Genomic DNA, 115,343 nt, shown 5'->3' on the forward strand with positions numbered 1-115,343 from the left:
GTACAATACAGAAAGATTACATTCATCTCTAGGGTATGTTTCCCCTCTAGAAATGGAAATTAAGTTAAGAGGGAAAATTAATAAAGTGGCTTGATAAAATTTGTCACAAAATTAGTAGGAATTCCAGTTCCAACCGGTACCAATTGATTACCGTATGTTCCATCCCAACCAGTATTATGGTCGTTCGATTCAAATAGGATTTCACCCCATCTATTGTACACTTGGAATTTGTAATCATTTACGTCAAATCCAGCAACAAATACAGGTTTGAATGTTTGATTCAACTCATCATTGTCAGGAGTAAACGCATTTGGAACAAAGTAAACCAACTCTTGGAATACATTAATCAGAATGTTCGCGCTATCTAAACAACCATATTGAGAAGAAGCAGTCAACCAAACTTTATAAGTTGTTGATTCACTAATATCAAACTGGTGTGTTGGATGAACAGTATTCACGATTGGAGAACCGTCTCCAAAATCCCATTCGTAAGAAACCGCCCCAGTTGTGTAGTTACTGAAGTCAACTTCACCTGAGCTAAAGTTGTCCAATAAAGTTGGGTCTGATGAGAAATCAGCCTCTGGCGGCATATCACCAATTGTGAATTTACGTGTTACGAAAGTAACGTTACCACAATCGTCAGTCACACTGTATGTACGAACTACGTTCTCAGGACAGAATCCTCCATCAGAAACATCACTAACCCATTCGACGATTGGTGTTCCACAGTTATCCGCAGCATCAGAAACTAGTGTAGAGTCTGGTGCAGGTAAAACAGCTAATTGTACACTTGGGAGGTTACTTGCTGTTGGAGGTGTATCATCGTTAACCACGATAACTTGTACCTCTGTTGATGTGTTACCACAGTCGTCAGTTATAGTCCATGTTCTTGTAATTGTTTCTGGACATGTAAGACCGTCAGTTGTTTCTACACCTTGTAAGACACCTGAACCAAGACAATTGTCAGTATAGTTTAGGGAAACCATTGGTGGAATCTCTGATGGACATTGTAGTGTTAAATCAGCCGGTGCTGGATCAATTACCGGAGCAAGTGTGTCATTCACAGTGATCACTTGAGTTCTTGTTACAGAATTACCACAAGAATCTGTAACCGTCCATGTTCTTGTTAATACTTCAGGACATGTTGTTCCACTCGAAGTTTCTGTCCCTAAAAGGGTTCCGCTTCCTAAGCAATTGTCAGACCAATTTAAACTTGCTATTGGCGGTATTTGTGATGGACAATCAACAAACAAGTCTGCAGGTGCGGGGTCCATTGTTGGAGTAGTTGTATCGTGGACCACAATGATGTGTTCAATTTCTACATAATTACAAGAGTCAGAAACATGATAAGTTCTTGTTATTGTTTCTGGACAAGTATTTCCGTCTGTTGTTTCGTCAAAGAAAGTTACAGTTGGTGAAGCTGTATAATCATCAGTTACATTAGTGATAATTGATGGATCTGGTGCTGGAATATCAGCATAACACTGAACAAAAGTTGTGTCTGGAGTAGTTGCACTTGGCAATGAATCAATAGTTACAATTACTTCATGTGGACATGAAATGTTTGAAGAAATCCATCCACAGTTTAGTCCTGGATTAACTACATTTAAAGATGTTGCTTGGCAAACAAAGTCAGCAGATGTATTTGTGTCGTTACTACCGTTTCTTGATAAACTATATGCTACTCCACCTACTGTAGAACATACCGAGCTACAGCTGTTTCCAGTCCATTCTGTACCTAATGAAAGGGTATAACCATTAACTGTTGGACTAAACCCTGCTAGTTGTGCTTGCGTCCATCCCCATGAAATGAAATCAACAATATCACCTACGTCATTTACTACAGCAACCCATCCTGGTTGATTTGGATTCCACTGAATATTGTTCCCCCAATAAGAGGTTATAGAAGATCCTGATACATCTGATTTAGATAGAATCGAGCATGGTGAAAAACTATTAGGTAAGTTCCAAGTAATTGAGTTAACCGAGTTAATACTTGAATATGAAGCACTAATTGCAACAAACCAACCAGTGGTATTTACAGGATTACTGTAAAGGTTTGAGATCTCAATATAGTCTGCAGTTTGATCACCTGGAAATCCATGTAACCCAGCCTCTGTAATTAGTATAGAACCTTGAGATCCGCCTGAAGTTACTGTACCCGTGACTTGCATATAAAGTGTATCATCTTGTGTCATTGGTGGTGATGTATATGCTGAGTCGGTAGAAAGTTGGTTACCTCCAACTTCACTGTCCCACCAAGCAAGATTTGTTGAGGTGTCTCCTGTTGCACTAAAGTTAGCTTGTGTTCCGTAACATACAAAAGTATTTGCAGTGATTATAGGATCTTCAATCACTTCTATCATAAAAGTGTCTGTAACAACAGTTGTAGGACAAGTTGAACATCTAGCTTCTACAGTATAAGTTTCTGTTGCAACTGGTGTAGAAATATACATTGTTGCAGTAGACCAAGCTTGAACAATTGCGTTAGCAGCATTTTTTACTTGATATTCGTAGTTCCCTGTACAGTTTCCTGGGGAAACAAAATGAATAGTGTCAGTTGTTCCTTCACAAAACCCAAGTATTTGTGGGTTCGGATCTACATGGGTTGGTCCACACTGGGAGGAAGCGTAATTTGCTACACCAAGTAGAAAGAAGGTTAATATTAGTTTATAAAGTGCCTTCATAATTACTGTGTTATTTTATTGATATTTTCAAAGTCTTCTTCAAACATTGTTAAGTTCAGTTGAAGCTTCTCTGCCTTAAGAAGTGTCTCCTTAAAATTGGCATAAAGCTCATCTGTACTTGTACCATTTTCGTCGGCAATGTAAATCTTATTCATATGTGAATATAAATCTTTTAGTACATAACCGGATGTTTCTGAAATTGGCTCGTCGATATGAAACGATTGTTGTCGAAGAATATCTTCCACTGACATTTTACACTCAGTGTATTTTGTTGGTTCATTTTGACTAAATCCAAATGAGCAAATCATTAGAAAAGTAGATAAAACTGTTAGTTTTATTGTGTTTGTGCTGATTGTTGAGAAATTAAATTTCATATAGTTAATTGTTTAGTTTTTATCTTAACGCTCATTTTATGATTAGGGTTGCTTATTTTTATTACAATTATTTTTATTAGTGAACTGAAATATTACCTCTAATGTTTAGGTTTTTTGGTTTTTCTAAAAGGAGCTATTAATTGTTGGAAAAATCCTTTTGCATAATGTTCATCATCCTCAAATCCCAACTCTATGTCTCTTCCATCATAGGGAATGTAATTGGTTTTAAATAAATAATCCCAAATACTTAATGAAATTCCATAATTCATTCCGTAAGGATGAGATTTAGGTAATTCTTTTGCATGATGCCAAATATGCATTTTTGGATTATTGAAAATGTATTTCAAAGGACCGTAATCCCATCCAATATTTGCGTGATTTAAATGGCCAATTGCAACTGCAGATGTGTACACAATAAATGCGAGATGTAACTCAAAACCAAAGAGCATAGAGAGAGAAATGTATTTAACAGAATTGTAAACTAATGTTTCTCCGAAATGATACCTCATGTGAGCTGCAAATCCCATTTCTTTAACTGAGTGGTGAACTTTATGGATATTCCACAAAAAAGGAACACGATGTAACATAACATGAACACACCATTGAATAAAATCAGCAATAATGAAGAACAAAAACAGCTGCCATGCCCAGTGTAATTTTGATAAATCGATTAAATTTCCTCCTTCATAGCCTAAAGGTTTTAGGGCATCATTTAGGAATTGAACAGTAACCGAAGATAAAGCTGTGTAAAGTAAAAGGTTGAAAAGAAAAAAATTGAAGAACATATAAAAAGTATCCAAGAAGAAATCTTTTCGGAAAGCTTTCTGGTATTTTCGCCATGGATTAATTAATTCTAAAATCCATACCAATAGGGAGATAAAAATTACAAAATAGAAAAAATTCACACCATTTTCAGGAAATGGATTCTTTAGCGTATTCAAAAAATAAGATGCATAATTCTTATACGTTTTGGTGAATAAATCTATGTAATCAATCATAATTCAAAAGGGTTTATGAAAAGCAAAGTTGTTGAAAATACCTTCGATTATCTGTAACATATATTACCTTAAATAGTTTAAAAAAGAAAAGCCCCGAATTTTATTCGAGGCTTTAACTAAATTAATTCTTTAATTAGTTGGATTTCAAAATGCTTAATGATTTATCACCAAATACGTTGTTTGAACCATAAGGTGATCCACCACCGTCCCATTTTTCCCACTTTTTCAACTCAATGTATTGTGGGTTTTTCGCAATTTGTTCGGCCTCCAATCTAATTGCTTCTGCTTTAAATTTTGCAGAAATAATTAAAGATGAATCTCCACGTGCTTTTTCAATTCGAGCATTCGCTAAATATTCTTGTTCTTTTTGCTTCTCTTTAGCGGTAAGGTTTCTCTGCTTTTGAGTTTCCTTTTCTTCAATTTGATCTGCAATGTTGGTTGGTAGATTAACGTCAGCAATCTCAACATAATTTAGATTTAGGAAGTTTCCATCAAAATCCTTTTCTAAAATAGCTTCGATTTCGCCTTCTAAAGCTTCTCTTTTTGATGCATATACTTGCTCGTAAGTATAACGTCCAATAACATCTTTAATCGCACCTTTAGATTTGTCATCAATGAAAATCGTATAATTTTCACGATGTTTCATGTGTAAATTCGCAACCTTTGAAGGGATAATGTTGTAGTTAACAGATATTTCAACAGTTACATCTGTACCATTGATATCCATTACTTTTTGAACATATTGCTTTGATTTGTTAACCACTTCGTAATTAATCATTTTATTCCATGGAAGAATGAAATATGTACCTTCTACATAAACTTCTTCTTCAGTAATACTTGGAGAGTTGAATGGTTTAAATACAAATCCTTGTTCTCCTGGTTTTACATCTACCCACGAATTAAAAAATATTACAAATGCAATTAATGCAACCACTCCGATTGCTACATACCTCACCATGTGTTTAGTTTCCATACCTGTCTTTTTTTCCTTTTCTAACGATATAATCGATTGTTAAATAAATTATTGCAATTAATGCGATCAACACCAAAATCTTGATGAAAGGTGGTGATTTAAACAAATATCGAATAGAAATGTAAATGGAACCTCCGATAATCACGGAACCAAATATTATTCTAAAAATCTGTCTGTTTCTAACACTCATATACTGCAATTCTAATCGTCAAATATAGTATATTCTAAATTCTTACCAATGTAAGATAATGAATTAAAGTCGCTTTTATTTTAAAGCAATAGCAAATTTGATGTGTTAGCTTTTCAAAATCGAAAAATGAAATTATTTTTTAGATTTGAATTTTCTGTAAATAGAAAATAAAATTCTAAACCAAAACGGAGAGTGGTCCCAAGAATAGTTATAATATTCTATGTCTTGTCCGTTAAATCTTTGATTGAAAAATTGAATTCCTTTGACGCGTGATCCGCCAAAATCAATTGTACAGTTTTGACTAAATCCAAATTCAATAAAATGATTCATTAAAGCGTACATAGCACCATTGGACTGAAGGTCTTCATATGCTGTTCCTTTTAAATATAGGAGAGAGCCATTAAATTTTAATCCAATTAAACCTCCTTTGAGTTTATTGCCTTCGAAAACACCAACTTTATATAAATATCCTATTTTTTCGGCTTTTTCAACAATATCAAATAAGTATTTAACCTCTTTAGTGGCGTAAAGTGGTAATTTCTTAGAGAGTTCCTTTGCAATTAGTTGTGAAAGTTCGGTAGTATTAATATTGTCTTCGCGAATTTCATAATTGTTTTGACTAAAACGCTTAATCATTCTTTTGGCTTGTGTTTTTAATTTAAAACTGTCCTGATCAATACTTTGAAAAACTCTTGTTTTAAAGGTTGTATTAGGCAGAATTGCCAACTTTGATTGTAAATCACCTTTTTTATACCGTTGGTGAAGTGATTGCTCAAATTTATGCCAATCAATTTTTGAAATATTTCCTATGGGTTCGATATATCGTTGGAAAAGTGGAGGATAAACTCTTGTGACTCCTCCTTTGCGTACTACACCGACTGGAATTGCAAATGAGTAATCTTCAGCGATGTAAGCTTCCCAATCAATAGCTGTTGCGTCAAGGTAGAAAGAGCAAACATAAACACTTGAATGTGGAGTTTCAGAAACAAGCTGATCCCACCTTTCTCGATCTATTCTCTTTTGATTTATCCAATTTCCTGCCATCTCCACTTGGAGCGAAGTTAATTATTTTCTCGATTTAAAAATGACATAGGTTTATTTCTTTTCTGATTGTTCAAAGAATTTGTGCTGTTGTGAAGTATGGTTAATATTTCTGTTAAGGTAATGTGAAGTGTTAATCGTAATTTTTTTTGGTTTATTCAGTGTATTGAATCGATTTCTCGATGCAGTATATTTAAGAATAAAGGTTTTAGTGAATTTTGGGCTGTTTTGTCTATATGTTGATAGGTATTAAATTTTTATTATGATTCATTTTACCTTAATAAGCCTCCTTTATTCATTTTAAATTTGTTCAAAACTGAGTAGTAATTTCCTGTAGTTAACACGACTTTTAACTAACTACTATTCAGTATTTAGACAAATCAATTTTGAAATGTTTTTTAATGTAAAAAAGAGCAAATTTGCTAATGTATTATTGGTGTTATTGACCGTTGTTTTTGGTTGGTCAAATGCGTGGGGGCAAACGACGATTGCTAAAAATAGTTTTGAAACTTCAGGTGATACTTGGACTCCAATTACCTTTTCTGTGTCTCCTTGTACCAATGGGTCGGATAGATGGGATTACTCAACTAATTTAAGCAGTATTAGTCCTAGTGATGGTTCACAATTTTGGGGAATTCAAGATCTAAATGGAAATTGTGGTGGAAGTGGATTCGAAACAATTACATTTCCATCTTTGAATGTAAGTGCATATACAAATGTTGAAATATCATTTGATTATTATACAATTGGTTTCGACGGAACTGATGAGGTGGGTTATGAAATATGGGAAGATGGAGTAAGGGTTGTTAATTCAACGAGTCTCAATAAAAATACTGGCAGCTGGATTACTGAAACTCATAATGTAACAAATGGAGTTTCAGATGCTTATTTGGTTTTGAAAGTACAACAAGACGGTGGTTCTGATTATGCAGGTTTTGATAATGTTGAAGTAATAGGTACTTCCGCTGGTCCAACGTTAATAACCACTCCAACTTCACTTACAGATTTAAACTACGTAGTTGGAAATGGCCCTTCGGCGGTTCAATCTTTTGATTTGACAGGAGCTAATTTAGATGGAACGACAGATGTGGAATTATTGGCAGGTACAGGTTTTGAAATATCGACCAATAATTCAACTTTTTCAGGATCTTTGAATTTAGGAGCTAGTACTTCACTTTCACAAACAATATACGTTCGATTGGAAAGTGGTTTAGGGGTAGGGAGTTATTCCGATATCGTTTGGATTTATGGTGGTGGAGCGACTGATGTTGAAGTTGATCTTGAAGGAGAAGTTTGGTTAACTGCACCGCCGTTGGTTTATTGTACTTCAAGCGCTTCGAATAATTGGAGTCAACACATTTCAAATGTAGAATTTGGTACAATAGATTTTGGCGCAGGCTCAAATGGATATGAAAATAATACTTCAATTTCGACGAATGTTACAGTTGGACAAATTTACACTTTAACAGTTGAAAACGGCGCTCCATATAACAATGAAGAGATAAGTGTTTGGATCGACTGGAATCAAAATGGAGATTTTACTGATGCCGGAGAAAAAGTTGTTAATCAATTGTATGCCGGTAATTTCTTAACAAATACAGATATCAATATCCCACTAACCGCTGGCATAGGTTCAACGCGAATGAGGATTTCTATGCATAATTCTGGATCAATAACCTCTTGTGAGTCATATAACTACGGAGAAGTAGAAGATTACACAGTAAATGTAGTTCCTGCATCTCCAACCCTTGATGTGAGCCCAACTTCACTTTCGGGACTTGATTATACTTTTGGTTCAGGACCCTCAACTGTACAATCATTTGAACTAACGGGAAGTAATTTAGATGGAACAGATGTAGAATTAATTACTATCATAGATGACTGTGAAATTTCACTATCCAACAATAGCGGTTTTGGTCATTATCTTAACCTACCTGCATACAATGGAAATGCAACAACAATTTATGTGAGATTAAAAGCAGGCTTGATGGTAGATAGTTATATAGATCAAGTATTAATTTCTGGTGGAGGGGTAGCAGCTGCCAATGAGCCTGAAGTTGATCTTGAGGGAGAAGTAACGCCCACTCCTTATGATGTGATTTTTGATGCAAATGGAGGGGCGGGAACAATGGCTAATCAAACTATTATCTCAGGAGCGACAGAGAATTTAGACGCAAATACTTTTACAAGGTCAGGATATGTTTTTGATGGTTGGTCAACTACATCTAGTGGTACAGTTGATTATATGGATGGTGCTGCATATACAATGGGAAATAATGATGTTACATTATATGCTCTTTGGTCAGTTTATACTGGACCTTGTTTTGCTATGAATACGCCTGATTTTACTGGTTCTTCAGGTTATACAGGAAGTGGTGATCCCGATTCTGGAGGTTCTCCAACATCAACGGTTAGATTAGCTTCGGGAAGTAATCCTGGTTCAATTTCTACAACTGCAACAGGAGTTACCTCAGGAGATATTTCAGTTGAGTTTAGAGCCAAAGGTTGGGATAGTAATGAATTACAAGTTACAGTTACAGTTGATGGGACTTCTCAATTTATTTCTAATCTAAATTATAATGCTTTTGAAACGAGGACACTCTCATTTACTGGTGTTTCTGCAAATCCTGTAATTGAGTTTAGCACTGTTTCGGGTAAGAGGGTTCATATAGGAAATGTGGAAATATATTGTTTGGTGGCATCCCCAACCCTCACAACTTCCCCAGCATCGCTCACAGGCCTTAACTATGTCGTAGGAAATGGACCATCAACTGTGCAAAGTTTTGATTTAACAGGGAGTAATTTAGATGGAACGACAGATGTAGAATTATTGGCAGGAACAGGTTTTGAAATATCGACCAATAATTCAAATTTTTCAGGATCTTTGAATTTAGGAGCTAGTACTTCACTTTCACAAACAATATACGTTCGATTGGAAAGTGGTTTAGGAGTAGGGAGTTATTCCGATATCGTTTGGATTTATGGAGGTGGTGCAACTGATGTTGAAGTTGATCTTGAGGGAGAAGTAACGCCCACTCCTTATGATGTGATTTTTGATGCCAATGGTGGAACGGGAACAATGGCTAATCAAACAATTACCTCAGGAGCGACGGAGAATTTAGACGCAAATACTTTTACAAGGTCAGGATATGTGTTTGATGGTTGGTCAACTACTTCTAGTGGTACAGTAGACTTTACAGATGGTGCTGCATATACAATGGGAAATAGCGATGTTACATTATATGCTGTTTGGTCAGTTTATACTGGGCCGTGTTTGGAAGATGATTTTAATAGTGGATATGGAAACTGGACAGAAGGAAGCGGTACTTACAATAATAATAATGCTGGATATTCTGGAAATGGAATAGGTTTTAACGATAATAATGATGATATCATTACAGCTTCTACGATGACTAACCCACAATCCATTAGCTTTAATTGTAGTGCAACTAGTAGTGCAAATTATACAATATTGATTCAATATTCAACTTCAGTCTCTGGACCATGGACGACTTCAGCTTCATTAAGTGCTAATGGTTCAAATACTGGAGATATAACGACAAGTAATTCTTTCAAAAACATTTCTTTAAATTTAAATGGAGATTATTATTTGCGAATTATTCAGACACCTAGGTCGGGGGGAAGCTTCTATTTAGATGATGTAGAAGTATATTGTGGACCAACAACGCCATCCTGTACTTCTACAGCTTCAATTACTTCTTTTATGCCAACATCTGGGCCAGCGGAAAGCTTGGTTACAATTTCAGGTTCTGGTTTTACAGGAGCAAGTGCTGTGAAATTTGGTAGTGCAAGTGCGTTGAGTTTTACAATCATTGATGACAATACCATTGTTGCTGAAGTACCTTCAGGATTAAGTCCTACTGTAGATGTTTTTGTATCGGATGCTTCAAGTTGTGATGCTCAAGGCTCAAGTAGTTTTACATTTATAGAATATGACGGTACTTGTGGAAATTATCCAGGATATACAGATTTGTTTATCTCAGAGGTATATGATTCTGATAGTAATAATGAATGGCTGGTGGAGTTATTTAACCCAACCCCAAATGCAATTACTTTAAATGGAGTTTATGAGGTTAAACGAGCAGGAGATATTTCTTCATCACCTTCTTATTCAAGAACGATAACCCTTACAGGAACTGTGGCAGCGAATAGCACTTATACACTAAACATCGGAACTAGTAGTTCTTGTAGTGGGAGCTATGATTTTAGTGAGTCAGGGGCGGGTATAAATGAAGAGGATATGATTACCCTATTTAAAAATGGTACACTTGTAGATGTAGTTCATGCACCAGACGATATAGGTTATTCTTTGCTAAGAAATGTTGGAACTAGTGTTGTGGCTCCTTCAGATACGTATATTGCTTCTGATTGGACAGCGAATAACTCAGAAAGTTGTAGTGATCTAGGCACATATAATTTAACAATAACTCCTGCAATAAGCTTGACTTCAGGTCCAACAGATGTTACCAGTTGTTCTGTTTCAATGTCGGTTGTTTCTTCTACTTCAGGAGTGAGTTATAAATGGATGTACAATGATCCGTCGAATATGGCAGGCTGGTCTGAAGTGAATGCCTCTAATATTAACGTTGGAACCATTTCAGGAGAAACTTCTGCAAATTTGACTATTTCAGGTGATGTTTCTTCATTAATTGATTTTCAATTTTATTGTGAAGTATCAAATGGAACCTGTGATTTAGCTTCAAACTCCGCGCAATTCGATGTTGATTCAAAACCTATTTATCGTTCTGTGGTTTCTGCCAATGGAAATTGGTCTGATTACACCAATTGGGAAATGTCTACTAATTACACAACATACACTGCAGCTTGTACTTATCCACGAGATTTTAACTCCGATGAGGTAATTATTCAAGATGGTACAACGATTGTTTATGATTTAACAGGTGCTGATGAGATCACAATTAACAAAGTGACAATTGAGGCAGGCGGAACACTAGAGTTGTCAGCAAGTAGTCATTTAACTATTGAAGGAAATACTGCAAACGCAGATTTAATTGTTAAAGGAACATTGTTTGACCGAACAAATAGTTCTCATTCATTAAGTTTAACATCAGGAACTACTTGGGAAATTAATTCCTCAGGAACATTTATTAAAAGTAATGCGGGTGCTATTGCATTTTATCGAGACCAATATGAGGGAGGGATGTCTTCAATACCAGCAGGAGCAACTTGGATTTATCGATACAATGGAGATGGAAACCCAAGTGTTGGAGCAGTGAATTTCTTTTATCCAAATTTGATTTTCGAGAATACAACAGGATCTACATATTCTTGGAATACGGTGGGGAACTTATTCGATGGCAGTACTGGCGGGTATACCACAGTTAAAGGAAATTTTGATATTGGCGTAAGCGGTAATGCTGGTTGTGAAGTGGCAATAGTGAATTTTAATTCACAGCCCATGCTCATTCATGGAGATCTATTCATAGAGGCAGGTTCTAAGCTTATAAATAAAAATAGTAGTGCATCCACATTTGGTACTGGAGTAGAATTGAAAGGGAATTTAACCGTGAATGGAGAGCTTAATATATTAAATGGTTCAACTGAACGAGTTTTAAAATTTTCTGGTAGTGCAGATCAAAGTGTTTCAGGTTCTGGAGTGTTGAATCTTTATAAAGTAGATGTGAATAAATCAGGAGGTAGTATGATGATTCATAAAGATTTCCATGTTCAAAACGAACTTGTAATGAACAATAGTAATATTTATTTGAATGGGAACTTAATAGAACTTGGCCTTTCTACTACTCAAAAAGGAACTTTAACCTATACAACTGGATATGTTGTGGGGAAAATGCGTCGTTGGTTTGACGGAACAAATGCTGGAAATGCATCTAGTTTATTCCCAATTGGAAGTAATGATTCTGGATTAAAAAATAGAAATGCAAAAATAGAGTTTACGAATGCACCTTCAAATGGAGGATACTTGACAGTAGAGTTTATTAATTCACCAATGACATATGACGGACTTCCAATTTCATCCACTAATTCTGGCGGAGCAGGCTTTGATATAACCACTGCTGAAGATCAAGGCTTTTGGAAGATGGAAAATGAATCAGGAAAGTTAGATGATGGACAATATACGATAACCTTAAATGGAGAAGGGTTTACAACTGTAAATAATTTAAATCAGTTAACCTTATTGAAACGTGTAGTAACAAATAGTCCGGATTGGTTTTGTCCTGGGAATCATGTTTCTCCTACTGGTTCAGTTTCAAATCCTATAGTTGCACGTTCGGGAGTAACAGGTTGGTCGAATTTTGGATTTGGTGGGGGAGTAGTCAACCCATTGCCGATAACTTTAAGTAGTTTCAATGTAATCTGTAATGAAATGAATGAAATTACCGAAATTCAATGGACAACAGCAAGTGAATCAAATTCTTCTCATTTCATTGTCGAAAAAAGTACTGATTTTATCAATTGGAATAAAGTTGAAACCATCGCAGCAGCTGGAAATAGCGATCAATTTAACCATTATAATGTTTTAGATAGATCAGGAGTTGGTGGAATTAATTATTATCAACTTATACAATATGATTTTGATGGAGAATATGAGGTGTTTTCTCCAATAAGTAGTGAATGTAATTTTAATTCAAATAGTATAAATATTTATCCAAACCCTACAGATGGTGTTGTAATTATTCAGGTAGATTGGAAAAGCAAATCAAAATATAGCTTGTATGAATTGACTGATGCTACGGGTAGGATTATTGCGTTAAATGAGACAATGTTGAAGCAAGGGAAAAATGAAATTAATCTTGATTGTTCACTATACTCAGCAGGAGTTTATACCATTACTTTTCCTCAATCGAATTTAAAACCTCAGAAATTAATTGTAAAATAGAGAAGTTTACTGAATATACAAACGTTGAGTTTCTCTAGTTTCTAAATTATGAATAAAGAAGATACCATGACCATCAAAAGTGGTTGAAGATTGGTTGTCTACATTTTTTATTGTTCGGCCTGTGATGGAATAAATACGGTAATTTCCTTTCTCTGGAAAATGAATAATTCTTGTTTGTCGGTCATAGTATATTCTATTAAACTTAATATTTATTGAAATAATTTGATTGTGTTTTTTTATTCCTTCAAAATTTTCAGACGTTAACTTATAATATTGTATCCCATTGTTATGTATAGCATGTTTTATAGAATACTCCGTCGAATTATTGTTTTTACCTAAGGCCTTGACTTTGGTGACTTCTTTAAAATTGATACCATCGTTTGAATGATAAATTGTATAAAAATCAGTATCGATCTCCATGCTTGAAATCCATTTGAGAAGAACTTGTTTTTTATTTCTTTCTGCAGTAAAAGATGTTGATTTATTTTGTAATGCAATTAAGCCACAGTTTCCCGTTGTCGATCGAAGCATTTTGATCCATTTTTCATTTTCAACACTGTTACTAGAACCAGGTGTTTCTTCAGCGGAAGCGTTTCCTATATTCCAGTTATTAATATTTCTAAAATCGCCATTGTTAAAATATCCATTCATAAATTGCATATTGTCATCACTTAGTTTTGTACCATCAATTCCTCCATTATTTAGCTCTCCATAAGATAACCCAAAGAAATAATCACCATTTGGTTTTCTTGTTTGTACTGCATCATTATCATTATTTAACCCAATAGTGGCAGGCCAACTGGTAAGCGTTGGAGCGGGAGCGGTATTAGGACTATAGGTAGAGTCCGAAGCGTTAGGGAACTCGTGAAGCGGTTCTAAGAATGTTGTATTGTTGTAAGGGATTATGTAAACCGAATCAGAATTTGAATCTGTTGGATCATCTGCTGGAATTAATGGATTTCTTGCTCCAGAAGAGCTATTGTAAATCACAATTATAGAACCTACAGCGATGCCACTCCATTGTATGTCATTGGTTAGTTTTAAATGTCCATCAGAAATTCCCTCATTCCCATATTCACCATTATTATCATCTATGATATACTCACGAATATCAGTTGTGGATCCACATTCTCCTAGGACAACCAGTTCGAAATATTCTTGTGCTCCTTCTGGACCATTAGAAAATTCATTAATAACAATTCCACCAAAATCTGGAATTACTGGTAAACAAGGATAGGTATTGTCAATTTCTATGTCGTGTCCATTATTACTTCCGTAAATAGTAGGAGAATTACTTTCCACTCTTATTCTATAATTAGAACCAGCATTGTAATTTGATGGTATCGTTATTGGAATATTTCCAGAGATGTTTGTTCCAGATAATGAAATACTTCCAATTTGATCACTATTAAGGAAGGATCCATTCATGTCTGAAATGTAGGCATTGAATTCATTACCAGAGTTAAAACTTCCTGTTGTTGAAAAAGAAACTGAACTGTTGTATTCTGTACTACAATTAACAGCAATGTAATTTAGGGAAAATGTGGTTGAAATGGTGTTTGAATTACATGCTGGAGCCTCTCCAAACCCTGTCATTGTACTTCCATTACTAATAAATTCAAAGCGAATACTAGGATCAGTCCAATACGTAGTGGTTCCAGTACATATACCCGGTTTTATAGCAATGTTTTGATTTGCTGTGCTCACTCCACTTCCATCCCAACTTGAACCAGGATCATTACTACATTCTCCGATGACATCCATCAACACACCGTCTAAATATAATTCTAATGCATCGTCTCCATTAAAGATAAAGCCATAATCAGTAACTCCAGCAATATCGTTTCCATTGATAGCAAAATTGACAAGGTCTGTAGACCCAACAACCCAAACCTGATTTGGGCCAATAACACCAGAGTTAATTGTCACTTTTGTTGAACATGGATCTCCATTTGTTCCTTGAGAAATGCTTATGTTTTGACTTGATAGATCAATGGAATTTGAAGAATGATTATATATTTCAATTCCTTTAGGTATACTACCAGAATTAGTTTCAATATATTGACTAATCATAATTTGTGAAATAGCCGAATTACCTAAGCCGAATAGTATACATATAGCGAATAGAAGATTAAATGGTTTCATCAGTAAGTTGCGGTTTTCTAAACAGTGCAACTCAAATTTAAAAAAAAAATAATTGTATTTTAAAATTATGTCAAATTATTTATAATCAGTCTGTAATGAAAAAAACACTCAAAGTTTATGTTAATTTCATAAACCTTGAGTGTTTTATTGTTTTACGATATATAAAGATTAATCAATCTATTTTTTAGCGATTACTTCGTCACCGAATCGTTCGTAATTAACCAACCATGCTGCGGCATTTTTTACATATCTTCCAGTACCTGCTGTGTCCCATTTTAGAAATAATCTTGTAAATCCTCCATCAACAAGTAAACGTTTTCCATCTTTCTCATAAGCTGCTGTTACAAGATTTCCACTTGATCCATAAATAATTGGTGTTAAATCCTTATGTTCAGCTATTGTGGCAATTGTAATTCCTTCATATATATTTTGTAAACCAGTTGTAATCAAATGATTTGGCATAATTCCAGATTTTTTCTCATTTTCTAATAATCCAACAGTTTGATCTCCCATTACATTTCCTGTCATACTATTTCCAATTAAATAATCAGCAATGTAATTGGCGTCAGCATAGTAAGGTTGATTGTCTCCCCATATATAAACACCTTTACCGCTATCAAAATATTTCTTAATCACCTTAGCGTGATCTTCATTTAGTTTACGTCGGTTCGAAGAAACAATCCAAAGCTGACAAGATTTATCAAGTGCTTTTTCTAATTCTTCAGCAGATGGAGGGTTGTTAATCCAGCGGTACACTGAAAATCCTTTTTCTTTTAGAGATGCAGTAGGATAGCTAAAATCAAATCCTTCTCCTGTATACAAGTGTAGTACAGCAATCGTTTGACCTTCAAAAGCACCATCTACTGCAAGGTCGTATTGATTTCCTTCTGCATTTCCATAACTGTCAGCCTGAACTTCTCTAACTTCTGTAATAATTTCTACTTCTTGTGTGGCTTGATTAACCCTTTCTACTTGAACCTCTTCGGTAATCACATTTTGTTTTGCAATAGAATTATATTGTGCATGTGCACTTCCGATAAGTAATACCGATGCTAGGCAAGATAAAAATAACTTTTTCATAATTTTTCGTTTTAGATTTCCCTTCTGTACAACTTACTTTCGAAAGCGTTCAAATTAAATTATGAATTGTTGGGCAAAAAGTGAGTGTTGTAGGAAATACTCCAACCTGTAACTCGTATTTGAAATAAACGTAATTCTCTATTTCGCCCAATCTTCACGGTCCAAGCTTCTAAATTGTATTGCTTCAGAAATATGAGTGGTATTAATACTCTTATCTTTGTTTAAGTCAGCAATTGTACGCGCAACTTTTAAAATTCGATCATAGGCTCGAGCAGAAAGCCCAAGTCGATCCATTGCTTGTTTCAAAATAGTATTACACGCTTCGTCAATAGGACAATATTTTCGTAATTCTTTACTTGACATTTGTGCATTACAATGTGTTTCTTGGGAGTTTTTGAATCGATCTTCTTGAATTAATCTTGCTTCAACAACCCTATCCCGAATGTTTTCACTTCCTTCCTCTGGCTGATGATAAGCTAATTCATCAAAACTAACGGGGGTAACCTCAACGTGTAAATCAATTCTGTCGAGTAGTGGACCACTAATTTTATTGAGGTAGTTTTGTACGATACCTGGAGCGCAAACACAATCTTTATCAGGGTGGTTGAAATAACCACAAGGACAAGGGTTCATGGCTGCAACCAACATAAATCCGGCGGGATATTCGACTGTGAACTTGGCTCTAGAAATAGTTACAAATCTATCTTCTATTGGTTGTCTCATCACCTCTAAAACGGACCTTTTATATTCAGGAAGTTCATCCAGAAACAATACCCCATTATGAGCTAATGAAATTTCTCCAGGTTGTGGATAACTTCCTCCACCAACCAGTGCAACATCGGATATGGTGTGATGAGGTTTTCTAAATGGTCTTTCTGTAATTAAGCCAGCTCCAGCGTTTACTTTTCCAGCGACAGAATGAATTTTTGTAGTTTCTAATGATTCATTGATACTCATTGGAGGAAGTATGGTTGGTAATCGCTTTGCGAGCATTGATTTTCCTGCTCCTGGTGGACCAATTAAAACCACATTATGACCTCCTGAAGCTGCAATTTCAAATGCACGTTTTATGTTTTGCTGTCCTTTAACATCTCTAAAATCAACAGCAAAATCGTTTAGTTTATTGTAAAACTCTTGTCGAATATCAATTTTTGTTGCTGTTAAACCTGTTCCATTATTCAGAAAACTAACGACTTCATTAATTGATTTGGCACCATATACTTCTAGTCCATCAACTATTGCTGCTTCTCGAACATTTTCTTCTGGTAAGATAATTCCTTTGAATCCTTCTTCTTTGGCTTTTAGGGCGATGGGAAGAATTCCTTTTAAAGGTTTTAGACTTCCATCAAGTGATAGTTCTCCAAGTAGAATGTAGTCGGCCAGTGCATCTGTATTCACTTGTTCGCTTGCTGCCATGATTGCAATTCCAATGGGCAAATCAAAGGTCGAACCTTCTTTTCTAATGTCGGCAGGAGCCATGTTTACAGTAATTTCTTTCATTGGATATTTATATCCATTATTGGAAAGTGCTGCTTTTATTCTTTGTTGACTTTCTTTTACCGCGCTATCGGGTAAACCAACCAGAATAAAACTGATTCCTTTATCTATATTTACTTCAATTGTGATTGTGGTGGCTTCAATGCCGAATACGGCGCTGCCAAATGATTTTACTAACATATTGATTTAGGTTTTTAACGTTACTCTAAATTAAGTTAGTGAAAAAAATGAGTTTGCCGTAATCTTTATAGAAATATTTTTTCGTTCCTAAAATCTATATTGAACTTGTATTGCGTTGTTTATGAGCTTACGAAATGAAAATCATACGAGGCGAGTAATTATACAAAAGGCCTAACAATGATAGGCCTTGAAACAGATGTGTCATTAAATTAAAAACAGTTGCCACCAAATGAATTTTTAGGTAGCATTAGCCGACAATCTACAAGTTCGTCTCAATATAATCTATAAGATTATGAATTACTTTAATATGAATTTCTTGTGCTCTATCAGCATAGTTTGAACGTGGAGCACGGATTTCTACATCACACAACTCAGCCATTTTACCACCATCTTTTCCTGTTAGTCCAATAACCTTCATTCCTTTATCTTTAGCAGCATGAATTGCATTAACAACATTTGAAGAGTTTCCACTGGTTGAAATTGCAAGTAAAACATCTTCTTTACGACCAACTCCTTCAACGAATCGTGAAAATATATAGTCAAAACCATAGTCGTTAGCAACACAAGAAATGTGAGATGGGTCTGAAATTGAGATAGCACCAATGGAAGGCCTATCATTTCTGTATCTTCCTGTTAATTCTTCTGCGAAATGCATGGCATCACACATAGAACCTCCGTTTCCACAGCTAATTATTTTTCCTTCATTTTTTAAACTTTCAACGAGAATGTTTCCTGCGTTAGCTATCTTTTTAAAGTTGTCTTCAGTACTGAATTGTTGAAGAATTTCTAATGCCTCGCTAAATTGGTCTGCTATTTGTTTCATGTTCTTGAATTAATGCTCAAATTTAGAAAAAATAAAATATAAACATTCATGGTATTGATGCATTTTATTATATTTGAAATCCGTGAAAATAAACTTTGTTAAACTATACAAAATGAAAAAAACGTTATTACTCGCAATCACTTCTATTTTTCTATTTAGTGCAAATTCAACTTTTGCTCAAGATGAAGAATCAAAAGATTTGAATTGCTTTGAAAGATATGAAGAAGCATTTAAGGAACGAGGATCTTATACGATTTCAGATAATATATATAGAAATGTTATGATCTCTTTTTTCGAAGGAGATGAGGTGTTTTGTGTGCGTGGTAAGGTGCGTGTAGAAAATGGTTACATCAGTACAATTTTCTATTACTATGATGATAATACAGAAGAGCTTTACGGTAAAAAATTCCATAATTTAAAAAGTGAACCGCCTTCAATTAATAACGGTATTTCAGAAATGATTGTTAATGCTGATAGAGAAAAGTTAAAAGTTGTGTTCGTCGATAAGTTGAAACCAAAAAGAAAGAAATTACAGCAAATGACAATTCCAGATAATTTGTAATTGTTTATTTCTATAAATTAAAATGAGGCTGTTTTTTAAGACATCCTCATTTTTTTTGTTCAATACTTTGGTTTACAAATTTCTTAGTTCTTTATATAATTAATATAATTGAACGTAAACTATTTTTTTCGTTTCAAAAAACTCCTCTTCATAATAAGTAGGAATTTCATAATACTCATGGAAGGTCTTTAAAGTGCTCATTTCCTCTGTTAAATCTCCACCTTTTAAATATAAAATTCCGTTAGGAAGTGCGTTTTTGTGTTTTTTCTGTAGCTTGTTTCTAACCCATGTAATAAAGGTTGGCATTTTTGTTACAGCTCTACTCACAATAAAATCATATTTATCTTTCAACTGTTCAGCTCTTTTATGGCTAGCACGAACATTTGTAAGTCCTAAAGCTTCTACAACAGCCTCAACAACTTTAATCTTTTTCCCAATTGAATCTACTAAGTGAAATTCACATTCTGGAAACAAAATCGCCAATGGAATTCCTGGAAAACCTCCTCCTGTTCCAACATCTAAGATCTTTGTTCCAGGATTAAAACGAATCACTTTTGCAATCGCAAGTGAATGTAGTACATGACGTTCATAGAACTGGTCCATGTCTTTTCTACTGATTACGTTGATTTGCTGATTCCACTCTTCATAAAGTGGAGCCAATTTTTCAAATTTTGAAACTTGATCCTCGGTTAAATTCGGGAAGTATTTTTTAATCATTTCCATGTTGCAAAAATAGCATAATCCATTGTATTGATTACCGTATTTTTAATAAGAAATGGGATAAAATAGAAGAGGAATGAGCGTGTCAACAAATTAGTGCGTTGCTTTCTAAACTAAATTGTATCTTTTGTTTTCTCCATTATATTGGCCAAAAATTCTCTCGCTCTAAATAATTGAGCTTTTACCGTTCCTAGCGGCAAATCAAGTTCATCCGCTATTTCATCATAGGTGAGTTCTTCAAAATAACGTTTAATAATAAGCTCTTTATAGCGCGGTTTGAGCTTGTCCACAATTTTTCGCATTGTTTTCACCTTCTCCTGCTTCATAAATGTTTCTTCAGGATCCAATAAGCCACCATCGACTTGCATTCCTACAGCCTCACCATTTTCGTTGGTGTATGCGTGGTCCATTGAGGTAAGCGAAACCCTCTTTTTTCGAATAAAATCAATACAGTTATTGGATGCAATTTTAAATAACCATGTACTAAATGCGTAATTTGGAGTGTATTGATTGATGCGATTAAAAGCTTTTCCAAATGCTTCAATGGTTAGATCTTCAGCATCATCTGTGTTTTTAATCATTTTGAGGAGCATAAAATAAACAGGTTCTCTGTAGCGATTCATCAGTTCAGCAAACGCAGCTTGATCACCACCTTTAGCACGGTCCACGATAATTAAATCCTTCTTTCCTTTATCTGATAAATTCTTTCCTACTTCCATTTTGACCCTGTTGATTTTTCAGAGGTATAAAAAATAATCGGAGTAATTATAACATAAATAAGATCCCAAAGAAGTACACTCCAGATAAATGATTTTTGTGCTAATTTATTAAAGGATAATCCAAGAATTAACCATTTTGAAATCATTAATAAGACCAAGATACCTATCGAAATCCATGTCATTGCTCCAATATTTATCAAAGTAACTAAAGATATGATTAGCAAGAGCAGTGACAATGGATATATTCCTAACAATAGCTTTTTGAAAAGTGGATAGCGCTCAGAAGTAGTGTAGTGTCTTGATTTTTGTTCAATAAGTTTTTTCCATGTATTTTGTCCATCAGAATAACAGAAACCATCATTGTTAAGCGAAATTGCATAGTTTTTATTTTTGGCCACTTCTTGAATAAATAAATCATCGTCTCCAGAGGAAATAGAATAATGACTTTTAAATCCTTTATTATCCAAAAACACTTTTCGTGTGTATGCTAAGTTTCTTCCTACTCCCATATAAGGAACTCCTGACTTAGCATAAGACAAATAGTTTAATGCGATAAAGGTAGTGTCAACCCTTATAAAACGATTAAGTAATCCTGGAACGGTGGTGTGAGGACCATAACCTAATACAATTTCTTTTTTTTCTGTAAATCTCCCTGCCATTGTTCTTAACCAATTTGAAGAACTAGGTTTACAATCTGCATCAGTCATTATTAAGTGCTCATATTTGGCGCCTTTAATTCCAATAGAAAGTGGTAGTTTTTTTCCTTTTGATAGATGATTGTTTTTCTCGATATTGATAATTTTAAGATGAGAATATTGCTTTTCAAATGCTTTTAAAATACCAAATGTATTATCAATGGATTGATGGTTCACTACGATGACTTCAAATGCTGGGTAATTTTGTTCCAAAATGTTTGGAAGCAATTCAAATAGATTATCTTCTTCGTTTCGTGCGCATATAATCACACTCACTGGTGGAAGAGTTTCTTCAATGATTGGTTTTTCCGTGTGAAAAGCAATTCTGCTGTAAAAGAAAAATACCCAAAATAATTGTAAGCCTGTAAAGCTCCAAAAGGCAATAGAGACAAAGCTTTGAAATAAGTTAGAAAAATCAGGAAGCAAATCCATTTTTATAGTTTTTTACAAATATGGCACACTTGTTTAAATACCGTTATCTTTGTGCTTTTATTTTTCAACATTTTTATGCACTTCGAATTAAAACATCAAGATAAAAACTCTCAAGCACGCGCTGGAAAGTTAGTTACAGATCATGGAGAAATTGAAACTCCGATTTTTATGCCGGTAGGTACTGTGGGGTCTGTTAAAGGAATTCATCAACACGAAATAGAGAATGAGATCAATGCTCAAATTATTTTAGGAAATACCTATCACTTATTTCTTCGCCCTGGAACAGAAGTTCTTGAAGCTGCAGGTGGTTTGCATAAGTTTATCGATTATAAACGTCCTATTTTAACAGATAGTGGAGGATACCAAGTGTATTCAATGTCTGGTTCTCGTAAAATTACAGAGGAAGGAGTGAAGTTTCAATCTCATGTTGATGGTTCATATCATTTCTTTACGCCAGAAAGAGCTATCGATATTCAACGCTCAATTGGTGCTGATATCATTATGGCTTTTGACGAATGTACGCCTTATCCTTGTGATTATCAATATGCCAAAAGGTCAATGAAAATGACTCATCGTTGGTTGGATCGTTGTTTTACTCAAATGAACAATACGCAACCTAAGTATGGTTACGATCAAGCGTTATTCCCTATTGTACAAGGAAGTGTGTATACAGATTTAAGACAAGAATCTGCAAAATATATTGCAGATACAGATTCTTTGGGAAATGCCATTGGAGGTTTGTCAGTTGGTGAACCTGCCGAAGAACTATATGCAATGACGGAAGTTGTTACAGATATTTTACCGAAAGAAAAACCACGTTATTTAATGGGGGTGGGTACGCCTATGAATTTATTGGAATGTATCGCTTTAGGTGTTGATATGTTTGATTGTGTTATGCCAACACGAAATGCACGTCATGGAATGTTGTTTACGAGCGAAGGGATAATCAACATTAAAAATAAGAAATGGGAAAAAGATTTTACACCCATTGATCCTAATGGAACTTCTTCTGTCGATACTGTATATACAAAGGCTTACCTTAGGCATTTGATAAAAACGAAAGAAAGTTTAGGTTTGCAAATTGCATCAATACATAATTTAGCGTTTTATTTAGCGTTGATGAAAGAGGCAAGAAAAAGAATTATTGACGGAAGCTTTAAAGAATGGAAAAATGTAATGGTGAAAAAAATGGCACAAAGACTGTAATCGAATTATGCTGAAAATACTTGATCGATATATCATTAAAAAATATCTAATTACTTTCTTCTTTATGTTGGGAGTAATAATGATTTTGGCCATGGTGTTCGACTTGGCTGAACGTGTGGGTGATTTTATTGAAAAAGAAGCGCCTATTCGTGCAATCATTTTTGATTATTACCTCAATTTTTTGGTGTATTTCGGGAATCTTTTTTCTCCGCTAATCGTATTTGTTTCTGTGATTTGGTTTACTGCTAAAATGGCTCAAAACACTGAAATTATTCCTATGCTGAATAGTGGAAGACCGTTTAGAAGAATCCTAAGACCTTATATGATAGGGGCAACAATTTTAATGTTGATTTCTTTAGTGTTGAACCATGTAGTGCTACCTGAGTCGAATAAGGTTAGACTTCAATTTGAAGAGAATTACTATAGAAATGTTAGAACTGTCACAGATTATTTTGCGGAATATCCGGGTAAAAAAGTGGTGTATTTTGATTCTTATCGATCTGATAAAAGTAGAGCACTTGGGTTTGTGATGGAAAATAGAGATGAAAACGATAATCTAGTTTCTGTTTTAAAAGCCAATCAAGTTGTTAATCCTGACAGTACTGATGTTTGGCGATTAAATGATTATCATATTCGATATATCGGAAATCCAAATGATGAATTGGTTTACCCTCCGAATAGCGGAGAGTATTTAGATACAATATTGCCTTTTAAACTGAGTGAAATGGCCCAACGAGGAACGGTGGTTCAGACAATGGGGTTTAACGAAATCAATGATTTTATTGACTTAGAAAGACAAAAAGGTTCTCCAGATATTGCTTTCTATGAAATAGAACTCCATCAAAGAACTTCGTTTCCTTTTGCAACTTATGTTTTGACTTTAATCGGACTTTCTGTTTCTTCACGAAAAACCAGGGGAGGTATAGGTGCCAATATTGCCATTGGTTTGTTTTTGGCGTTTCTTTACATTTTTGCGATGAAAGTAACTTCGGTTGCCGCAGAAAATGTAGGGTTTCCAGCAATTATTGCAGTATGGATACCCAACATAATCTTTGCGGTGTTGGGGCTAATACTTTATCGATACGCCCCAAAATAAAGCTTGGTAAAAGTTATGATTCTGCAACCACTTCCTTTACTTCAGGAATGTGTTGTTTAAGAATCTGCTCAATTCCTCCTTTCAATGTGTTTGTTGATGAAGGACATCCTGAACAAGCTCCTTTCAAAACAACTTTAACTACACCATTGTCAAAGTTTCTGAATTCAATCGCTCCTCCATCTCCTTCTACAGCTGGCTTAACATATTGATCTAATAAACCAATAATTGCATCATCAAATTCTGAAGGTGAATAATTTGAAGTATCAATTGTTTTGTCTTCAACTTCTGGTGCCGGCTTTTCTTCTGGAATCGCAGTAACAACTTGTTTTCCTTCTGAAATATAATTACGAATGTAATCACGTAATTCAGTTGTTACAAAATCCCATGCAAGCGTATCATCTTTGGTAATTGAAACGAAATTGTTTGCAATATATACCTCTTTTACAAATGGGAAGTTGAACAATTCATCTGCCATTGGAGAAAAACCTTTTGTTTCTTGTTGGTTTTTAAATTCTGCAGTTGCTGAAGGATCAATTAAATAATTGTTGGCAACGAATTTCATTGTATTCGGATTCGGTGTCATTTCAGCATATATTGTAACTGGTATTTTTGACATATTCTATGTTTTAAGTTGCAAAGTTAACAAGGAAAAAATGATTTTTGTTTAAATCCAATGAAGAATTCTATTTCTAAAAATGAGGAAGTTTCCTTCATAAGTTAAACAAGTGTACTGCTTTGATATATAGTTTGTTTTGTTAAATCATAGTTATTTGTTTTTTTTAAACTTTTATATTTCTTAAATTTGAAAACGTGAAACAAAGCAAAAACATATTTCTTTTACTCTTTGTTGGGATATTCCTTATCAGTACAACTGGAGTGACGGTTTATAAACATTACTGTAATCATGGCGGTATGTTGTATGGTGTTTTTATGGATGTTGAACATGGATGTGACACCAATGATTTACCAGAAGTGAAATCTGGTCATGACTGTTGTAATCCCTCTTCGGACGATGAAGTTAAGATTGATGTTGATTGCTGTACAAGTAAAGTTGAAGTCTATCAAATTGATTCAGATCTAGCAACCAACGATATTCATATAGAGTTCGCTAAAAATTTCGATTGTGACTTTGTTCATGATAACCCTTCTTATGCTATTGAACGACAAAAGTTCAGTATATTCAACAAGGCACCACCAGTCTTAACAACACTCAAAAGACTTTCCCTCTTTCAAATGTATTTGATTTAGTATTAAAAGATTTCGATTAATACGCTCTTTTAGCGTTGACAATTAATTTTTAGTTTATAAATCAAATAAAATCAAAATGAAAAATATATTAGTTTTATTTGCTGTGTTCCTAGGAGCATTAGCATTTGGACAGAAAATAAGCATTCAGGGAACTGTAGAAAGCTATATTGACGGAAAAACAACTGAACCGTTATTTGGCGCGGAAGTGTTTTTGAAAAATGCTAAAGAAGGTGATATCACTGGAGAAAAAGGTTCTTTTTCAATAAAAGCTGAAGCGAATCTTCCGGATACTTTAATTATTCGTGCTTCAGGTTATTATGCTGATACAGCAATCATTGCTAAACCAGAATCAGTTAACTTTAAAATTACCCTTTATCCAGAATTTGTAACTGAGGAGGTAATTATTAAAGCAAAACGAGATAATTCAAATGTCTTAAGACTTGATCCTCGAAATGTAGAGAATTTAACACAAGGCGAATTGCGAAAAGCAGCGTGTTGCAATTTATCTGAATCTTTTGAGACCAACGCAACAGTAGATGTAAGTCTAGCAGACGGAGTGTCGGGTTCTAAAAGGATTCAAATGATGGGGTTGAATGGTAGGTATACCCAACTTCAATTTGAAAATATTCCTTTTATGCATAATCTAGATCAAGCTTTTGGTCTAACGTCAGTTCCGGGAACCTGGATTTCTTCCATTCAAATTACTAAAGGAGCTGGTTCCGTAACGAATGGTTATGAATCAATGGCGGGTCTAATCAATCTCGAATATATGAAGCCAGACAATATGGAACGTATGTTTGTGAATGGGTATGGAAGTATTCAAGGACGGGCCGAGTTAAATGTTCATGGAAGTAAAAAAATCAATGATAAATTAAGTACAGCATATTTTGTGCATGGAAATACCATTCAGGCAGAATCAGACCGTAACAATGATGGATTTAGAGATATTCCATTGAGTGAGAATATAATCGTGATGAATCGATGGAAATACGCGACTGAACTTTTTAGGGGGCAGATTGGTGTGAAAGCAAGTCATTTAGACCAAAAAGGAGGTGAGTTAGGATATGAAAGATATACCAATCAAAATGAGCAAGGATTATATGGTGTTGGAATACGTAATACAAATGTTGAGTTGTTTGGTAAGACTGGATTCTTATTTAAAGAAGACCTTTTTAGTTCAATTGGAATCGTGTATTACATGAAATACAATGAGCTGAACACTGTTTTTGGAAATAGAAAGTTAGATGCAACGGAAAAACGTGGTTACGTTAATGCGATGTATGAAACAATTTTAGGGAATACCAACCATAAACTGAAATCAGGGCTAAGTTTTGTATATGACGATTTAGAACAATTGATGGATGATCAATTACCGAATGATACCACATTAAGACAATTCAATAGAACGGAAATTGTTCCAGGGATTTTTTCAGAATATACTTATACAGGGACGCGTTCTATTCTAGTGCTTGGTGCTAGAGCTGATTACCATAATCTATATGATTTCCAGTTTACACCTAGAGCGAATTATAAATATGATCTTACAGAGCGTATGGATGTTCGTTTAACTGCTGGTAGAGGATTTAGAGTTTCTAACTATGTAACTGATAACTTATCATTGATGGCTACAAATTTGCCATGGATTGTGGATGATAATATAAATCCAGAAGTTTCATGGAACTTTGGTGCTAGTTGGTTGTGGGATTTCAAATTGTTTGATCGAAAGGCGACTTGGACGGCTGATTTTTATCATACAATGTTTGAAAATCAATTGGTTGTAGATAGAGATGAATCAAGTGATTATATTCGAATGAGAAATCTTGATGGTGAGTCATTTTCTAATGTTTTTCAAACTGATATTAAGTTCGAACCATTGCAACGTTTTGAAGTTAAAGCTGCATATAAGTGGTTGGATGTTAAATCAACGATGGGGGGTGAGTTAAAAACTGTTTTAATGGTACCAACTCACCGAGGTTTTGTTAATCTAGCATATGAATCTAGGAATAGTAGATGGATGTATGATTTGACTTTGTCAGTTTTTGGAGCTCAAAGATTGGCGCAAGTAACGCGACCTGATGGAACTTTAACAGAAAATAATATGAGTGAAGTTGTGCCAATGTTGTCGGGGCAAATTACACATAAATTTAAGCGCTTTGAAGTGTATGTCGGAGGGGAAAATCTTCTTGATTATCGATTGGAAAATCCAATTATTGATGCAGAGAACCCATTTGGGGAGAGATTTGATGCAACAAGAGTTTACGCCTCAATTTTTGGAGTAAATGTATATGGAGGATTTAGAATAAGTATTGGTGAATAAATTAATTTAAATATATAGAAAGATGAAAAATGGAATTTTAATGATCGTAATGTTGCTTGGTTTGTTTGTAAGTTGTTCAAATACGAAAGGTACTGAAGCAAAACCTGTAGCGTATATCCAAACAAATGCCCAATGTGGAGAATGTAAGGAAAGAATAGAGGAGGCTCTTAATTACTCAAAAGGAGTAGTATATTCAAATATGGATTTGGAGACGAAAATTGTTGAAGTAAAATACAATACAAATAAAACATCACTTGCAGAGGTGAAAACGATTATCTCAAACTTAGGCTATGATGCTGATGATGTTACAGCAAATAAAAAAGCACAAGCTGCCTTGCCAGCATGTTGTCAGCCGGGTGGTCATGACTAGTGTTAGCTGATTGAAAAGTAACTTTAAAATAATTTAATTAACAAACTTAGTTCAATTGTGGAAAAAAAAGATTTTTATTCTTTAGAAAATGAAATAATAAATCTATCTTTGCGCCCAAATTGAATAACTTAAAGGACAGAATAATGTCGGAAATCAAAGGACAAATTTTACAGGTCATCGGTCCTGTAGTTGACGTAAGCTTCGAAAAGGGTGTCGAGCTACCAAATATTTACGACGCATTGTATGTGCCGAGAGCAGATGGTACAAGTGTCGTTTTAGAAGTACAATCTCACGTAGGGGAGAATGCTGTTAGAACTGTATCTATGGATACAACTGATGGATTTACTCGTGGTATGGAGGTTCTCTCATCAGGAGATTCTATTCAAATGCCAATCGGAGACCAAGTAAAAGGACGTTTATTTAACGTTGTTGGAAGTGCTATTGATGGATTGCCAGAAACCAACCGTGAGACTGGTAGATCAATCCATAGAGAGGCTCCAAAGTTTGAAGATTTGTCAACATCTTCTGAAGTTTTATTTACAGGAATCAAGGTTATTGACCTTGTAGAGCCATACTCTAAAGGAGGTAAAATTGGTTTGTTCGGTGGTGCCGGAGTAGGTAAGACTGTATTGATACAAGAATTAATTAATAATATCGCTAAGGCTTACGAAGGACTTTCAGTATTTGCTGGAGTTGGTGAGCGTACACGTGAGGGTAACGATTTACTTCGTGAGATGTTGGAGTCAGGAATTATTTGCTACGGTGAAGAGTTCATGAAGTCAATGGAAGAAGGTAACTGGGATCTTTCAAAAGTTGATCACAACGAGTTGAAAGAATCAAAAGCTGCTTTCGTTTACGGGCAGATGAATGAGCCTCCAGGTGCACGTGCTCGTGTTGCATTGTCAGGATTGACATTGGCAGAGTATTTTAGAGATGGAGACGGAGAAGGTGCTGGTAAAGATATCTTATTCTTCGTTGATAATATATTTAGATTTACACAAGCTGGTTCTGAGGTGTCTGCACTTCTTGGACGTATGCCATCAGCAGTAGGTTACCAACCAACGTTGGCAACTGAGATGGGAGCGATGCAAGAGCGTATTACTTCAACTAAAAATGGTTCGATTACATCTGTACAGGCGGTTTATGTACCTGCGGATGATTTAACTGACCCTGCACCAGCAAACACATTTGCTCACTTGGATGCAACAACAGTATTGTCTAGAAAGATTGCTGAACAAGGTATTTACCCAGCGGTTGATCCATTAGATTCTACTTCACGTATTCTTTCTGCTGCAATTTTAGGAGATGAGCATTATTCTTGTGCACGTAGAGTTCAGTCAACTCTTCAACGTTATAAAGAGCTGCAAGATATTATTGCGATTCTTGGTATGGACGAACTTTCTGAAGAAGATAAGTTAGTCGTACACCGTGCACGTCGTGTTCAACGTTTCTTGTCTCAACCATTCCACGTTGCTGAGCAATTTACAGGATTGAAAGGTGTGTTGGTAGATATTCAAGATACAATTAAAGGATTCAACATGATTCTTGATGGTGATCTAGATAAATATCCAGAAGCTGCTTTTAACTTAAAAGGAGATATTAACGATGTAATTGAAGCAGGTGAAAAAATGCTTGCTGAAGCTTAAATCTTATTAAAATATGTGGTTAGAAGTTATAACACCAGAAAAAAAAGTGTTTGAAGGTGAAGTTGATGCTGTTCGTTTTCCAGGTATTGATGGAGCGTTTCAAGTATTGAAAAATCACGCACCAATTATCTCTTCACTTACTGAAGGTATAGTCAAAGTTGATCTGTCAAATCACGAAACAGATTTTGATGAATTCTCAGGGTCTTTTGAACCAGATTCATCAAACTCAAGAGTTATTCGTATGACAATCAAAGGTGGGGTAATGGAGATGCAAAATGATAAAATTATTGTTCTTGCAGACTAAACGTATAATAAATTAGGAAAAAGGGAGTTGTATAAAGCAATTCCCTTTTCTTGTTATTATAACTTGGGTTTTGCTTCTGTCGTTATGAATAGTCAAATTTGCTATTTTAAAAAAGGTTGGCGATATATAGCATTCAGTTGTTAAACTACGTTAAGGTTGTTTTGGTTTTTATGTAGAAATTCCAATTGTTATTGTAAATTCGTCGTCTTATTATAATTATGAGTTTGTTAAATAAAATAAATCTTGAAAAATGTCCTCAACACATTGCAATCATTATGGATGGTAATGGGAGATGGGCAAAGCAACAAGGTGAGGTTCGCTTATTCGGACATTCATATGGTGTAGAAGCTGTTCGAGAAGTACTAAAGGCTTGTGTAGATGCTGGTGTGCGTCACCTGACCCTCTATGCTTTTTCTACTGAAAATTGGAATAGACCCCAGGAAGAAGTAGATGGACTCATGAATTTGATGGTAGAAACCATAGCAAATGAAGTGGAAGAGTTAGACGATAATAATATTCGACTACGCAGCATAGGTGATAAAAATAGATTGCCAAACGCTTGTAGAAATGAGCTTAACGCCGCAATGGAAGCTACTAAAACTAATGATTCACTTGATTTAATTTTGGCCCTTAATTATAGTGCCCGTTGGGAAATTGTTGATGCGGTTAAGAAAATTGCAAATAAAGTAAAAGAGGGAAAAATTAATCCCGAAGAAATCGATGATGATACCTTTTCAAATGAATTGTGTATTAATGATGTCCCAGATCCAGAATTATTAATACGTACTTCAGGAGAATGTAGAATAAGTAACTTTATGTTATGGCAAATTGCATACTCAGAATTATACTTTACAGATATTTTATGGCCTGATTTTAAAAGAGAAAATCTTTTTGAAGCCATAATTGCTTATCAAAATAGAGAAAGACGTTTCGGTCAAGTATCTGAACAACTGAAAAATTAATATGAGATATTTAACGATCGCATTAGTAGTACATCTTTTTAGTCAATTTGCATTTGGTCAACAAGTAAATTACGAAAACCCTAAAACCTATGAAATTGGACCCATTTCAATTAATGGAGCTGATAATTTTGACCATCAAGCGATTAAACTAATTGCTGGTCTAAGACAAGGAGAAGAAATTGTGATTCCTGGTGATGATATCTCTAAAGCAATTCGTAACCTTTGGGAGGAAAAACTTTTCTCTGATGTTCAAATAAAATTAGATAAAGCTGTAGGAGATATCGCTTATCTATCTATTAATCTAAAACCAAGACCAAAGCTTTCACGTTTTAAATTTGTAGGAGCGAAGAAAAAAGATGCCGATAATATCAGAGAAGAAATTAATTTATTCTCAGGAAAAAACATCACAGAAAATTTAATTTTTAATACACGAGCGAAAGTAGTAGGATATTACAGAGAAAAAGGATTTTATAATGTTGATGTAAATATTCAACGTGTAAATGATTCCTTAATGAATAACTCTGAAATATTTATCATAAATATTGATAGAGGAGAGCCTGTTCGAATAGCAGAAATAAATTTTTATGGAGTGGAATCTGTTAAAGAAGGGAAGCTACGCCGTAAAATGAAAGATACCAAACAAAAAGCTTTTTGGAGATTCTTCAAGCGTTCTAAATTTACAGAATCAGCGTATGCACGTGATAAAAATTTGCTGTTGCAAGAATTTAAAAAAATAGGACTACGTGATGCTAAAATTGTACACGACACTGTTTATGCCTTAGATGAAAAAAATCTAATTATTGATATTACAATTGATGAGGGTGAAAAGTATTACTTTGGTAATATCACATGGGTTGGAAATTCAAAGTATACTTCTGGTTATTTAGATACTGTTCTTGGTTTGAGTTACGGCGATTTATACAATAAAGAATTGCTAGATACTCGTTTGCACCAAAGTATGGATGGTCGTGACATTACCTCTTTATATATGGATAAAGGTCATTTGTTCTTCCAAGTTTTTGCTGTAGAAACTAATGTTGAAGACCATCATATAGATTATGAAATCAGAATGACGGAAGGTAAAGAAGCGCGTATTAAGGATATCATTATTAAAGGGAATTATAAAACCAATGATTATGTAATACGACGAGAAATTCGTACAAAACCAGGTGATTTGTTTAATCGAAATGACATTATTCGAACGCAACGTGAATTGGCGCAATTAGGATATTTTGATGAACAAGCTTTTGAAATTAATCCTTTACCAAATCCAGCCGATGGAACGGTTGATATAGAGTATGTTGTAACTGAAAAATCATCCGACCAAATAGAACTTTCTGGTGGTTATGGAGCAGGTACAATTATTGGAACTTTAGGGTTGACATTTAATAATTTTTCTATTCAAAATACATTCAATAAAGAAGCTTGGGCACCTTTACCTACAGGTGATGGTCAGACGCTATCTTTAAGAGGTCAAACCAATGGACCGTACTATCAGTCTTATAATTTTTCTTTTACTGAGCCATGGTTGGGTGGGAAAAAACCGAATGCATTAACAACATGGGTAAATCATCAAACTTACAGTAGTTATTTGGATGAAGACGATGATTTATATAATAAGGTTTCAATCTCTGGAGCAGGTATTGGTTTACAAAGAAGAAAGAAAATTCCAGACGATTACTTTAGTGCATATTACGAATTGTCTTACAGTTACTATGATATCACAAATTATTCTTCATTTGCATTCGATGATGGTTTTTCAAATGACATTGCATTTAAATATGTGCTAGCAAGAAACTCTATTGATGCACCGATTTATCCAAAAAGTGGATCACGTATATCTTTTACAGCTAAAACAACTTTACCTTATTCTCGTTTTGATGGAATTTCTGATTATTCTTCTCTTTCAGAACAAGAAAAATATAAGTATGCGGAATATTACAAAATGAAATTAACGGGTGAATGGTATTTGCCATTGACAGCGGATAAAAAATTAATATTGTCTCCTAAAGTAGGATTTGGATTCCTTGGTGGCTTTAGTTCAGAAAAAGGATTAACTCCATTTGAGCGATTCTATTTAGGAGGAAATGGTTTAACAGGAGTTAACCAGTTGGATGGTCGTGAACTAATTTCATTGCGTGGTTATGAGAGTGAAGCTTTATCTTCAGAGACTGGTGATCCATTAATTGCACGTTACTCTTTAGAATTAAGATACCCAATTTCATTGAATCCTTCTGCAACATTCTTTGTGTTAGCATTTGCTGAGGCAGGAAATACTTATACAGGTTTTGATACTTTCAATCCTTTTAATGTCAAAAGAAGTTTTGGAGGTGGTGTAAGAATCTACCTACCAATGTTTGGTCTTCTAGGATTTGATTATGGATGGGGTATTGATCCATTTGACCCACATAGTAACGGGTATGCTGGTGGTAATGATTTAATCAGAAGATCAGGTAAACCTGTTGGGACTTTCCAATTTATTATTGGTAAAAACTTAGGAGATTTATAATGGCACTTTTGCTTTAATTCAAAAATAAAACTACGATGAGAAACTTATTTTTAATATTGACAATTGTTTTTGGTACATCTTTTGCTTCTATCGGTCAGAAGTATGGTTATATTGACTCTGACTATATTCTAGAAAGTATGCCAGAGTATAATCAAGCACAAGAAGAATTGAATACCTATGCAACAAGATGGCAAAATGAAATTGATGAACGTTACAAACAGATCAAAAAGAGAAAAGAAGAATTCTTAAGAGTCGAAGCAATTCTACCTAAAGAAGAAAGGTTAAAAAGAGAGGAAGAAATTGAAAAAATGGAATCTGAAGCTTTAGAAATGCAACAACAAAGATTTGGAGTAAGTGGAGAACTATTTTCAAAAAGAAAAGAGTTAATCGAACCAATTCAAGATCGTGTTTTTGAAGCATTAGGAAAAGTTGCTTCAGATAGAAATTTTGCCTTCGTTTTTGATAAAGCAAACCAATCAAATCTTATCTTTGCAGATCCAAAGTACGATATCAGTAAAATGGTGTTACGTGAAATGGGAATTCAAGGAAAGTAATTTATAAATAGAATAAAATCAAGATCAGAATCATGAAAAAATTAATGTTATTATTTTTAATGGCGGTTACCACTTTTGGTGCTGCATTTAGTCAATCTTCAATGGCACATGTTAATACGCAGAAAGTATTAGATACTATGCCTTCACGTAAAAGCGCAATGAAGGAATTGGCAAATTTTGAAGAACGTGCAGTAAAAGAATTACAAGAAACACAGCAAAAATTGCAAGCTGATTATCAAAAGCTTACTCAGGAACAAGGTTCAATGAGTCCTACAGCTTTTAAATTTCAGGAAGAAAGATTGATGAAGAAATCTCAAGAATTTCAAACACGTCAACAAGAATTAGATGAGCAAATTCAAATTTTAAGTCAAGAGCTTAATGCGCCAATTCTTGAAAGAGTTCAGAAAGCGGTTGAGACTGTTTGTAAAGCAGAGAAAATTGACTATGTTGTAGATGAGTCTTCACTTCTATATAGTGGTGGTAGAAACCTTACTCCACTTGTAGTGAAAGAAGTGCTAAAGATGGAAAAAGAAGCTACATCAACTTCTACAGAAGGAAAGTAAAACTTTTATGAGAATGCTTTAAGCCGTTATGTTTTCATAACGGCTTTTTTGCGTATTTTTGAGTATGCTCGATTATAGTCCAATTGGTTTTTTTGATTCAGGTTATGGTGGTTTAACTGTCCTTAAAGAAGTTCAGAAACTAATGCCTGAATATGATTATTTATACCTAGGTGACAATGCACGAGCTCCTTATGGAACTCGTTCTTCTGAAGTTGTTTTTGAATACACTTGGGAAGCAGTACAAACCTTGTTTAATAAAGGTTGTGACTTGGTTGTTTTGGCATGTAATACAGCTTCAGCCAAAGCCTTAAGAAGGATTCAACAAGAAAAGCTAATTGATTATCCAGAAAAACGAGTTTTAGGAGTGGTCAGACCAAGTGCTGAAATTGTTGGTGATTTTAGTCTGAACAATAACATTGTTATCTTAGGGACAAACGGAACAATTGCTTCCAATGCTTATATAGAGGAGTTTAGTTTGCTGAGTCCAAAAACACTTGTAAATCAGTACGCTTGTCCATTATGGGTTCCTTTGATAGAAAACAATGAATACCGCACTCCCGAAGGAATAGCATTTATTAAAAATGATATTGATAAAGTACTTCGTTTTTATCCTAATTCTGATGTAATTCTCTTGGGATGTACTCATTATCCAATTCTCCAAAATATTATAGAAGATCTTGTTCCTAATCACATAAAGGTGGTTAGTCAAGGAGATATCGTAGCCAAATCATTGATGTCGTATTTAGAAAGGCATAAATGGTTAGCTGACCTACTATCTCGAAAAGGAAGAACAAGTTATTTAACCACTGAAAATCCTGGTACTTTTGAAGAGCTAGCTTCTTTAATTTTAGATATCAACGTTAAAGCAAAACATATTAAATTAAATTCATGGCATTAATAAAAGAATGTAGAGGGTATTCCCCTCAAATCGCTGAAGATTGTTGGATAGCAGAAAATGCTACAATAGTTGGTGATGTTAAATTAGGTAAAGGGACTTCTGTATGGTTTTCAGCTGTTGTGAGGGGAGATGTGAATACCATTCAATTTGGAGAAAATTGTAATATTCAGGATGGAGCAGTAATTCATTGTACTTATGAAAAGTCCAAAACCATCGCAGGAAACAATGTATCTATTGGTCATAATGCCATTGTACACGGATGTAAAATCGGAAATAATGTTTTAATTGGTATGGGCGCTATTGTAATGGATAACGCAGTGGTTAATGATAATGTACTAATTGCAGCAGGAGCAGTTGTACTTGAAAATACAGTACTAGAATCAAATTCTGTTTACGCTGGAACTCCTGCTAAACGTATTAAGTCTTTAAGTGAAAAAACATTTGAAGGAGAGGTGAAGCGTATTGCCAATAATTATGGAATGTATGCAAGTTGGTTTTCGGAGAAGAACCAATAGACTTGTATATTTACGATTTACTTTGTGAATTAACAAATATTTAATTTTAATAAATTGACTTAACTTTGTTTCGGACAAATGTGTATTTGTAAACAGAATTTTTCTTAGATGTTAAATTTTCTAAATGAATTTTTTCTATATTTACACTTTTCGAATAATTTGAGTAAGAATAAATAATAAAAACTTATGATACGTAAATTCTACTTTTTGTTTTTAAGTGTTTTGTTGTCAGTAGGTTCTGTTTTTGGGCAGGCTGGTAATGGAACAATCAAAGGATCGGTTCTTGATAGTGAATCAAATGAGCCAATACCTTTTGTGAAGGTTGTTTTATATCAAGGTGGTATAATTAAGGGGGGTACAGAGTCTGATTTTGATGGGAAATTCCAATTTCCATCGATTTCTTCAGGATCTTACGATGTTGAGTTCCGTTCTCAGGAATACAAACCTATTAAAATTGAGAACGTTTCTGTTTCTGCAGAGAAGATTACTTTCTTAGATAAAACAAAATTAACTAAGCCAGAGGATGTTCAAGAAATGGAAGAGGTGCAAATTGTTGCCTATAAAGTTCCTTTGATTAATAAAGATGGTGGAGCTCAAGGTTCTACTGTTACACGTGAGGATATTTCTAAACTTCCTGTACGTTCGGCGAGTGGAGTTGCTTCTACTGTTGGAGGTGTAAATGAATCAGAAAGTTCTGGAGGTATTAGTGTAAGGGGATCTCGTGAAGGAGCTTCTTACTATTATATTGATGGTATTAAAGTTCGTGGTTCTTCTAACTTACCGAAATCTGCGCTTGAAGAGGTGCAGGTTATTACAGGTGGTGTTCCTGCCAACTATGGGGATGCAACTGGTGGTATTATCTCGGTTACAACAAGAGGGCCATCAGCACAATACTTCGGTAGTTTAGAAGCTGTATCATCTGGTTTTTACTTTCATGGAGAAAACGAATTAGGTTATGATGGAAAGGTGATTGGATTAGATCAATTTGGATATAACCTTGTAGAAGGAATGGTTTCAGGGCCTTTATTAATGAGAAAAGATTCTACTGGAAAGAAAACAGAACCAATCTTAGGATTCTTGATTTCAGCGTCGTTTAATGATCAAATTGATTCTCGACCTTTCGCTGATGGTTCTTATAGAATTAAAGAGGATGTAAGAGAAGAATTGATTGCGAATCCTTTAAGACCTTCTGCAGATGGTCAAGGTTATTTTAATAACTCAGACTTCCTACGTGAAGATGCTTTCGAAAAAACACCTTATAGAATGAATGCCCGTCGTAGAACAATCTCTGCTTCTGGTAAAATTGATGTTAATACGGGACCAACTGTGAATTTAACATTTGGTGGTTCTATGAATTATAATGGAGGTAAAGCATATAGTTATGATAATTCTTTATATAACTTTGATAATTTTGGTAATTCAAGTCAGTTTGACTGGAGAGTTTATGGACGTTTAACACAACGTTTTAGAAATGACACTGAAGGATCAAGTTCAAAAGTTAAAAGTTTCTACTATAATTTAATGGTAGATTATTCTAAATCTTCTTCAGAGGTTTATGATGAAGATCATAAATATAATATCTTTAACTATGGTCATGTAGGTTACTTTAATTCAACTTACCGACCAACATACTCATTTAATGATGCAGAAGATAGTTTAATTCATGATGATTTTGAGTCAGTGATTGTTGACTTTTCACCATCAGATATTAATCCAACTTTATCTGCTATAACAAGTCAATATTATGCATTGAATCCTAATCCACAAGGTAGTTACCAAAATATTGAGCAAATCAATAATGGTGGAGGTTTAAGAAATGGAGATTCTCCAATTAGTGTTTACGGAATTTGGAGTAACATTGGTACACCTTATAATAGCTTCTTTAAAGGAGAAAATGAGCAGTTAAGAATTACAGGTTCTGCTTCTGTAGTTATTGGTGGACATAATATCTCTTTAGGTGTTGAGTACGAACAACGTTGGGACCGTGGATGGGGTTCTGGTAATTACTTCTCAAGAGCAGGTGCAGGACCAATTGGAATCTGGGAAATTTCTCGTCAATACATGAACAGTCACATTGAAGAGTTAGATTTAAATAACCCTAATTATGATTTTTACGGTACTTACCCTCGTGTAACTTATGACCGTTTAAACAGTGGATATGCTGCTAACGCTGGAAATGGTGAGTATGGAGGTGTAGCACAAAACGATGACCAATATTTCTTCGATTATAACTTTAGAAAAGCATTAGGTCTTGATCCAGCTGGTGATGACTATATTGATATCGACCGTTATGATCCAAACATGTTCACTTTAGATATGTTCTCTCCAGATGAATTGTTTAATTCAGGACGTAACTTTATTTCTTACTATGGTTATGACCACACAGGAGAAAAAGTTTCTGGAAATACTGATATCAATGACTACTTTACAGAAACAGATGAAAATGGAAACTATGAACGTTTCATCGGAGCTTTCCAACCAACTTATGTTTCAGGTTACATTATGGATAAGTTCTCCTTCGATGATATCGTATTTAACGTTGGGGTTCGTGTTGATGTTTTTGATGCTAACCAACCAGTATTGAAAGATCCTTATTTGTTCTATAATGCAAGATCAGCTTCTGAAGCGAGTTCATTAAAAGATCAAGACCCAAATACTTATGGATGGATTGATATTCCAGAAAGTATTGGTGATGATTATGTAGTTTACGTAAACGATGTAGAGAACCCAACTCAAATTAACGGATTTAGAAATGGAGAAACTTGGTATGATCAAGATGGTACAGTAACGCAAGACCCTTCTACAATTAGAGGTGCTTCAGGTATTGCTCCTTGGTTGTTGAACCCATCTCAATCAACTCCATCTGCTGATGCATTTGAAGATTATAAAGTTGCAATTAACGTAATGCCACGTATTGCATTCTCTTTCCCAATCTCAGATGAGGCAAACTTCTTTGCAAACTACGATATCTTAACAAGTAGACCATCAACAGGTCTACGTTTTAATCCAATCGATTATCAATACATTACAGCAAGAAACATTGTTATTAACAATTCAAACTTGCGTCCAGATAAAACAATTGACTACTCTTTCGGATTCCAACAAGTTTTAACACGTACTTCTTCTTTAAAAATTAGTGCTTTCTACCGTGAGTTGAGAGATCAAATTCAAGTAAGAAACGTATTTGAAGCATACCCTGTAACATACAGAACTTATGATAACCGTGACTTCGGTACTGTTAAAGGTTTAACTTTAGAATATGACTTAAGAAGAACAGGAAATTTAAGAATGACTGCTAACTATACTTTACAGTTTGCTGAAGGTACAGGTTCTGACGCAAGTTCATCTTTATCATTTGTTAACTCAAATCAACCAGATTTACGTGTTGTTTATCCTTTCTCTTATGACCAAAGACACGCTTTCTCTTTCACTGTTGATTACCGTTACGGTTCAGGAAAAGATTACAATGGTCCAGTAATTAAGGATAAAAATATTTTAGAGAACACTGGATTAAACATTATTACATTAGTTAATTCAGGAACTCCTTATTCAGATCAGAAAAACATTACTCCAGCTGCGATTAATTCTGGTACTCCACAGTTAACTGGTACTTTGAATGGTTCTCGTAAGCCTTGGACTTACCGTTTAGATTTACAGTTAGACAGAACGTTTGACCTTGAGTTTGGTAAGGAAAATGAAAAGAAAAAACGAGCTTTCTTAAATGTTTATGTACGTGTTACCAACCTTTTGAATCAGTTTAACGTACTTAATGTATACAGAGCAACTGGTGTTGTTGATGACGATGGTTACTTAGCTGCTGCTGAATGGCAATCAACTATCCAAAGTAAAATGGATGAGCAGGCTTATAGAGATTTATACAGTATGTATATGAACAATCCTTATAACATTAGTCAACCAAGAACAATAAGATTAGGTGTTAAATTTGATTTTTAATAGAGTAAAAACAGTAAGATTATGAGATTATTATTATTAGTATTAATTGGTGTTAGTTTCACATTTGGAACGAATGCCGCACTAGATCCGACTGCTGATTACGGCAAGTCAAAGCCTTTAGGTGGAGGTCAGGATTACAATAAAGCTAATTGTCCCCCATCAGATGGACTTTTATATATGGACTTTAACGACGTTGAAGCCCTCGTTGAGGTTGGTGGGTCGTTATGGCAAGATCGTCAAGCTGGAGCTGCTTCTTACGAAGTACCAGTTGGAGGTGGAAACCATGTTCTTTTCTCTGGTTCTATTTGGATGGGGGGAGTTGACGTAAATGGTCAATTGAAACTAGCCGCTGTGTTGTTTAGAACAAGTGGAAATGATTTCTGGGGTGGACCTTTATCTGTTGTACCTGGAAGTGGAAACTATGACCCAAGTCAACCTGTAGGAGATAATTCAATTCGTCCTTTTGGTTTAGGTACGATTGATCCAGAAACTTGTATTGAGTATGATAAGTTTTTCCCTATAGCAAAATCAGAGGTAATTAATTTTACACTTAGACATGAGTGTAGTATTGATCCAAATTGTACTGATCCTTCTCAATATCCTTTAACAAATGACGCTATTGAAAGAATTAATAACTGGCCAGCTCATGGTGATGATGTTGTTAAAAAGCAAGATTATTATTTAGCTCCTTTCTATGATTACCCTTCTCAAGGTGGTTCAGGAGATGGTACATATGATCCATCTCAAGGTGATGTTCCTTGGTTCGATGATATTCTTGGTAGAGATGATGTTAATTGTGGTATCGATAGACGTGTTACTTTATTCGGTGATAAAACTAACTGGTGGGTATTTAATGATAAAGGAAACATTCACACAGAAACAGGTGGTGATCCGATTGGTATGGAAATTCGTGCTCAAGCATTCTCTTTCGCTACGAATGATGAAGTGAATAGAATGACATTCTACAACTATGAAATGATTAATCGTAGTTCTACAACACTTGAAGACACTTACTTCTCTCAATATGCAGATGCAGATATAGGTTTTGCTGAAGATGATTATGTAGGTTGTGATGTTTCTAGAGGTTTAGGTTATGCTTATAATGGTGATAACACTGATGAAGGTGGAAATGGTGCACCTGGATATGGTGATAATCCACCTGCAGTAGGTATTGACTTCTTTGAAGGACCGTATCAAGATGCTGATAATATTGATAACGTTGGTCCAAGATTGGTGACTGCACCTGATGGAACAACTGAATATGTTACGCCAACTGTGAATGAAGCGATTGCCGGTAAAGGTATTGTATACGAAGGTATTGGTATTGGTTATTCTGATGGTATCATCGATAATGAGCGTTTCGGAATGCGTAGATTTAACTATTTCGATAGAGGAGACCTTGGTACTCCTTCTACTGATGACCCTAGTAGTCCTTCTGATTTTTATAATTATATGACAGGATTCTGGAAAGATAATTCAGCATTTATCTATGGTGGTAAAGGGTACACTGGTACTCCTGGTGCTGTAGAAGGTGTTCCTGCTGATTACTGTTACCCTGGAGATACAGATCCATTACACTTCGGAACTCGAGGTCAAGATATGGGATGGGATTGGTCAGAGTTAGACGTTGATGGTAACGGTACTTCAAATCCTATTGGAGATAGACGTTTCTTACAATCTGCTGGACCATTTACATTAACTCCTGGTGCAGTAAATAACTTAACTGTTGGTGTTGTTTATGGACGTTCTTATGATGGAAATTCTTTCGCATCAGTTGAGGCGTTAAGAAAAAATGATACTAAAGCACAAGCTTTATTTGATAACTGTTTCGAAATACTTGATCCACCATCTGCTCCGATTTTAGAAATCGTTGAATTAGAGAATGAATTAGTATTGATGATTGATAATCCATTCGGAAATAATGTAAATGAAGAGTATGCAGAAGAAGATAATATTAATATCGTTGACCCATTAGATGGTTCGGAAATTGATAAAGTGTACAACTTTGAAGGTTATCAAATTTATCAAATGGTAGATGACGAAGCAGGTGTTTCTGATATTGGTCTAACAGATAAAGCACGTTTAGTTGCACAATGTGATATTGAAAATGATATTGATCGTATTATTAACTTTGAATTTGATGAAGAATTAGGTTTCTCTAAACCAGAGTTGAAAGTAGATGGTCAGAATCAAGGTATTCGTCACTCATTCCAAATTACGGAAGATCAGTTTACAGGTAACGCACTTGTAAACCACAAGACATACTATTATATTGCAATTGCCTATGCTCACAATGAGTTTAAAAAGTATGATCCAACAGACCCACAACTATTAGATGGTCAAACAATGCCTTATATTAGTTCTCGTTTGTCAGCTGATGGAAGTGCAATTAAGGCTACAGTTGGTATTCCTCACTCTCCACAACCTCGTTTTGATGGAACAATAGTGAACCTACCTTATGGTTCTTCTCCAGAAATTACAACTTTAGATGGTAAAGGAAATGGTAACAGAGTTATTGACTTAACTCAAGCGACCGAAGACTTTATCGTAGCAAATGGTTCAGTAGATACTCCTACTTACCAACAAGGTAAGGGACCAATCGATGTTAAAGTTGTTGATCCATTAAATTTAGTAGATGGTTACTTTATGTTGGAGTTTGTTGATTACAACTCAAACTTGATTGATACAGCTAGTTGGACAATTAAGAGATACGATTCAAAAGGAGGTAATTTGATTGAAGAAGTATCATCAAATAGAACAATTGAGTTTAAGAATGAACAATTAATTCCTGAATGGGGACTTTCTGTAGCGATCTACCAAGATAATTACCCTTGTGCTCAAGGAACAGAAAACTGTAACTTTAGAGATCGAATTGCGAAGCCAATAGAAACAACTCTTGAATTTGCAGATAGTTCGAAGAGATGGTTATCAGGTGTTTCTGATGTTGATACATACACACCTTTTAACTGGATAGCTTCAGGTGATTACACAACAACAGATTGTAATGAAGCCCTTGGTTTAAATAATCCATGTTGTTATTTAGATTTAGTAGGGGTAGATCCTGATAAAGAATTTGCTTCTATCTTTAGTGGTACTGTTACATTAGGACAATTGGCTAGAAGAAACGATTGTGGATTTATGCCTATCGGTATTCCAAATGTAAATGGAATCGACGAAGGTTCATTTAGTTCTATTGAAAAGACACAAATGCCTTCAGTGTATCAAACAAGTGTTGATATTGTGATTACACAAGATAAATCTAAATGGACTAGATGTCCAGTAATTGAGTTAGGTAGTGATGAAAATCTAAATATCAATGGTGGTTTAGCTGGTTTATTACGTCAGAGTCCATCTATAGATAAGAATGGAAATCAAGTTGGTGACCCTGGATACAATGCTTCTGAGGCGAATCCAAATGGAACAACTGCTGTAGGAATGGGATGGTTCCCTGGTTATGCAATCGATGTTGAAACAGGTCGTAGATTAAATATGGCTTATGGGGAGAATTCATTCTTAGTTGGTGAGAACGGTGCAGATATGATTTGGAATCCAACATCAAATCTTGTAAACTCAACAGGAAGCCCATTATTTGGTGGTCAACATGTTGTTTACGTATTTGGAAACGAAGATCAAGAGATTCCTAACTATGATGAAGGTGAGTTTATTTATAATAAATTAGCTTCAGAAGATGAAGATGATTATAAAGATGTATATGGTGGATTATCATGGGTAATAAACCCAACCCTTGCTGAAGATGCTGAATTATTATCTACAGATGTACGAATGAGAATCAGAATCAACAAAGAGTACGCTGAATATGCACAATCTAATGCATTTGGCGGAAGACCAACTTACGAATGGAACATGGATGGATTTAGAACAATTAAGAATGACGAAGAAACTCTTGCAGATGCTTTAGATATGATTAATGTTGTTCCTAACCCATACTATGCTTATTCAGATTACGAATTAGGTAGACTTGATACACGTGTTAAGATTACAAACTTACCAGAGCGTTGTAAAGTTAGAATTTACAATACTTCAGGTAAATTAATCAGAGCTTATGATAAAGATAGTCCGATTACTTCTATTGATTGGGACTTGAAAAATGATGATAATATCTCAGTTGCTGGTGGAGTTTATTTAATTCATGTTGATGTTGAAGGAATTGGAGAGAGAGTAGTTAAATTCTTCGGTGGTCTAAGACAAACAGATTTAGAGAACTTATAAGTAATAGAAACTTAACTTTAGTAAACAATGAATATGTTAAAAACGATAATAAAAGGTTCAATGATTGTGGGAGCTCTGGCTATGAGCTTCCCAACATTAGCCGGAAACGAAGATCGAATCGGTTCAGCAGGTGCTAGTGAAATGTTAGTTAATCCATGGGCTCGTTCTACTGCTTTCGGAAGTGCAGGAGTAGCATCTACGGATGGTTTAGAAGCGCAATTTGCTAATATTGCTGGTTTAGCCTTTACTGATCAAACACAAATTAAATTTAACTATACTAACTGGTTAGGTGATGCCGGAATTTCTTTAAATTCTGCTGGTATTGCTCAGCGTGTGGGAGATCAAACAGTTATTGCATTGTCTCTTCAAGCTTATGGATATGGTGATATTGATATTACAACGGTTGATCTTCCAGAAGGAGGTATAGGTCAATTTAGTCCAAGGAAAAATATTATTAATATTGGTTTTGCTAGAGAATTTTCGAATTCTATTTATGCAGGATTAAATGTTAAAGTATTGAATGAAAACATTGCAAACCTTAAAGCCACAGGAGTTGCATTTGATGCCGGTATCCGTTATGTTACAGGTGAACAAGACCAAATTAAATTTGGTATTACGTTGAAAAATGTTGGTACACCAATGAGTTTCACAGGAGATGGACTTTCTAAGGAAATTCTTTACCAAACAACTGGTGGAGTAGCTACAATGGTGCAACGTTCAGCTTCTTTTGAAATGCCTTCTTTATTAGCTATGGGGTTCTCTTATGACTTTATCTTTGATGAGTCAAGTAAGTTGACTGCAGCCGCAGCATTTCACGCTAATTCATTTACAAATGACCAATTTAATATTGGTTTAGATTATGGTATGGCTTATGATAAAGCAGCATTTAATATAAGAGCTGGATTTGTTGGTGAAAAAGCAATTTTTAACCGTGAAGAATCTACAAACAGTTTAACTGGTTTAACAGCAGGTGTATCTGTTGATGCTTTATTAGGTGAAAATGCTATTCCACTTGGTTTTGAATATGCAATGCGTACTTCTAACCCATTTGGAATTATTAATACTTTTGGTGTTACTCTTAGTTTGAAGTAAACTAAAATTTCATTATATTTGTATAAGCGAGAGGGTCTTTTGGCCCTCTTGTTTTTTGTTTATCAATTATTTTATTATGTCAAAGATTAATTATTATACTGAAGAAGGGCTGAAAAAGCTGAAGGATCAATTGTACGATATGGAAACAGTACAACGTCCTAAAATCTCAGAACAAATATCAGAAGCAAGAGATAAAGGTGATTTATCTGAAAATGCAGAATACGATGCTGCAAAAGAAGCTCAAGGACTTTTGGAAATGCGAATTTCTAAATTGAAAGACGTAATTTCTAATGCTAGATTGATTGATGAGTCAGAAATGGATTCTTCCAAAGCATTAATTCTTTCTAATGTTAAGATAAAAAACTTAGGAAATAATGCTGAAGTAACTTATACCTTGGTAGCAGAAAACGAAGCAAACTTAAAAGAAAAGAAAATTTCAGTAGACTCTCCAATTGGAAAAGGTCTACTTGGAAAATCTTTAGGTGATATCGCTGACATAGAAACACCACGTGGAATTATTCAATTTGAAATATTAGAAATCACAAGATAATGAGTACAGTATTTAGTAAAATCGTAAACGGTGAAATTCCAGCATTCAAAGTAGCAGAAAACGATGAGTTTCTTGCGTTTTTAGATGTTCAACCTATTGTTAAAGGTCATGTTCTAGTTATTCCTAAAAAGACGGTCGATTATATTTTTGATATAGAAGACGATTTGTTAGGGCGCTTCATTAATTTTGCTAAATCAGTTTCAAAGAAAATGGACCTGGCTTTTGATTGTAAAAGAATCGGAATGTCCGTGATTGGACTTGAAGTACCTCACGCTCATATCCACCTAATGCCGATTAATGGTATTGGCGATATGGATTTCAATAAAGATAAACTACATTTAGAAAAAGAAGAAATGGAAGCAATCGCTCAAAAGATTGTAGAAGCTAAATAGAATTTATTTCTTTTTAGGACTTTTATTCCTTTCCGTATTTTGATTAATGAAAGCCTTCCAATTGGAGGCTTTTGTTTTATTATGTTCTCCTACGCCTTTAGAATAGTGATGACATATTGCGGCTGCTAAACCGTCCGTTGCATCTAATTGTTTTGGAATTTCCTTTAGCCCCAACAAACTTTGTATCATTAAAGCCACTTGCTCCTTACTGGCAGAACCTTTTCCAGTAATTGCTTGCTTGATTCTTCTCGGGGCATATTCTTCAAATGGAACATCTCTCGATAAGGATGCTGCTATACAAACACCTTGTGCACGTCCTAATTTTAACATCGATTGAACATTTTTCCCAAAGAATGGAGCCTCAATGGCCATTTCATCAGGTCTATATTCCTGAATCAATCCATCAACACGGTCAAAAATCCTTTTTAGTTTATCTGGGTGTGTCGCCAATTTTGCCAATTGAATAACACCATAAGTAACCAAAGTCATTTTATTTCTTTTAATATGAATGATTCCATATCCCATTACCGTTGTTCCAGGATCAATTCCAAGAATTATTTTATCTTCAACCATTATTAATTGTAAGTGTGATTAAAAATATAAAGGTACAAAAGTCTTTGGTGTGGTTGTTAAAACTTCTACTCTTTATGCTTGTGTTGTATTTCTTTGTTCAACAAGTATTGAAGATTGACGAAATAGATTTAACTAGACTCAAAATAAGTTCATTTGTATCACTATTCATTGTGGTTTGCTTAATGCCTTTAAATTGGGGATTAGAACTCCTTAAATGGAAGAAAATATTAGATGTTAATTTATTAAAGTATTCTTTTCTAAAACTGATTAGATCTTTGTTTTCTGGGGTCGCAACTGGACTTGTTACTCCAAATAGATTGGGTAATTTTATTGGAAGAGTTTTGTTCTTCAAGGGGAAGTCCCGTGGTATGCTTGTCATGGGAACATTATATAGTAATTTTTCACAGTTCCTTGTTACCTTATCATTTGGAACAATTGGTTTTATTATGATTAAACCAATGCTTAACGATGTCTTTCTTCGATATGCAACTTATTCCTTGATCAGTGTTTTGTTTTTTTCAATGTTACTTTACCACATTTTTCCAATTCTTCCAGGTACAAGTTTTAAATTGATTGATAAAAAGTTGAATTTACTGAGTACATTCCAACAACAAGCAAAGCTAATTTCATTACAATTAATAGGATTGAGTATTTTTAGATTTATAGTGTTCACTTTGCAATATGTTTTGTTACTTGTTGCATTTGGCACCCCTTTTTCATTGGATATTGTTTTTGCTATTCTTTTGGTTTACTTGATTAGCACAATTACGCCCAGTTTGCTATTTGGTAAGTTATTCATTCGTGAATCTGCATCTCTACTTATTTTAGGTCTGTATATTGAAAATGAATTAAAAATTATAGTTGTTTCTCTTTTACTATGGTTAATTAATATTGGTTTACCTTCATTAACGGGGTTGGTATTCTTATTAAAAGAAAAATACTTGCGACATGATTGAGTTCTATATCATTTTTCTTGTTTCTAGTCTTTTTGTATTTGGTGTTATTAAGATATATGGATTTCTTACAAATGACAAAACGAAACCATTGATTAAACTTGAAGAGCTAACAGTAGTTATACCAGTTCGTAATGAGAGTAATCATTTGAATAGACTTTTTTCTTCAATTTTAGCCCAAAACAATCGTCCTGAAGAAATCATTTTTGTAAATGATCATTCTACAGACCAATCGGTTGAACTCATCAATTCATTCATCCAGGAAAATAATATAGGGAAATTAATTGAATTAAATTCAAAGGTTTTTGGAAAGAAAGAAGCAATTGCTCTTGCCATTCAAGAATCTAAATCGCGATTTGTTTTAACACTTGATGCAGATGTTTATTTCTCACAGCATTACTTTTATACATTAGAATATTTGCCACAAAACACCTTGATAGGTCTTCCTGTAGTGATGAAAGGAAACACATTCTTGAGTAAAATATTCTCAGTAGAATACAACTTCTTTAATGGGTTTAATTATTGGATATCGAAAGTTCACCCTATTTCAATTAGTGGAGCCAATTTATTATTTGATACGACAAAAGTAAATTATGCACAGCAATTAGAACACCACAAAAGTATAGCTTCAGGTGATGATTATTTTTTACTTAAAGAGGTGAAGAAAAATATTGCTGATGTTTATTTTAGTCAACAAGATTCTCTTTCAGTGTATACGGATTCACCTAAATCAATAAAAGATTATGTGGCGCAACGTGTTCGGTGGCTAAGTAAAACGAAGTCTCAATTGAATATTCCTGAGTTTATAATTGGAATTTTTATTCTTGTTTATTTACTAGGAGGAATATGTGCACTTTTCATTTCGGTCACAAATGGACAATGGGGGCTTTTGCTTGCGATCCTTATTTTACGATTTCTATTCGATACTATAATCACTTTAAATTATAGAACAATTAAAGCATCTAGAACAACTCTACTTTTATTGCCATTTTTTCAATTGATTTACCCTTTTCTTTTCTTACTTGTGACAATCTCTTCATTCATTTATCAGCCAAAATGGAAAGGACGTAAAGTATGATTACAACGATCGAATATACTCTAAGATAGCGCGTGCTTCCTCTTTATTTATGCCTTGATTGGTCATTTGAGAACCACTATATTCAATGTAAAGGTCTTTTGCCAGCGGATCTTTTTCAACCATAACATCAGGATTCATGATCATATTCATTGTCCACTCAGGAGTTCTACGATCTAAAATGCCTTTCAACGCTGGTCCAATAAATCTGCGGTCTACTTTATGGCAAGCTGTACAGTTGTTTTCAAATAATTCGGCTCCTTCTTTCACCATTTTGTCATCAATTGTTTCAGCCAGTACAACTTCTTTCACTGGTCCAATACCTTTATTCTCTAGATCTACACGTTGGGAAGCAGGAGTAACTTCATCTTTTTTTGATACCTCTTTTGTTGCATGATTTGGATTAACAGCCTCTACTTTTTCAGGATTTGAATCTCCATTACAACTTGAGAAAGTTAATGACAAAGCTGTGGCTGCGAGAATGAATTGACTTTTCATGGTATTTTATATTAAGATTTAAATATGCTTCAAATTTAATGATAGCTCCTGTGTTTATAACTATGTATGAATGTTTTTTTACTCATATTTTTGTCTCTTTAACACTTCTAGAAATATTTAATAAATTTAAGGTCAGGATTAGATATGATAGATTTATTGATTTAAATATGTATCTTAGTTAATATTACTAATTTATTTTGTCTAAATTTAAGAGTATTTTATGTTTTCAAAAGCTAGTGAATACGGAATAAAAGCCGCTATTTTAATTTCAAATAATTCATTGGTGAGTGAAGAAAAGATTGGTGTTAAGCAAATTGCTGAAGAAATTGATTCTCCTGAAGCTTTTACTGCAAAGATACTTCAAACACTTACCAAAAGTAACATTATCAACTCATCCAAAGGGCCTTACGGGGGATTCTATATTCCAAAAGATAGGCTAAATGAAATCAAGCTTTCTCAAATCGTAAGCGCGATTGATGGCGATAGAATTTTTACAGGTTGCGCCCTAGGCTTAACGCAATGTAACGCCAATAAGCCTTGTCCTTTGCATAATGACTTTATAGATATACGCAATCAACTTTCTGAAATGATGATTAAAACCTCACTTTTAGATTTGGCAAATGGTCTTGATTCTGGACTCACATTTCTCAAAAGATAAATTGAACCCCATAATTTTTAAGTGATAAAGTTTTTAATTTTAAACATTTCGAAATTTGGTCGTCATTTATATAGTCTCCTAAAGATAGTACGCCAAGTTTTGCATCATCATTTTAAGGTAGTGAAGATCAAATTAGTTTGGAGAAATAAAAAAAAGAGATCTTTTCCAACAAATTCTAAATTCATTTTTACTACCTTATTAAAGGATTGATTAAAGTTGTTATTTTAGCATATTCAGGAAATATGTTATCTAAATTGTTAGTAGGATCATGAGTGAAGAGAATAAAACAAAAGACTTAATTGAAAAGCTTGTCAAAAAGTATGAAGATTTAGGAGAAAACCCTAATACATATTTGGAAGGACTATTGCAAGCTACGCCAATCTCTTATTGGGATTATATTGAGGTTGACACCCTTTTCTCTTTGCAAAAACCGCGAACAAATTTTAAAGATGAGAAGATTTTCATAATGTATCATCAAGTAACCGAATTGGTCTTAGGAATGATGCTTCATGAACTTGAACAATTAGTAGAAGAAGATTTGAGTGATAAGATTTGGATTGATAAAGTTAACCGACTAAACAGATATACTTCAATGCTTATTACTTCTTTTAGTGTAATGAGTCATGGTATGAATTATGATGATTACAACATTTTCCGTAAAACTCTAGCTCCTGCAAGTGGATTCCAAAGTGTTTCTTTTAGGTATATCGAATTGTATTGTACCCAATTGAAGAATCTCCTAAATGAAAAAGGGAGAGAGCGAATCAATGATAATCCAAAAACTGAAGATTATTTCGAACATTTATATTGGAAAGACGCAGGGTATAATAGGAAAACCGGAAAAAAGACATTGACATTACGCATGTTTGAGGAAAAATATGAAGCTGAGTTAATCGATAAAGCAAACGAAATGAAAGGAAGAACCCTGCAAGAAAAGTTTGCTAAAATGGATAATCCTTCGGCTGAATTGGTTGCAATTCTAAAAGAGTTTGATCAATTGTATAACGTAAAGTGGCCAATGGTTCACCTAGAAACGGCTCAACACTATTTAGATAAAAAAGGAGAGAATAAAGCCGCTACTGGTGGAAGTGAATGGAAGAAATACCTACATCCTAAGTTTCAACAACGAAAGTTCTTTCCAGAGATTTGGGAAGAGGAAGAATAATCTTTTTTCAACTATTTAAAAAAGCATTAATCCTACACTAAATATAATTACTCCGACAATGAATAGGAGAAATGTATAGGGTAGCAATTGATGTGGCTTGAGTTGTGTAATCCCCAATAAAGGCAAAGCCCAAAAAGGTTGTAACATGTTGGTGAGTTGATCTCCGTATGCCATCGCCATTATCGTTTTAGGTAAATCTGCTCCAATTTGCTGTGCTGTTTCCAAAATGATAGGTCCTTGAATGGCCCATTGACCGCCACCACTAGGTACAAAAAAGTTGATTACTCCAGCACTGATGAATGTAAATATTGGTAAGGTGAATTCGTTAGCAATTGATGTAATAGACTCCGAAAATAAAATAATTAAACCACTACTTTTCATTAAGGCCAAGATTCCGAAATAAAAAGGAAATTGTATAAGGATCCCAGATATATCTCCAATTGCATTCTGAAGTGCTTTGGTGAAATTTTGTATCGTTTGGTGTAGGGTTAAGGATAATCCTAAGAAAATGAGATTAATAAAGTTTAGCTGAATAAATCCTAAACTACTGTTTCCTTCATAGGATATAGCTTTATAAAAACCAACCATCAAAATGCTAATTCCTAAGCCTATGCCGAGTATTTTACTGTAATCTAATTTTTCTGCGCCTTTAACATTTGATATTATTTCAGAAGTTGTTTCATTAATTGGTGTCTTGAATTTTGGAACTGATTCTAAGTTTGTTTTTTTAGCCAACCAATACAAAAATAGAGGTACAATAATTAGACAAGCTAAGGTTAACACGATATTCATTGTTGAACCTATCGTACTTTCGAATGGAATAGCGTTGGGGAATTCACCAACAATATTCATTTGTTGCGTCATTTCAGGAATGTAGCCTGCTTCCATGGATTTTGTAGTAGCACTTCCAGAAAGACCGCCATGCCAAATCATCATGGTAACATAACCTGAAGCTGCAATTAATCCATAATTGAGCGCTTTGTTTTCAAGGGCAAATTTCTCACCTATTTTTCGTGCGATGATGGCACCAAAAATAAGACCCAAGCCCCAATTGATGAGTCCTAACGCAATTGCACCAAAAGAAACTATAAAAGCACTTGAGGCTGTAGAGTTACAATATTTTAATAGTGATTGTATTAGTCGGTCAATAATTGGAGTTAAAGCCAAAATGTGACCCAAAACGAGAATGAGCATCATTTGAAAGGCAAAATACAAACCGCCTCCTGAGTGGTCCCAAAGGCCAGCTTCCCAATCTCCAATGAGTTTTAAGAAATAATCACCATGAGTAATTGTTGAAGGCTTAGTGAAAAATTGAGCAATCAATAAAGTAATTAGGGTGAGAATAATAGCAATGGTAAAAGGACTTGGAAGTATTTTTTTAAATAGCTCAATAACCTTACTTGAATATTTTTCAGATTTGTTCATGATTTCATTTTCGAAGTCTGCTCGACGCTCAAAACTAATGAAAAATTACATTTACTTCAATAAGAATCAACCTTTCCTATTGTCTCTTGGTGTTAATTAATGTTTGACTTTAGACATTTAGATTTCTAGGCATTCACATTTTTGTTACTTTTGCAGAAAATTATTTCACGTGGAAAATCAAGTATACGACATCGCAATTATCGGAGGAGGAATCGTTGGAGCAGCAACGTTTTACAAGCTTCAAAAACGTAACCCAGAATTAAATATTATTTTAATTGAAAAGGAGAATCGTTTTGCGGATCACCAAACTGGTAATAATTCTGGTGTAATTCACTCAGGATTGTACTATAAACCAGGATCCTTAAAAGCTGAAAATTGTGTAAAAGGTCGTCATGAATTGGTTCAATTTGCAAAGGACAACAAAGTACCTCATGATGTTTGTGGTAAAGTTGTAGTGGCAACAAAAGAAAGTGAATTGCCATTTATGAACAAGATTTTCGATAACGGAATTGCCAATAACACTGAAGGGATTGAAAAAATTTCTGCTGAAGAAGTAAAAGACCACGAACCTTATGTTGAGGGTATTGGTGGGATTTGGGTTCCTTGTACTGGAATTATCGATTACAGAAACGCCACTGAAAAAATGGTTGCCAATGCAGAAGGTTTAAACACCAATTCAAAAACTGTCCTTGGTGAAGAGGTGATCGGTGTTGAAAAACACGATGATTACTCAACTGTTGTTGGCGCAACTCAAAAGTTTAACGCTAAACATTTGATTTTCTGTGCTGGATTGCAAGCAGACCGTTTAGCAAGAAAAGATGGAGTTGACTTAAAAGAACAAGTGGTTGGTTTTAGAGGAGACTATTATGAGTTGACTGACCAAGCAAAACATAAAGTAAAGAATTTAATTTACCCTGTTCCAAATCCAGATTTTCCATTCTTAGGTGTACATTTTACGCGTATGACAGATGGAGAAACAGAATGTGGACCAAATGCTGTTTTTACATTCAAACGTGAAGGTTATGGTAAAACAGATTTCAATATGAAAGATACTTTTGATGCTTTGTCTTACGGAGGAACGTGGAAGTTATTCTTCAATAATATGAAGTTTGGAATTGATGAATACCGTAGAGCATTCTCGAAAAAATTATTCCTAAAAACACTACAAGGTTTAATTCCTTCTTTGGAAATGGATGATTTGCGTGTTGGTCGATCAGGAGTTAGGGCTTTGCTTTTAGGTCAAGATGGAGACACCCGAGATGATTTTAGAATAGAATACCACGGACATTCAATTCACGTGTTAAACGCTCCTTCACCAGCTGCCACAGCATCTTTGGCTATTGGTGGACAAATCGCTGAAAAAGCTGAACAACATTTTGCGTTGAAATAGGATTGGTAATTTAAAAATGTAGAACTAAAAATGAAAAATTGTGTTCGACTATTTTTCATTTAATTCGTAATTCATCAATTCGTACATCGTAATTATTCAGATTTCTCTAGTATTGTTGCTATTCGAAATGATTTCGTTTTGGGAACGATACAAACCAAACAAGCCCGTAATTTCGATAGAACGCAGTGACTGAGAAATCTTTTATTTAATAATATAAAACGAATATTACCCAAAACATTCAACGCTATTTAAGGAAGTACATTCCTCAATACTTATTACCTTGTTCAATACTGCTTTTCCGCCCTGAAGGGGCAGCTCTTGACAAACTGAGGCATCGCCTCAGTTAGCAAGAGGAATAAGTTCAACCTCGCCCTAAAAGGGCAGCTAAAAAATAACACAAACGCATACCGCTTTTCACAAAGAGAATCATCAGCATTTGACTAACCAGATTTCTCCAACATAGAGGGATAATGAATTGACTGAGGGTGTTCTATTTACTTTTTTCCATTCTTCATTCTTCATTTTTAAGTTAATGGCAAAATATTTGCTTACCTTATAACGTTAAGAAAAAAGATGAATGCAATGAGAACTATTCAGATCTTAAAATCGAAGTTTTACATGCTTTTGCTGCTTGTATTGTTTTCAATACCACAGACCTTTGCGCAAACCAATGAAGTCGACAGCAGTTATGCAGATTCTGTGATTCGTAGACTCCAAGTTTATGATTCTTTTGATGTGCCACATGATTTTAATCAACAATATCGATACTATTTGAGAAGAGCCAAAAGGGTTTATCCTTTAGCTTTAGAAGCAGCTAGGGTGATTGATTCCTTAGATCAAGCCTTGGAAGACGTGACGAAAAACAGAAAGGAAAGACGTATGATGCGCAAAGCACATAAATCTCTTAAAGATGATTTTAAATTTCTATTAAAGGACCTTTATGTTTCCGAAGGAATTGTTTTGACAAAGTTGATTTATCGTGAAACAGGAATGACAGTTACAGAAATCATTTCCAAATATAAAAGTGGAATGCAAGCTTCTCTTTATACCGGCTTGGCAACACTTTTTGATCAAGATCTAGATGCAAGCTATAAACCAAACACAGAAGATTTTGTGTTAGAATGTGTCATTCAAGATTTTAAAAGTGGAAAAGTTGATTTTGATCCTAACTTTGAAACGATGAGTAAGGAAGAGTATAAAAAGGAGAAAAAAGAATATAAAAAACGTAAAAAGAGAAATAAAAAGAAAATCAAAGCAAAGAGAGAAAAATAATCCCTATTAAAATTTTGACACCAAAAAAAGCCTGATCTTATTCATAAGACCAGGCTTTTTTATTCATTTTGAATCCGAAAATCTTCAGATATAAAATATAAGTTTATTTGTTTACTTGTGCCAATTGTTGTTCGTCAGCACCTGTAGAAACAGCAGATTTTTCAACACGGATTTTTGAACTACCTTCACAGCTCAATAAAATGTTTGTATCTCCAATCTCTAATACTTTTCCATGAATTCCACCGATTGTAACTACTTTGTCACCAACAGCTAAACTCTCACGGAATTTTTTCAACTCTTTTTGTTTTTTCATTTGTGGACGTATCATAAACAAATAAAATACTCCCAAAATAAGTAGTAACATCACTAATTGCATTCCACCTTCACCCATAACTTAATTGTTTAATTATTGTTTTTATTCAAATTTGATTTAATCTAAAACTGTTGCTTGAATAGAAATTACAGTTCTAGATGGTCGCGTATTTGCAGAAATAGAAATTGGCTTATTAATACGTCCTTTTCCTGTTTTATCAGTATCAACAGTTGCAACTACAGTAGTAGTTTCACCTGGCTGAATAGCATCTTCATCAAATTCAGACACTGTACATGCACACGATGCTGAAACATTGGCAATCATTAAGGGATAGTCTCCAGTATTTTTTACCTCAATTTTAGCTTCTATGATTTCTCCTTTCGCAACAGACCCTGCATTGTAAACTTCCTCAACTTCGATAGTTGTATATTGTCCAACTTGAGCTTCTGTTTTTTCTTCACCACATGCGAAAAGAACAAAAGAAAGAACTGATATTAAAAAAGCGTTTTTCATCATTCTCATTTTTACTTCATTAGTCCACGACCCATTTTCTTAATTTCACCTTGACTTTCAAGTTTTGAAATTGCTTTGTCTAATACTCCATTAATAAATAAATTACTTTTTGGAGTACTATAGAATTTTGATATTTCTATATATTCATTCAACGTAACCTTTGTTGGAATATTGCTAAATGTTTTCAATTCTGTAATGGCTAATTCCATCAATAGAACATCCATCTTTGCAATACGATCAAGTTCCCAGTTTTGTGTTAAACTGTCAATTAATTCTAGATTTTCAGGTCTAGTTTTAATCGCTTGTCTCAACAAATCTGTAATGAAGTCTTCTTCATCATCATTTGGCTTGTACAACGGAAGAATCGCATTGTCATCACTGTCCTCTTTAAAACTTTTGATGGTTTTAATAACCATAGAACAGGCTAAATCGATGTCGTCAACCCAATACACACTTTTTTCCTCTAAAAAGTCAAAAAGGTGAGGGAAGTTAGCAATTTCATATTTAAACAATTGAACCAAAAACTGTTTGTCTTCTTCAAATCCTTCGTTTCCATTGTTCATGTACTCGAAGTAAACCTCAGATTGACAGATGTTGATGTACATTTTACGCATCAACTCTTGTCTATCATCACCTATCCAGTTGGCCTTAAGGTCTTCCGATTGATGACGTAACTCTGCGTTTTCTTCAAGAAATTGAATGATTTTGTTGTCAATGAATTTCATGTTTGGATTGATATCCTCATCCTTTGGCAACATTTTCTTTTTATTCTCTTCTACTCGGTGCTCTCCCTTTAATTTCAATTCTGGGAAAATCATAAGCAATGAAATGTACAGTTCATACATTTGATCCACTGCTTTGAGTAGTTCTTTTTTTGCCCACAAAAACTCCTTATCCTCATGTTGAGAAAAAGCGTAAAGTGTTTGTAGAACTTTAATTCTTAAGTGTCTTCTGTTTAACATCTAGAAAGGTAATTTAACTTTACCAACTGCTTCAATTCTTTCTTCTGCTATTTTGTTTGCAATTGCATAAGCAGGAGTATTCTCATCTGAAGAACGTTGAATAATTTGGTGAACAGTATCATAAATTCCTTCGGCTTTTTGTAATGCCCAAGCTGGAGTATTGTTCGTTACCTCAGCATAAACGTTAATTACACCTCCAGCATTTACAACAAAGTCTGGCGCGTAAATCATACCTTTATCAAGTACAGCTTGACCATGCTTCACTTCGTCAGCCAATTGGTTGTTTGCAGAACCAGCAATGATAGAACATTTCAAACGAGAAAGTGTGTCGTCATTTACTGTAGCGCCTAAAGCACAAGGAGCATAAATATCCATGTCGATGTCATAAATTTCATCTAATCCAACAACTTTAGCTCCGTGTTCGTTAGAAACACGTTTCAACAAGTCTTGGTCAATATCAGAAATATAAACTTCAGCATTCTCTTCACAAAGGTGTTTTACAAGGTATTCACCTACGTGACCAACTCCCTGAACAGCAACTTTCTTTCCTGCTAAACTATCGTTTCCGAATTGTTTTTTAGCACAAGCTTTCATTCCTACATAAGTTCCTAATGCAGTAATTGGTGATGGATCTCCACTTTTTCCAGGTAATCCTGCAACGTGATCAGTTTCCATATTTACCCATGTCATATCCAATGGTGAAATCCCAACATCTTCTGCAGTGATATATTTTCCTGCTAAGCTGTTTACGAATTTTCCAAATCTACGGAACAAAGCTTCAGATTTCATCGTTTTTGAATCTCCGATGATTACTGCTTTTCCTCCTCCTAGGTTTAATCCTGAGATAGAATTCTTATAGGTCATTCCACGAGACAAACGTAAAACGTCATTTAATGCCTCAATTTCATTGTTGTACATCCACATTCTTGTTCCTCCTAATGCTGGTCCAAGTGTCGTGTTGTGTACAGCGATAATCGCCTTCAATCCAGTTGCATTGTCATTACAAAACAATAGTTGCTCGTGATTGTATTCACTCATTGCTGCAATGACTGGATTTTCAACCAAATCTTCAGCGGTTATTTTTCTTGTTTCTATCATTGTATTATGCTTTTTTATACTTCATATAAAATCAAATGGCTACTTTTGTAAAACAAAAAATGCGCATTCGTTGTGCAAAAATAGGAAATTAATAGATGAAGTCTCTAAGCTATCTCAACAAATATTTTTTTAAGTATAAATGGCGCCTTTTACTAGGTGTTTTGTTTATCATTGGTTCGCATTTTCTTTATGTTAATATGCCTTTGATTGTAGGTCATGCGGTAGAGCAATTTAAAGTGGGTATTGACCCTGATCACTGGTTTAAATTCGCATTCACTCTTGGAGGAACTTATATCTTATTGTCTATTGGAAAAGGAGTATTTCTTTTCTTTCAAAGACAAACAATTATTGTTGTCTCAAGGTTTATTGAATACGATTTGAAAAATGAGATTTATGAACAGTATCAGCGTCTCTCTTACAACTTTTATAAGCAAAATAATACGGGTGATTTGATGAATCGAATTTCTGAAGACGTCTCTTATGTTCGACAATATCTAGGACCTGGTGTAATGTATACTTTGAGTACTTCGGTTTTATTTATTTTATGTTTGATTTTTATGCTTGATATTAGCCCCGAATTAACACTTTACGTGCTGATTCCGTTGCCAATTATGACTTTTATTATTTATAAAGTTTCAAGTATTGTCAATAAACAAAGTATTGAAGTCCAAAAACAACAGTCTAAAGTTTCTACTCATGTTCAAGAATCGTTTTCAGGGATAACAGTATTAAAAGCATATGGAGCAGAACAGAAATTTCAAGAAGAATTTAACGTCGATGTAAAGGAATATCTTCGTCGTCATATGGCTTTGGTGAAAACTAACGCATTCTTTATGCCAACCATTACTTTCTTAATCGGAATCAGTACTATTTTAACCATTTATTATGGTGGAATTCTATCATTCGAAACGCAAAACAATCTAACTACAGGAAATATTGTAGAGTTTATCTTTTATGTCAACATGCTAACTTGGCCTTTTGCTAGTGTTGGTTGGGTAACTTCAATGATTCAGCGTGCTGCGGCTTCACAAGAAAGAATTAATGAGTTTTTGAGTCAAGAACCGGAAGTTAAAAACACCAGTCAAGCACCTTTCGATTTCAAAGGAAAGATTGAGTTTAAAAACGTAAGTTATACTTATCCTTCTTCTGGAATTCAGGCTGTGAAAGATCTAAGTTTTACCATAAACAAAGGTGAAACGTTGGCTATTTTGGGAAGAACTGGTTGTGGTAAATCAAGCGTCATAAATTTATTGATGCGCCAATTTGATCCGACTTCTGGAACTGTAGAAATAGATGGAGAAAATATACAATCGATTAATGTGAATGATTATAGGAAACAGGCAGGAGTAGTGCCACAAGGTGTATTCTTGTTTTCTGATTCTATTCGCAATAATGTACGTTTTGGATTAGCAGCCAACCAAGAGGCAACGGAAGAAGATATTATTGATGTGCTCAAAACAACTTATGTTTGGCATAATATAAAAGACTTTAAACAAGGATTAGATACTGTTTTAGGAGAACGTGGTGTTAATCTCAGTGGTGGACAAAAACAAAGAATTAGTATTGCCCGTGCATTGATTAGAAAACCAAAACTGCTGATTTTTGACGATTGTTTGTCTGCAGTAGATACTGAAACAGAAGAAATTATTCTCAATAATCTTGATGAAACACTCAAAGAATCGACGTCATTGATTGTAAGTCATCGTGTGTCTTCCATTCGAAATGCAGATCGTATTCTTGTTATTGAAAATGGAGGTAAAATAGAAGAAGGTACTCACGATGAACTTTTAGCGCTTGATGGTGTTTACTCTGAAATTTACAATAAGCAATTGCTGGAAGAACAGGAAGAATAATTGATGGTCCGGTAGCAAACGGAAGATTATTCGTAATTGACAATACGTAATTCGTAATTAAAAATGAGGATAGAATATATTCATATAAAAGGAGCAAAAGAACACAATCTTAAAGGTGTTGAAGTCAAAATTCCACATGGGAAAATGACGGTGATTACTGGTTTGTCTGGTTCTGGAAAATCTTCTTTGGCTTTTGATACTTTGTATGCAGAAGGTCAACGCCGATATATTGAAAGTTTATCTGCCTATGCCCGTCAATTTCTTGGGAAATTAGATAAACCAAGTGTTGATTTTATTAAAGGTGTAGCACCAGCAATAGCTATTCAACAAAAAGTGACTTCGACAAATCCCAGATCAACGGTAGGAACAGTTACGGAAATATATGATTACCTAAAAGTTCTTTTTGCCCGTGTTGGAAAAACTTATTCGCCAATAAGCGGTAATGAAGTAAAAAAACACGACGTTACTGATGTTGTGAATTTGATCAATTCGAGGGAAGAAGGAGAAAAGTTTATGGTACTTGCTCCTGTTGAAAATTATGAAAGATATGGCTTAGAGCGTCAATTCAATATTTTTAAAGAACAAGGTTTTTCACGTGTTCGAATTGATGATGAGGTAATGCGACTTGATCAAGCAATTGAAAACTTACCTAAGAAAATCAAAAAGTTAGAAATTGTAATTGACCGATTAGGAGTAAGACATGAGGATGAAGATCACCAATCAAGAATTGCCGATTCAGTTCAATTGAGTTTTGCAGAAGGAAATGGTTCTTGTTTAATTTTCTTCCCAAAGTCTAATGAAATCATTCCTTTTTCGAATCGATTTGAATTAGATGGGATGCAATTCGCAGAGCCCAATTTACACTTCTTTACATTCAATAATCCTTATGGTGCCTGTGATACTTGTGAAGGTTTTGGTTCCGTTATTGGAGTTGATGAAGATTTGGTGATTCCTGATCGTTCTAAATCATTGTATGACTTTGCTGTTTTACCGTGGAAAGGAGAAAAGATGAGCCGCTATTTAGATCAATTTATCGCTCAATCAGCTTCAATTAACTTTCCTATTCATCGTCCAATAAAAGACTTGACGGATAAAGAATACGATATTCTTTGGAATGGAAAAGGGAAAATCGAAGGAATCAATCACTTTTTTGAATATTTAAATACCAAGAAATATAAAATCCATGTACGTGTGATGTTGGCACGTTACAGAGGTAAAACGAAATGTCCAGATTGCCAGGGAACACGTTTAAGGAAAGATGCTAATTATGTAAAAGTAGGAGGGAAGAACATTTCTGAAATGATATTAACCTCCATTGAAGATAATTTAGAGTTCTTTCGAAATATAAAGTTGGATGCACAACAATTGGAAATCGGAAAGAGAGTTCTAGAAGAAATTCAAAGTCGCTTAAATTGGTTGAATGAAGTTGGATTAGGCTATTTGACCTTAAATCGTCAGGCGAATACTTTGTCTGGAGGAGAGTCTCAACGTATTAATTTGGCAACATCGCTAGGAAGTAGTTTGGTAGGATCTATGTATATTTTAGATGAGCCAAGTATAGGGTTGCATCCCAAAGATATCGAGCGATTAGTAGGTGTTTTACAAGAATTAAAAGCCTTAGGAAACACGGTGATTATTGTTGAGCATGAGGAAGCAATTATGAAAGCTGCCGATGAAATCCTAGATATTGGACCTTTAGCGGGAATTAATGGTGGTGAATTGGTTTTTCAAGGAACACATAAGGAACTCATCAATGCAAAAAGAAGTTTAACAGCAGATTATTTGACAGGAAGAAAAGAAATTCCTGTTCCAAAACAAAGAAGAAAACTTAAAGACGCCATTCATATAATAGAAGCGTCGGAAAACAATTTAAAGAAGATTAGTGTCAAAGTTCCCTTGCATGGAATGGTTTGCGTAACTGGAGTCAGTGGTTCAGGTAAATCAACTTTGATTAAGAATATACTTTATCCAGCACTGGCTAAAAAGTTAGGAATACACGGTAATCCAATAGGAAAACACACAGAAATAACTGGTGATTTTTCTCAAGTTGAAGCCATTGAGTTTATTGATCAAAATCCAATTGGAAGGTCTTCAAGAAGTAATCCTGTAACTTATGTCAAAGCTTTTGATGAAATCAGAACATTGTATTCTCGATTGAAACTAGCGAAGATGAGAAATTTGAAGCCTGGTTACTTTAGTTTTAACGTTCCTGGAGGGCGATGTGAAGTCTGTGAAGGAGAGGGTTTGATTACTGTTTCTATGCAATTTATGGCCGACATTCAATTGACATGTGAAACTTGTAACGGTGGAAGATACAAAGATGATGCTTTAGAAATTAAATACGAAGGTAAGTCAATCGCTGATTTATTGGACATGGATATTGCTGAGGCACTTGACTTTTTTAAAGCACAAAATGGAACTTTAGAAAAGAAAATAGTTGATAAAATTCAGCCGCTTGTAGATGTAGGTTTGGGTTATTTAACGATGGGGCAATCTTCTTCAACTTTATCGGGAGGTGAAGCCCAAAGAATTAAGCTTGCTTCCTTTTTGGTGAAGGCAAAGAATCCAACGAAGACGCTATTTATTTTCGACGAACCTACCACAGGACTGCATTTTGATGATGTCAATAAGCTTTTGATTTCATTGAATCGATTAATTGAGATAGGTCATTCTGTTATCATAATCGAGCACGATATGGATGTAGTGAAAAATGCTGATTGGGTAATTGATTTAGGACCAGAAGGTGGTGTAAATGGCGGTCAATTAATGGGACAGGGAACTCCAGAGGATTTAGTGAAAATCAAAGAAAGTTTTACAGGGAAGTACCTTAGAGAAAAACTGTAGTTGATGATTGCAATAATAATTCGACTCTAAAGGAAGCTTGTTGGAATTTTATTGCATTGATTTTAGATTAATTTTGTACATTGGTCACTCAGTAATATTTTAAAGTCCAAAATTGATAACAAACACAATGAAAAATAAAATGAAATATATTTTACCAATTTTAAGTGTATTATTCGTTCTAACAGCATGTTCTAAATATGAAGAAGGTCCAGCCTTTTCTTTGTTAACTAAAAAATCTAGAATTACTGGAGATTGGAAAACAGAGCGAAAAATTGATAAAGAAGGTGATGAGGAATTCTATTATACGGATCAAACGATTAGAATTTTAAAAACTGGAGAATATGAAGTTCACCAAAATAAAGACATTGTTATCGACGGTGAATGGGAGTTTGCAAATGATAACAATGATTTCAGAATCACTTACGAACTTGATGAAAATGAAAATAGCGAAGAAGTTCTAAATATCGAGGAATTTGAAATTATCCGATTGAAAAGTACTGAACTGTGGTTGAAAGACATCTATGGAGTGACGATAAAATATGTTCCTGCAATGTAATTCTTTTTGCCAAAAAATTTTTTTTGAAAGAGCTGACTTAATTGTTTAGCTCTTTTATTTTTTTAAGTACATTCTCACTATACCAATCATGGGCGCCAACTTCTTCCATAATGATTTTTCCATTTTGGTCGAGCAGGTAAGTGGTTGGTAAACTATTTGAGTCAAATTCTTTAGGGTAATTGCTCAAGGGTACGTAAACCGGGAAGTCATATTGTTTTTCCTCTAAAAACTGATTTAACTTTTCTGGTTTTTCATTGCTGATAAAGAAAAATGCTAAATCATCACCGAAATGATTGTAGAGCTTTTGTAAAGATGGCATTTCGGCTACACAAGGAGGGCACCAAGTTGCCCAAAGATTTACAATCGTGACTTTCCCTTTAGCAGAGGAGAAATTACTTTGTTTTCCCTCCATATCTAAAAGTACCCAATCAAAAGAGTTAACTTCTATTTGTTCTTCTTTTGATAGTTCAGATGGTGCTCCCGCAAACAAGCGCTGTATGGAAGACATCACAACCATTCTTATACTAGGAATGAAAAGTAAACCGATAAAAGCCATAAAAAGAATGTCCCATTTCCTTTTTTTTGCCCATGCCTTCAATTTCATAGCTTAAAATCTATTTGTACTCAATAAAACTAATGTGCACGCGATTTCTGTTTCAATTCCATTTTGAGCTAAAAGCTTTTCAAATTCTGGGTTTTCAGTTCCTGGGTTAAAAATGACACGTTGCGGCTTTAAATCGATGATTTTATCATAAAATCCATCTTGATTCTTAGCGGAAAGATAGAGTGTAACCGTATGAATATCTTCATCCTTAGGGAATACTTTGTGAATTGGAGTCCCGTTGATTTCTCCTTCGCGATTTCCGAATGCAACTACAGGAACATTGTGTTGCTGCAACATTCTTACGGCTTTATAAGCATATCGAACTGGTTTTTCACTGGCTCCAATAACTAATGTTTTCTTTGTTTTCATAAAAGCAAAGATAGGAAAAGCTATGGATGAAAAAGCATAGCAAAAACATTAATAATGTTAATTCTATTTGGATTTAAAATACAAGGAGTTAATTAGCTTTCGACTTTTCGATTCTTTACTTTTCAACCATTCTTTAGCCAAAGGAAAGGAAAAGCCTAAAAAAGTTTTAAATTTGTCAACTGAATCAATAATTAAGATTAATGCTACAATTGTCAGATCGTTTGTTATCAATGGAAGAATCAGCTACATTAGCGATGTCTCGTAAAAGTCGTGAATTAAAAAGTCAAGGCTTGGACATCATCTCATTGAGTTTAGGAGAGCCAGATTTTCATACACCTGATTTCATCAAAGAAGCAGCTGTGGAAGCAATGAATCAAAATTTTACAACTTATACTCCTGTTGCGGGTTATGATGAATTGAGACAAGCCATTGCAGATAAATTTAAACGTGATAACGGATTGCATTATGATAAAGAGCAAATTGTTGTTTCAACTGGAGCCAAACAATCTATTGCGAATTTAATGATGAGTTTGATCAACCCGGGAGATGAGGTTTTGATTCCTGCTCCGTATTGGGTTTCTTATATTGAAATCGTAAAAGTAGCAGGTGGAGTTCCTGTTATCGTTGAATCTTCTATTGAAACTGATTTTAAAGTAAGTGGTTCAGCAATTCAAGCAAATATTACAGATAAAACCAAAGCAATCATATTTTCATCTCCTTGTAATCCAACTGGGTCTGTTTATTCGAAGGAAGAGTTGAAAGATATTGCGAGTGCGTTCAAAAATCATAAAGACATTACAATTATTTCTGATGAAATATATGAACATATAAATTTCAAAGGAAATCATGAAAGTATTGCTCAATTTGAAGAAGTGTTTGACCAAACAGTAACGATTAACGGAATGTCGAAAGCTTGGGCAATGACAGGATGGCGAATTGGTTATATTGGAGCTCCACGTAAAATTGCAGATGCTTGCGCTAAAATGCAAGGTCAGTCAACAAGTGGGGCAAACGCAATAGCACAACAAGCTTCTATCGCTGCTTTGAAAAAAGATCCCTCTTTTTTGAAAGATATGTTGGCGGCCTTTAAAAAGCGTAGAACTTTAGTATTGGAAGCACTTCAAGCAATTGAAGGTGTTAAAGTAAATGAACCAGAAGGAGCGTTTTACTTTTTTCCAGATATCTCTAGCTTCTTTGGTAAATCATTTGAAGGAGAAAAAATTAATGACGCAAATGATCTTTCAATGTTTTTGCTTAAAGAAAGTCAAGTAGCTGTAGTAACTGGAGAGGCATTTGGTGATCCAAATTGTATCCGTATTTCTTATGCAACCGACGAGGCGACATTAACTGAAGCGATGAACCGTATTAGAATAGCTTTACAAAAATTGAAATAATGACATTGGAAAAACTTTTTGAGGAGTTTAAGACAAAAAAAATAATTGTTTTAGGTGATGTGATGATTGATGCTTATCTATCCGGTAAGGTTGATCGTGTAAGTCCAGAAGCTCCTGTACCAATTATTAACTTTTCAAAAAGTGAGGACCGTTTAGGTGGTGCTGCAAATGTAGCATTAAACTTAATCAGTCTAGGTGCTAATGTTGTCATGAGTACTGTTATCGGAAAAGACAAAGAAGCAGAAACAATGCTACGATTGATGGAGGATCAGTCTATTTCAACTTCTGGAATAATTCGTTCAGATGAAAGACAAACTACCGTGAAAACGCGTGTGATAGGGAATCATCAACAGTTGTTGCGCATCGATCAAGAACAAACAGATGATATCTCAACTGCTGAAGAAGATGCTTTATTGAAAGATTTAGAAGATTTACTTAAGTCTGGTTGTGACGCATTAATTTTTCAAGATTACAATAAGGGGGTTTTGACTTCGAGATTGATAGAAGAAGTAATTAAATTAACCAAAAAATATAAGGTACCGACATCAGTTGATCCTAAACAAAAGAATTTTCTGGCCTACAAAGGGGTGACTTTATTTAAGCCCAATTTGAAAGAATTAAGTGAAGGAATTCAACAGAAAATTGACTTTGCGAATGACCGTAGTCAATTTGAGTATGCGGTGAAAGAATTAAAATCAATAATTCATCCAGAGATCATTTTTACGACCCTAAGTGAACATGGGGTTTTTATTGAGGATGAAAACAATCAATATTATATTCCAGCCCATAAAAGAATGATTTCGGATGTGTCTGGAGCAGGTGACACAGTGATCAGTGTTGCTACGTTGTGTTTAGCGGTAGGAACCTCAATAGAAACTTTGGCTTCGATGGCAAATCTCGCTGGAGGAATTGTTTGTGAATACCGTGGAGTTGTTGCTATTGACGCTGATGATCTACTTCAAGAAGCCCTTAAAATAGATGTAAAATGTTAAGCGATTTTAGAGAAAAGGTCAATTTAAGCCTTTATAATTCTAAAAATTACGTCACTTCTTTATTCAGGTGGTTACATGTTATTGTTGCCCTGTCGATGGTGGGAGTTTTGATCTATTTCTACGGCTTTCCACAAACAGAAAGTTCTGAACTTTTTTTGATTCGAATCATTGAATTTAGTTTTCTATTTTATATCATTCGGTATTTCGTAAAGATAGTCTACGACTACAACCCTAGGCAATATATGAGAGTCCATTGGGTGGAGACCGTTATCGTACTACTCTTAATCGTAGAAGGTGTATCTTATAATTTATTTGGCTTCATAATATTTTCTAATCTTTTTAAAATAATAGGATTAGAAGGTTTTACAGACTTTTCTAGTGTCACGATACAAATGTTTTTCGTGGCCTATATTTTCATGGAAATGTTTAAGAAACGAGATTTCCGTCAGTACTTCAAAATTCACCCAGGGTTGTTATTTACTCTTTCCATTTTAGGATTGATTTTGATTGGAACGGGGTTGTTGATGTTGCCAGAGATGACTAAACCTAGTTATAATATTACTTTTATAGATAGTTTATTTCTATCAACTTCATCAACAAGTGTAACAGGATTGGCAACAGTTGATGTGGCAAATATTTTGACATTGAAAGGACAGATTGTAGTTCTGTTTTTAATTCAATTAGGAGCCTTAAATACAATTGCATTTGCTGCATTATATTTATTGATTGCAAAATTTGGTATAGGTATTAAACAGCATGATGTAATAGAAGATTTTGTGAATAATACTTCCTTTTTGGACACAGAAAAAATGTTTTCCAAAATTGTAAAATGGACAATCGTTATTGAGCTTGTAGGGTTTATCTGTATTTTTACTTTGCTCAAACCAGAAGGGATGTTCGCTGATAATTCTTCCCGTGTTTTCCATTCATTATTTCATGCCATTTCTAGTTTTTGTAATGCTGGATTGACAACAATTCCTGATGGATTGATGAATCCACTTCTAATAAATAATTACCTATTGCATAGTGTTACCTTAGGTTTATTCTTTTTGGGTGGTTTTGGAATGATTTATCTATTTGATATTTTTGGAATTAAAAGTTTAAGAAAAAGAATGAAATCACCATGGAAGACGCTACGTTTTGATACCAAGATTTCACTATATACAACACTTTTTTTACTAGTACTTGGAGGAGTGGTGTTTTATGCATTTGAATACAATAAAAGTTTAGAAGATAAATCTGGATTTGGAGCAATGATTACTACTTTGTTTAGTTCTATGACCACAAGAAATGCAGGTTTTAGTACTGTTGATATTTCTAGCTTGAGTCTGCCAGTGCTGGTTTTCTTCTTGTTTTTAATGTTTGTTGGAGCAAGTTCAGGATCTTCTGGTGGTGGTATTCGTGTTTCAACATTTGCAATAATGGTGAGTTCTGTTGTTTCAACCATTAAAAGAAAGCCGCATGTTGAACTCTTTAAACGAACAATTGAGAATGAATTGGTGTTAAAAGCATATTCTATCTTTATATTTTTCGTTGTAGGTAACTTAATTGGTATTTTTGCACTTTTAATTACCGAATATCAAGCAATAGAATCTGGAAAATTCCTATTAATTGATATTATTTTTGAACACGTTTCAGCAGCAAGTACTGTGGGATTGTCAACAGGAATCACGGCCGAGTTATCCGAGCCAGGAAAAATGATTTTAATTGTTGCAATGTTTGTTGGTCGTGTTGGAACATTAACGATAGCATACTTGTTTGGTAAACAAGTAATGAGTAGAAGATATAAATATCCGAAAGGGCATACAATGATTGGTTAGTTATGGCAGATAAAAAAGTGGTAAAACCGTATTACAAGGACAATAAATCCAAAAAAGAAGAGGTAGCAGAAATGTTTGATAATATTTCAGCAAAATATGACTTCTTGAATCACTTTCTTTCAATGGGAATTGATCATTTGTGGAGAAAAAGAGCAATTAAAATGCTTAAGGCCAAGCAGCCTAAGAAAATTATCGATTTAGCAACAGGAACAGGGGATTTTGCACTAGCTGCCTTAAAACTCAATCCAGAAAAAGTGGTTGGAGTAGATATTTCTAAAGGAATGCTAGAGAAAGGACGTGAAAAAATGAAGAAAAGAGGAAAGGAAAACATCATTTCAATGGTGCTTGGAGATTCTGAAGACTTGCCTTTCGAAGACAATGAGTTTGACGCATTAACAGTAGGTTTCGGAGTGAGAAATTACGAAAACCTTGAAAAAGGATTATCTGAAATGCTTCGTGTGATCAATCACGGCGGTACAGCTGTTATACTAGAGTTTTCTAAACCTAAAAAGTTTCCAATTAAGCAGCTGTTTGGCTTCTATTCAAAATATATTATACCAGTCTTAGGGAAGTCAATTTCAAAAGATAGTTCTGCGTATGAATACTTACCAGAATCTGTTGCTGCATTTCCTGAAGGACAGGACTTTTTGAATATACTTACCAAAGTAGGATATAAGAATGTTTCTGCAAGAATGGTTTCAGGAGGGATCGCTACAATTTATACAGGTGTAAAATAAATTGAACCTTTGAACGTTTCAATACAGCATGTTGAATAAAATCATTATTTCATTTTTACTATTTTTAATTGGTGTTGAGTTCTCATCAGCTCAACGGTTGCCGCTTACTCAAAACTATCGTAAGTTCGATCGAAAAGCCATTCATTTTGGTTTTATGTTAGGTGTAAATACATCTGATTTCTCTACCCAATATCATCCCAATATGTTGGAGAAATATGGTATGTATTCTATAACGAATCGAAGTCAACCTGGTTTTCAACTTGGTCTTATTAGTTCTTTGAAATTAGGAACACCATTGATTCGTTTAAGATTTCTTCCAACCCTGTCTTTTCAAGAACGTATTTTAGATTATAAATTCTATAATACTGATCCTACTTCAGAAGATGAATTTGAGACCTATGAAGAGCGAATTGGTTCTACAAATCTGGATTTCCCGTTGTTGTTGAAGTTTAGAACATTGCGTTACAATAACTTTGCGGCCTATATTGTTGCGGGTGCGCAATACACGATTGATATGCAATCTAAAGAAGAAACTTCTCAGAAATTTAGTGATCCATTTATTAAGTTGAATCGAGATGATCTTCAAGGACAAATTGGTGCGGGAGTTGATTTCTTTCTTCCTTATTTTAAATTCGGTATGGAGCTTAAAATGTCACATGGATTTGGAAATGCTTTAATTCAGGACGATACGAGATTGTCAAAACCAATTGATAAATTATACAACAGGGTGTGGTGGTTTTCACTAACTTTCGAGGGATAATGGAAAATAGTATTCAAATTCAAGTATTGCCAGAGCAGTTGCACGATGAAAAATTCATTTTGCAATTGGCCAATAAAAAGAACAGAGGAAGTAAAAAAGATTTACCTTTTTTCTATATCCGAAAACGTTCAATTGACGCACGTAAAAAGCCGGTTAAATATAATTTACAAGTTGTTTTAACGGAAGAAAAAACGAATTTAACAGTTCCTCATATAAAATTTGGTGATGTTTCAAATGCAAAACCAATTCACATCATTGGTGCCGGTCCTGCAGGGATGTTCGCCGCATTAGAAGCCATAGAACTTGGATTTAAACCTATTGTTTTCGAACGTGGTAAAGATGTGAGAGATAGAAGAAGAGACTTGGCTGCCATTAACAAAAACCATGTTGTTAATCCTGAATCGAACTACTGTTTTGGTGAAGGTGGTGCAGGAACTTATTCTGACGGAAAACTATATACCCGTTCAAAGAAACGAGGAAATGTACTTAAGGTTTTAGAACTGTTTGTTCAGTTTGGCGCTCCTTATGATATTCTTGTAGATGCACATCCACACATTGGAACAAATAAATTACCCGCCATCATTACGGCCATGCGAGAACAAATTCTTGCCTCTGGAGGAGAATTCCATTTCAATACTAAAGTTACAGATTTTGTTTTGGAAAATAATCAACTAGTAGGCTTGGAATTGAATCAGAAGGAAACTACTGCTGTTGATCATGTAATTTTAGCAACAGGGCATTCTGCTCGAGATATATTTCATTTATTGCATGAGAAAAACATTAAAGTTGAAGCCAAAGGTTTTGCATTAGGTGTACGTATTGAACATGCTCAAGATTTAATTGATCAAATTCAATATCACGGACGATTAAATGATGAATTATTACCACCTGCAACTTATGGCTTGGTCACGCAAGTCAATAAAACCGGGGTTTACTCTTTCTGTATGTGTCCAGGTGGAATCGTTGCTCCGTGTGCTACAGCTCCTGGAGAGGTTGTAACAAATGGTTGGTCTCCTTCAAAGAGAAATAATCCATATTCAAACTCAGGAATAGTCGTTGAAATTGATCCTACACGATTGCCTAATTATAATGAGAAAAACCCTTTGGTGGGATTAGAGTTTCAAGCTTCAGTAGAGAAAGCATGTTGGGAAGCTGCAGGAAAAACACAAGCTGTTCCAGCCCAAAGAATGGTGGATTTTGTAAAAGGTAGAGTTTCTAAAGACCTACCAAAAAGTAGTTATCAACCAGGAATGACGAGTGTGGATTTAAATAAAGTACTGCCTCCATTTATTGCAAATAATTTAAGACAAGCTTTTAAAGATTTTGGAAGAAAAATGACAGGGTATCTTACCAATGATGCTGTTTTAATGGCTCCAGAATCAAGAACATCTTCTCCAGTTGCAATACCAAGAGATAAAGAAAGTTTACAGCATGTTGAGATCCAAGGTTTGTATCCTTGTGGTGAGGGAGCAGGTTATGCAGGAGGTATTGCCTCTGCTGCAGTTGACGGACTAAATTGTGTTCAGGCCATTATTAGAAATCAAAAATAAACTACTTTTTAGAATTAAGTGTTTGTAAACTGTGTCTTATGGTAAATTAAACACATTCTTATGAATTCATTGACAAAATGATCTCTTTTGATTGCTTCCTTGTTTTTTCTTTTGTCAACTGCATTTGAAAATAAAGGGATTAGGGCAGTTTATGAAGTAGGTGAATCAAATCGTTTTCATCAAAATTGGAAGATTTTAAAGAATGGAATGGTAATAATGTCGAGAAATAAATTTGCTTTTTATACGCTTCATAAACAATAGATAATCATTGATTATCGACGAGCAAACTCTGAGAGAAAAACTGAAGTTGCCATAGCAACATTCAAAGATTCTCCTTTCCCGAATTTAGGAATGGTAACAGGTTCTGTGATCAATGGAAGAAGGCTATCTTGAATGCCGTTTCCTTCATTTCCCATTACCAAAATTCCTTTTTTCTCGATCTTCTTTTGGTAGATGTTTTCGCCTTCTAATAATGATCCGTAAATCGGTAAATCTGTTTTTTCAAAAACTTCTTTCAAATCCGTGTATTCAATACTAACGTTAAATATAGCTCCCATGGAGGCTTGCACAACTTTAGGATTATAACAGTCTACAGTTTCTTTGGAAGCAATGATTTTTTCTACCCCAAACCATGCAGCTAAACGTAGAATTGTTCCTAAATTACCTGGGTCTTGAATGGTGTCTAATGCAATATAAAATTCTGATTCCTCTTGAGAAGTAGGCAAGTAACTACAAATGGCAACTTGCTTTTGAGGATGCTTTAAAGTAGAGATTTGTCCTAATGATTTTTGATCTATTTCAACAAAAGAAACATGTTCAGGCAAAGCTTTAAATTCATTTTCAATACCGTAAATGTTCATCAAACAATCTGGAGCATGCTGGATGGCTTCGGAAATCATTTTTGGTCCTTCGATAGTGAACTGAGCATTTAAGTCCCGAAATTTTTTTTTATGTAACGAACGAATGTATTTGATTTGTTGTTTTGAAATCATAATTGCAAGAGATAATTCTGATGTAAAAATAGGAATGTTTTAGGGGAATCGACAATTAACAATTGCTTTTTGTGATAACTTTAAACCAGTATTCCTTACATTCGAATAAAAACAAACTATTAGGGTAAAAAATGAGGTTAATAGCTTTTCTTACTTTAATCATGATTTCTTTAAATTTTCAAGGTTTTTCTCAGAATATTTCTTCGGTTGTCGTATTTGGTTTTAATTGGAGAGTAGGGAATGTTAGGGTTGAAATAGTAAATCCGGATTACTCAGTAGAAATAACGGATTATGGCAAGAAAGAAAAGAGAAATCTATTGGTTGAAATAAAAAAAGAGCTCAATTTATGCTTAAGATGAAAGTACTAAGGAGTTTAGATATACCTATATTTTAGTTAAGAAGGATAATTTGACAAATAACAATTGATAATTTTCAAAACATACAATTTATAATCAGCTGATTCGTATTTTTGTCTGTTGTGAGGCGAATATTTTCCTATATAATTTTAACGCTATTCATCTGGTTTATTTCAGCATGTAATATTACCCGTAATGTTCCAGATGGTTACTACCTTTTGGTTTCAAATGATATTGATGTACCCAATGGAACCGAGGTGGATAAAGATGAAATAGAAGATGTAATTCGCCAGCGTCCAAATCATAGAACAATTGGATTCCGCTTGCGTTTGAGGGCTTTTAATACGATAGATTCTACCAAAGCACAACAAGATGCACAGGATCGCCTTCAAAAGAATATAAAAAAAAATAAAAGGCGTTTAGCCCGTCAGGAGAAAATCAATAAAAGAAGAATTAAAAGGGCACTAAAACGTGGGGAGGACTTTTACAAGCCTAAAGAAATTGAACTCAAAGATACAATTGATCCACGACCAACTTTCAGAGAAAGAATTAAATATGAATATGGTGAAGCCCCTGTGATTTATGATTCAGCTTCTATGATTAATTCTAAAGAACAGATTGAATTGTTTATGGTGAAAAAAGGATACTTTGATGCTAAAGTGCGTACAGAGGTGAGCTTGAAATCCGAAAAAAAACACGCCGATGTTGATTATATTATTACTCCAAAAACGGCATACATAGTTGATTCATTATTTTTAAGAACCAGTAATAGCATTGTAGAGAAAACATATAGAAAGTACCTAGAGGAAGGAGAAAATGTTTTAATTCCACCATTTCGATTTGACTCTGAGGGTTTAGGAAATATGCGTAAATCATTGACTGATTTTATGAAAAATAGTTCAGTTTATGGTTTTAAGGAAAGCTATATCTCTTTTGAAGTGGACACCTTAGGTGGAAATGATACAATACAAGTGGCTATAGACATTTCAAAGAGAATAGTAGGAAAAGATGAAAATGAAAGGGTAAAACCATTTGTGAATACGAGAATTAACGAAGTCGTTTTTCACTTGATGGATACCTTAAATTATCCAGGGAACTTCCAAAAAGAACAACTCGATCCTCGAGGAATTAAGCTTGGTCCCTATGAGGATATTCCAACCTTTGATACCTTACGATACGATTGGTACGATGGAAAAAATGAGAAATATCGAACCGCAACATTTTTATACAATGGTAAATTAACAACTAAACCTGAACTCATAGAATTTCAAAACTATTTGGAAGAAAATAATTATTACAAAGGAGATTATGTCTCACAATCTTATAATCGTTTGATGAATTTAAATATTTTCAAAACGGTAAGACCTGAGTTGATAGAAAATGATTACAACACCATAGATGTTCATTATTATTTAACACCATTAGAACAAAGGACATTTAGTTTCGAGCCGAAAGCCACTCATTCCAATAGTTTTTTAGGAGTTTCAACGTCTTTGAATTATATTAATAGAAACTTATATCGTTCAGGAAATCGATTGAAAATTAGTTTTAGTGGAGGTTTTGAGTCACTACCAGATGTCTTTTCAACAAGTGATGAATCGAAAGTAATCAATGATGAAACACGAAGTTTAAATACCATTGAGTTTGGACCTTCATTTGAATTGGAATTGCCAGGGTTGTATCCCATAGGATTGAAACGTTTGTCGAAAAATCAAAATCCTGTAACCACTTTTTCTGGTGCATATAGTTATCAGCAGAGACCTGAATTTAAAAGACAAACCATTCAAGTGAATTACCTTTGGAAATTCTATGATATTGCACGATCACAATTATTTACAGTGGGTATACCTGTGATTGGTGGAATTCAATTTGTAAGAATTGATAAAACAGAAAGTTTTGAAGAACGTCTTGAAGAACAAAATGATTTATTTTTAATAAACGCTTACAGCAATCAGGCCATTTATAAAGATGTTGCATTGAATTATAGCTACAATAATCCTAATCTAAATGAAGGAAAAATGATCTTTAATTATGGATTTAGTTTTGATGTTGCGGGGATGGCAATGAGTTTGATTACCCAGAATAATGAAGTGAATGAAAATGGATATAAAGAATTTTTAGGACAACGCTATTCTCAATTTGTGCGACTTGACAATAATTTCACCTTACATCAATACCTAAATGAAAAGTCTTTCCATTATCGTCTACAAGTAGGAGCAGGAGTTCCCTTAGAAAACAACGGACCAAGTTTACCTTTTGATTATAGTTTTTTTGGTGGTGGTTCTAACGATAACAGAGGTTTTCGAGCAAGATCTTTAGGTCCTGGTGTGTACAAATATTACCTCGATTCAAATAGTACTGTAACTGAAATGGGAGATATGCGATTGGGAGCTTCTGCTGAATTTCGATTTAAAGTTTCGAGCTTAATTGAAGGAGCAATTTTTAGTGATGCTGGAAATGTGTGGACTTATAACGAAGATGTGAACAGATCTGGTGGACAAATTACCACGGATTTTTATAAGCAAATGAGTGTGTCTGGTGGACTTGGAGTACGTTTAGATTTTAGCTTTTTAATTGTTCGTTTAGATTTCGGTATTCCACTAAGAAACCCTGCCTTGCCGGATAAAGCTAAATGGATTTTCCAAAGTCGAGATCCTTATTATCAAGAGGCTAAAGATGAATGGGGTATCGATCCAAATACGGGAGATTACTATTATAAAAATGATGACTTTAACTTCCCTAAACCATTTCAACCCCAAATTCATATTGCCATTGGTTATCCGTTCTAACTGTGTTTTTTTTGCATTAACATTAAACCTTTTTTTCATCTCTTTGTCTTCTTGATGAATAGATTATAATTGTGTTTAATTCGATCTGTTTTTTTTCGAAAAATTGGGACGACTTAATTCGATATTAGGTTTAATTTCTACTAACTTTGTTGGTCTAAATTTGAGCAATAATAAAATTAATATAGAGTTATGAATAATTGGTTTACAGTTAAAGTAAAATACACCAAACAATTGGAAGATGGGCGTTTAAAACGTGTTACAGAACCATATTTGGTAGACTCAGTTTCATTTACTGATGCTGAAGCACGCATCTATGAGGAAGTTGGACAAAATGTTACAGGTGAATTTTTAATCACTGGAATTACCAAAACTGAGTATGCTGATATCTTTTATTATGAAGATTCTGATGACTGGTACAAATGCAAATTAACTTATGTTTCCATTGACGGAGACGAAGGAAAAGAGAAAAAAATCACAAGTAATTTCTTGGTAACTGCATCAAGTGTTAAAGAAGCTTTTGAAAGAATCAAAGAAAGTTTAAGTGATATGACAGTTACTTTTGAAGTTCCTGCAATTAGCTTGACTTCTATTGTTGAGGTATTGCCTTACAATCCTGATATGGATGTAGAGATTGGTAGAAGACCTCTTGAAGAAGGAGAAGAATTGGTGAATACACCAAGTGAATCAACTTACGAAGAGGAGGAATTGGAAGCTGAAGAAGCATCAAATGAGGAGGTGTCTGAAGAATCTTATGATGAAGAGGAAGAAGACGTTAACTTTGAAGACGAAACAAAATAATTCATGAAAGAGTTTCTTGATATTTTACGCAATGACCATTCGGATTTTGACAAAGGAAAGTTGAATGATCAACTGAAAAGTATTGATCCAATTAAATTATTTCAAAAATGGTATCAAGAAGCTTTTGAAAAACAATGTCTTTCACCAAATTCAATGACCGTGAGTACTGTTGGGAAGGATCTTATGCCTTCTTCACGTATTGTCTATTTGAAAGAATTAATGGAAGAAGGACTTATATTTTATACCAATTACAACAGTAAAAAAGGTGAAAATATAGCAGTAAATCCACAGGCTTCTGCATTGCTTTTTTGGGATGAATTATCTCGCCAAATTCGTGTTCAAGGAATTGTAGAAAAGGTTCCAGCTTTTATGTCTGATGATTATTTCGCTTCACGTCCTCGACCAAGTAAATTAGGTGCTTGGGCGTCTAAACAATCCAAAGAAATAGCAGATCGATCAAAGCTTGAAGATGTCTATCAAGAAATGGTTGAGCGTTTTAAAAACGAAGAAGTACCTCGACCTGAATTTTGGGGAGGGTATCTTATTCGACCTACTTACATCGAGTTTTGGCAAGGAAGACCAAGTCGATTACATGATAGAATTTGTTTCCAAAAAGATGACGTTGAAGACCAAGATTGGAAGGTTTTACGTTTGAATCCTTAATCGTTTTTTATGAATGTAGAGCCAACTATTTTTCAATTAGACAATGGTATTCGTGTAGTCTATCTGCAAGATCCCTCAATGGTAGCTCATTTAGGAGTTACAGTTCGTGCGGGTTCGCGTTTCGAATCTGAAAATGAAGAAGGTCTTGCTCACTTCTTGGAACATTGTATTTTTAAAGGAACTAAAAATAGACGCGCTTTTCATGTTTTGTCCCGCCTTGATTCTGTAGGAGGAGAGTTAAACGCTTATACTACGAAAGAGGAGATTTGTGTCTACAGTTCTTTTACGAAAGAACATTTAAAACGCGCTTCAGACCTTTTGGCGGATATTCTTTTTAACTCGACATTTCCATCCAAGGAGGTAGAAAAAGAGAAAGAGGTCGTTTTGGACGAAATAAATTCCTATTTAGACAGTCCTTCTGATAAAATATTTGATGATTTTGAATCGCATTTATTTCCAAATAATCCTTTAGGAAATAACATTCTAGGAACTGTTGAATCAGTTCAATCTTTCACCAAAGCTGATTTAGAACGTTACGTTAAAAAGTTCTTTTACCCTGAAAATATGGTGATTTCTTTTGTTGGTAACCTAAAATCATCAGTTGTTTTAAAGCAATTAAATAAAGATTTTGGTCACTATTCCCACAAAGAAGATACAGCACAGCCTACCGCACCAAAAGAACTTGAGGCATTTAATATTGAAAGTCCAGAAGCCAATTATCAATCTCACCTCATGATAGGAGGACGAGCACCTGGGTATAATCATCCAGGTCGTCGTGTGTTCAATTTATTGATTAATATTTTGGGTGGACCAGCTTTAAATTCAAGACTGGGATTATCGATTCGAGAGAAATATGGCTACACCTATAATATTGACGCAAGTTATACTCCATTTGAAGAAGTAGGGTATTGGAACGTTTATGCCGGAACAGATCCAAAGTATCAAAAGAAAACCCTTCGACTAATAAAGAAGGAAATTCAACGATTTATTGACGAGCCGCTTACTGAGAATCAATTGAAGAAAGCCAAGCAACAAATGAAAGGACATTTGGCTTTGGGCATGGATAGTAATTCAGGTGTGATGTTGAATTTTGGAAAAAGTTTATTGGTTTTTAATCAAATTGATACCCTTGAGGAAATCTATGAATCAATTGATAGCATTACTCCAGAAGAAATCCAGTCTATTGCACAAGAATTTATGTCCAACGATCAGGTTTCATCTCTAGTATTCAGTGTTAAAAAGTGAAATAAAACATAATATCTCAAATTTATAAGTGTTATTATGATGTTTCGTCGAGGTTTTTTGGGTTTTAATCTATAGTTTTGCGGAAAAATTATGCATTCATAGTAAAATGAATGGATTTTTAATTGATGAGTATCTAAGACTTTTATCATTCTTAATGCTCTAATATGTGAAAATTTATGCAGCAAGAATTAAAGGAGATCAATGTTGAAATTCTAAAAACGGAACAACGTTTAAAGGAGCTTAAGAATAAAGCACTGTCCTTGCATTATGCAATGGAGGAAAATGGTTTGAAACCAGATTGTGATCAACTTATTTATAGTAATGAAGAAACCGATGTAACAGTCCAAGAAAAATCGAAAGTTGTCCGTAAAACAGAGAAATTCTTTAATACTGGAAGATGGCGTTATTTGCTCCGAGATAAGGAATTGTTTTGGTCGGATGAGTCTAAGAGAATATTTGAATTACCTAAAGATTACAATGGGAGTATTTTAGATTTCTACCTGTCATCGATTGATAATAAAACCTCTGAAAGACTTCCGAGTATAAGAGATATATTTGAAATCATAAAAGAATCGGGTGAAATGAATCAAACCATCATTACTCCTAATGGAATCAAAAAACATTTAAGTTTTTCATCTACCCCCATTTTTGCTGAGGAAAGTCCTGAAACTCTAATTGGAATGGAAGGATTTGTTAGAGATCTCACCGATAAAATTCAAGGTCAAAAAGGATTAGATAATTTCTTTAAAATGTCAAGAGACTTACATTGTATTGTACATAAAAATAAATATTTTGTAAGAGTTAGTCCATCTTGGATAGATCTGTTAGGGTATACCGAAGAAGAGTTACTGTCACGTTCATACTTGAATTTTATACATGAAGATGACCTACCAAAATCGATAGAAGCTATTGAGAATTATCATGAACGTCCTTCTAATATTGAACAATTTGAAAATAGATACATCTCCAAATCAGGTGACATAATTTATTTGAAATGGAATACAAAGCTTGATGAAGAAACAGGCTTGATTTATTGTAATGCTACTAATATTACCAAAACTAAGCTTGAGAATCAGAAACTATTGGTAAACTTAAGTGAAAAAAAATTGCTTTTGCGTGAAATTCACCATAGGGTTAAGAACAACTTACAAATTATTTCAAGTCTACTTTCATTACAAACAGGAGGAGAAATCAACAGGTCATCTTTTGAGGAACTTTATGAGTCAAGTAAAAATAGAATTAGGTCTATGGCAGCGATTCATGAAATGTTTTACCAATCAGAACAATTGAATAAGATTGAATTTGGAAAATATATACATAAATTGTTTTGTGATTTGGTAAGATCATTTTCTCACAAACGGAAAAATATAGATTACTCGATTAATGTTAATCCCGTATTTGTAGATCTTGATACGGCAATACCTTTAGGATTAATAATTAATGAAATTGTGACCAACTCTATTAAGTATGGAGAAAATAGAAATGGTGAAGTACATATATTTGTAGAACTCCTAGAAGCTGAAGATAAACACTTGAAATTTATTATTGGTGACCGAGGTGATAAAGTCATTTCAGATATTTTGGCTAGAGAAAAAGATAGTTTGGGAGTAATGATTATTAAGAGTTTGGTTGAACAGATTAATGGAGAAATTATACAATTAAAGAATAAGCAAGGAGCTATTTTTGAATTGACTATTGGTTTTTAGCAATAAATAATTATTATTTTGAATTGAATCCCACTGTTTACTTATTGATTTATAAGTTTCTATCAATTTAATAAACAATTAGTTTTTTCAATTGTTAATAAATTGTAAGTTATGAGTGCATAACCTATGTTAATTATTGTATTTTAGTTTCCTTGTTCAGGAGGAAGAAATTTATCGGAAGTTATGAAGAATTCAGGAGAAAAGTTATCGCATAATAATATAAAACATGATGAGGATGTTTTGCCAACAGATGGTGAAAAAAAAAATAATGCTAATTATCAAGAAGAATTCTTAAAGCAAGCAAAAGATCAAATTTCTGCAAGAGAGAAAATGCAGAAAAAAACAGATAAATTTTTTGGTGTAGGTCGCTGGATTTATTGGTTGTCAGAAGATAGGATAGAATGGTCTTCTGAGGCATATTCTATTTTTGATTATCCAAAAGATTCAACTCAAAAGCTAGAAGATTACTTTTTTTCGCGTGTAAAAATCACTGAATCAATAAATCATAACATTCCCTCTGATTTATTTACCAAAGCTACAAACCACAAAGAGGAAACCTATTCATTTAAGGCTAAAGGTAAAGGAAGAAAATTGATTTCTTATTCATCAGAAAATGTTTTTGATGATGCAGGAAATATCGTTGCAATTGAAGGTATGATCAAAGATTTATCTGATGCAATGATAGGAACTATTGGACTTGATAATTTCTTTAATTTATCTCAAGATCTACATTGTATCGCACATGTAGATGGTTATTTCTTGAAAGTAAGTCCAGCATGGATAGATCTTCTAGGATACACTGAGGAAGAACTACTTGAAAAACCTTTTATGGAACTAATACATCCAGACGATATTGAGTCTACAGCAGGGAGTATTGAAGAACTTGAGGAACAAGGTGAAGTTTATAAATTTGTCAATAGATACATCACTAAAACAGGTGAAATAGTCCATTTAAGTTGGAGTTCAAGAACAGATCCTGTTTCTAACTTAACTTTTTGTAATGCAAAAGATATTACAGAAAATAAATTGGTAAGAGAACAATTGTTAAGTAAACTGAATTCTAAGGATTTACTGCTTAGAGAAATTCACCATAGGGTGAAGAATAACCTCCAAATTATATCAAGTATTCTGTCTTTACAAGCTAGAATAAATCATGAAGAAGTTTATCTAAGAAGACTGTATCTAGATAGTCAAAATAGAATTCAATCTATGGCTGCTATTCATGAAATGTTCTATCAGTCTGAAGAATTAGATAAAATTGACTTCATTGTTTATTTGAGAAAATTAATTAGTGATTTAACGAATTCATTATTCACAGAAACCAATAATATTGATTTTTCAATTGATGCAGATTCAGTATTTGTAAATCTTGATACTGCAGTACCATTAGGGTTATTAATTAATGAAATGGTGACCAATTCTGTCAAACATGGTCAAGATGCTGATGGAAACGTTAATATTAATGTGAAAGTCAAGAAGAAGGAAGGTAATAAGGTATTCTTGAGAATTGAGGATAAGGGAGTGAATGCAAATCCAAATATCTTAGTTGAAGATTCCGAAGACGATATTCAAAGTTTAGGGGTTTTACTTATCAATAGTTTAGTTGATCAATTGGACGGTAAGATAGAACAAGTTGAAAGTGAGGTCGGAGCCATTTTTGAAATCACTTTTGAAAATAAACTCGATTAATCTTTGAGTAATAAATATCAATTGATTTTCTAGTTCATTGCTTATAAATGATAATCAAGAATTAAGTTAATGTTGAGCATGTTCGATCTATTCGCAAGTTGATGGTCACTTAATTCTAATTCGTTAGAATTATCATGTTTGTAAATCGTAATCACACGTAAGTATAAACCAGTTAAATATTTATGAAAGTCGTACTTATACTCTACTAAGAAATGAGAATAATCTGCGAGTTGATATTTGTTGAGTTCGTAATTGTCTAAATCTGGTTGATCAATAATTCCCCCGCTTAGAATAGCTGAATGAAACTTATTTTTAGAATGATATTCATATCTTACGACCAGTGCATTTAACCCACCATAGCCTTCAAATAGTTCAGCGGTTTGACTCGCATAAAATTGTTCTCTTCCCCATTCACGTGGAAACAAATATCTCCCCTGTTTGGAAATACCAAGGTAATTTAATGTGAATTCATGCTGTTCCTTTAAATTGATTCCCAGTTGACCACCAATTCCAAAGGTGTATTCTCCAGGTCGTATATACGCATGTTCACTGTTTTTATTTCCTCCATTATTGAGGGAGGTTTCATGAAAAGCTTGTATACCTAACAATAGTTTTTGGCTGTTAAAAGGAAGTTTGAAATCAGATTGAATAAATGTAAGATTAAATACATTTTCTGCTGTATAATTCCAAAGTTGATTACTCCATTCTCCTGATTGGTATTTTAATCCAATAACTCCTAAACCCAATGAGGAAATATTGTGAGAGTAACTACTTTCATCTCCGTATTGGTTTAATCCAACACCGTAAACCCCAAAAGTATTTTGGATAGACTTTGAATGAGAAGTTCCCCTAACAGTTTCTGCAAAAAATAGTGCACTTCTCATCTCTAATTTATTCTTTTTATAGCTATTGCTTAGACCATTAAAAATGTTAGGTCTTAAGCGATTATAATTTTCATTTAAAAGTGGCGACTCAAAAGTCTGATTCCCTAATTTAAAAGCCCAGTTATTATGGTGATAAAATAAAGCAATTTCATCAAACATTTGAGTCACATGATTTTCTGTTGGATGTTCAATGTCTGAAAGATATTTTTCATATCTTACACCATTCCAACCATGATTTTCATCATCAATAAGATTGTATTCAGCAAAACGAACGGTAATAAAACCACTGGTTTCAAACTGAAAACCATGAAATTTTGGAGTCGTATAGTGTAACTCTACACCTTGTGCTAAACTTCCATAATTATATGCTTTGCTTTGGTTATGAGTCGACATAAAATACGTTCGGGCATGAAGCTTTAAATGTCCTTTTTTGATGAAATTAGTAAATGTTTTTGATGTATCTTCCTCATGATGCTGAGCATGAGTTTCAAATGAAAAAATCAAAAAAAGTAAAAAGACATAAGTTAATTTCATGACGCTAAATTTCAAGTTTTATCACTGTAATTAATGAGGAAGTTTGTCTCTGATTAAACCGTAAACATAAGTCCCAACGGTGGCAAAAAATAAGACGACTGTGAATGAAGCAAAACCATATCCTATATTAACGACCATTGGTCCAGGACAAGCTCCACTTAAAGCCCAACCTAGTCCAAAAATGATTCCTCCAAAAAGGTAACGGGCTATAGATTTACTTTTTGGAAAAAACAAAATAGGGTTTCCTTCTACATCTTTTAATTTGAGTTTCTTAATGATGGCAACACCAATAATTCCAAGAACTACTGCAACACCAATAATCCCATACATGTGAAAGGCTTGGAAACGAAACATCTCTTGAATTCTGTACCACGAAATAGCCTCTGATTTAGCCATTACAATTCCAAATAGTGCCCCGACTATTAAATATTTTAAAAATTTCATTTTTATGCTTTTTTTTATTTTGAATAAAATGTCTGTTTAAACACGTCAAATCTGAGGTTTAAGAATAATTAAACCATATTGATTAGTTTGACCTCGTTGAAAAACTAGGAGAACAGTAGAGGGAAAATCCCAAATGTCATGATGAATCCTCCAATAAAGAATCCTACTACGGCAATCATTGATGGAACTTGTAAATCTGCAATACCACTTATGGCATGTCCTGATGTACAGCCTCCTGCATATCTTGCTCCAAATCCAACAAGAAAACCTCCAATTGCTAGAATCAAAAAGCCTTTTAATGTGAATAATGATTCTAGACTAAATAATTCTTTTGGTTGAATTGTTGTTGGTGCAGAAAAACCAAGTGCTTTTAAATCACGTATTGTGTTTTCTGAAATTTCGACTGCTTGATCTGGATAAGTTAAAAAGGTATTGGTAAGGTAACCACCAAGGATAGCTCCTAGTAGAAATACCAAATTCCAAATTTGCTTTTTCCAGTCAAAATCAAAGAATTTAACTTTCTTTCCAGCTCCTCCTATTGCACACATAGTGCGGAGATTCGCAGAAAAACCAAAGGATTTTCCGAAGAATATTAAAAGAAACATTACGCATGAGATGACTAGCCCTGAGAACCACCATGGCCAAGGATTTAAAATAAAATCTATCATTTTTATCTATTTAATTTTGTAAGAAATAATGGGTTTGTATAAGTGATTGATGAGGCTTTCTGTTATGCTTTTATGGAAAATACCACCTTTTCCGTGTGTTCCTAAACAAAGGATGTCCATCTGATTTTGTTCAGCGAATTTTTTCACTCCTTCTTCAACATTTCCTTCTCTAAGAATGTGACTTTCGAAATTAACAATGTCATTTTTTTGAGCAAAAATAGCCATGTTTTCCTTTATGGTCTCATCTTGATTTTCATCATCATTTACTTGTAAGAAATGTAATTTTGTGTCGTACATTTTAATGAGTCGCTTGATCAATTTTAAATCTTGCACTTCATATTCCTTGAAATCATGAATGAATAAAAGGTTTTTTAATTCTAATTCAGAACGATCACACATTAAACTTAGAACCGGAACATCTGAGTTTCTAGCAATGTGTTGGGCATTACTACCAATAAATCTTTCAGCAAATCCCGACGCTCCTTTCGTTCCCAAAGCAATAAGATCAAATTGATTGTCCTCAGCAAATTGAATTATTCCATTTGTGGTATGTCCGAAAGTCAATTCTGTCTTTACTTCAGGATGACTCTCTTGAAGTGACTTTAACTTCTCTAAAGCCATTTCACGTTGAATCTCCACAAAATTTATATCTATTTCTCCACATGTATTTATCATACCGTCCATTCCTAAGGTGACTGTGTCTGGAACATTCAAAATATGTAGAAAAGTAATTTCAAACTCCCCTTTTTTAGAAAGGTTTTTCACCATTTGATAAGCATACTCAGCCTCTATAGAAAAATCTGTTGGAATTAAAACTTTTATTGTATTCATTGCTTCTGAGTTTATTTCGTTTTTAAACTTTCAAGATTGTCTTGGTTGATTCCATTGATGACATTTTCAACTTTTGCATTGTCTAATACTTTTTTTGCCTGAGCTGATCGGCCACCACTTCGGCAATAAACAACTACCTGTTCATGTCCTTTTATCTCCTCAATATAATTCTCAATAGTATTTAACGGAATATTTATCGCACCGTCATAATGCCCTGAAGCAAATTCTTGTGGAGTTCTAACATCAACAAAATACGCATTTTCAAAATCAATATTTTGTGCTGTTGTTTGTTCTGTTTCACTTTTTTCATTGGTTTGAGAGTTAGCACAACCAGTGATCAATAAAAGAGCTACAATGAGAATTGAGAAATTACGCATAATAAATGTGTTTTAAATGTTGAATAAAGTGGTGATCATCACTAGACCACCACCTGTAATATTTATAATGTTTTAGACTGACAAACGAAGTCTGATTTAGGAACATTTGTTTTAGAGATTGCTCCCATTCCGCCTTCTACTTCAGTGAAGTTTCTATATCCTCTTGATTGAAGGATACTCGATGCTATCATACTTCTGTATCCTCCTGCACAATGCATAAAGAAATGTTCTTCTGGATTGATGTCTTTCATCCATTCATTGATGTTTGATAATGGACGTGAATAGGCCTCCTCAACATGTTCTGCTTCATATTCAGACTCTTTACGAACGTCGTAAACAACACTTTCTTCTTTGTTGAAACGATTTTCGAATTCCTCAGGTGTAATTCTGTCCACTTTATCAATTTCTCGGTCTTCTTTCGTCCATGCTTCAAATCCTCCATTTAAGTATCCTATAACATTGTCAAATCCAACTCGACTCAAACGAATAACAACTTCTTCTTCCATTCCAGGATCAGTAACTAAAAGTAATTCTTGTTGAACATCTCCTATCATTGCTCCAACCCATGGTGCGAAGTCTCCTCCAATTCCAATACTTATAGAGTTCGGGATGAATCCTTTTGCAAAATCACCATTTGCTCTAGTGTCTAAGATTAACGCTCCAGTTCCTTCTGCAGCTGTTTCAAATTCTTTAGGAGATAATGCTGTTAAACCAGTTTTAATTACTTCATCTACATTTTTATATCCTTTCTTATTCATTGCTACATTTGCTCCGAAATATGCTGGTGGTGGTAGTAACCCATCTGTTACTGCTTCAATAAACGCCTCCTTGTTTGGTTGGTTTAAGGCGTAATTTACCTTTTTCTGATTACCCAAAGTGTCTACTGTTTCTTTCATCATGTTCTTACCACATGCCGAACCTGCACCGTGTGCTGGGTAAACTGTAACATCATCTGCCAAAGGCATAATTTTCGTCATTAATGAATCGTATAAGTGGCCTGCTAATTCATCTTGGGTCATGTTTGCCGCTTTTTGTGCTAAATCTGGTCTACCAACATCTCCTAAGAATAAAGTATCTCCTGAGAAAATAGCTTCGTCTTTTCCATTATCATCCTTCAAGAGGTAAGTTGTGCTTTCCATTGTATGTCCAGGCGTGTGTAAAGCTTTAATTGTTATGTTTCCAATTTCAAAAACTTGCTCATCTTCTGCAACTATACAGTCGAAGGCTGGATCTGCATTTGGTCCATAAACGATATCAGCTCCAGTTGCTTTTGCTAAATCTAAGTGACCAGATACAAAGTCAGCGTGGAAGTGTGTTTCAAAAATGTACTTTAACTTTACTCCGTCTTTTTCTAACTTATCTAAATAGGGTTGAATTTCTCTTAACGGGTCAATAATCGCCGCTTCTCCATTGCTTGTAATGTAATATGCACCTTGTGCTAAACATCCTGTATAAATTTGTTCTATATTCATAACTATATTTTTTTCTTTTCTTGTTTCTGGTTACAAAGGTCGGGATTCATTAATGATATTTCGGTGACAATTGTTACAATCCTAAATTGACCTCTGTTTGTTATACAAATTTAAGCTTTCTTTAAGTTAATCCATAACTCTGATCCTTGACGAGCTGGATAAGAATTATAGCATTCTTTTATTGTTTTAATTTTTAATTTGTCTTCAAAGCGCTTTTTATATTCGTCAACATTACCCCCAAAAGGTGGTCCGCCCTCAAAGTGTCTATTAAAGAGTAATCCGCATAAAGCTCCGTCATGAGAGAGAAGCGAGGACATTTTGTTAACATATTTATCGCGAAGAGAAGGGGCAATAGCGCAAAAAAATGTCTGTTCGATTATTAAGTCGTAACTCCCTTCATGTTTAAAAAAGTCTCCTTCAATGATATTTATTGACGAATTTCCTTTCCATTCTTTTTTAAGTTTTTTAACTAAAATGGGAGCGATATCAATCACTGTAATATTAGTAAATCCTTTTTCGATTAAATATTTTGCTTCGTAAGCATTACCTGCTCCCGGAATTAAAATACGAATTTCTTTATCCTCGATCTGATCGATGTATGTTTTAATAGGAGGGGAGACCTCTCCCAAATCCCAGCCGGTTGTTTGGTTTTCGTATTTTGAATTCCAAAAGCTTGGACTTAAATCGTTTGTTCCTTGTGTTGTTGCCAAGACTTGTGTTTTTAGTTTTTATGGAGAGAAATATACTAAAATATTAAGTGTTTTCAATGAATAATAGATTAGATTATCATTAGGTTTGGTATTCACTCTACAATATGAAATTGACTGATTTAGTTGTTAATTTTTAAGATGAAAAATATATTCAAATAAACTTCATTTTTTCAATTGCGTTTCACTATTTTTGCGGCACAATTAAGAAAATACATAATAATTATGGCAACGAATAGAACTTTTACAATGATTAAGCCTGATGCAGTTAAAGCTGGTAACATCGGAAACATTCTTCAAATGATTACAGATGGAGGATTTGAAATTAAAGCGATGAAATATACGCAATTAACTGAAGAGCAAGCTAAAGAATTTTATGCTGTTCACAGTGAGCGTCCATTTTACGGAGAATTAGTTGAATTTATGACTTCTGGTCCTATCGTTGCAGCTATCTTGGAAAAAGATAACGCAGTAGCTGACTTCCGTGCATTAATTGGTGCGACTAACCCAGCAGAGGCAGAGGAAGGAACTATCCGTAAAAAATATGCAACTTCAATGGGAGAAAATGCTGTTCACGGTTCAGATTCTGACGAAAATGCAAAAATCGAAGGTGACTTTCACTTTTCAGCTGAAGAAGTTGTAGCGTAATTCACTTTAACATATATTATTTGAAAAGCTGTACCGAAAGGTATGGCTTTTTTTTATGCAAGACAGCAAGCTAACACGAGATTTCATCTCGTGGTCTTGCTGTCTTGCATAAAAAAAGCCCAGATTATTCATCCAGGCTTCTCTTTAATATTTATAAATCTAAATTTTGAATTAGAAAGTTTTCTATTAAGGCGCAAGTAGTTTTAAAAATCAAGGAGTTGACATTCGTCAATGACTGTTTTTCAAACTTTTTGCAACGCAGATAGCGAGCTTTCTAAACAAAATTACACTAGCATCATCATTGGGTTTTCCATATACGACTTAAACGTATTCAAGAATTCAGAACCTGTAACTCCATCAACCACTCTGTGATCACATGAAAGTGTTACACGCATTACATTTCCTGGAACAACTTGACCGTCTTTAACAACAGGTACTTGCTTAATTCCTCCAATTGCTAAAATACAACTGTCTGGTGGATTAATAATTGCTGTGAATTCTTCGATATTATACATTCCTAAGTTAGAAATTGTAAATGTATTTCCTTCCCAGTCTTGAGGTTGTAATTTCTTCTCTTTTGCTTTTTTAGCATATTCCTTAACCTCAGTACCAATCGTCATGAGTCCTTTTGTATCCGCAAATCGAACAACAGGAACCAATAATCCATCTTCAACTGCAACAGCAACTCCAATGTTTACATGGTCATTTTGACGAATTTTATCACCTAACCAAGAACTGTTTACTGCAGGGTGTTTTTTCAATGCAACAGCACATGCTTTAATTACCATGTCGTTGAAAGAAATACGTATATCGTCGTTTGCATTTACTGCTTTTCTCGCTGCAATTGCATTGTCCATATCGATGTCTAATGTCAAATAGAAGTGAGGAGCTGTAAATTTACTTTCTGCCAAACGTTTTGCAATTGTTTTACGCATTTGCGTTACGTTGGTATCCGTGTAAGACTCAGTCATAACAGGTCCAGCACTTGCAGAACCACCTTTAGCACTGTTTTTAGGTTTGTCTTCTGGTTTATAGCTTTCGATATCGCGTTTAACGATACGTCCATTTTCACCAGATCCATTAACGTCGCTAAGGTCTATGTTTTTTTCTTCAGCCAATTTCTTTGCCAATGGAGAAGCGAAAATTCTATCCCCGTTATTGTTAGATTTCGGTGCAGAACTTGGTTCTTTCTTTTGATCTTCTGAAGTTGATTTTGCAGCTGGTTTTTCTTCTTTTTCTTCCGTTTGCTCCTCTTTTTCTTCTTCTTTAACAAGTTCTTCAGTTGCTTCCTTTTCAGAATCACTACTACCTTTTTGGTCAGCAATAATTTTGTCAACGTCTTCACCTTCGTCACCAATAATCGCAAGAATATCGTTTACAGGAGCTGTTTCTCCTTTATCTACTCCGATGTATAGTAATTTACCATCATAAAAAGATTCGAATTCCATTGTCGCTTTATCTGTCTCGATTTCCGCTAGTAATTCTCCTGATTCTACATCGTCGCCAACTTTTTTGTGCCATTCTGCAACAACCCCTTCAGTCATTGTATCAGAAAGTTTTGGCATTAAAATAACTTCAGCCATTGTTCAATAAATTTTTAATATTCAATAATAAATGGATAATCTTCTGTCTTGTAGACATCCTTATACAATTCATCTTTAGAAGGATAATCAGAGTTTTCAGCAAATTCAATTGCTTCTTTGATCTCGTTAGCAACCCAATCTTGGATTTCTTTAATCTCTTCTTCAGTTAAGTATGAATTGTCTTTAATTACCTTTAAGCAGTGCTCAATAGGGTCTTTCGATTGATATTCTTTAACCTCGTCTTTTGTTCTGTATTTCTGAGGGTCAGACATCGAGTGTCCTTTATATCGGTATGTTTTAATATCAAGTAAAGTTGGTCCTTCACCTTTTCTTGCTCTTTCAGCAGCCATTGCAACAGCTTCATGAACCTCTTCTGGTGACATTCCATTCACAACAAATGATGGCATTTCGTATGATGAACCTAGTTTAGATAAATCCATAACGTTTGTTGTACGTTCAACTGATGTTCCCATCGCGTAGTTATTGTTTTCTACGATGAAAATCACAGGCAATTTCCAAAGCATCGCCATGTTGAATGTCTCGTGTAATGCACCTTGTCTAGCAGCACCATCTCCAAATGAAACCATCGTTACATTGTCAGTTCCTTTGTACTTTTCAGCAAATGCTACTCCAGCTCCCATAGGAATTTGCGCTCCTACAATACCGTGTCCACCAAGGAAGTTTTTCTCTTTGTCAAAAAAGTGCATTGAACCACCTTTTCCTTTAGAAACTCCTGTTTCACGTCCATAAAGCTCAGCCATCAATTTACGAACATCTGTTCCTAATCCTATTGGATGTGCATGATCACGATATGCTGTCATGTGGAAATCAGTAGGCTTTGTCGCACTAACTGTTCCAGCAACAACTGCCTCTTGACCAATGTAGAGGTGACAAAAACCACCAAACTTTTGTTGAATATATAGTTGACCTGCTTTTTCTTCAAATTTTCTCATAAGAAGCATGTCCTTATACCATTTGATATAAGTTTCTTTTGAAAACTTCTGTTTTTTAGAAGAGCTTTCCTTCTTAGTCGTTTTTTTCGGCTTTCCTGATGATTTTGCTGCCATAATTTAATACAGTTTAATTCTAGTAGACAAATATAGAATTTATATTTTTTTAAATTGTGATATCTAATAGGAGAATTATCGTTTTTACTTACTTACTCCCAAAAATAAAAGGAAGTAACTGATGAATTCCATCAAAAATCATAAAACTTCCGTCACCATTTTTGATGATGATTTCAAAGGGTTCTCCTTGTATGTCAGTGTATTCAGCCATCGCTTGTCGGCAACCACCACATGGAGAAAAAATATCACCGTCTTTAAGCAAATCACCATCGCCACAAATGGCTAAAGTTTTAATCTTGTGTTCACTTTTTTGGGCTCCATACGAAAACAATGCAACACGCTCTGCGCATAAGCCAGAAGGATAGGCCTTGTTCTCTTGATTACTTCCTAAAATGATTGTATTATCCTCTAACAAAAGAGCGGCTCCAACTTTAAATTTTGAATAGGGAGCGTAAGCTTTTGTTAATGCTTCTTCAGATGCAGAAACTGCTTTTTGTTGAGCAGCGCTAAGTTCTTCTTTTGAAGAGTGGTGTTCATAGCTAAATGTGAATTCTTTTTTCATAATTTGGATTTTAAATCCATAGAAGAAAACGATTCCTTTTATGGGAGACTAAAATAATACGATTCTCCAAAAACTTGATTGAAAAGCTAAATATTTATCACAAGAAGTGTGAAAAGCAATGGAATAGCGTTTGTAAACAGGCTACTTGTTATACGAAAAACTAATTCTCTGTTAATAATTTATACTCAACTGAATCTTTTGTTGATTCTGTTATAACTTCACACGTAAAGTTATTTCCATTCATTTCAATTATTTCACCTTTGATTTTTTTTCCAATCATAAAATCAAATTCCTTTGGTGCATTCTTTATATCAACATAAGTGAGTTCGTAGGAACAATCATTAATCCAATTGATTTCTGTGTGTGCCTCCATATTCGTTTTGGTATTAACCTCTATTTGTGAACCCGATTCTCTTGTGATTTCAATATGAGCTAAATCTGGGTCTGTAAAGCCAAATTTTCCTTCATGAAAATCAGAGCAGGTTTTTTTATTTGAACAAGCAAGAATGCTGAGTGTGAGAAGTGTAAAAAGTAGTTGTTTCATTTTGTGTTGTGGAAAAACTTAAAACCTAAGGTAGAATCACACGGATGTGTAATTCTACCTTAAGTTTAAGTATTAGTTTTTGTCGTAATTGGGTTAAGAATCTATTTATTCTCAATCCATTTTCTAGCATTCACAAATGCCTCTATCCAAGGAGTAACTTCGTCTTGTCTTCCTTCCGGGTAATTTGCCCAGTTCCATTGGAATGTAGAACGTTCAATGTGTGGCATTGTTACCAAATGTCTTCCTGTTGCATCACACATCATCGCTGTGTTGAAGTCAGATCCATTTGGATTAGCTGGATATTGTTCATAACCGTATTTCGCCACGATGTTGTACTTGTCCTCAGCGTATGGTAAGTTGAATTTACCTTCACCGTGTGAAATCCAAACTCCAAGTGTTGTTCCTTCTAATGAAGAAAGCATAACAGAGTTGTTTTTCTGAACAGTTACTGAAGTGAAATTACTTTCGTGTTTTTGAGAGTCATTATGGATCATTTTACCATGTTGTTCATGGTCTGGATTGATTAAATCTAATTCCATCCATAATTGACAACCATTACAAATTCCAACAGAAAGCGTGTCTTCTCTTTTGAAGAAGTTGTCCAACGCTGCTTTTGCTTTTTCATTGTGTAAGAATGCTCCAGCCCAACCTTTTGCTGAACCTAAAACATCAGAGTTAGAGAATCCACCTACAGCACCAATAAATTGAATGTCTTCAAGGTTTTCTCTTCCTTCGATTAAGTCAGTCATGTGGATGTCTTTCACATCAAAACCTGCCAAATACATTGCATTGGCCATTTCTCTTTCACTATTACTTCCTTTTTCACGGATAATTGCCGCTTTTGGTCTTGTTTTCAGCGAATCCAAGTTTGGAAGCTTACCTTCAAATCCTTCTGGGAAAGTGTATTTTAAAGCTTGGTTTTTATAGTTCTCGTAACGTGCTTTCGCTAAACCGTTAGCTGTTTGTTTTTGGTCTAATAAATATGAAGTCTTAAACCAAGTATCTCTCATTTGAGAAATAGTCATTGTGAAGGCATCTGTTCCATTGACAATACTTAAGAAATCGTTTTCTACAACTTTACCAATTTTATGGAACTCAATGTTGTTTTCACTTAAAGTAGCTTCGATGCTGTCATCTGTAGATTGGAAAACAATACCTGCATTTTCAGCATAAAGGATTTTGAATGAATCAGTTTCATTAAGGCTTGTAAGATCTAATTCTGCTCCAATGTTATTGTCAGCAAAACACATTTCTAACAATGTTGTAATTAAACCTCCTGAAGCAACATCATGACCTGCCACAATTTTATCATCTTGAATCAAGCCTTGAATCGTATTGAAAACGGTTTTCACATAAGCTGCGTCTTTAACATCTGGAGCTTCGTTTCCTAGTTTTCCAATAATTTGAGAGAATGAACTTCCGCTCAATTTAAAGTCGTCTTTTGAAACGTTGATGTAGTAAACCGCTCCTTTATCTTTTTTGAAAACAGGTTCTACAACTTTAGAAATTTCATTACAATGTCCAGCTGCTGAAATAATCACAGTACCCGGAGAAATTACTTCCTCGTTTGGATACTTTTGCTTCATTGACAATGAATCTTTTCCTGTAGGAACGTTAATTCCTAAATCAATTGAGAATTTTGAAACTGCTTCAACAGCGTTGTATAAACGTGCATCTTCACCAGGGTTTTTACAAGGCCACATCCAGTTTGCTGAAAGAGAAACACTTTTTAAACCTTCTTCTAAAGGAGCCCAAATCATGTTGGTTAATGATTCAGTAATTGCATTTCTACTTCCTGCTGCAGGGTCAATTAACGCTGCAATAGGAGCATGTCCAATTGATGTTGCAACACCTTCTTTACCTTTGTAATCAAGTGCCATTACACCAATGTTGTTTAATGGCAATTGCAATGGTCCAGCACATTGTTGCTTCGCTACTTTTCCTCCGACACAACGGTCAACTTTATTCGTTAACCAGTCTTTACTTGCTACTGCTTCCAATTGAAGTAATTGGTTAAGGTAATCGTAGAATTTATCTTTTTGGTATTCAATCTCAGAATAAACACGTGGAATTGTGTTGTCTGTCATGATTGTTTTTGGCGAACTTCCGAACATATCGCTCATTTCTAAGTCCATTGGTTTTTCACCAGTTGTATTCGACTCAAAAGTAAAACGATTGTTGTTGGTTACGTCACCCACAGTATACATTGGAGAACGTTCACGATCTGCAATTTTTTGTAGGGTTTCAATATGTTTTTCGGCAATAACCAATCCCATTCTTTCTTGAGATTCGTTCCCGATAATTTCTTTTGCTGATAGGGTAGGGTCACCAACCGGAAGTTTATCTAAATCAATTTTTCCTCCGGTATCTTCCACCAATTCACTTAAACAGTTTAAGTGTCCACCTGCACCATGATCATGAATTGAAACAATGTAGTTTTCATCTCCTTCAACCATTGCACGAACTGCATTTGCTGCACGTTTCTGCATTTCAGGATTAGAACGTTGTACAGCATTTAGCTCAATTCCTGAAGAAAACTCTCCAGTGTCGGCGCTAGATACTGCAGCTCCTCCCATTCCAATTCTATAGTTTTCACCTCCTAGAATTACAATTTTATCTTTGTCTTTTGGTGTGTCTTTTAGTGCTTGATCTGCTTTTCCATAACCAATTCCACCAGCTTGCATAATCACCTTGTCAAAACCTAATTTTCTAAGGTCTGCATCTGCATTTTTATTGTCTTTGTCGTGGTGTTCGAATGTTAAAACCGAACCTGAAATCAAGGGCTGACCAAATTTGTTTCCGAAATCAGAAGCTCCGTTTGAAGCCTTGATTAAGATATCCATTGGTGTTTGGTAAAGCCATTTTCTTTCCTCGAAAGATTTTTCCCAAGGACGTTCTTCTTCAAGACGAGAGTATGAGGTCATGTAAACAGCTGTTCCAGCTAGTGGTAAAGAACCTTTTCCACCGGCTAATCTATCTCTGATTTCTCCTCCAGAACCTGTTGCTGCACCATTGAATGGTTCAACAGTCGTTGGGAAATTGTGTGTTTCTGCTTTTAATGAAATAACAGATTCATAATCTTTAATGTCGTAATATGCTGGAATATCCGCACGTACAGGTGCAAATTGCTCCACTTTTGGTCCTTTTACAAAGGCAACATTATCTTTATATGCCGAAACAATTCCGTTTGGATTTTCGTTTGACGTTTCACGAATCATTTTAAATAATGACTTTTCTTTTTCTTCACCGTCAATTACGAATGTACCATTGAAAATCTTATGTCTACAGTGCTCAGAGTTTACTTGAGAGAAACCGAAAACTTCCGAATCTGTAAGTGGACGACCAATTTTTTGAGCTACCCCTTGAAGATATTCTACCTCTTCATCGTTCAAAGCTAAACCTTCTTTTTCATTAAAGGCTGCAATATCTTCAATATTAAGTACCGCTTCTGGTTCAATTTCGATGGTAAAAGAATCCTGACCAAGACCTTTGTATTTTTCAGAGATCATTGGATCAAAATCATTTGATTCTTTCTCTACAGCTTGAAATTCTTCAATTCGAATGATATCAGAGATACCCATGTTTTGTGTGATTTCAACTGCATTTGTACTCCATGGAGTTATCATTGCTGCACGAGGACCAACAAAAAAACCTTCCAATGTCGTAGACTTAATGAAAGGTTGATTGCCGAATAACCATTCTAATTTGGTCGTGCTTTCGGTTGATAATTCTTTTGTTGTTTGAACAGCAAATATTTTACCGTTTATGTTTCCAAAGAAATGAATCATTATATAAGATTTGAATGTTAATTTATGGATGCAAATTTAGTGTTTTAAAATGATAAAGTACTTATAAAAATGGGATGAATGTTTGACTGTTTGGATTGTCAGTTGGAACGCAGATGACGGGGGTCTAAATAACGTTGAAAAACCTAGTTTTTTCGAATTATTTGACATTCAAAGTTTTTCATTTAACCAAGTTATCGTCTAAAATTTTCTTTCATAATCAAACTTAGAAGCATAATGGTTTATTTATTTCTAATCCTATCCGTCAACTTAGAAATCCTTTCTCTATGCAATCTCTGCAAAAGAATTGGATATAAATTCCCTACGATATTAATGAAGGTAATGATGAGCACGAGGAAATAATATTTATAATAGATCAATCCAAAAGAAAGAACAAGGATGAGAACCATTGCTCCAAAATGCCCAAATTCAGATTGTTTGGTTTGATAGTTAAAATTGTTTAATCCATTTTTGGTTCCGTTGAAATATTTCTTTCTGTTTTTTTTGTGTCCCCAAAAAGCAATCATCAATAAGTATCGAAAATAGTGTACACCTAGAATTTTACTTATTTTCTTCAATCGAATAGGGTGGTTAATTTTATAATAGAAAGGAGGAATAATTTTATAAGTAGGATAGGCAAAACCGATAAACGCGAAAATTCCTGTTGCGTATAATGTGATTAAAAAACCATAAAAAAGTAGAGAACCATTTTGATGTAAAGTTGGATCTGTAGATATTAAATAATTGTATAATTCATTCAACCTGTAAATAAGGAAGAGTGATATTAAAGGAAAAAGAAACCTTTTAATTTGTTTCAAACGCTGAGTGTATTGATAATGTCTTACGGTATAAGTCACGATAAACCTTTATAAAAATACAATTATATTTTTAAAATTAAGATTTGTTGGGGATTTATGAGGTGGTTTTTGTGAATCATGGCATGTAACTTGTTTTAGTCTGTGAAATCATTAAAACTATATATCATGAGAAATTTAAAAATAGCAATCGTAGGATTAGGACTTGTAGTAGGAACAGTTGGATTTGCTCAAGATGGCGGTAAAAGAATAAATAAGGACGCACACAAAGAAAAACGTTTTGAAAAACTCTCTGAAGAGTTGAACCTTACAGATCAACAAAAAGTGGAATTTCTAGCTTTAAATAAGGAAAGAAAAGAGGTTCATAAAAAACTGAAAGGTGACTCTTCTTTAGACAAGGAAGCAAAGAGAGCGAAAATGAAGGCACTTTGTAAAGACCAAAAAGCGAAAATGGCTGAGATCCTATCAGATGACCAAGAGTTGAAACTTAAGGAAATGAAGAAAGAGAAAGCTAATAAACGTTTTGATAAATTCGCTGAAAAGTTAGATTTAACAGAAGAGCAAAAAGTTCAAGTAGCTAGCTTGCAAAAAGAAAGGAAAGAAGCACATAAAGAACTGAAAGCCGAGGCTTCAATGGACAAGGAGGCAAAAAAATCTAAAATGAAAGCACTTCGTAAAAGTCAAAAAGAAAAAATGGCTGAAATATTAACAGATGATCAAGAGTTGAAACTAAAAGAAATGAAAAAAGAACGTTGTGCTAAAGACAAAGGTAAAAAGCACGGTAAGAAAAAAATAGATAAAGATACTAGAAAAGAGAGACTTAAAGAATCTACTGTAGTTAAATAATCAAAAGTTAGTAGTTTGTTAAATAGCTGCTTGTCCATTTAGATAAGCAGCTTTTTTATTGATTATCTTTTCTAATTCTCTTTCAAATTTAAAGTAGTTTCTTCTGTTTTTGCCCAAATCGAAAATACGGAAAGGAAAAATACAAATTGACTTAAAGTAAATTACCGACATTTCATGATCACCACGAACTTTAACGACGATCTCCTCAGACCATGAAGACGCATTCTTTTTAGATTGTGCGTAGAACCAGTTTTCTGCTTTATAAAACTTCACTTGATGAAACCCAGCATTTTTTAAAGCTTCTTCAACGCAGTCTAAACTACAGTGTAATTCCCAATCTAAGGATTTTGACGCTTTAAAACGACTCGTTAAACCTTCGATTCCATTGTATTTTCTTTTTATGAAAACAATAATCCAAAAAAAGATAAATAGAAAAAGAGCTGTTAAATATATAAGTGTTGTATTCATATTTTAGTAGTGTTTGAAGTAAATAGCGTCATAAAATTAACAATAATTAAAGAAAATTCAATTGAAATGTAAAAATAACGACGATTTTTATTTAGTGGAATTGTAAGTGGTTCGTTTTTAGTTGTGTATTAGAGCAGAGGAATGTTTTTTAGTTCCTCAAAGATATATTTAAATATTTCTGAATCGCCTTATTCAAGTTTGAACTCAGACCAATCAACCAAGTTAGTTGATTACTCACCAAATGTGCTTCCTGGAGCTCGTGTAACTCCTTTTCCTGAATATTAACTTGTCCAGATTTTATTTTTTCATCCCTTGCTTGAGAAAGGTTTAAATAACTTTCTTTTAATTTCTCTTTTGCTTTTGAAATATCGCCATGAGATTTAGTTTCAATTTTATCCTCTTCATTGAGTTTTGCAATAATTTGTGATAATGTATTGTTTACTTTAGAGAATAAAGCTTGAGTCTCGGCCGAAACAGGAGTCGTTTTGTGACCATGTATAAAACTCCCCAATGAAGCAATTGCAGAAAGTATGGTTTGGTTTAAGGTTACTATCTCATATATTAAATTGAATTCTTTTTGTTTCGATTTTGGGTCTTGTGTGATTCTTTGAAAAGCAGCGCTTAATTGACTCAAGGCTAAAAATGCCTCTTTTCTTGCGACTTTGTATTGTAGTTGTTGTTGCTCCTTGTCTTTATAGAATAGTTCTGTTGCTTTTAAATAGTTTTGGTTTTTTTGAACTGCATCAGTTATAATGGTTCGAACGTTTAAGGCTTCCCACGATGGAAATAATAAATAAATGGCTCCAAATGAAATTAGACCTCCGATTATCGTATCAATAATTCTGTATTGTATCACAGCGATAGCGTCAGGCTGAATAAAAAAGTAAACCGCAACAATATTTAAAGTGATAAAGAATGCAGCCCAACGATAGTTTTGTTGCATCAAAGCAAAAGCCAAAATCAACGAAACAAAAGCTAAAGCGCCGTATATTATTGCATTTTGAGTCAATAATACGATTCCAAATGCTAAAGCACCACCGAGTACTGTACCGATTATTCTGTCTTGTGCACGTGCTTTTGTTAACCCGTAATTTGGACGTAAAATCAAGAGTACAGTCAACATTATCCAATAGGCATTTTGAATCATAAAAAACTCTCCAAGTCCAAAAGCAAAAATAATGGCAATTGTGAGTCTCAACGCATGACGGAAAATGACAGATTGAAAAGTAAAATGTTCAAATAGAATATTGGGTTTATATTCTTGTAACGTTAAAAATCTTTTTGCTTCTGTCTTTTTTAAAGTAACCTTAGAATTAGTGTTGATGTTTGAAACAGCATGTCGAATAGTTTGAATTTCTTGCGATATCTTTTTTTGAAAGTCTAATAAATTTCGAAGTGTTAAAGCTCCTTCTCGAGCTTTTGGTAATTTATGTATTGAAATATATTCAGCAATTGCATTATTGGCTGCGTCTAAACAATTGTCTATATTTTTTTTACTTGGAATTTTGTGATGTGTGATGATAACATCTGCAAGTAAAGTGAGTTGTATAGCCATTTCTGAATTAAGTTGACTAAATTTTTCAATATGCTTATTTTGTGTTCCAAAAATCTGATCGAATTTATCATAGTCCCAGCTGTTAGCAATGACAGATTCTAAAATGTCAACCAAAGAAATAAAGATAACCAAGCGTTTTTCATCAAAATGGGAACGACCAGATTTTTTTCTACTGCTTAATAAAAGTTCTCTTAAAGTTTCGTGTTTTTCATTGATTTGCGCTTGAAAAACAAATGTTTTTTGAATTAATTCATCTCTGTTTTCTTCTGAAATTAGAAGCTGTGCACGAATATCTAAATAAGCTCCAGTTAGTTTTAAGGTTTCAGAAAGCAACTGATCATGGTCTTTTTTCGGAACAATTTTGTGAAATAAAATGGAAGCCATTAAATACCATAATCCACCACAAAACATGTAAGCTGCATGTATCCAAATATCAACAGAAGTCGTTTTAGTGGTAATCATTGCAATCACCATGGCCAGTAATCCTGAGAAAGCGACAAGTGAAGCTCTAAAGCCATAAGCCGATAAAAATGACACTCCGAAAGTAACAACAGCAATGAAAAATAAATTCAAATGAAAAAATGGTTGTGTGTAAAGGAAGAGGACAGTAACAAGTACGGTTAAAATTGTACTTAGTAATGTACCGTAAACTTTTCTTCTTAAACTACCAGGAATATCATTAGGGGCGTTAAGAAATGCTCCAAAAATAAATGATGGCGCCAGAACCATCAAATCAAGCAGGTAGAATGCAAAAAGTGGAATGACTAAAGATAATGAAATGACAATTCCTCTATAAAGATGCGAACTTCTTATAAATAACTCAAGCTTTGTACGTATGCTTTGTGCCATGAGAAATATTTAAGTGACAAAGTTAATCATTCGGGGTATAATTATTAACTTTAGTTTTGCCAATTATTACACTGATGAAACATATACTAATTCTTGTTTTTCTTTTTTGTGTTTTTTCTTCCATTTCGCAAGAAGCTAATAATGAACCAAAAGTTAAAAATGCATTTTCAATATCTGCAGGTGTATTTAGTCTAGGGGAATTCAGTTCGTTTGGTCCTTATTTTGGTCAATCTTATTCGTTTTCTTATCAAGTGTTTTTTCCTAATCGTTTTGTTTTTGGTTTTAACTTTCTCACAGATCGGTCTAAATACATAGCCTCTAATAAGGTTGAAGAATTTCCTAGTCTAAGAAAAGTTAAAGGATATTCAATGGGATTACAATTAGGTATTCATGCTGTGCGAAAGGAAAAGTTTGATTTATCTATAATTACAATGCCTCATTTTAATTCAATAGATTACTTTTTGAAATTTTACAATGAAGAACATGAAATGTATAAAGAACAAAAAAGAAATGAACTACTTTGGTTTGTTCCTATAGTTGCTTGGCGATTAGATTTCATGTATAAGCTAAGTCAATATCATGGTTTGGGTTTAGTTACAGATGTGCATATAGATATGATCCCATTAGAACTTGATTTTACTACTATTGGGCGTTTAATGGTAACTTACAGGATTTCTTTTTAAAACAGAAATGAATTGCAACTACTCTAGAATTTTCACCAGGTGCTTCACTTTGTCTGTTTGGATAAAATCAACATTGAATTGGACCGCACGAATATTTCTCTTTTTGGAATGGGTATTAAAAGTTGCGACCATAATTCCTTTCTCGTGAAGTAGGGTAATTCTTTCTTCAGTGAGTTCATCAAAAGGTAATGTTATTCCTACTATTTTATGTTCTTCAGCTAGTTGAAGCGCCTTTTCATATTCTGCATAAGCAAAATGTTGAATTTTTGAGTTTATAGATTGAAGTGCTGCAATAGAACCTTCATTTTTAGATTCGACGTAAATGTTATCCAATAAGTCAAATTCTACAATTAGATTATTGACTTCTGTGAGCATTGTGGCATAATAAGAAGTGTCGCTAGCCGTATTGAAGTTTTTAAGATCTAGAAAAAAGATGTATTCTTTTAAATGCTCAATATTTTGAAATAAGGATTCTAAGCGGACCAATCGATAACCGTTAAAATGCGGAGTGGTATACTGAACATCACTTATTTCATCCCAAGTTTTTTCGTGAATTTTACCTGTACTATTCGTTTTGGTATCAAGTGTTTCATCATGATAAGCTACCAGAACACCATCCTTGGTCATTTGCACATCAATCTCTGTTCCATCCGTTCCCAGGTTTAAACAATTAAGAATAGATTCTTGTGAATTCATCGGGTAAGAATGTCCTATTCCCATCCCCCCATGACCTAGGACCGTGATTTTATTCCCATTTAAATTTGAGATGTTAAAATCATTTTTCTGGCATGACAAAAATACCACCGTAAGTCCTATAAAAAGTAATGTAATTCTCATTGTTTACAGTATTTAAAAAGTATAACCAATCATGATGCTCCCCCAATGTTTAAAGATCTTTTGAAATTCAATAATAGGGCTGTAACTAATTCCATATATAAATCTATTTTCTTGTTTTTGATAGCGATAACCAATATTGAAATGTGTATGAAAAGATGTTCTTCTACTTGGTTTACCATTAAACTGATCTGCATAAACGGTGTTGCTTATTGTTTGTCCAAAACCCAAGTGAACTTTATGAGTCTTTCCATAGTAGACCGAAATACTTAATGGAATGAGGAGATCGGGATTGAACTTTTGCGTAAAATCAATAACTTGCACTGTACTGAATCCGATTTTTCCTCCAAGTGAGAATTGTTCATCAATAGTGATTATTCTTTCATAGTTTAATGCACCATACCCTCCTGGACCACCTACTTCAATTGAAACAATGTTTGCTCTCAAGGCTGTGGAATTTTGTGAATACCCATCCATTAAAGTGAAAATGAATATTAAAAATGTAAATAGATTTTTCAATTGAAATGCTTTTAATATTGTCCGTTCCATTCCTGAAATGTACATATATTTCTAAATCCTGTATAGCTGTTTACTAAATTATCGTCTTTTATGATTTTATCGTCTTTTATTTCACATGAATCCATATAACTCAACCCAAAAAACTCGCCTTCAATTGCTGTCATTTCTCTAATGTTTCCATTTAAGTGACTGATTTTTAGTTTTTTGTTGTTGAGCTGACTATTCACAGGACTAGGCCCGATTTGAGTTGAATCAGAAGTTTTGCCCATGCAGTTTCTGTCATTTAACTTTGCATACTTTTTTCCTTTGCTCGTTTGAATAAAAGCAGTGTAAAGAGAATCTGTAAATTGACTAGCTTTTTTAAAGTTTTCAGCGTTTGGTAGACTATATTTAGGGTAGAACAGTATTTCTTTGCTGGGTTGAATATTCAGATATTGACCCTTAAAATATTTTTCAATTGTGAAAATCGAATCTTTATGGCTCGAATGTGGTAATGACAAAATACCTTTTTCAACAAGAAAGTTTTCCATTACTCTATCAGATCTCCATTTAGAATAATCCAAAGCTTGTTGGTAAGAAATTCCAACAACAGGATATTCACGATATGCAGGATGTATTAATTCGATAGGATTTCCGTTGATGTTTTGACTATAAACTGCTGTATAAGCTTCTTCATTTGGGATTGAACTTTTAAACACTTCAGAATCTTCACCATATACTTTCTTTAGCCAATTGGAGTATTCCAACCAATGAAAATTAGTTACTTCTGTTTTATCAAGAAATAAATTCTCCGAAATTGTCGTTGTTCCGGGAGGTGGATATACATCAGCTGAAGAATTTAAGGGCATATTTTTATAGCTCGAACATGAGCTTAAAATCAAAATAAATAGGAAGGGTAAATATTTCATAAGTTGTTTTGTTATTTTCTGATAAAAATAACTCCAATTTGTATAAAAGTTACAAATTACTAATTATGCTCTTCAAAATACTAAAATTCACCTGTGATTTCGTTTAATCGTAATTTCTTCTCGCATTTTTTTAAGATCATATTTTGGCACGATTTTTTGAAAATTCGTGCCAATTCAAGACTTTTATAAATCTATATCTCCTTTTCGAACGTATGTATTTTAAATAATAAATCATGAAATACATATTACTTTTCTTCTTTTTCACTTCGTTTGTCACCATGTCTCAGTCAATCGCTTGGAGACAATTGTCTTCAGCTGTATTGGAAGAGGCAAAATCTGAAAATAAAATTATTTTATTGAATTTAAAAGCGAATTGGTGTCACTGGTGTCATGTTATGGATGATTCTACCTATTCAAATTTAGCAGTTCAAGAATATATTGAAACACATTTTATTCCTGTAAAAGCAGATCAAGATGCGAATCCGGAATTATCTGCACGCTATAAAGAGTATGGATGGCCAGCGACAATATTTATCAATGGCAACGGGGAAGATGTAGTAAAAAGAGCAGGTTATATTTCTCCTGAACCATTTCTTCGATTGTTAAAAGCAATTGTTGCAGATCCATCGCCAGAAGAAGAAACAGGTTTTCCAACAGTTTTGAAAGCTTCACCTGATTCAGATAAAAGTGTACTCAATGATTTACAGAAAGCTTTTGAAAATGCCTTAGATTATGAAGATGGTGGTTTTGATCAAGACCAAAAATTCATCGAAAATGATACGTATGAATATGCTTTGTTCAACGGGAAAGAAGTAAAGATAAAGAACTGGATTAAGACAAGTGTAAATGGTGCTAGGAAATTATGTGACCCTGCTTGGGGAGGAGTTTATCAGTATTCTACACATGATGATTGGGAACATTTACATTTTGAAAAACTACTGAGTATTCAAACACGTTACTTACGAATATTCCACTATTTTAATTTGTACTTCCCTGAAGAGGAAACAGCGCAAAAAGAAATAGATGGAATCTTGAGGTATATTAACCGGTTTTTTAAACATGAAAATGGCTTGTATTCAAATGCGCAAGATGCAGACCTGGTTCAAGGTGAGCATGCTGAAGAGTATTTTCGCTTAGGAGATAAGGAACGTATGAAGTTAGGCGTGCCGAAAGTGGATACCAACACTTATACTTATAATAATGCTGAATTGGCACGTTCTTTATTAATACTAAGTTATGGGAATGAAGGTGATGGAAGTTATGCACGAACCTCTCACAAAATATTAGAATCATTAGCTCAACGTAAAGCGTCTAATAATCTTTATTTTCACGCTGCTGAAAAGCGCAAGGTTTGGAGCTTGAAAGACCAAATTGCAATGGCATTATTGCTTATTGAAGAATTAAAAGCAAATCAAAACAATAAAGAAGTTAAAGAGCTATTAAATACATTTTTAAGTGCAGTAGCTAAACAATTTATCAATGAAAATGGAAGTGCTAAGAGTTTTGTTGGCGATAACGGATTAATCGCTCAACCGCTCATTGAAGAGAATATACAGTTGGCACGAATTTTTAATTGGTATTCCTATTTTTCGAATCAAAAAAAATATAAAGTTTTGGCAAAAGGACTTTTTGATTACTTAATTCACCCTGAAATTGCTAAGGTCTATTATTCTCAACCTGCCTTGTTAATGCTGTCAAAAGAGTTGAATGAGGCTCCGCTTGAGTTTGTTTTTGTTCGCAACGGAGAAGGATCTAGTTTAAGTGATAAAGCGAGATCTTATGCTCCATTTTATAGTTTGTTCTCCGACTATTCAAAAGATGAATTACCGCAAGAGAAGGAAGAATTGTTTGGAGATTTTGAGGTAAATGTTCTGTTTGCTTGCACTGCCAATTATTGCTCAAGCCCAATGTATGATAAAGGAGATGTTGGGGAGTTTTTTAAATGAAAGGAAAGTTAAAGACTAGTAATTCTTTTCTCGAATGCCTAAAATAATACCTAAGTTTTTAAGTTTTTCAATGAACCTAGCAGCTTGTGGAACAACAATTTCTTTTAGTGATTGTTTTTCATTTTTCAACATATCATTCATTAATTCATGAAAAGAATAATCAGATTCCATCAAAGTAAACGCGATTTGAGTTGTTAAGGCATTAAGTTGAATGTATTGGACTGTTCCATTAGGTTGGCGATAAATCATGTAGAAGAAATCACCTTTTCGTTCCGAAATATTTGTCTCTTTTAAAGCATGAAGAGGGTAGTTGAGGTGCAGTATTTGTGTATAAGGAGAAAAATAAATGGGGTCATTTAAAATATCTTTTTGCATTTTAAAATCTCCAAATTCAATATCTTCTGCCGAGTGAACTTCAACTTCAACCCATTCAAATTTTAATAGATCAATAAGGTAGTTAACCTCAAATTTTTCTGGATATTTTTTTTGAATAGCAAAATCAATCAATTCACCAGGCATAAGAAACAATTGTGGGTTCTTACATTTATGCTCAGTGATAAACTCTTCTACCATGAGGTTCCAATTTTCATCAGACAATTGATCTTTTGTGATAGGGAAGGAGTTTTCCAAGGCATCAGTTATGATCGAATTAATTAACCTTTTGTAATGTGCCAATCTTTTAGGGCGAACCGCTTGGACATCTTTTAGCTCTTCACCTAAACAATATTTAGCTACATTTTCCTGAATGTTTTTTGTGTCTTGATTAAGCATATAATTTCGATTTTATTGATTCATTTCTCCATTGTTTACTTGCAATGTTTTCCAATGTTCTCATTTCATCTTTGATTTCCTCCATTTCTGGAAAGTTGAAATCTCTTTCTAGTAAAACAGGCACAGGTTTGATTTTAGGTAAAGTCCAATCATATAATTCAAAAACGTCTTCAATGATTGGCATTCCATGTGTGTCAATAATTAAATCTTCTTCAACTTTTTCATGTCCTGCCATGTGCATGTAGGCAACAGAATCTAGTGGTAAACTATCAATAAATTTTTTCGCATCATAATTATGGTTAAATGCATTAACAAAAACATTGTTAATGTCTAGTAATAATTGACAACCAGATTCTTCAACAATTGATTTGATAAACGTTGCCTCGTCCATTTCTGCAGCAACAGAAGTGTAATAGGATACATTTTCCAAAACAATCGGAATCTCTAAAAAATCTTGAACCTCTTTGATTCTTTGTACGATATGTTTTATTGCATCTTCACGAAATGGAATTGGTAAAAGGTCGTATAAATGTGCGTTTTCACTTTGACTATAGCTTAAATGTTCAGAGTAAATTTTAATATCATGTGTTTTGATAAAGTCTTTTATCTTTTTGATAAAACCCCAATTTAATGGGTCAGGACTTCCTATAGAAAGAGATAAGCCATGTGTAGTAATTTGATATTGCTCTGAAACTTCTCTAAACTTTTTGCCCCAGTAACCTCCCAAACCAATCCAGTTTTCTGGTGCGACTTCAACAAAAGCGGGTTTATCTGCTCCTCTTAAATTTAACGTTTCGTCTGCTATATTTTTTCTAAATCCTAATCCTACATGTTTCATAGTTGGTGTTTTTTGAATGGTTTTAAGTGGATCAATGCTTTATTGACATTGTTTAAAAGCATCATTGGAAAATGTTTAGGTGTAAAAAGAGGCTGTTGATTACAGCCCCATTGGTATTGTTATATCAAACTAATATTATTTGCCTGTACCACATTTTTGCTCGCTACTTTTACCTTTTTCACCGCATTTTTGTTCTCCAGATTTACCCTTCTCACCACATTTCTGTTCTTTGGCTTTTCCTTTTTCACCACACTTTTGCTCTTTAGCTTTACCTTTTTCACCGCATTTCTGCTCTTTGGCTTTACCTTTCTCGCCACATTTTTGTTCTTTAGCCTTTCCTTTTTCTCCACATTTTGCTTCGAAATTGATTGCTCCATTGATGGTGTTATTTATTGCATCAGTTGTTAGATTGGTTCTAATTTCGTTTCCAGAACCTAACTGATTTACCTCGAATAATTCGCTTGCATTCCCATCGAATGAAAAAGAAGTTGCTAAAACTGTTCCTGTAACTAAACCTAGTGTTTTTAAATTTTTACTTGAATTCATAATAATGTATTTGAAATTAATATCTAAAATACATACGATTAGAATTGCGTTTTGGATTTTACAAAGTGAAAATAATTATTAAACTCCACCATAAACATACATCTGTTCCATCGTTGGCGATTCACTACCACCTTTAGGTTCAAGTGTTACAGCATAAGCTTGCGCATTGGCGTAATAATCCATTTCTAATAAATCTTTTTCATTGATTGAATTAAAAACACCTAAACTTTTAGGTTTACCATCTACAATTGCCCAAAGTTGATAATCATTGCTTTCTGTAATTTCAGGTAAGTTGTTGACTTGAAGATAAAGTTGTTCATCTTCTCCGCTAACAAAAATACTCGCCAATGATTGAGGTTGGTTTTCTGTACCTTTCATTGTGATTTTCGAGGTACTTGAATTTGTTACCAAATTGAATTTTGAATTTATCTTTTCATTTTTAGAAGCTAACTCATCATTTTTTTCAATCAACTCTTTAAGCATACTGTTGTTTGCTGTGATGTCTCCTTGAAGTTCACTGTTTTCATTATTCAAATATAATCCTGTTCCAATAGAAATAAATAGAGCTACAGAACATGCGGCAGCAATGTATTTAAATCGATTCGAAGTAGAATTATTCATCATGACCACTTTTCCTTCATTATTATTAGAGTTGAGATTCTCTTGAGGTATATCTTTTATTTTTGAAAGTATTTCTGACTTTAATTTTACAGGTGGAGTAGTGGCGTACTTTGACACCATTTGTTCAACACCTTTCTGATGAGCAAATAATTCCTCTTGAAGCTCTGGATATATTTTTGTTAAACAAGCAACCTCTTGTCTTTCTTGTTCAGAAATATCACCAAGAACAAAACGTTCTAAAATACCAGAAGCAATATATTCTTTTATATCCATAACACAAATAATTTAAAAATTTCTCTCAATGACGCTATTGCTGTTCTAGACCTTGTCTTAACTGTTCCTAAGGGGATGTTTAATTCATCCGAAGTTTCTTGTTGTGTATAGCCTTTAAAATATAAATATTCAATCATTTCTACTTGTTCATCAGGTAAGCCATTGATTAGGTCTTTTAATCCAATTTGGTGAATTGGAATATCCATCTTGTCATCCTTTAAACTATATACGGAATTTTCACTAGTTTGGATTGAATGTATTTCATGACGCGTTATTTTTCTATAGTTGTCTATAGCCAAATTCCTTGTTATATTTAACATCCAGGTGTAAAAAGAACCTTTATTTTCGTCGTATTTATTTGCTTTAGACCATATTTTCACAAATGCTTCTTGTAAAATGTCTTGGGCTAATGCTTCGTCTTTTACAATCTTTAAACATAAACCATAAAGTGCTGGAGAAAAATTATCGTATATATTTTCCAAGGCTTCATGGCTACCGTTCTTAAGTTGTGTAACGTTTTGTATTATTTCAGTTTCACTCATCGATGATAAATGTAGTGTTTTACAATGATTTAAATGTTAAAAAGGAATTTAATTATTGATTGTCGACCAATAATTGGGAGGATTATTATTTACAAGTTAAGTCAAGGAGACAACCAAAATAAAAGATAAATTAACTTCTGAGATAAACCAAAATGTCTATAAATCTAGTTTTTTTGTCTTTGCTTAATACCTCAAAATATCATTCAAACATTCCTTAATTTCTTTGAGCTCAGTAGTAGATATTTTCCCCACTTTTTTTATCAATCTTTCTTTAGACATAGAACGCAAATGAAAAGTCAAAATTTCAGATGGATGACTTAATCCATTTTTTGTATTCGGTTCTAAAACAACATTTCCTTTATAGTTTTTAATTTTGCTCGTTAAAGGGCAAGTAATGACAACTTCCAAGTGTTCGTTCATTAAATCACCGCTAATCACAACTACTAGTCTTACTCCATTTTGCTCTCTACCTTTAGTAGGATTAAGATTGGTTAGCCAAATTTCAGCTTGTTTAATCTTTTTCATCCTCTGCGTCTAATTGAGACATATAATCCTCCATGCCCTCCTCAGCTAAAGTCATTAATTCTTTATCATTCGACATGCGTTTGAAAGATTGGGCGTAAGCGTTTTTGTTTAGCTGATCCAAATAAATAGTTAAGGCTTTTTCAATTAGCTTGTTTTTGGGCATACCGAGTGATTTAGCCTTTTTTTCAAGAAGCTGAAGCAGGTGGTCAGGAAGTGAGCTTGTAAAAGTTGCCATTATAAAATATATTTATGAAACGTAAATATAAATGTTATTTATTATACTTCAATATGTTCTATTGAGTTTTCTTTTAAAAGCCTTGCTTATGATTTGTCGTCGTAATTCCTTTCAATTTTTTTATTCGAAGGAATTCAGTATAATACGATCAACTAAATTGTGTCGTTTCTGGCGACATAATCTCTCTAATGTATCAAACTTTCCAATAGGTTGTAGTTAAGGAGTTATTGACTTGTGAGACAGCTTTCTTTTTTTCGAACCCTATTCTTTAGTTAAATAATGAATTAGATTAAATCTAGAGCCTTTTTTATTTCTAGTTTAACCGCGAGTAACAACTTCCAAAAAACGTTCTACTTGTGAAATAGAGATATCTACATTTGATAAATAAGCTTGCAGACGAATTAAAATTTCAGAAGAATCTATCGTTTCTCTATCATCAATAATGCCTTGCTCCAAGAAATAATCATTTAGCTCGTCTATAGTATCTCGTCTAAATCGAGGAACTCCTCCATTCTCTAAGGAATGAATTAAGGCCACTGGATCTCCATCTAATTCTGTTAGCTTATCTGACGTTTTATCAATAAAATTTTCAGAAATAAGTCCAGAATCCTGTAAATCTGTTCGGTCAATTAATTGATGACGACCAACGCGATACAATTCTTGGAAACGTGCTAAAACATCAGTAAGCTTTTTAAATTGCTCAAATTTTTCGTCATTTAGTCCGTCGATTTTTCCATTGTTTCTGACATAACTTTCCAGTTGTCCCCAATATTTAATCCCTCTTGCTAAAGCTGAGTGTAATAAATCAACATCCTGAATTAAATACCACAAATGAAGTTGGTTATTTTCTTGACCTAGTAAATTGAATTTTGGAACAGAAAGTTGTTGTCCGTATGCTTCATAACTCAAACCATCGGGAAGCGGAACGCTAGAAGTTAATTGGATTTGATTCGCTTCCACTTGATTTGGCGTTGAAAAACGACTTTCATTTTCTTTTTGGTCCAACTCGATGATTTTATATTGTAGATTGGATTGACTCAAATGAGCCTGCCATTTTTCTACTTCGTCAGCTTGAGCGGTAAAATAAAACACTTGTCGGCCTTCTCGGCTAATTTCAATCAACGCATCAATAATTGCTTTGGCTCTTTCGTCATCACTGTTGGCCAATAATTCATCTGCTAAAATGGGTAGTTTAATAGAAGATTCAACGGTTTCAACATAAGCCAAACGAACAGCAAGTAAAAGTTGAACACGCGTTCCAGTAGATAGTTCAGCGAGTTTAAATGTCCTTTTGGAAACTTCGTCTTTGGCTTCAAATGTTGTGTTGTCTTTTTCATTTAATCGCAATTCATATCTACCAAGTGTAATTTTATTGAAGATTTCATTTGCACGATTAAATAACTCAGGACGGTTTTTATTTTGTGTTTCATTTTTTAACTCCTCGATGATCATATCACCGGTTAAGGAAGATAAATTCTCTTCATATAATTGATGAAGTAACACATGGTTTTCATCTTTTTTAGAAAGTAAATCTTCTAATTCATGCCCTTTTCTTTTCTCTTCTACTTTGGTTTCAATTGTAATGATTTCTGCCTTGATTTTTTCAAGCTCTTTTGCTTTTTCAGCATTCTGTTCGGCTTTTATCAAAGCTTCTTCCGCATTTATTTCTTCAATTTCTGATTGATGTGTAGCATAAAGCGTGTCAAGTTTCAATTGATGTTCTGCTTTTGCAACGGCCTCTTTTGCAGAATAAAATTCTTTTCCAATTTGAGTGTACTCTTCCAGTTTTTTGGTCAATTCAAAAACTGAATCTTTGTCTTTTTCATCGATTTCAATACGACTGTAAATGTCAGCTAATCGACTTTTTTGCTTTGTGATTTTATCGCTATATTCAACTATCGCTTTTTGTTTATCTTCAATTATTCTTCTACTTTCTTGACGCGCTTTGAGCACTTTTTTCAGTTGAGAAAAGTTAGCCTTTAATTCGATTAAATCATCGGAAATGTCAGTGTTTAACTGTGCAAATGTTGGCTTTATTTTCTCTAATTCTTCATTGAAAAGTACATTTGCTTTTTCTATTTTGGCTTCATGAGTTTTAAGTGCTGTATTGGCTTCTTGCCAATTTTTAATGTGTGTTAAATACCAATATAAACTACTGAAATCATCATTTGCTATGGTTGGAAATTCTGGAATAGCTCTCAACTTCTCTTGCCATGCTTGGTGCTCATCGTGAAGTGCATCTAATTTTACTTGAAGCGCTGATAAGCCTTTCTTACATTCGTTTAATTTTTGAGTAATAGTCTCTTTCTCTTTTCCTTCTTTTAACTGATCAATGAGTTCATCAATTCGAGTAACCACACTGGCTGTTTCCCATTGAGAAGGGGGAGTTAATCCCGATTTTTCAAAATCATCTTCTCTGATGTTTAAGGTGTTATTTCCACCTGTACTTTTCTTTTTTTGTAATGTCAAAAAAGCTGCAATAGCAAGGCAAACTACACCAATAACACTGCCAATCCAACCGATAAATGGTGTAGTGAATGAAGCAAGTAAACCAAAAAACAGAATCCACATGGCAGTGTTATTCGATTTTTCGGTGTTGAGCGTAGGCTCTTTTAACCATTCTCCAAGTGTTTTAATTCCAAGAGAAATAGTGTCGGTTGAAGTACTCGAACCATTAGTTTGTTGAATTTTTTCTTCTAAAAAGTCTACTTCTGATTCCAAAACTTTTTTTCTTCCGAGAACCTGATGGGCATCACGTAAAAGCTTGTCCAAGTTACCGATGTTTTCAATGGAAATAGAATTCCATGCGTTAGCAATCGGGTTTTGAAGTTCAGTTTTAAAACCAATAGCTTCGAGTGCTGCTTTTTCTTTGGTTTTTTCTTGAAGAATCAATTGGTTTAAATCAGCAATCTGCCGCTTAATGTTCTCTAATTTTTCAATGCGAGCGTCTACTTCTTCAATGGTTTGACTGGTGATTTCTACATTAGAAATGTTTAATGCTTTAATTGTATTTTGTTGCTGCTCAATTTCAGTATTTGCTTTTTGAATAGCTTCCTCATTCTGCTGTATTTCCTCTTCGTATTGTTGAATTAATTCATGCTCATTTCCTTTCAATTTAGTAATCGCCGAAGGATACTCTTTGATTTTGTTATGTAGCAGTTCTTGTTCGCGTTTTAAAAGTTGAAAATCTGCTACTTTTTTATAAAATTCGAAACCTTGTTGAGCAAGATTCGCTTCTTCTTTTTTACGTCTTAATTCGTTTATTTGTGTTTCTTCTTGCTTTAAGCTCCTTTGTTCATCACGTTTTGATTGATATTCTTTTTCGGCGGATTTATAATTTTTATATGCTGTTGCTCCTAAAGTCTGAATTCTATTTGAATAATTTAATGAAGAATGCGCTGCCTGTAAATCAAATCCACCAATTGATTGTTTTGCGATTTCTCTAGCCAATTCATTTTCGTTTCCATCAACAAAATTGTGCAAAGCCAACAAATACCGATGATGACCTTCTTGCGCTGGAAGGCCTTTCAATTGTTCGTTAATTCCGTTTCGCTCTGTGCTAATTCGACCAGAATCAATATCAATTTCCCAATTGTCATTTTCGATCTTTACATTTCCGTGTAGACTTAATCCTTTGGTGTTTTTATGCCAAATTAATTCTTGAATCGCGCGTGCGGTGGAGCTTTTACCGGATGCGTTTGGCCCTGTGATAATATTCACATTTGGAGCCAAATTCTTCATTTTAGCCAAACCTGAAACTAAACCAGGTGACTTGCGAATGGAAAGCTCTTCTATTACGTAAGGTGATTTTTTCATTGGTTTTGTTGTTCAATTAAAGTGGTTAAAATGCGGTTACATTCCGTCAAAAGATATTGGTTTTGTATTTCCGTATCTGGCGATTTTACATTTTCGGATTCTATAATTGGATTGTAAACAGAAGATTGATAGGTTTTTTGATGGATTTTCTTCCATTTTTCGAGTAATTTATCTGAAAAAGGAGTTGTTTCACCTTTTTCTAAGGCGACAATTGTTTTGGCTAAAATTCCAGCTGGAGAAGATTCTAATGCTAATTCTTCTAAATTGTCGATCTTAGGCTTAACATGATATTTTATTTTTCGAATCGAAATTTTTGTTTCATTTATTTCTTGACTATAGGATTCAATACTTGGTTCGGTCCAGTTCTTTAAATCTTGAATATTGTTGTGTTGTCCAACAAAGTAAATATCATAAACCAAAAAAGAAGTGTTTTCTAATTCATTAATCTTAGCGTTAGCATCGGCATATAAAGTAGAAGTCATAACGTTTCGAACATCGGCTTCTGTGGTTTGGTCGGTAACGTCAATGTCGATAGATTTATACCTAACTGGCGAAAGAGGAATTGCTTTAGTCTCGATTGAATTTTGTGAATTTACAGTCACCAACATCGGTCCATGAATACCCGTTTCTTTGGCGCTTAAAGCATGCGGAGATCCAGGATAATAAACCATTGGGTTGAAATCACGTAAACAATCTGGCTTGTGAATGTGTCCTAAAAACCAAGCGTTTACATTTTTATTGTTAAAGCTCGATTTATCAATGGGTGCATAACTACTTTCAGGAACATCAACATCTCCGTGCAAAAGCCCGATTGTTGGAAGCGTTATATTCACTTGATCCAATTTGTATTTTAAAAATGGAGATTCTGCAAAATGTTTACTCGGAAAAGACCAACCAACAAATTGAATTTTTTCTTCATTTTTTGCGTATTCTTTTACTTCCCAAGTTCCATCTTTTCCGAGGAGATGAATATTTTCATAGCGATCAGAATCAACGAGTTGGGGGAGTACATCAAAATCATGATTTCCAGCAACCATAAATACCTCAATGCCTTCATTTTTTAATTTTTCAAAACCAGCATGTAAAGGACCAATGGCTTCAAAAAATCTATTGTTTTGGTCTACAACATCACCTGTTAAAGCCAATACATCAATTTTGTTTTTGATCACATAATCTACAATTTTTTGCCATGTAAATTTTGTTGCAAGAACATTTGAATCGGTATTTATTCCAGTCGATTTCTTCCCGATATGAATATCTCCTGTTACTAAAATGGATATTGCCATGATTGGTTTCTTTTATTTATTGCGGATAAAATGTTTTTTTTATCGCCTCTAAATTAAGATAAAAGTAAAGTTTGATTTTTACAAGGAAATTCAAAAAAATTCAAGCTCTAAAATAAATCAGCTGTTAATTCAATTCTAATATTGCACGCTCTAAAATTTCATCAGTTTCCACATCTGACCAGTCAAAAGCAGCGCTAATATCTGCCGGAACACCTTGTTCTGCATAATTGTTGCCATTGAGGTCTAAAAGTTGACTCACACTAAAACGATAAGTCCATCCGTTGGGTAATTGACCTCCGTTGGGCAAACCACCGCCACCGCCAGTTTTGTCTCCCAACAATGTGATG

The 115,343-nt window shown here is 34.1% G+C and carries 97 protein-coding genes (1 of these 97 running past the window's edge); 45 read left to right on the forward strand and 52 right to left on the reverse strand.

The window, feature by feature from the left end:
- Positions 1-77: 77 nt before the first annotated feature.
- The 6 genes from DXU93_RS05830 to DXU93_RS05855 form a co-directional block, all read right to left on the reverse strand.
- On the reverse strand, positions 78-2,687 hold the full coding sequence (locus DXU93_RS05830) for an HYR-like domain-containing protein (RefSeq protein WP_116880339.1): 2,610 nt from the start codon (positions 2,685-2,687) through the stop codon (positions 78-80).
- A 2-nt stretch (positions 2,688-2,689) separates the two neighbouring features.
- Positions 2,690-3,061 (reverse strand): hypothetical protein, encoded by a 372-nt coding sequence (locus DXU93_RS05835; RefSeq protein ID WP_123776056.1) that lies wholly within the window; start codon positions 3,059-3,061, stop codon positions 2,690-2,692.
- A gap of 98 nt (positions 3,062-3,159) precedes the next feature.
- Complete coding sequence (locus DXU93_RS05840) at positions 3,160-4,059, reverse strand: sterol desaturase family protein (protein ID WP_116880341.1); 900 nt, start codon at positions 4,057-4,059, stop codon at positions 3,160-3,162.
- A 133-nt stretch (positions 4,060-4,192) separates the two neighbouring features.
- On the reverse strand, positions 4,193-5,032 hold the full coding sequence (locus DXU93_RS05845) for a prohibitin family protein (RefSeq protein WP_116880342.1): 840 nt from the start codon (positions 5,030-5,032) through the stop codon (positions 4,193-4,195).
- Positions 5,022-5,222: a hypothetical protein gene (locus DXU93_RS05850; protein WP_116880343.1), complete on the reverse strand. Its 201-nt coding sequence runs from the start codon at positions 5,220-5,222 to the stop codon at positions 5,022-5,024. Before DXU93_RS05850 ends, DXU93_RS05845 begins: the two co-directional genes overlap by 11 nt.
- Before the next feature lie 132 nt (positions 5,223-5,354).
- Positions 5,355-6,266: a hypothetical protein gene (locus DXU93_RS05855; protein ID WP_116880344.1), complete on the reverse strand. Its 912-nt coding sequence runs from the start codon at positions 6,264-6,266 to the stop codon at positions 5,355-5,357.
- A 388-nt stretch (positions 6,267-6,654) separates the two neighbouring features.
- Between DXU93_RS05855 and DXU93_RS05860 the strand changes: the two genes are divergently transcribed.
- A complete protein-coding gene (locus DXU93_RS05860) occupies positions 6,655-13,143 on the forward strand; it encodes an InlB B-repeat-containing protein (RefSeq protein ID WP_116880345.1) in 6,489 nt (2,162 codons plus the stop codon).
- Positions 13,144-13,149: 6 nt separating this feature from the next.
- Here the strand turns inward: DXU93_RS05860 and DXU93_RS05865 are convergent, their stop codons facing one another.
- From DXU93_RS05865 to lpcA, 4 genes are all read right to left on the reverse strand, one after another.
- Positions 13,150-15,288 carry a lamin tail domain-containing protein gene (locus tag DXU93_RS05865; RefSeq protein ID WP_116880346.1) on the reverse strand — a complete coding sequence of 713 codons (2,139 nt, stop codon included), beginning with the start codon at positions 15,286-15,288 and terminating at the stop codon, positions 13,150-13,152.
- Between the two features lie 177 nt (positions 15,289-15,465).
- The gene (locus DXU93_RS05870; RefSeq protein WP_116880347.1) at positions 15,466-16,368 is read right to left on the reverse strand and encodes a hypothetical protein; all 903 of its coding nucleotides are present in this window, start codon (positions 16,366-16,368) and stop codon (positions 15,466-15,468) included.
- A gap of 138 nt (positions 16,369-16,506) precedes the next feature.
- A complete protein-coding gene (locus DXU93_RS05875) occupies positions 16,507-18,045 on the reverse strand; it encodes a YifB family Mg chelatase-like AAA ATPase (protein WP_116880348.1) in 1,539 nt (512 codons plus the stop codon).
- A 259-nt stretch (positions 18,046-18,304) separates the two neighbouring features.
- A complete protein-coding gene (lpcA, locus tag DXU93_RS05880) occupies positions 18,305-18,868 on the reverse strand; it encodes a D-sedoheptulose 7-phosphate isomerase (protein ID WP_116880349.1) in 564 nt (187 codons plus the stop codon).
- 112 nt (positions 18,869-18,980) lie between these two features.
- On the opposite strand from lpcA, the gene DXU93_RS05885 reads away from it, so the two are divergent.
- Positions 18,981-19,430, forward strand: a complete 450-nt coding sequence (locus DXU93_RS05885) for a hypothetical protein (protein WP_116880350.1) — start codon at positions 18,981-18,983, stop codon at positions 19,428-19,430.
- Between the two features lie 99 nt (positions 19,431-19,529).
- Here the strand turns inward: DXU93_RS05885 and rsmG are convergent, their stop codons facing one another.
- From rsmG to DXU93_RS05900, 3 genes are all read right to left on the reverse strand, one after another.
- Positions 19,530-20,153: a 16S rRNA (guanine(527)-N(7))-methyltransferase RsmG gene (gene rsmG / locus DXU93_RS05890; RefSeq protein ID WP_116880351.1), complete on the reverse strand. Its 624-nt coding sequence runs from the start codon at positions 20,151-20,153 to the stop codon at positions 19,530-19,532.
- Positions 20,154-20,263: 110 nt separating this feature from the next.
- On the reverse strand, positions 20,264-20,869 hold the full coding sequence (locus DXU93_RS05895; protein WP_116880352.1) for an RNA polymerase sigma factor: 606 nt from the start codon (positions 20,867-20,869) through the stop codon (positions 20,264-20,266).
- A complete protein-coding gene (locus DXU93_RS05900; RefSeq protein WP_116880353.1) occupies positions 20,860-21,996 on the reverse strand; it encodes a glycosyltransferase in 1,137 nt (378 codons plus the stop codon). Before DXU93_RS05900 ends, DXU93_RS05895 begins: the two co-directional genes overlap by 10 nt.
- A gap of 75 nt (positions 21,997-22,071) precedes the next feature.
- Here DXU93_RS05900 and tgt point away from each other — a divergent pair, with 75 nt between their 5' ends.
- Both tgt and DXU93_RS05910 read left to right on the forward strand, forming a co-directional pair.
- Entirely contained in the window at positions 22,072-23,202 is a 1,131-nt protein-coding gene (tgt, locus tag DXU93_RS05905; RefSeq protein WP_116880354.1) for a tRNA guanosine(34) transglycosylase Tgt, read from the forward strand.
- A gap of 7 nt (positions 23,203-23,209) precedes the next feature.
- Positions 23,210-24,298 carry an LptF/LptG family permease gene (locus DXU93_RS05910; protein WP_116880355.1) on the forward strand — a complete coding sequence of 363 codons (1,089 nt, stop codon included), beginning with the start codon at positions 23,210-23,212 and terminating at the stop codon, positions 24,296-24,298.
- Positions 24,299-24,311: 13 nt separating this feature from the next.
- Here DXU93_RS05910 and DXU93_RS05915 read toward each other — a convergent pair whose 3' ends face one another.
- Positions 24,312-24,914, reverse strand: a complete 603-nt coding sequence (locus DXU93_RS05915; RefSeq protein WP_116880356.1) for a NifU family protein — start codon at positions 24,912-24,914, stop codon at positions 24,312-24,314.
- A gap of 194 nt (positions 24,915-25,108) precedes the next feature.
- On the opposite strand from DXU93_RS05915, the gene DXU93_RS05920 reads away from it, so the two are divergent.
- From DXU93_RS05920 to DXU93_RS05995, 16 genes are all read left to right on the forward strand, one after another.
- Positions 25,109-25,546, forward strand: coding sequence for an HYC_CC_PP family protein (locus DXU93_RS05920; RefSeq protein ID WP_123776057.1), 438 nt, complete (start codon positions 25,109-25,111; stop codon positions 25,544-25,546).
- Between the two features lie 76 nt (positions 25,547-25,622).
- A complete protein-coding gene (locus tag DXU93_RS05925) occupies positions 25,623-27,863 on the forward strand; it encodes a TonB-dependent receptor (protein WP_116880358.1) in 2,241 nt (746 codons plus the stop codon).
- A 22-nt stretch (positions 27,864-27,885) separates the two neighbouring features.
- On the forward strand, positions 27,886-28,233 hold the full coding sequence (locus DXU93_RS05930; RefSeq protein WP_116880359.1) for a heavy-metal-associated domain-containing protein: 348 nt from the start codon (positions 27,886-27,888) through the stop codon (positions 28,231-28,233).
- 143 nt (positions 28,234-28,376) lie between these two features.
- Entirely contained in the window at positions 28,377-29,879 is a 1,503-nt protein-coding gene (gene atpD, locus DXU93_RS05935; RefSeq protein ID WP_116880360.1) for a F0F1 ATP synthase subunit beta, read from the forward strand.
- A 13-nt stretch (positions 29,880-29,892) separates the two neighbouring features.
- Positions 29,893-30,183, forward strand: coding sequence for a F0F1 ATP synthase subunit epsilon (locus DXU93_RS05940; RefSeq protein WP_116880361.1), 291 nt, complete (start codon positions 29,893-29,895; stop codon positions 30,181-30,183).
- A 218-nt stretch (positions 30,184-30,401) separates the two neighbouring features.
- Positions 30,402-31,145, forward strand: a complete 744-nt coding sequence (locus DXU93_RS05945; protein WP_116880362.1) for an isoprenyl transferase — start codon at positions 30,402-30,404, stop codon at positions 31,143-31,145.
- 1 nt (position 31,146) lies between these two features.
- Positions 31,147-33,654 (forward strand): outer membrane protein assembly factor BamA, encoded by a 2,508-nt coding sequence (gene bamA, locus DXU93_RS05950; protein ID WP_116880363.1) that lies wholly within the window; start codon positions 31,147-31,149, stop codon positions 33,652-33,654.
- A gap of 35 nt (positions 33,655-33,689) precedes the next feature.
- The gene (locus tag DXU93_RS05955) at positions 33,690-34,208 is read left to right on the forward strand and encodes an OmpH family outer membrane protein (RefSeq protein WP_116880364.1); all 519 of its coding nucleotides are present in this window, start codon (positions 33,690-33,692) and stop codon (positions 34,206-34,208) included.
- 32 nt (positions 34,209-34,240) lie between these two features.
- The gene (locus tag DXU93_RS05960) at positions 34,241-34,771 is read left to right on the forward strand and encodes an OmpH family outer membrane protein (RefSeq protein ID WP_116880365.1); all 531 of its coding nucleotides are present in this window, start codon (positions 34,241-34,243) and stop codon (positions 34,769-34,771) included.
- Between the two features lie 64 nt (positions 34,772-34,835).
- Positions 34,836-35,669 (forward strand): glutamate racemase, encoded by an 834-nt coding sequence (murI, locus tag DXU93_RS05965; protein ID WP_116880366.1) that lies wholly within the window; start codon positions 34,836-34,838, stop codon positions 35,667-35,669.
- Positions 35,660-36,184, forward strand: a complete 525-nt coding sequence (locus tag DXU93_RS05970) for a gamma carbonic anhydrase family protein (protein ID WP_116880367.1) — start codon at positions 35,660-35,662, stop codon at positions 36,182-36,184. Before murI ends, DXU93_RS05970 begins: the two co-directional genes overlap by 10 nt.
- A 186-nt stretch (positions 36,185-36,370) precedes the next feature.
- Positions 36,371-40,138, forward strand: coding sequence for a carboxypeptidase regulatory-like domain-containing protein (locus tag DXU93_RS05975; RefSeq protein ID WP_116880368.1), 3,768 nt, complete (start codon positions 36,371-36,373; stop codon positions 40,136-40,138).
- Between the two features lie 21 nt (positions 40,139-40,159).
- On the forward strand, positions 40,160-44,368 hold the full coding sequence (locus DXU93_RS05980) for a T9SS C-terminal target domain-containing protein (RefSeq protein ID WP_116880369.1): 4,209 nt from the start codon (positions 40,160-40,162) through the stop codon (positions 44,366-44,368).
- 33 nt (positions 44,369-44,401) lie between these two features.
- Complete coding sequence (locus DXU93_RS05985; protein ID WP_116880370.1) at positions 44,402-45,460, forward strand: PorV/PorQ family protein; 1,059 nt, start codon at positions 44,402-44,404, stop codon at positions 45,458-45,460.
- 76 nt (positions 45,461-45,536) lie between these two features.
- Positions 45,537-46,010, forward strand: coding sequence for a transcription elongation factor GreA (gene greA / locus DXU93_RS05990; protein ID WP_116880371.1), 474 nt, complete (start codon positions 45,537-45,539; stop codon positions 46,008-46,010).
- Positions 46,010-46,402: an HIT family protein gene (locus DXU93_RS05995; RefSeq protein ID WP_116880372.1), complete on the forward strand. Its 393-nt coding sequence runs from the start codon at positions 46,010-46,012 to the stop codon at positions 46,400-46,402. The genes greA and DXU93_RS05995 overlap by 1 nt, the downstream gene beginning before the upstream one ends.
- A 3-nt stretch (positions 46,403-46,405) precedes the next feature.
- Here the strand turns inward: DXU93_RS05995 and ruvC are convergent, their stop codons facing one another.
- The gene (gene ruvC, locus DXU93_RS06000) at positions 46,406-46,975 is read right to left on the reverse strand and encodes a crossover junction endodeoxyribonuclease RuvC (protein ID WP_116880373.1); all 570 of its coding nucleotides are present in this window, start codon (positions 46,973-46,975) and stop codon (positions 46,406-46,408) included.
- A gap of 14 nt (positions 46,976-46,989) precedes the next feature.
- Between ruvC and DXU93_RS06005 the strand changes: the two genes are divergently transcribed.
- The gene (locus DXU93_RS06005) at positions 46,990-47,931 is read left to right on the forward strand and encodes a lysylphosphatidylglycerol synthase transmembrane domain-containing protein (protein WP_123776059.1); all 942 of its coding nucleotides are present in this window, start codon (positions 46,990-46,992) and stop codon (positions 47,929-47,931) included.
- Positions 47,924-49,006 carry a glycosyltransferase gene (locus DXU93_RS06010; RefSeq protein WP_116880375.1) on the forward strand — a complete coding sequence of 361 codons (1,083 nt, stop codon included), beginning with the start codon at positions 47,924-47,926 and terminating at the stop codon, positions 49,004-49,006. The genes DXU93_RS06005 and DXU93_RS06010 overlap by 8 nt, the downstream gene beginning before the upstream one ends.
- Here the strand turns inward: DXU93_RS06010 and DXU93_RS06015 are convergent, their stop codons facing one another.
- On the reverse strand, positions 49,007-49,501 hold the full coding sequence (locus DXU93_RS06015; RefSeq protein WP_116880376.1) for a c-type cytochrome: 495 nt from the start codon (positions 49,499-49,501) through the stop codon (positions 49,007-49,009).
- Between the two features lie 220 nt (positions 49,502-49,721).
- Here DXU93_RS06015 and DXU93_RS06020 point away from each other — a divergent pair, with 220 nt between their 5' ends.
- Together DXU93_RS06020 and DXU93_RS06025 are read left to right on the forward strand one after the other, a co-directional pair.
- A complete protein-coding gene (locus tag DXU93_RS06020) occupies positions 49,722-50,159 on the forward strand; it encodes an RrF2 family transcriptional regulator (protein ID WP_116880377.1) in 438 nt (145 codons plus the stop codon).
- A 268-nt stretch (positions 50,160-50,427) separates the two neighbouring features.
- A complete protein-coding gene (locus DXU93_RS06025) occupies positions 50,428-51,324 on the forward strand; it encodes a tryptophan 2,3-dioxygenase family protein (RefSeq protein WP_116880378.1) in 897 nt (298 codons plus the stop codon).
- A gap of 15 nt (positions 51,325-51,339) precedes the next feature.
- Here DXU93_RS06025 and DXU93_RS06030 read toward each other — a convergent pair whose 3' ends face one another.
- Entirely contained in the window at positions 51,340-52,749 is a 1,410-nt protein-coding gene (locus tag DXU93_RS06030) for a TIGR00366 family protein (protein WP_116880379.1), read from the reverse strand.
- Positions 52,750-52,918: 169 nt separating this feature from the next.
- Between DXU93_RS06030 and lhgO the strand changes: the two genes are divergently transcribed.
- Together lhgO and DXU93_RS06040 are read left to right on the forward strand one after the other, a co-directional pair.
- Positions 52,919-54,139: an L-2-hydroxyglutarate oxidase gene (gene lhgO, locus DXU93_RS06035; protein ID WP_116880380.1), complete on the forward strand. Its 1,221-nt coding sequence runs from the start codon at positions 52,919-52,921 to the stop codon at positions 54,137-54,139.
- A gap of 582 nt (positions 54,140-54,721) precedes the next feature.
- Entirely contained in the window at positions 54,722-55,411 is a 690-nt protein-coding gene (locus DXU93_RS06040; protein ID WP_165851345.1) for a DUF4294 domain-containing protein, read from the forward strand.
- A 103-nt stretch (positions 55,412-55,514) separates the two neighbouring features.
- Here the strand turns inward: DXU93_RS06040 and yajC are convergent, their stop codons facing one another.
- The 4 genes from yajC to DXU93_RS06060 are packed head-to-tail and all read right to left on the reverse strand — an operon-like array spanning position 55,515 to position 58,297.
- Positions 55,515-55,802, reverse strand: a complete 288-nt coding sequence (gene yajC, locus DXU93_RS06045; RefSeq protein ID WP_240623429.1) for a preprotein translocase subunit YajC — start codon at positions 55,800-55,802, stop codon at positions 55,515-55,517.
- Between the two features lie 39 nt (positions 55,803-55,841).
- On the reverse strand, positions 55,842-56,237 hold the full coding sequence (locus DXU93_RS06050) for a DUF1573 domain-containing protein (protein ID WP_165851346.1): 396 nt from the start codon (positions 56,235-56,237) through the stop codon (positions 55,842-55,844).
- A gap of 11 nt (positions 56,238-56,248) precedes the next feature.
- Positions 56,249-57,199, reverse strand: coding sequence for a transcription antitermination protein NusB (locus DXU93_RS06055; protein ID WP_116880383.1), 951 nt, complete (start codon positions 57,197-57,199; stop codon positions 56,249-56,251).
- The gene (locus tag DXU93_RS06060) at positions 57,200-58,297 is read right to left on the reverse strand and encodes a Glu/Leu/Phe/Val dehydrogenase dimerization domain-containing protein (protein ID WP_116880384.1); all 1,098 of its coding nucleotides are present in this window, start codon (positions 58,295-58,297) and stop codon (positions 57,200-57,202) included.
- Positions 58,298-58,392: 95 nt separating this feature from the next.
- On the opposite strand from DXU93_RS06060, the gene DXU93_RS06065 reads away from it, so the two are divergent.
- The 3 genes from DXU93_RS06065 to DXU93_RS06075 all read left to right on the forward strand — a co-directional run bounded on the left by DXU93_RS06065 (position 58,393) and on the right by DXU93_RS06075 (position 63,550).
- Positions 58,393-60,150, forward strand: coding sequence for an ABC transporter ATP-binding protein (locus DXU93_RS06065; RefSeq protein WP_116880385.1), 1,758 nt, complete (start codon positions 58,393-58,395; stop codon positions 60,148-60,150).
- A 63-nt stretch (positions 60,151-60,213) separates the two neighbouring features.
- Positions 60,214-62,994 (forward strand): excinuclease ABC subunit UvrA, encoded by a 2,781-nt coding sequence (gene uvrA, locus DXU93_RS06070; protein ID WP_116880386.1) that lies wholly within the window; start codon positions 60,214-60,216, stop codon positions 62,992-62,994.
- 139 nt (positions 62,995-63,133) lie between these two features.
- Positions 63,134-63,550: a hypothetical protein gene (locus DXU93_RS06075; protein ID WP_123776060.1), complete on the forward strand. Its 417-nt coding sequence runs from the start codon at positions 63,134-63,136 to the stop codon at positions 63,548-63,550.
- Between the two features lie 37 nt (positions 63,551-63,587).
- Here the strand turns inward: DXU93_RS06075 and DXU93_RS06080 are convergent, their stop codons facing one another.
- Complete coding sequence (locus DXU93_RS06080) at positions 63,588-64,154, reverse strand: TlpA family protein disulfide reductase (RefSeq protein WP_116880388.1); 567 nt, start codon at positions 64,152-64,154, stop codon at positions 63,588-63,590.
- Between the two features lie 3 nt (positions 64,155-64,157).
- A complete protein-coding gene (locus tag DXU93_RS06085) occupies positions 64,158-64,523 on the reverse strand; it encodes a CoA-binding protein (protein ID WP_116880389.1) in 366 nt (121 codons plus the stop codon).
- Positions 64,524-64,723: 200 nt separating this feature from the next.
- Here DXU93_RS06085 and DXU93_RS06090 point away from each other — a divergent pair, with 200 nt between their 5' ends.
- The 6 genes from DXU93_RS06090 (at position 64,724) to DXU93_RS06115 (ending at position 71,776) form a co-directional block, all read left to right on the forward strand.
- Positions 64,724-65,917, forward strand: a complete 1,194-nt coding sequence (locus DXU93_RS06090; RefSeq protein WP_116880390.1) for a pyridoxal phosphate-dependent aminotransferase — start codon at positions 64,724-64,726, stop codon at positions 65,915-65,917.
- Positions 65,917-66,909, forward strand: coding sequence for a bifunctional heptose 7-phosphate kinase/heptose 1-phosphate adenyltransferase (locus tag DXU93_RS06095; protein WP_116880391.1), 993 nt, complete (start codon positions 65,917-65,919; stop codon positions 66,907-66,909). The genes DXU93_RS06090 and DXU93_RS06095 overlap by 1 nt, the downstream gene beginning before the upstream one ends.
- A gap of 242 nt (positions 66,910-67,151) precedes the next feature.
- Positions 67,152-68,729: a potassium transporter TrkG gene (locus DXU93_RS06100; RefSeq protein WP_165851347.1), complete on the forward strand. Its 1,578-nt coding sequence runs from the start codon at positions 67,152-67,154 to the stop codon at positions 68,727-68,729.
- A 2-nt stretch (positions 68,730-68,731) separates the two neighbouring features.
- Positions 68,732-69,466, forward strand: coding sequence for a bifunctional demethylmenaquinone methyltransferase/2-methoxy-6-polyprenyl-1,4-benzoquinol methylase UbiE (gene ubiE, locus DXU93_RS06105; RefSeq protein WP_116880393.1), 735 nt, complete (start codon positions 68,732-68,734; stop codon positions 69,464-69,466).
- Between the two features lie 28 nt (positions 69,467-69,494).
- Positions 69,495-70,226 carry a type IX secretion/gliding motility protein PorT/SprT gene (porT, locus tag DXU93_RS06110; protein WP_116880394.1) on the forward strand — a complete coding sequence of 244 codons (732 nt, stop codon included), beginning with the start codon at positions 69,495-69,497 and terminating at the stop codon, positions 70,224-70,226.
- The gene (locus DXU93_RS06115) at positions 70,226-71,776 is read left to right on the forward strand and encodes an NAD(P)/FAD-dependent oxidoreductase (RefSeq protein ID WP_116880395.1); all 1,551 of its coding nucleotides are present in this window, start codon (positions 70,226-70,228) and stop codon (positions 71,774-71,776) included. Before porT ends, DXU93_RS06115 begins: the two co-directional genes overlap by 1 nt.
- 272 nt (positions 71,777-72,048) lie before the next feature.
- On the opposite strand, the gene DXU93_RS06120 is transcribed toward DXU93_RS06115, so the two are convergent.
- Complete coding sequence (locus DXU93_RS06120; protein ID WP_116880396.1) at positions 72,049-72,768, reverse strand: RNA methyltransferase; 720 nt, start codon at positions 72,766-72,768, stop codon at positions 72,049-72,051.
- 478 nt (positions 72,769-73,246) lie between these two features.
- Between DXU93_RS06120 and tamL the strand changes: the two genes are divergently transcribed.
- The 6 genes from tamL (at position 73,247) to DXU93_RS06155 (ending at position 82,014) form a co-directional block, all read left to right on the forward strand.
- Positions 73,247-75,913, forward strand: coding sequence for a translocation and assembly module lipoprotein TamL (gene tamL / locus DXU93_RS06130; protein WP_123776061.1), 2,667 nt, complete (start codon positions 73,247-73,249; stop codon positions 75,911-75,913).
- A 189-nt stretch (positions 75,914-76,102) separates the two neighbouring features.
- On the forward strand, positions 76,103-76,711 hold the full coding sequence (locus DXU93_RS06135) for a DUF4494 domain-containing protein (RefSeq protein ID WP_116880399.1): 609 nt from the start codon (positions 76,103-76,105) through the stop codon (positions 76,709-76,711).
- 3 nt (positions 76,712-76,714) lie between these two features.
- The gene (gene pdxH, locus DXU93_RS06140; RefSeq protein ID WP_116880400.1) at positions 76,715-77,374 is read left to right on the forward strand and encodes a pyridoxamine 5'-phosphate oxidase; all 660 of its coding nucleotides are present in this window, start codon (positions 76,715-76,717) and stop codon (positions 77,372-77,374) included.
- Between the two features lie 9 nt (positions 77,375-77,383).
- On the forward strand, positions 77,384-78,619 hold the full coding sequence (locus tag DXU93_RS06145) for a M16 family metallopeptidase (RefSeq protein ID WP_116880401.1): 1,236 nt from the start codon (positions 77,384-77,386) through the stop codon (positions 78,617-78,619).
- A 176-nt stretch (positions 78,620-78,795) separates the two neighbouring features.
- On the forward strand, positions 78,796-80,325 hold the full coding sequence (locus DXU93_RS06150; protein WP_116880402.1) for a sensor histidine kinase: 1,530 nt from the start codon (positions 78,796-78,798) through the stop codon (positions 80,323-80,325).
- Positions 80,326-80,508: 183 nt separating this feature from the next.
- Positions 80,509-82,014: a sensor histidine kinase gene (locus DXU93_RS06155; protein ID WP_116880403.1), complete on the forward strand. Its 1,506-nt coding sequence runs from the start codon at positions 80,509-80,511 to the stop codon at positions 82,012-82,014.
- Positions 82,015-82,055: 41 nt separating this feature from the next.
- Here DXU93_RS06155 and DXU93_RS06160 read toward each other — a convergent pair whose 3' ends face one another.
- The 7 genes from DXU93_RS06160 to DXU93_RS06190 all read right to left on the reverse strand — a co-directional run bounded on the left by DXU93_RS06160 (position 82,056) and on the right by DXU93_RS06190 (position 87,934).
- Complete coding sequence (locus DXU93_RS06160) at positions 82,056-83,432, reverse strand: OprD family outer membrane porin (RefSeq protein WP_116880404.1); 1,377 nt, start codon at positions 83,430-83,432, stop codon at positions 82,056-82,058.
- A gap of 30 nt (positions 83,433-83,462) precedes the next feature.
- Positions 83,463-83,876, reverse strand: coding sequence for a DUF6691 family protein (locus DXU93_RS06165; protein ID WP_116880405.1), 414 nt, complete (start codon positions 83,874-83,876; stop codon positions 83,463-83,465).
- Between the two features lie 104 nt (positions 83,877-83,980).
- A complete protein-coding gene (locus tag DXU93_RS06170; protein WP_116880406.1) occupies positions 83,981-84,544 on the reverse strand; it encodes a YeeE/YedE family protein in 564 nt (187 codons plus the stop codon).
- A gap of 6 nt (positions 84,545-84,550) precedes the next feature.
- Positions 84,551-85,375 carry a universal stress protein gene (locus tag DXU93_RS06175; RefSeq protein ID WP_116880407.1) on the reverse strand — a complete coding sequence of 275 codons (825 nt, stop codon included), beginning with the start codon at positions 85,373-85,375 and terminating at the stop codon, positions 84,551-84,553.
- 11 nt (positions 85,376-85,386) lie between these two features.
- Positions 85,387-85,752 (reverse strand): rhodanese-like domain-containing protein, encoded by a 366-nt coding sequence (locus tag DXU93_RS06180; RefSeq protein ID WP_116880408.1) that lies wholly within the window; start codon positions 85,750-85,752, stop codon positions 85,387-85,389.
- A 62-nt stretch (positions 85,753-85,814) separates the two neighbouring features.
- Positions 85,815-87,224: an MBL fold metallo-hydrolase gene (locus tag DXU93_RS06185; protein ID WP_116880409.1), complete on the reverse strand. Its 1,410-nt coding sequence runs from the start codon at positions 87,222-87,224 to the stop codon at positions 85,815-85,817.
- Positions 87,225-87,334: 110 nt separating this feature from the next.
- Complete coding sequence (locus DXU93_RS06190; RefSeq protein WP_116880410.1) at positions 87,335-87,934, reverse strand: methyltransferase domain-containing protein; 600 nt, start codon at positions 87,932-87,934, stop codon at positions 87,335-87,337.
- A 222-nt stretch (positions 87,935-88,156) separates the two neighbouring features.
- On the opposite strand from DXU93_RS06190, the gene DXU93_RS06195 reads away from it, so the two are divergent.
- Positions 88,157-88,579 carry a nucleoside-diphosphate kinase gene (locus DXU93_RS06195; RefSeq protein ID WP_116880411.1) on the forward strand — a complete coding sequence of 141 codons (423 nt, stop codon included), beginning with the start codon at positions 88,157-88,159 and terminating at the stop codon, positions 88,577-88,579.
- Between the two features lie 284 nt (positions 88,580-88,863).
- On the opposite strand, the gene DXU93_RS06200 is transcribed toward DXU93_RS06195, so the two are convergent.
- From DXU93_RS06200 to DXU93_RS06225, 6 genes are all read right to left on the reverse strand, one after another.
- Positions 88,864-90,162: a pyruvate dehydrogenase complex dihydrolipoamide acetyltransferase gene (locus tag DXU93_RS06200; protein ID WP_116880412.1), complete on the reverse strand. Its 1,299-nt coding sequence runs from the start codon at positions 90,160-90,162 to the stop codon at positions 88,864-88,866.
- Positions 90,163-90,176: 14 nt separating this feature from the next.
- Positions 90,177-91,229, reverse strand: a complete 1,053-nt coding sequence (gene pdhA, locus DXU93_RS06205) for a pyruvate dehydrogenase (acetyl-transferring) E1 component subunit alpha (RefSeq protein ID WP_116880413.1) — start codon at positions 91,227-91,229, stop codon at positions 90,177-90,179.
- 88 nt (positions 91,230-91,317) lie between these two features.
- Positions 91,318-91,791 (reverse strand): cytidine deaminase, encoded by a 474-nt coding sequence (gene cdd / locus DXU93_RS06210; protein ID WP_116880414.1) that lies wholly within the window; start codon positions 91,789-91,791, stop codon positions 91,318-91,320.
- A 160-nt stretch (positions 91,792-91,951) separates the two neighbouring features.
- Positions 91,952-92,335 (reverse strand): hypothetical protein, encoded by a 384-nt coding sequence (locus tag DXU93_RS06215; protein ID WP_116880415.1) that lies wholly within the window; start codon positions 92,333-92,335, stop codon positions 91,952-91,954.
- Positions 92,336-92,436: 101 nt separating this feature from the next.
- Positions 92,437-96,123, reverse strand: coding sequence for a phosphoribosylformylglycinamidine synthase (purL, locus tag DXU93_RS06220; RefSeq protein ID WP_116880416.1), 3,687 nt, complete (start codon positions 96,121-96,123; stop codon positions 92,437-92,439).
- 239 nt (positions 96,124-96,362) lie between these two features.
- Positions 96,363-96,938, reverse strand: a complete 576-nt coding sequence (locus DXU93_RS06225) for a glycosyl-4,4'-diaponeurosporenoate acyltransferase CrtO family protein (protein WP_123776062.1) — start codon at positions 96,936-96,938, stop codon at positions 96,363-96,365.
- A gap of 165 nt (positions 96,939-97,103) precedes the next feature.
- On the opposite strand from DXU93_RS06225, the gene DXU93_RS06230 reads away from it, so the two are divergent.
- Positions 97,104-97,781: an ATP-binding protein gene (locus DXU93_RS06230; protein ID WP_116880418.1), complete on the forward strand. Its 678-nt coding sequence runs from the start codon at positions 97,104-97,106 to the stop codon at positions 97,779-97,781.
- Positions 97,782-97,799: 18 nt separating this feature from the next.
- Here DXU93_RS06230 and DXU93_RS06235 read toward each other — a convergent pair whose 3' ends face one another.
- Together DXU93_RS06235 and DXU93_RS06240 are read right to left on the reverse strand one after the other, a co-directional pair.
- Positions 97,800-98,249 carry a hypothetical protein gene (locus DXU93_RS06235; protein ID WP_116880419.1) on the reverse strand — a complete coding sequence of 150 codons (450 nt, stop codon included), beginning with the start codon at positions 98,247-98,249 and terminating at the stop codon, positions 97,800-97,802.
- 148 nt (positions 98,250-98,397) lie between these two features.
- Positions 98,398-100,653, reverse strand: coding sequence for an FUSC family protein (locus DXU93_RS06240; protein WP_116880420.1), 2,256 nt, complete (start codon positions 100,651-100,653; stop codon positions 98,398-98,400).
- A 74-nt stretch (positions 100,654-100,727) separates the two neighbouring features.
- On the opposite strand from DXU93_RS06240, the gene DXU93_RS06245 reads away from it, so the two are divergent.
- On the forward strand, positions 100,728-101,336 hold the full coding sequence (locus DXU93_RS06245; protein ID WP_116880421.1) for a hypothetical protein: 609 nt from the start codon (positions 100,728-100,730) through the stop codon (positions 101,334-101,336).
- Positions 101,337-101,354: 18 nt separating this feature from the next.
- Here the strand turns inward: DXU93_RS06245 and DXU93_RS06250 are convergent, their stop codons facing one another.
- The 3 genes from DXU93_RS06250 to DXU93_RS06260 are packed head-to-tail and all read right to left on the reverse strand — an operon-like array spanning position 101,355 to position 103,537.
- Complete coding sequence (locus DXU93_RS06250) at positions 101,355-102,173, reverse strand: glycerophosphodiester phosphodiesterase (RefSeq protein ID WP_116880422.1); 819 nt, start codon at positions 102,171-102,173, stop codon at positions 101,355-101,357.
- 12 nt (positions 102,174-102,185) lie between these two features.
- Entirely contained in the window at positions 102,186-102,719 is a 534-nt protein-coding gene (locus DXU93_RS06255; RefSeq protein WP_123776063.1) for a hypothetical protein, read from the reverse strand.
- Entirely contained in the window at positions 102,701-103,537 is an 837-nt protein-coding gene (locus DXU93_RS06260; protein ID WP_165851348.1) for an SUMF1/EgtB/PvdO family nonheme iron enzyme, read from the reverse strand. Before DXU93_RS06260 ends, DXU93_RS06255 begins: the two co-directional genes overlap by 19 nt.
- Before the next feature lie 293 nt (positions 103,538-103,830).
- Here DXU93_RS06260 and DXU93_RS06265 point away from each other — a divergent pair, with 293 nt between their 5' ends.
- On the forward strand, positions 103,831-105,543 hold the full coding sequence (locus DXU93_RS06265) for a DUF255 domain-containing protein (RefSeq protein ID WP_116880425.1): 1,713 nt from the start codon (positions 103,831-103,833) through the stop codon (positions 105,541-105,543).
- A gap of 15 nt (positions 105,544-105,558) precedes the next feature.
- Here the strand turns inward: DXU93_RS06265 and DXU93_RS06270 are convergent, their stop codons facing one another.
- The 10 genes from DXU93_RS06270 to DXU93_RS06315 all read right to left on the reverse strand — a co-directional run.
- On the reverse strand, positions 105,559-106,314 hold the full coding sequence (locus tag DXU93_RS06270; protein ID WP_116880426.1) for an HvfC/BufC N-terminal domain-containing protein: 756 nt from the start codon (positions 106,312-106,314) through the stop codon (positions 105,559-105,561).
- Positions 106,307-107,152, reverse strand: coding sequence for an HvfB family MNIO-type RiPP peptide maturase (locus tag DXU93_RS06275; protein WP_116880427.1), 846 nt, complete (start codon positions 107,150-107,152; stop codon positions 106,307-106,309). The genes DXU93_RS06270 and DXU93_RS06275 overlap by 8 nt, the downstream gene beginning before the upstream one ends.
- Before the next feature lie 135 nt (positions 107,153-107,287).
- Positions 107,288-107,698: a hypothetical protein gene (locus DXU93_RS15125; protein ID WP_205679236.1), complete on the reverse strand. Its 411-nt coding sequence runs from the start codon at positions 107,696-107,698 to the stop codon at positions 107,288-107,290.
- 78 nt (positions 107,699-107,776) lie between these two features.
- The gene (locus DXU93_RS06285; RefSeq protein ID WP_116880428.1) at positions 107,777-108,592 is read right to left on the reverse strand and encodes an anti-sigma factor; all 816 of its coding nucleotides are present in this window, start codon (positions 108,590-108,592) and stop codon (positions 107,777-107,779) included.
- Complete coding sequence (locus DXU93_RS06290; protein ID WP_116880429.1) at positions 108,583-109,134, reverse strand: RNA polymerase sigma factor; 552 nt, start codon at positions 109,132-109,134, stop codon at positions 108,583-108,585. The genes DXU93_RS06285 and DXU93_RS06290 overlap by 10 nt, the downstream gene beginning before the upstream one ends.
- A gap of 183 nt (positions 109,135-109,317) precedes the next feature.
- On the reverse strand, positions 109,318-109,659 hold the full coding sequence (locus tag DXU93_RS06295; RefSeq protein WP_240623430.1) for a type II toxin-antitoxin system PemK/MazF family toxin: 342 nt from the start codon (positions 109,657-109,659) through the stop codon (positions 109,318-109,320).
- The gene (locus DXU93_RS06300; protein ID WP_116880430.1) at positions 109,646-109,894 is read right to left on the reverse strand and encodes a CopG family transcriptional regulator; all 249 of its coding nucleotides are present in this window, start codon (positions 109,892-109,894) and stop codon (positions 109,646-109,648) included. The genes DXU93_RS06295 and DXU93_RS06300 overlap by 14 nt, the downstream gene beginning before the upstream one ends.
- A 318-nt stretch (positions 109,895-110,212) precedes the next feature.
- Complete coding sequence (locus DXU93_RS06305) at positions 110,213-113,710, reverse strand: ATP-binding protein (RefSeq protein WP_116880431.1); 3,498 nt, start codon at positions 113,708-113,710, stop codon at positions 110,213-110,215.
- The gene (locus tag DXU93_RS06310; protein ID WP_116880432.1) at positions 113,707-114,996 is read right to left on the reverse strand and encodes a metallophosphoesterase family protein; all 1,290 of its coding nucleotides are present in this window, start codon (positions 114,994-114,996) and stop codon (positions 113,707-113,709) included. The genes DXU93_RS06305 and DXU93_RS06310 overlap by 4 nt, the downstream gene beginning before the upstream one ends.
- Positions 114,997-115,120: 124 nt before the next feature.
- A protein-coding gene (locus DXU93_RS06315) for a S41 family peptidase (RefSeq protein ID WP_116880433.1) crosses the window boundary here: on the reverse strand, positions 115,121-115,343 show its end. 773 nt of this gene lie beyond the right edge of the window; the window shows 223 of its 996 coding nt (coding positions 774-996); the start codon falls outside the window, past its right edge; its stop codon occupies positions 115,121-115,123.

The organism is Brumimicrobium aurantiacum (assembly GCF_003402975.1).
GTDB lineage: Bacteria > Bacteroidota > Bacteroidia > Flavobacteriales_D > Crocinitomicaceae > Brumimicrobium > Brumimicrobium aurantiacum.

What these genes read in the sequence shown, in the direction of transcription:
- ruvC (WP_116880373.1), bottom strand. Translation starts at nt 46,975, where the DNA reads ATGGTTGAAGATAAAATAATTCTTGGAATTGATCCTGGAACAACGGTA.
- DXU93_RS05940 (WP_116880361.1), top strand. Translation starts at nt 29,893, where the DNA reads ATGTGGTTAGAAGTTATAACACCAGAAAAAAAAGTGTTTGAAGGTGAA.
- DXU93_RS05895 (WP_116880352.1), bottom strand. Translation starts at nt 20,869, where the DNA reads ATGGAAGTAGGAAAGAATTTATCAGATAAAGGAAAGAAGGATTTAATT.
- DXU93_RS05915 (WP_116880356.1), bottom strand. Translation starts at nt 24,914, where the DNA reads ATGTCAAAAATACCAGTTACAATATATGCTGAAATGACACCGAATCCG.
- DXU93_RS06025 (WP_116880378.1), top strand. Translation starts at nt 50,428, where the DNA reads ATGAGTGAAGAGAATAAAACAAAAGACTTAATTGAAAAGCTTGTCAAA.
- DXU93_RS05995 (WP_116880372.1), top strand. Translation starts at nt 46,010, where the DNA reads ATGAGTACAGTATTTAGTAAAATCGTAAACGGTGAAATTCCAGCATTC.
- DXU93_RS05840 (WP_116880341.1), bottom strand. Translation starts at nt 4,059, where the DNA reads ATGATTGATTACATAGATTTATTCACCAAAACGTATAAGAATTATGCA.
- DXU93_RS06185 (WP_116880409.1), bottom strand. Translation starts at nt 87,224, where the DNA reads ATGAATATAGAACAAATTTATACAGGATGTTTAGCACAAGGTGCATAT.
- yajC (WP_240623429.1), bottom strand. Translation starts at nt 55,802, where the DNA reads ATGGGTGAAGGTGGAATGCAATTAGTGATGTTACTACTTATTTTGGGA.
- porT (WP_116880394.1), top strand. Translation starts at nt 69,495, where the DNA reads ATGTTGAATAAAATCATTATTTCATTTTTACTATTTTTAATTGGTGTT.
- DXU93_RS05910 (WP_116880355.1), top strand. Translation starts at nt 23,210, where the DNA reads ATGCTGAAAATACTTGATCGATATATCATTAAAAAATATCTAATTACT.
- ubiE (WP_116880393.1), top strand. Translation starts at nt 68,732, where the DNA reads ATGGCAGATAAAAAAGTGGTAAAACCGTATTACAAGGACAATAAATCC.
- DXU93_RS05970 (WP_116880367.1), top strand. Translation starts at nt 35,660, where the DNA reads ATGGCATTAATAAAAGAATGTAGAGGGTATTCCCCTCAAATCGCTGAA.
- DXU93_RS06180 (WP_116880408.1), bottom strand. Translation starts at nt 85,752, where the DNA reads ATGCGTAATTTCTCAATTCTCATTGTAGCTCTTTTATTGATCACTGGT.
- DXU93_RS06160 (WP_116880404.1), bottom strand. Translation starts at nt 83,432, where the DNA reads ATGAAATTAACTTATGTCTTTTTACTTTTTTTGATTTTTTCATTTGAA.
- DXU93_RS05985 (WP_116880370.1), top strand. Translation starts at nt 44,402, where the DNA reads ATGTTAAAAACGATAATAAAAGGTTCAATGATTGTGGGAGCTCTGGCT.
- uvrA (WP_116880386.1), top strand. Translation starts at nt 60,214, where the DNA reads ATGAGGATAGAATATATTCATATAAAAGGAGCAAAAGAACACAATCTT.
- DXU93_RS06135 (WP_116880399.1), top strand. Translation starts at nt 76,103, where the DNA reads ATGAATAATTGGTTTACAGTTAAAGTAAAATACACCAAACAATTGGAA.
- DXU93_RS06290 (WP_116880429.1), bottom strand. Translation starts at nt 109,134, where the DNA reads ATGAGTGAAACTGAAATAATACAAAACGTTACACAACTTAAGAACGGT.
- DXU93_RS05975 (WP_116880368.1), top strand. Translation starts at nt 36,371, where the DNA reads ATGATACGTAAATTCTACTTTTTGTTTTTAAGTGTTTTGTTGTCAGTA.
- DXU93_RS05860 (WP_116880345.1), top strand. Translation starts at nt 6,655, where the DNA reads ATGTTTTTTAATGTAAAAAAGAGCAAATTTGCTAATGTATTATTGGTG.
- DXU93_RS06075 (WP_123776060.1), top strand. Translation starts at nt 63,134, where the DNA reads ATGAAATATATTTTACCAATTTTAAGTGTATTATTCGTTCTAACAGCA.
- DXU93_RS05945 (WP_116880362.1), top strand. Translation starts at nt 30,402, where the DNA reads ATGAGTTTGTTAAATAAAATAAATCTTGAAAAATGTCCTCAACACATT.
- cdd (WP_116880414.1), bottom strand. Translation starts at nt 91,791, where the DNA reads ATGAAAAAAGAATTCACATTTAGCTATGAACACCACTCTTCAAAAGAA.
- DXU93_RS06165 (WP_116880405.1), bottom strand. Translation starts at nt 83,876, where the DNA reads ATGAAATTTTTAAAATATTTAATAGTCGGGGCACTATTTGGAATTGTA.
- DXU93_RS06240 (WP_116880420.1), bottom strand. Translation starts at nt 100,653, where the DNA reads ATGGCACAAAGCATACGTACAAAGCTTGAGTTATTTATAAGAAGTTCG.
- DXU93_RS06030 (WP_116880379.1), bottom strand. Translation starts at nt 52,749, where the DNA reads ATGAACAAATCTGAAAAATATTCAAGTAAGGTTATTGAGCTATTTAAA.
- DXU93_RS05875 (WP_116880348.1), bottom strand. Translation starts at nt 18,045, where the DNA reads ATGTTAGTAAAATCATTTGGCAGCGCCGTATTCGGCATTGAAGCCACC.
- DXU93_RS06300 (WP_116880430.1), bottom strand. Translation starts at nt 109,894, where the DNA reads ATGGCAACTTTTACAAGCTCACTTCCTGACCACCTGCTTCAGCTTCTT.
- lpcA (WP_116880349.1), bottom strand. Translation starts at nt 18,868, where the DNA reads ATGAAACAAATAGCAGACCAATTTAGCGAGGCATTAGAAATTCTTCAA.
- DXU93_RS06145 (WP_116880401.1), top strand. Translation starts at nt 77,384, where the DNA reads ATGAATGTAGAGCCAACTATTTTTCAATTAGACAATGGTATTCGTGTA.
- DXU93_RS06080 (WP_116880388.1), bottom strand. Translation starts at nt 64,154, where the DNA reads ATGAAATTGAAGGCATGGGCAAAAAAAAGGAAATGGGACATTCTTTTT.
- DXU93_RS15125 (WP_205679236.1), bottom strand. Translation starts at nt 107,698, where the DNA reads ATGAATTCAAGTAAAAATTTAAAAACACTAGGTTTAGTTACAGGAACA.
- DXU93_RS06050 (WP_165851346.1), bottom strand. Translation starts at nt 56,237, where the DNA reads ATGAAAAACGCTTTTTTAATATCAGTTCTTTCTTTTGTTCTTTTCGCA.
- bamA (WP_116880363.1), top strand. Translation starts at nt 31,147, where the DNA reads ATGAGATATTTAACGATCGCATTAGTAGTACATCTTTTTAGTCAATTT.
- DXU93_RS06150 (WP_116880402.1), top strand. Translation starts at nt 78,796, where the DNA reads ATGCAGCAAGAATTAAAGGAGATCAATGTTGAAATTCTAAAAACGGAA.
- DXU93_RS05845 (WP_116880342.1), bottom strand. Translation starts at nt 5,032, where the DNA reads ATGGAAACTAAACACATGGTGAGGTATGTAGCAATCGGAGTGGTTGCA.
- DXU93_RS06215 (WP_116880415.1), bottom strand. Translation starts at nt 92,335, where the DNA reads ATGAAACAACTACTTTTTACACTTCTCACACTCAGCATTCTTGCTTGT.
- DXU93_RS06100 (WP_165851347.1), top strand. Translation starts at nt 67,152, where the DNA reads ATGAGAGTCCATTGGGTGGAGACCGTTATCGTACTACTCTTAATCGTA.
- DXU93_RS06285 (WP_116880428.1), bottom strand. Translation starts at nt 108,592, where the DNA reads ATGGATATAAAAGAATATATTGCTTCTGGTATTTTAGAACGTTTTGTT.
- DXU93_RS05850 (WP_116880343.1), bottom strand. Translation starts at nt 5,222, where the DNA reads ATGAGTGTTAGAAACAGACAGATTTTTAGAATAATATTTGGTTCCGTG.
- DXU93_RS05885 (WP_116880350.1), top strand. Translation starts at nt 18,981, where the DNA reads ATGAAAAAAACGTTATTACTCGCAATCACTTCTATTTTTCTATTTAGT.
- rsmG (WP_116880351.1), bottom strand. Translation starts at nt 20,153, where the DNA reads ATGGAAATGATTAAAAAATACTTCCCGAATTTAACCGAGGATCAAGTT.
- DXU93_RS06250 (WP_116880422.1), bottom strand. Translation starts at nt 102,173, where the DNA reads ATGAGAATTACATTACTTTTTATAGGACTTACGGTGGTATTTTTGTCA.
- atpD (WP_116880360.1), top strand. Translation starts at nt 28,377, where the DNA reads ATGTCGGAAATCAAAGGACAAATTTTACAGGTCATCGGTCCTGTAGTT.
- murI (WP_116880366.1), top strand. Translation starts at nt 34,836, where the DNA reads ATGCTCGATTATAGTCCAATTGGTTTTTTTGATTCAGGTTATGGTGGT.
- DXU93_RS06275 (WP_116880427.1), bottom strand. Translation starts at nt 107,152, where the DNA reads ATGAAACATGTAGGATTAGGATTTAGAAAAAATATAGCAGACGAAACG.
- DXU93_RS06010 (WP_116880375.1), top strand. Translation starts at nt 47,924, where the DNA reads ATGATTGAGTTCTATATCATTTTTCTTGTTTCTAGTCTTTTTGTATTT.
- DXU93_RS06115 (WP_116880395.1), top strand. Translation starts at nt 70,226, where the DNA reads ATGGAAAATAGTATTCAAATTCAAGTATTGCCAGAGCAGTTGCACGAT.
- DXU93_RS05955 (WP_116880364.1), top strand. Translation starts at nt 33,690, where the DNA reads ATGAGAAACTTATTTTTAATATTGACAATTGTTTTTGGTACATCTTTT.
- DXU93_RS06310 (WP_116880432.1), bottom strand. Translation starts at nt 114,996, where the DNA reads ATGGCAATATCCATTTTAGTAACAGGAGATATTCATATCGGGAAGAAA.
- pdxH (WP_116880400.1), top strand. Translation starts at nt 76,715, where the DNA reads ATGAAAGAGTTTCTTGATATTTTACGCAATGACCATTCGGATTTTGAC.
- DXU93_RS06255 (WP_123776063.1), bottom strand. Translation starts at nt 102,719, where the DNA reads ATGGAACGGACAATATTAAAAGCATTTCAATTGAAAAATCTATTTACA.
- DXU93_RS06170 (WP_116880406.1), bottom strand. Translation starts at nt 84,544, where the DNA reads ATGATAGATTTTATTTTAAATCCTTGGCCATGGTGGTTCTCAGGGCTA.
- DXU93_RS06085 (WP_116880389.1), bottom strand. Translation starts at nt 64,523, where the DNA reads ATGAAAACAAAGAAAACATTAGTTATTGGAGCCAGTGAAAAACCAGTT.
- DXU93_RS06060 (WP_116880384.1), bottom strand. Translation starts at nt 58,297, where the DNA reads ATGATAGAAACAAGAAAAATAACCGCTGAAGATTTGGTTGAAAATCCA.
- DXU93_RS06295 (WP_240623430.1), bottom strand. Translation starts at nt 109,659, where the DNA reads ATGAAAAAGATTAAACAAGCTGAAATTTGGCTAACCAATCTTAATCCT.
- DXU93_RS06055 (WP_116880383.1), bottom strand. Translation starts at nt 57,199, where the DNA reads ATGTTAAACAGAAGACACTTAAGAATTAAAGTTCTACAAACACTTTAC.
- DXU93_RS05870 (WP_116880347.1), bottom strand. Translation starts at nt 16,368, where the DNA reads ATGAAAAAGTTATTTTTATCTTGCCTAGCATCGGTATTACTTATCGGA.
- DXU93_RS06195 (WP_116880411.1), top strand. Translation starts at nt 88,157, where the DNA reads ATGGCAACGAATAGAACTTTTACAATGATTAAGCCTGATGCAGTTAAA.
- DXU93_RS05900 (WP_116880353.1), bottom strand. Translation starts at nt 21,996, where the DNA reads ATGGATTTGCTTCCTGATTTTTCTAACTTATTTCAAAGCTTTGTCTCT.
- DXU93_RS06120 (WP_116880396.1), bottom strand. Translation starts at nt 72,768, where the DNA reads ATGATTTCAAAACAACAAATCAAATACATTCGTTCGTTACATAAAAAA.
- DXU93_RS06175 (WP_116880407.1), bottom strand. Translation starts at nt 85,375, where the DNA reads ATGAATACAATAAAAGTTTTAATTCCAACAGATTTTTCTATAGAGGCT.
- DXU93_RS06095 (WP_116880391.1), top strand. Translation starts at nt 65,917, where the DNA reads ATGACATTGGAAAAACTTTTTGAGGAGTTTAAGACAAAAAAAATAATT.
- DXU93_RS05925 (WP_116880358.1), top strand. Translation starts at nt 25,623, where the DNA reads ATGAAAAATATATTAGTTTTATTTGCTGTGTTCCTAGGAGCATTAGCA.
- DXU93_RS06020 (WP_116880377.1), top strand. Translation starts at nt 49,722, where the DNA reads ATGTTTTCAAAAGCTAGTGAATACGGAATAAAAGCCGCTATTTTAATT.
- DXU93_RS05930 (WP_116880359.1), top strand. Translation starts at nt 27,886, where the DNA reads ATGAAAAATGGAATTTTAATGATCGTAATGTTGCTTGGTTTGTTTGTA.
- DXU93_RS06200 (WP_116880412.1), bottom strand. Translation starts at nt 90,162, where the DNA reads ATGGCTGAAGTTATTTTAATGCCAAAACTTTCTGATACAATGACTGAA.
- DXU93_RS06090 (WP_116880390.1), top strand. Translation starts at nt 64,724, where the DNA reads ATGCTACAATTGTCAGATCGTTTGTTATCAATGGAAGAATCAGCTACA.
- DXU93_RS05835 (WP_123776056.1), bottom strand. Translation starts at nt 3,061, where the DNA reads ATGAAATTTAATTTCTCAACAATCAGCACAAACACAATAAAACTAACA.
- DXU93_RS06235 (WP_116880419.1), bottom strand. Translation starts at nt 98,249, where the DNA reads ATGAATACAACACTTATATATTTAACAGCTCTTTTTCTATTTATCTTT.
- purL (WP_116880416.1), bottom strand. Translation starts at nt 96,123, where the DNA reads ATGATTCATTTCTTTGGAAACATAAACGGTAAAATATTTGCTGTTCAA.
- greA (WP_116880371.1), top strand. Translation starts at nt 45,537, where the DNA reads ATGTCAAAGATTAATTATTATACTGAAGAAGGGCTGAAAAAGCTGAAG.
- DXU93_RS06040 (WP_165851345.1), top strand. Translation starts at nt 54,722, where the DNA reads ATGAGAACTATTCAGATCTTAAAATCGAAGTTTTACATGCTTTTGCTG.
- DXU93_RS05830 (WP_116880339.1), bottom strand. Translation starts at nt 2,687, where the DNA reads ATGAAGGCACTTTATAAACTAATATTAACCTTCTTTCTACTTGGTGTA.
- DXU93_RS06230 (WP_116880418.1), top strand. Translation starts at nt 97,104, where the DNA reads ATGAGAAATTTAAAAATAGCAATCGTAGGATTAGGACTTGTAGTAGGA.
- DXU93_RS05960 (WP_116880365.1), top strand. Translation starts at nt 34,241, where the DNA reads ATGAAAAAATTAATGTTATTATTTTTAATGGCGGTTACCACTTTTGGT.
- DXU93_RS06270 (WP_116880426.1), bottom strand. Translation starts at nt 106,314, where the DNA reads ATGCTTAATCAAGACACAAAAAACATTCAGGAAAATGTAGCTAAATAT.
- DXU93_RS06155 (WP_116880403.1), top strand. Translation starts at nt 80,509, where the DNA reads ATGAAGAATTCAGGAGAAAAGTTATCGCATAATAATATAAAACATGAT.
- DXU93_RS06015 (WP_116880376.1), bottom strand. Translation starts at nt 49,501, where the DNA reads ATGAAAAGTCAATTCATTCTCGCAGCCACAGCTTTGTCATTAACTTTC.
- DXU93_RS06265 (WP_116880425.1), top strand. Translation starts at nt 103,831, where the DNA reads ATGAAATACATATTACTTTTCTTCTTTTTCACTTCGTTTGTCACCATG.
- DXU93_RS05855 (WP_116880344.1), bottom strand. Translation starts at nt 6,266, where the DNA reads ATGGCAGGAAATTGGATAAATCAAAAGAGAATAGATCGAGAAAGGTGG.
- DXU93_RS06065 (WP_116880385.1), top strand. Translation starts at nt 58,393, where the DNA reads ATGAAGTCTCTAAGCTATCTCAACAAATATTTTTTTAAGTATAAATGG.
- DXU93_RS05865 (WP_116880346.1), bottom strand. Translation starts at nt 15,288, where the DNA reads ATGAAACCATTTAATCTTCTATTCGCTATATGTATACTATTCGGCTTA.
- pdhA (WP_116880413.1), bottom strand. Translation starts at nt 91,229, where the DNA reads ATGGCAGCAAAATCATCAGGAAAGCCGAAAAAAACGACTAAGAAGGAA.
- DXU93_RS06260 (WP_165851348.1), bottom strand. Translation starts at nt 103,537, where the DNA reads ATGCCCTTAAATTCTTCAGCTGATGTATATCCACCTCCCGGAACAACG.
- DXU93_RS06245 (WP_116880421.1), top strand. Translation starts at nt 100,728, where the DNA reads ATGAAACATATACTAATTCTTGTTTTTCTTTTTTGTGTTTTTTCTTCC.
- tgt (WP_116880354.1), top strand. Translation starts at nt 22,072, where the DNA reads ATGCACTTCGAATTAAAACATCAAGATAAAAACTCTCAAGCACGCGCT.
- DXU93_RS06305 (WP_116880431.1), bottom strand. Translation starts at nt 113,710, where the DNA reads ATGAAAAAATCACCTTACGTAATAGAAGAGCTTTCCATTCGCAAGTCA.
- DXU93_RS05980 (WP_116880369.1), top strand. Translation starts at nt 40,160, where the DNA reads ATGAGATTATTATTATTAGTATTAATTGGTGTTAGTTTCACATTTGGA.